Source organism: Flavobacterium aquidurense (genome assembly GCF_001404985.1).
Taxonomy (GTDB): Bacteria; Bacteroidota; Bacteroidia; order Flavobacteriales; family Flavobacteriaceae; genus Flavobacterium; species Flavobacterium aquidurense_B.
The window spans coordinates 634,386-749,728 of sequence record NZ_JRLF01000012.1 but is presented as its reverse complement, the minus strand read 5'-3'; the positions used below and the strand labels follow the sequence as shown (position 1 = coordinate 749,728).

The 115,343-nt window shown below is 34.0% G+C and carries 82 protein-coding genes and 1 other RNA gene (2 of these 83 cut by a window edge); 29 read left to right on the top strand and 54 right to left on the bottom strand.

Translation table 11 applies throughout. The features are described 5' to 3' along the window. A protein-coding gene (gene ppk1 / locus RC62_RS15015; protein ID WP_055096570.1) for a polyphosphate kinase 1 crosses the window boundary here: on the bottom strand, positions 1-1,177 show its 5' portion. Its footprint begins 905 nt before the window's first position; the window shows 1,177 of its 2,082 coding nt (coding positions 1-1,177); it begins with the start codon at positions 1,175-1,177; the stop codon falls past the left edge of the window. A gap of 7 nt (positions 1,178-1,184) precedes the next feature. Beyond that, positions 1,185-1,670 (bottom strand): SixA phosphatase family protein, encoded by a 486-nt coding sequence (locus RC62_RS15010; protein ID WP_055096750.1) that lies wholly within the window; start codon positions 1,668-1,670, stop codon positions 1,185-1,187. A gap of 611 nt (positions 1,671-2,281) precedes the next feature. Here RC62_RS15010 and RC62_RS15005 point away from each other — a divergent pair. Genes RC62_RS15005 through RC62_RS14990 form a run of 4 tightly spaced genes read left to right on the top strand, consistent with a single transcriptional unit; the run spans position 2,282 to position 11,182 of the window. After that, positions 2,282-2,719: a hypothetical protein gene (locus RC62_RS15005; protein WP_167343863.1), complete on the top strand. Its 438-nt coding sequence runs from the start codon at positions 2,282-2,284 to the stop codon at positions 2,717-2,719. Between the two features lie 37 nt (positions 2,720-2,756). Then, positions 2,757-8,279 (top strand): gliding motility-associated C-terminal domain-containing protein, encoded by a 5,523-nt coding sequence (locus RC62_RS15000; RefSeq protein WP_055096566.1) that lies wholly within the window; start codon positions 2,757-2,759, stop codon positions 8,277-8,279. A 34-nt stretch (positions 8,280-8,313) separates the two neighbouring features. After that, the gene (locus RC62_RS14995) at positions 8,314-9,231 is read left to right on the top strand and encodes a type IX secretion system membrane protein PorP/SprF (RefSeq protein WP_055096748.1); all 918 of its coding nucleotides are present in this window, start codon (positions 8,314-8,316) and stop codon (positions 9,229-9,231) included. A gap of 13 nt (positions 9,232-9,244) precedes the next feature. After that, entirely contained in the window at positions 9,245-11,182 is a 1,938-nt protein-coding gene (locus tag RC62_RS14990) for an OmpA family protein (protein ID WP_055096564.1), read from the top strand. A 129-nt stretch (positions 11,183-11,311) separates the two neighbouring features. On the opposite strand, the gene RC62_RS14985 is transcribed toward RC62_RS14990, so the two are convergent. The 7 genes from RC62_RS14985 to pyrR all read right to left on the bottom strand — a co-directional run bounded on the left by RC62_RS14985 (position 11,312) and on the right by pyrR (position 16,536). Further along, positions 11,312-11,815 (bottom strand): CAP domain-containing protein, encoded by a 504-nt coding sequence (locus tag RC62_RS14985; protein WP_055096562.1) that lies wholly within the window; start codon positions 11,813-11,815, stop codon positions 11,312-11,314. A 168-nt stretch (positions 11,816-11,983) separates the two neighbouring features. Next, positions 11,984-12,628: a pyridoxamine 5'-phosphate oxidase gene (pdxH, locus tag RC62_RS14980; protein ID WP_055096560.1), complete on the bottom strand. Its 645-nt coding sequence runs from the start codon at positions 12,626-12,628 to the stop codon at positions 11,984-11,986. 96 nt (positions 12,629-12,724) lie between these two features. Beyond that, positions 12,725-13,630: a ribonuclease Z gene (locus RC62_RS14975; protein ID WP_055096559.1), complete on the bottom strand. Its 906-nt coding sequence runs from the start codon at positions 13,628-13,630 to the stop codon at positions 12,725-12,727. Positions 13,631-13,759: 129 nt separating this feature from the next. Further along, positions 13,760-14,092, bottom strand: a complete 333-nt coding sequence (locus RC62_RS14970; protein ID WP_055096557.1) for a hypothetical protein — start codon at positions 14,090-14,092, stop codon at positions 13,760-13,762. A 157-nt stretch (positions 14,093-14,249) separates the two neighbouring features. Further along, entirely contained in the window at positions 14,250-15,176 is a 927-nt protein-coding gene (locus tag RC62_RS14965; RefSeq protein ID WP_055096555.1) for an aspartate carbamoyltransferase catalytic subunit, read from the bottom strand. 85 nt (positions 15,177-15,261) lie between these two features. Continuing rightward, positions 15,262-15,903, bottom strand: coding sequence for a DUF6891 domain-containing protein (locus tag RC62_RS14960; protein WP_055096553.1), 642 nt, complete (start codon positions 15,901-15,903; stop codon positions 15,262-15,264). 93 nt (positions 15,904-15,996) lie between these two features. Then, complete coding sequence (pyrR, locus tag RC62_RS14955; RefSeq protein WP_055096551.1) at positions 15,997-16,536, bottom strand: bifunctional pyr operon transcriptional regulator/uracil phosphoribosyltransferase PyrR; 540 nt, start codon at positions 16,534-16,536, stop codon at positions 15,997-15,999. 165 nt (positions 16,537-16,701) lie between these two features. On the opposite strand from pyrR, the gene RC62_RS14950 reads away from it, so the two are divergent. The 5 genes from RC62_RS14950 (at position 16,702) to RC62_RS23010 (ending at position 20,540) form a co-directional block, all read left to right on the top strand. Further along, on the top strand, positions 16,702-17,460 hold the full coding sequence (locus RC62_RS14950) for a toxin-antitoxin system YwqK family antitoxin (protein WP_055096549.1): 759 nt from the start codon (positions 16,702-16,704) through the stop codon (positions 17,458-17,460). 176 nt (positions 17,461-17,636) lie between these two features. Further along, on the top strand, positions 17,637-18,053 hold the full coding sequence (locus RC62_RS14945) for a hypothetical protein (RefSeq protein WP_055096547.1): 417 nt from the start codon (positions 17,637-17,639) through the stop codon (positions 18,051-18,053). 164 nt (positions 18,054-18,217) lie between these two features. Beyond that, a complete protein-coding gene (locus tag RC62_RS14940) occupies positions 18,218-19,399 on the top strand; it encodes a YCF48-related protein (protein WP_055096546.1) in 1,182 nt (393 codons plus the stop codon). Positions 19,400-19,443: 44 nt separating this feature from the next. After that, entirely contained in the window at positions 19,444-19,842 is a 399-nt protein-coding gene (locus tag RC62_RS14935; protein WP_157472530.1) for a VOC family protein, read from the top strand. A 524-nt stretch (positions 19,843-20,366) separates the two neighbouring features. Beyond that, on the top strand, positions 20,367-20,540 hold the full coding sequence (locus RC62_RS23010) for a hypothetical protein (RefSeq protein ID WP_165606662.1): 174 nt from the start codon (positions 20,367-20,369) through the stop codon (positions 20,538-20,540). 61 nt (positions 20,541-20,601) lie between these two features. Here RC62_RS23010 and RC62_RS14930 read toward each other — a convergent pair whose 3' ends face one another. The 9 genes from RC62_RS14930 to RC62_RS14890 all read right to left on the bottom strand — a co-directional run bounded on the left by RC62_RS14930 (position 20,602) and on the right by RC62_RS14890 (position 43,379). Continuing rightward, a complete protein-coding gene (locus RC62_RS14930) occupies positions 20,602-22,221 on the bottom strand; it encodes an ABC-F family ATP-binding cassette domain-containing protein (RefSeq protein ID WP_055096542.1) in 1,620 nt (539 codons plus the stop codon). Between the two features lie 278 nt (positions 22,222-22,499). Next, positions 22,500-23,273, bottom strand: coding sequence for a TlpA family protein disulfide reductase (locus tag RC62_RS14925; RefSeq protein WP_055096540.1), 774 nt, complete (start codon positions 23,271-23,273; stop codon positions 22,500-22,502). Between the two features lie 631 nt (positions 23,274-23,904). Continuing rightward, on the bottom strand, positions 23,905-28,650 hold the full coding sequence (gene chiA, locus RC62_RS14920; protein ID WP_055096538.1) for a T9SS-translocated chitinase ChiA: 4,746 nt from the start codon (positions 28,648-28,650) through the stop codon (positions 23,905-23,907). Positions 28,651-29,133: 483 nt separating this feature from the next. Next, the gene (locus RC62_RS14915; RefSeq protein WP_055096536.1) at positions 29,134-31,200 is read right to left on the bottom strand and encodes a beta-N-acetylhexosaminidase; all 2,067 of its coding nucleotides are present in this window, start codon (positions 31,198-31,200) and stop codon (positions 29,134-29,136) included. Positions 31,201-31,356: 156 nt separating this feature from the next. Then, positions 31,357-33,294, bottom strand: coding sequence for a glucosamine-6-phosphate deaminase (nagB, locus tag RC62_RS14910; protein WP_055096746.1), 1,938 nt, complete (start codon positions 33,292-33,294; stop codon positions 31,357-31,359). Positions 33,295-33,409: 115 nt separating this feature from the next. Then, the gene (locus RC62_RS14905) at positions 33,410-34,993 is read right to left on the bottom strand and encodes a RagB/SusD family nutrient uptake outer membrane protein (RefSeq protein WP_055096534.1); all 1,584 of its coding nucleotides are present in this window, start codon (positions 34,991-34,993) and stop codon (positions 33,410-33,412) included. Positions 34,994-35,004: 11 nt separating this feature from the next. Next, on the bottom strand, positions 35,005-38,037 hold the full coding sequence (locus RC62_RS14900) for a SusC/RagA family TonB-linked outer membrane protein (protein WP_055096532.1): 3,033 nt from the start codon (positions 38,035-38,037) through the stop codon (positions 35,005-35,007). A 567-nt stretch (positions 38,038-38,604) separates the two neighbouring features. After that, a complete protein-coding gene (locus RC62_RS14895; RefSeq protein WP_055096530.1) occupies positions 38,605-40,128 on the bottom strand; it encodes a SusD/RagB family nutrient-binding outer membrane lipoprotein in 1,524 nt (507 codons plus the stop codon). Between the two features lie 11 nt (positions 40,129-40,139). Next, the gene (locus tag RC62_RS14890; RefSeq protein WP_055096528.1) at positions 40,140-43,379 is read right to left on the bottom strand and encodes a SusC/RagA family TonB-linked outer membrane protein; all 3,240 of its coding nucleotides are present in this window, start codon (positions 43,377-43,379) and stop codon (positions 40,140-40,142) included. 217 nt (positions 43,380-43,596) lie between these two features. Here RC62_RS14890 and RC62_RS14885 point away from each other — a divergent pair, with 217 nt between their 5' ends. From RC62_RS14885 to RC62_RS14875, 3 genes are all read left to right on the top strand, one after another. Then, complete coding sequence (locus tag RC62_RS14885) at positions 43,597-44,649, top strand: sensor histidine kinase (RefSeq protein ID WP_055096526.1); 1,053 nt, start codon at positions 43,597-43,599, stop codon at positions 44,647-44,649. After that, a complete protein-coding gene (locus tag RC62_RS14880; RefSeq protein ID WP_055096524.1) occupies positions 44,639-45,340 on the top strand; it encodes a LytR/AlgR family response regulator transcription factor in 702 nt (233 codons plus the stop codon). The genes RC62_RS14885 and RC62_RS14880 overlap by 11 nt, the downstream gene beginning before the upstream one ends. Positions 45,341-45,516: 176 nt before the next feature. After that, positions 45,517-46,986, top strand: a complete 1,470-nt coding sequence (locus tag RC62_RS14875) for an MFS transporter (protein WP_055096523.1) — start codon at positions 45,517-45,519, stop codon at positions 46,984-46,986. A 119-nt stretch (positions 46,987-47,105) separates the two neighbouring features. On the opposite strand, the gene RC62_RS14870 is transcribed toward RC62_RS14875, so the two are convergent. Then, on the bottom strand, positions 47,106-47,600 hold the full coding sequence (locus RC62_RS14870; RefSeq protein ID WP_055096521.1) for a hypothetical protein: 495 nt from the start codon (positions 47,598-47,600) through the stop codon (positions 47,106-47,108). A gap of 88 nt (positions 47,601-47,688) precedes the next feature. Further along, positions 47,689-48,345 (bottom strand): fructose-6-phosphate aldolase, encoded by a 657-nt coding sequence (gene fsa / locus RC62_RS14865; RefSeq protein WP_055096519.1) that lies wholly within the window; start codon positions 48,343-48,345, stop codon positions 47,689-47,691. A 267-nt stretch (positions 48,346-48,612) separates the two neighbouring features. On the opposite strand from fsa, the gene RC62_RS14860 reads away from it, so the two are divergent. Beyond that, complete coding sequence (locus RC62_RS14860; protein WP_055096517.1) at positions 48,613-49,920, top strand: ATP-binding protein; 1,308 nt, start codon at positions 48,613-48,615, stop codon at positions 49,918-49,920. A 26-nt stretch (positions 49,921-49,946) separates the two neighbouring features. On the opposite strand, the gene RC62_RS14855 is transcribed toward RC62_RS14860, so the two are convergent. Both RC62_RS14855 and ffs read right to left on the bottom strand, forming a co-directional pair. Then, complete coding sequence (locus RC62_RS14855; protein WP_055096515.1) at positions 49,947-50,750, bottom strand: SDR family oxidoreductase; 804 nt, start codon at positions 50,748-50,750, stop codon at positions 49,947-49,949. Positions 50,751-50,917: 167 nt separating this feature from the next. Beyond that, positions 50,918-51,015: signal recognition particle sRNA small type (ffs, locus tag RC62_RS22780), an RNA gene on the bottom strand. 88 nt (positions 51,016-51,103) lie between these two features. Here ffs and RC62_RS14845 point away from each other — a divergent pair. After that, positions 51,104-52,156 (top strand): glutaminyl-peptide cyclotransferase, encoded by a 1,053-nt coding sequence (locus tag RC62_RS14845; RefSeq protein WP_055096510.1) that lies wholly within the window; start codon positions 51,104-51,106, stop codon positions 52,154-52,156. Positions 52,157-52,248: 92 nt separating this feature from the next. Beyond that, positions 52,249-53,487 carry an imidazolonepropionase gene (gene hutI, locus RC62_RS14840; protein WP_055096508.1) on the top strand — a complete coding sequence of 413 codons (1,239 nt, stop codon included), beginning with the start codon at positions 52,249-52,251 and terminating at the stop codon, positions 53,485-53,487. Between the two features lie 179 nt (positions 53,488-53,666). On the opposite strand, the gene RC62_RS14835 is transcribed toward hutI, so the two are convergent. Then, a complete protein-coding gene (locus RC62_RS14835; protein WP_055096505.1) occupies positions 53,667-54,545 on the bottom strand; it encodes a hypothetical protein in 879 nt (292 codons plus the stop codon). A 98-nt stretch (positions 54,546-54,643) separates the two neighbouring features. Here RC62_RS14835 and RC62_RS14830 point away from each other — a divergent pair, with 98 nt between their 5' ends. Beyond that, on the top strand, positions 54,644-55,681 hold the full coding sequence (locus tag RC62_RS14830; protein WP_055096504.1) for a formimidoylglutamase: 1,038 nt from the start codon (positions 54,644-54,646) through the stop codon (positions 55,679-55,681). Positions 55,682-55,813: 132 nt separating this feature from the next. Beyond that, positions 55,814-57,064 carry a DEAD/DEAH box helicase gene (locus RC62_RS14825; protein ID WP_055096501.1) on the top strand — a complete coding sequence of 417 codons (1,251 nt, stop codon included), beginning with the start codon at positions 55,814-55,816 and terminating at the stop codon, positions 57,062-57,064. On the opposite strand, the gene RC62_RS14820 is transcribed toward RC62_RS14825, so the two are convergent. From RC62_RS14820 to aroC, 3 genes are all read right to left on the bottom strand, one after another. Next, positions 57,061-59,247, bottom strand: coding sequence for a response regulator (locus RC62_RS14820; RefSeq protein WP_055096499.1), 2,187 nt, complete (start codon positions 59,245-59,247; stop codon positions 57,061-57,063). The two genes, RC62_RS14825 and RC62_RS14820, sit on opposite strands and share 4 nt — an antisense overlap. Positions 59,248-59,382: 135 nt before the next feature. Next, positions 59,383-60,663: a dicarboxylate/amino acid:cation symporter gene (locus RC62_RS14815; RefSeq protein ID WP_055096497.1), complete on the bottom strand. Its 1,281-nt coding sequence runs from the start codon at positions 60,661-60,663 to the stop codon at positions 59,383-59,385. A gap of 52 nt (positions 60,664-60,715) precedes the next feature. Then, a complete protein-coding gene (gene aroC, locus RC62_RS14810; RefSeq protein ID WP_055096496.1) occupies positions 60,716-61,774 on the bottom strand; it encodes a chorismate synthase in 1,059 nt (352 codons plus the stop codon). Between the two features lie 188 nt (positions 61,775-61,962). On the opposite strand from aroC, the gene RC62_RS14805 reads away from it, so the two are divergent. Continuing rightward, positions 61,963-62,787 (top strand): UDP-2,3-diacylglucosamine diphosphatase, encoded by an 825-nt coding sequence (locus RC62_RS14805; RefSeq protein ID WP_055096494.1) that lies wholly within the window; start codon positions 61,963-61,965, stop codon positions 62,785-62,787. A gap of 153 nt (positions 62,788-62,940) precedes the next feature. After that, positions 62,941-63,438: a hypothetical protein gene (locus RC62_RS14800; protein WP_055096492.1), complete on the top strand. Its 498-nt coding sequence runs from the start codon at positions 62,941-62,943 to the stop codon at positions 63,436-63,438. Positions 63,439-63,623: 185 nt separating this feature from the next. Here RC62_RS14800 and RC62_RS14795 read toward each other — a convergent pair whose 3' ends face one another. From RC62_RS14795 to RC62_RS14765, 7 genes are all read right to left on the bottom strand, one after another. Then, positions 63,624-64,052: a protease complex subunit PrcB family protein gene (locus tag RC62_RS14795; protein ID WP_055096490.1), complete on the bottom strand. Its 429-nt coding sequence runs from the start codon at positions 64,050-64,052 to the stop codon at positions 63,624-63,626. Positions 64,053-64,078: 26 nt separating this feature from the next. Next, complete coding sequence (bshA, locus tag RC62_RS14790; RefSeq protein WP_055096489.1) at positions 64,079-65,215, bottom strand: N-acetyl-alpha-D-glucosaminyl L-malate synthase BshA; 1,137 nt, start codon at positions 65,213-65,215, stop codon at positions 64,079-64,081. A 505-nt stretch (positions 65,216-65,720) separates the two neighbouring features. Then, positions 65,721-66,203, bottom strand: coding sequence for a hypothetical protein (locus RC62_RS14785; RefSeq protein ID WP_055096487.1), 483 nt, complete (start codon positions 66,201-66,203; stop codon positions 65,721-65,723). 95 nt (positions 66,204-66,298) lie between these two features. Then, complete coding sequence (locus tag RC62_RS14780; RefSeq protein ID WP_055096484.1) at positions 66,299-67,090, bottom strand: (Fe-S)-binding protein; 792 nt, start codon at positions 67,088-67,090, stop codon at positions 66,299-66,301. 131 nt (positions 67,091-67,221) lie between these two features. Further along, positions 67,222-68,556, bottom strand: coding sequence for a (Fe-S)-binding protein (locus tag RC62_RS14775; protein WP_055096482.1), 1,335 nt, complete (start codon positions 68,554-68,556; stop codon positions 67,222-67,224). Between the two features lie 5 nt (positions 68,557-68,561). Further along, on the bottom strand, positions 68,562-69,527 hold the full coding sequence (locus RC62_RS14770; protein WP_055096480.1) for an MlaD family protein: 966 nt from the start codon (positions 69,525-69,527) through the stop codon (positions 68,562-68,564). A 50-nt stretch (positions 69,528-69,577) separates the two neighbouring features. Next, positions 69,578-70,702 (bottom strand): N-acetylmuramoyl-L-alanine amidase, encoded by a 1,125-nt coding sequence (locus RC62_RS14765; RefSeq protein WP_055096743.1) that lies wholly within the window; start codon positions 70,700-70,702, stop codon positions 69,578-69,580. Between the two features lie 49 nt (positions 70,703-70,751). Between RC62_RS14765 and RC62_RS14760 the strand changes: the two genes are divergently transcribed. Both RC62_RS14760 and RC62_RS14755 read left to right on the top strand, forming a co-directional pair. Beyond that, a complete protein-coding gene (locus RC62_RS14760; protein WP_082421302.1) occupies positions 70,752-73,481 on the top strand; it encodes a putative LPS assembly protein LptD in 2,730 nt (909 codons plus the stop codon). Positions 73,482-73,606: 125 nt separating this feature from the next. Next, a complete protein-coding gene (locus RC62_RS14755; RefSeq protein ID WP_055096477.1) occupies positions 73,607-73,987 on the top strand; it encodes a RidA family protein in 381 nt (126 codons plus the stop codon). Here the strand turns inward: RC62_RS14755 and RC62_RS14750 are convergent. The 6 genes from RC62_RS14750 to RC62_RS14725 all read right to left on the bottom strand — a co-directional run bounded on the left by RC62_RS14750 (position 73,968) and on the right by RC62_RS14725 (position 82,787). Further along, a complete protein-coding gene (locus tag RC62_RS14750; RefSeq protein WP_055096476.1) occupies positions 73,968-74,351 on the bottom strand; it encodes a methylglyoxal synthase in 384 nt (127 codons plus the stop codon). The two genes, RC62_RS14755 and RC62_RS14750, sit on opposite strands and share 20 nt — an antisense overlap. 187 nt (positions 74,352-74,538) lie before the next feature. Continuing rightward, entirely contained in the window at positions 74,539-74,913 is a 375-nt protein-coding gene (locus RC62_RS14745; RefSeq protein ID WP_055096474.1) for a methylglyoxal synthase, read from the bottom strand. Positions 74,914-74,924: 11 nt separating this feature from the next. Then, a complete protein-coding gene (locus tag RC62_RS14740; protein WP_055096472.1) occupies positions 74,925-75,776 on the bottom strand; it encodes an N-acetylglucosamine kinase in 852 nt (283 codons plus the stop codon). 129 nt (positions 75,777-75,905) lie between these two features. Then, complete coding sequence (gap, locus tag RC62_RS14735; RefSeq protein ID WP_055096468.1) at positions 75,906-76,910, bottom strand: type I glyceraldehyde-3-phosphate dehydrogenase; 1,005 nt, start codon at positions 76,908-76,910, stop codon at positions 75,906-75,908. A gap of 88 nt (positions 76,911-76,998) precedes the next feature. Continuing rightward, entirely contained in the window at positions 76,999-77,985 is a 987-nt protein-coding gene (gene pfkA, locus RC62_RS14730) for a 6-phosphofructokinase (RefSeq protein WP_055096466.1), read from the bottom strand. 302 nt (positions 77,986-78,287) lie between these two features. Then, positions 78,288-82,787 carry a translocation/assembly module TamB domain-containing protein gene (locus tag RC62_RS14725; RefSeq protein ID WP_245176833.1) on the bottom strand — a complete coding sequence of 1,500 codons (4,500 nt, stop codon included), beginning with the start codon at positions 82,785-82,787 and terminating at the stop codon, positions 78,288-78,290. 207 nt (positions 82,788-82,994) lie between these two features. On the opposite strand from RC62_RS14725, the gene tsaD reads away from it, so the two are divergent. From tsaD to RC62_RS14685, 8 genes are all read left to right on the top strand, one after another. Continuing rightward, a complete protein-coding gene (gene tsaD / locus RC62_RS14720) occupies positions 82,995-84,017 on the top strand; it encodes a tRNA (adenosine(37)-N6)-threonylcarbamoyltransferase complex transferase subunit TsaD (protein WP_055096461.1) in 1,023 nt (340 codons plus the stop codon). 2 nt (positions 84,018-84,019) lie between these two features. Then, the gene (locus RC62_RS14715) at positions 84,020-84,733 is read left to right on the top strand and encodes a 16S rRNA (uracil(1498)-N(3))-methyltransferase (protein WP_055096458.1); all 714 of its coding nucleotides are present in this window, start codon (positions 84,020-84,022) and stop codon (positions 84,731-84,733) included. 6 nt (positions 84,734-84,739) lie between these two features. Then, a complete protein-coding gene (locus RC62_RS14710) occupies positions 84,740-85,378 on the top strand; it encodes a DUF4159 domain-containing protein (protein ID WP_055096455.1) in 639 nt (212 codons plus the stop codon). 10 nt (positions 85,379-85,388) lie between these two features. Next, the gene (locus RC62_RS14705; protein WP_055096453.1) at positions 85,389-85,883 is read left to right on the top strand and encodes a TrmH family RNA methyltransferase; all 495 of its coding nucleotides are present in this window, start codon (positions 85,389-85,391) and stop codon (positions 85,881-85,883) included. Between the two features lie 159 nt (positions 85,884-86,042). Beyond that, the gene (locus RC62_RS14700) at positions 86,043-86,993 is read left to right on the top strand and encodes a zinc metalloprotease (RefSeq protein WP_055096451.1); all 951 of its coding nucleotides are present in this window, start codon (positions 86,043-86,045) and stop codon (positions 86,991-86,993) included. Positions 86,994-87,104: 111 nt separating this feature from the next. Beyond that, a complete protein-coding gene (locus RC62_RS14695) occupies positions 87,105-88,196 on the top strand; it encodes an AI-2E family transporter (protein ID WP_055096449.1) in 1,092 nt (363 codons plus the stop codon). Between the two features lie 2 nt (positions 88,197-88,198). Beyond that, a complete protein-coding gene (locus RC62_RS14690; RefSeq protein ID WP_055096447.1) occupies positions 88,199-89,380 on the top strand; it encodes a THUMP-like domain-containing protein in 1,182 nt (393 codons plus the stop codon). Between the two features lie 2 nt (positions 89,381-89,382). Beyond that, positions 89,383-89,949: a hypothetical protein gene (locus tag RC62_RS14685; protein WP_055096740.1), complete on the top strand. Its 567-nt coding sequence runs from the start codon at positions 89,383-89,385 to the stop codon at positions 89,947-89,949. On the opposite strand, the gene RC62_RS14680 is transcribed toward RC62_RS14685, so the two are convergent. The 15 genes from RC62_RS14680 to RC62_RS14610 form a co-directional block, all read right to left on the bottom strand. Next, the gene (locus tag RC62_RS14680; RefSeq protein ID WP_055096445.1) at positions 89,950-90,603 is read right to left on the bottom strand and encodes a M15 family metallopeptidase; all 654 of its coding nucleotides are present in this window, start codon (positions 90,601-90,603) and stop codon (positions 89,950-89,952) included. Positions 90,604-90,684: 81 nt separating this feature from the next. Beyond that, a complete protein-coding gene (locus tag RC62_RS14675) occupies positions 90,685-91,788 on the bottom strand; it encodes a fatty acid desaturase family protein (protein ID WP_055096443.1) in 1,104 nt (367 codons plus the stop codon). Positions 91,789-91,883: 95 nt separating this feature from the next. Next, the gene (locus RC62_RS14670; protein WP_055096440.1) at positions 91,884-92,864 is read right to left on the bottom strand and encodes a M20/M25/M40 family metallo-hydrolase; all 981 of its coding nucleotides are present in this window, start codon (positions 92,862-92,864) and stop codon (positions 91,884-91,886) included. Between the two features lie 29 nt (positions 92,865-92,893). Beyond that, positions 92,894-93,226 carry an L-rhamnose mutarotase gene (locus tag RC62_RS14665; RefSeq protein WP_055096733.1) on the bottom strand — a complete coding sequence of 111 codons (333 nt, stop codon included), beginning with the start codon at positions 93,224-93,226 and terminating at the stop codon, positions 92,894-92,896. A gap of 86 nt (positions 93,227-93,312) precedes the next feature. After that, the gene (locus RC62_RS14660; protein ID WP_245176832.1) at positions 93,313-94,320 is read right to left on the bottom strand and encodes a sialidase family protein; all 1,008 of its coding nucleotides are present in this window, start codon (positions 94,318-94,320) and stop codon (positions 93,313-93,315) included. A 73-nt stretch (positions 94,321-94,393) separates the two neighbouring features. Beyond that, a complete protein-coding gene (locus tag RC62_RS14655) occupies positions 94,394-95,722 on the bottom strand; it encodes a sugar MFS transporter (protein WP_055096436.1) in 1,329 nt (442 codons plus the stop codon). A 255-nt stretch (positions 95,723-95,977) separates the two neighbouring features. Next, positions 95,978-97,576 carry a SusD/RagB family nutrient-binding outer membrane lipoprotein gene (locus RC62_RS14650; RefSeq protein WP_055096434.1) on the bottom strand — a complete coding sequence of 533 codons (1,599 nt, stop codon included), beginning with the start codon at positions 97,574-97,576 and terminating at the stop codon, positions 95,978-95,980. A 17-nt stretch (positions 97,577-97,593) separates the two neighbouring features. Continuing rightward, positions 97,594-100,689, bottom strand: a complete 3,096-nt coding sequence (locus RC62_RS14645; RefSeq protein WP_055096432.1) for a SusC/RagA family TonB-linked outer membrane protein — start codon at positions 100,687-100,689, stop codon at positions 97,594-97,596. Positions 100,690-100,952: 263 nt separating this feature from the next. After that, a complete protein-coding gene (locus RC62_RS14640; RefSeq protein WP_055096430.1) occupies positions 100,953-103,613 on the bottom strand; it encodes a glycoside hydrolase family 3 N-terminal domain-containing protein in 2,661 nt (886 codons plus the stop codon). A 13-nt stretch (positions 103,614-103,626) separates the two neighbouring features. Next, positions 103,627-105,870 carry a GH92 family glycosyl hydrolase gene (locus RC62_RS14635; RefSeq protein ID WP_055096428.1) on the bottom strand — a complete coding sequence of 748 codons (2,244 nt, stop codon included), beginning with the start codon at positions 105,868-105,870 and terminating at the stop codon, positions 103,627-103,629. 8 nt (positions 105,871-105,878) lie between these two features. Further along, positions 105,879-107,363 (bottom strand): alpha-L-fucosidase, encoded by a 1,485-nt coding sequence (locus RC62_RS14630; RefSeq protein ID WP_055096426.1) that lies wholly within the window; start codon positions 107,361-107,363, stop codon positions 105,879-105,881. A 199-nt stretch (positions 107,364-107,562) separates the two neighbouring features. Then, on the bottom strand, positions 107,563-109,884 hold the full coding sequence (locus RC62_RS14625; RefSeq protein ID WP_055096424.1) for a glycoside hydrolase family 20 protein: 2,322 nt from the start codon (positions 109,882-109,884) through the stop codon (positions 107,563-107,565). 4 nt (positions 109,885-109,888) lie between these two features. After that, entirely contained in the window at positions 109,889-113,029 is a 3,141-nt protein-coding gene (locus RC62_RS14620; protein WP_055096422.1) for a glycoside hydrolase family 2 TIM barrel-domain containing protein, read from the bottom strand. Positions 113,030-113,266: 237 nt separating this feature from the next. Continuing rightward, positions 113,267-114,295, bottom strand: a complete 1,029-nt coding sequence (locus RC62_RS14615; protein ID WP_055096420.1) for an isoaspartyl peptidase/L-asparaginase family protein — start codon at positions 114,293-114,295, stop codon at positions 113,267-113,269. A gap of 138 nt (positions 114,296-114,433) precedes the next feature. Further along, on the bottom strand, positions 114,434-115,343 hold the 3' portion of the coding sequence (locus RC62_RS14610; protein ID WP_055096418.1) for a putative glycoside hydrolase. Its footprint extends 170 nt past the window's final position; 910 of the gene's 1,080 nt are visible here — the last part of the coding sequence; its start codon lies beyond the right edge, outside the window; its stop codon occupies positions 114,434-114,436.

Sequence of the window (115,343 nt, the reverse complement as noted above, 5' to 3'; positions counted from 1 at the left end):
CTTTTTTACCATTTTTTGCGGCATTAATCAAAGAACTAATGACTTGTGAATTTTTTGCCAATCGATACAACGTGATTTTTATAGTAGTCACTTTGGGATCCAGAGCGGCTTCACGCAAAAATTTAGTTAAATATGAAAAAGATTGATATGGCGCGTGCAGCAAGTAATCTTTTTTATTGATTTTTTCGAGAATACTTCCTCCCAGGCTTAAACCGGGAATTGGTAATGGCTCATTTGGTTTATAAAGTAAGTCGTATCGTCCTAAGTTTGGAAAACCCATATAATCGCGACGATTATGGTATCGTCCTCCGGGAATAATACTGTCTGTTTCTACAATTTTCATTTTATCTAAGAAGAAATGTAATGTATCTTCTTCGATCAGGCTATCATATATAAAACGTACCGGTTCACCTATTCGTCTGTCTTTTACTGATGTTGCAATTTTTTCGAGCATACTTTTACTCAAATCGCTGTCAATATCCAACTGTGCGTCACGGGTTATTTTGATCATGTGTGCCGAAACACTCTTGTAATCAAAAATATTAAATATGTTTTTAAGGTTGTAACGAATTACATCATCAATTAGAATAACGTAATGTTTTTCATCGTGTGATGGCAGAACTACGAATCTGTTAATGGTTTTTGGAATTTCGATTACAGCATAACGAACCTCATCGTTTGTATTCATTTCTAAACGAACGGCGAGATATCCCAAAGTATCTTTTAGAATTGGGAATTCGGCCAAATCATTCAAAATAATAGTGACTAATTCCGGACTTAATCTTTGGGTAAAAAAGTCCTTTAGAAATATTTCCTGATCGGGTGTAATTTGATCTTCGTTTATGATAAAGATATTTTCGGCTTCAAGTTCCGCTTCGATATTTCCTAAAATACGTAAACTTTCAGATTGCTGCTGAATTACAATTTCAGTAATATCCTTAATTAACTGATGAGCAGAAACTCCGCCTAAATATTTTTCTCCAGAAATTCCTGAAAGGCTTAATCGTCTAATAGCGGCATACCGAACTCTAAAAAATTCATCTAAATTGTTCGAAAAAATTCCAACAAAACGCAGCCTGTCTAAAAGCGGAACGGTGTTATCTGCTGCTTCCTGAAGCACTCTTGCATTAAACGCTAACCAACTTTTTTCTCTATCGATATATTTCTGTTCGTACACTTTATTATTATTTTAAATCTTTGGGGAAAATTGTTTTATGAGTTTTACCTTTATTAATAGTGTTCCAACTTTCTGCATCAAACTGTAATGACACAAAGCCGGAAGTAGGAACGTTCTCGATAAAAACATCCCCAAATTTATTAACAAAATTTGTAATAGCCTCGTTATGTCCAAAAAGAATAACGCTTTCGAAACTATTATCACATGATTTAATAACCTTTTCGAGCTGTTTATCATCAAAGGTATAAAGATCGTCTTTATAAACGATACTTTCAATAGGGTATGAAATATTTTGAGCAAAAATAAGTGCCGTTTCTGAGGCTCTTGCCGCCGTGCTGCTCCAGATAATATAGGTTTTAGGAAGATATTTTGAAATATGAGAAGATACGTCATGGGCATCTAAAATCCCTCTCTTCATTAAAGGTCGGTCAAAATCTTTTAAAGGTGCTTCCCAACTCGATTTAGCATGTCGTATTAAAATTAAATTTTTCATAAGCAGCAAGTTTATAAACCTCATTTAAGGTTACTAATTTTTATTGAAGTTCTAATTTACAAAAGAAAAATCAATCCCTCTCTCTTTTTTATTTCTGTTAACATTAAATAGAAATTTTAACAAGAATAAAAAATTCTCGAAACTGAATTTTCTTTAAAATAAACACATGTTCTTATGATAAAAAGATGCTCTTTATCTGTTAAAACAAACAGTTGGTCGATTTATACATATTTACAATAAATTAACTAAATAACTGATTATTAACCACTTAAAATATTTAAAAAATTACTTTTTTCAGCAAAAAATCAATAAATACTTACTTTTTTGATTGTTATAAATCACATGAAAAACCATTTTTTAGAGGTTAATTTAACAAAAATTATACACTTCAACGAGTTTTTAGGTTAGTTGCAGACAAAAAAAATCAAAAGTAAACACTCTCTATAACTTTGATTCTGTTAAAATTAAATCAATAACAAAAACAAAAAACCTAAGTTATGAGAACTAAAACTACACTTGAAAAAGCAGTGAAATTTGTTAACAATTGTAAGTTTATTTTTTCTTTCAAAAAAAACATTTTTCGCAGAAACTTGTTTTGCTTATCCCTTTTTTTGGTAACTACAATTTCATTTGCTCAATCTGTTTCGTGCAACGCCACATTGGTAGTTGAAAATAACGGAAACATTAGAAGTACTCCTCTTGAAGGAACTTATTATGCGATGATACTCACGAACAACAGCTCCTCTACTGATACTTTTATTTTAAGTAACAAAAACATCAATTCTTCCTGCACCAACACAGATGGAAGTTCAACGACAGGAAATGTAACAATTAGTACTGATTTTATAGATTCTGAAAGAAACTCTCTTAATGAAATCACTTTGAACCCAGGACAATCCAAAAGTTTTTATATACACGTGACGGTTCCTGCCGGGACTTCTATACAAAAATGGTCTTGTGACCAGATTACTGCTACTTCAAAAAACTGTATCAATTATACTGTCGATACTGTTTTACACACTTACATCATTAATCCGGTTAATGATTAAAATAAATATATCAAGTATTCCCTTAAAATAATTTAAAATGGAAAAACTATTACTCTCTTTAAGCAGTTATTTACTAGATATAAAAAAAATATACTTTGCTGTATTATTTCTTCTTTGGTCTTCAATTGGGTTGGCACAATCAATAACTACTAATAAAACGGTAACCGCAAATGCAACAAATTGCGGTATTGTAAACGTAAAAGTAGATATTACAGGGGCAAATCCTATTACGAGAAATTCAGATGTAGTTTTGGCTATTGATATTTCCGGCAGTATGGGTTATACTATCCCGGGAGATTTTAAAACATCTATGGATTATGCAAAAGATGCTGCACTGGCATTTCTTACGCAAGCCAAAGTGAATCCTCAAAACCGAATCGCAATTGTGGCGTACAGTACAACTGCATCTTTAAAAATAGGGCTGACTTATTTGAATGCTGCCGGCGTTGCTGCCATAACAACTCAAATTAATAACTTACAAGCTACTAACTCAACCAATCTTTATGGTGGAATTGTTAGATCAGAAACAGAATTAGAAACAAATGGCCGATTTGACTGCAGAAGTGCAAGAGCTATAATTTTATTAACTGATGGTGTAGCTAATGTAACAGGAACTAACGGAAATACAACTTGTAATATTAGTAAAACATCGCAATGTGTTACTACTGCTATAAACGCTGCCACAAATGCAAAAACAACAACAAAATCAAGCATTGTTTATAATAATCAACTTTTTTCTGTTGGTCTTTTTGGCGGGCTGAGCGGCAATATAAATACAAATAATAGTGAACAAAATATTGCCAAATATACTTTAGACAATATACAGGGAAGTCCGGCGTATATTACACAAAGTGGAGCAAACTTAACCTCGATATACAATCAAATCGCGACTCAGATTTCATGGGTTGCACAAAATTTAATCACAAAGGAAACTGTAATTCCGGGGTTTACTATAGGTTCGATTACAACAAGTAAAGGAACGGCTTCATTATCCGGACAGGTAATTACGTGGAATACTGATTTTTTGAATTCGGAAACCATTACTTTAAATTACCAATTAACGCCAACCGGAACTGCCTGCGGAAATCAAATTGTGAGTACATCTACTTTGAATTATCAAAATTCATCTTGTGCCAATGATTCTAAAGCCATCAATACATCAAGTTACTTTGTTCCGTGTGTACCATTAATTACAGGAATTTTAACTGCATGCGGTTCGACCACATTAACGGCTACTACAAATGCTTCTTCACCAACTTATGTATGGTATAAAGATAATGCTGTTTTAGCAGGACAAACTTCGGCCACACTTGTTGTAACAGCTAGTGGCGCTTATAAAGTCAAAGTAAAAAATGGCACAACGAATTGTGAATTAACCTCAGCAGAATCAACTGTTTCCATAAGTCCTGCCGCAGCACTTACAGCACCTGCAAACGCAAGTATTTCTGGTTGTGGAACCGGTGCAATAACTGGACTTGCCTACAGTACCTCAAGCAGTACTATTACTTTGGCACAATTAGTCGCTGCCGGAGGATCATTACCAAACAGTACTTTACTAGGAACCTATACAATATCGTATTCAGACGTTGCTACAGGTACTTGCCCAACAATTGTTACCAGAACTTTTAAAGTTGTAACAGGTTGTGGAAGTATTACGGCTTCGCAAAATATCTCTATTACAGATACTTCTGCTCCAACCTGGACAACTTCGGCGACAGCATTAAACACAACTTTGCAATGCAGCGATACAGCAGGATTGACAACTGCTCAAAACCAAGCTCCTGTGGCAACAGATAATTGCGGAGGAACAGTAACGTATACTAAAACGAGCGGAACTTTTGCGGCAAGTTCATGTGCCAATTCAGGAACATATACGAATACGTGGATTGCGAAAGATGTGTGTTTGAATACTTCAACCATTTTCACACAAGTAATTACGATTCAGGATACTTCTGCTCCAACCTGGACAACTTCGGCTACGGCTTTAAACATAACTTTACAATGCAGTGATGCAGCAGGATTGACAACTGCTCAAAACCAAGCTCCGATTGCAACAGATAATTGCAGCGGAACAGTAACGTACACAAAAACAAGCGGAGCTTTCGTTGTGGGTTCTTGTGCAAATTCAGGAACATATACCAATACGTGGATTGCCAAAGATGTGTGTTTGAATACTTCTACCATTTTCACACAAGTAATTACGATTCAGGATACTTCTGCTCCAACCTGGACAACTTCGGCAACAGCATTAAACACAACTTTGCAATGCAGCGATACAGCAGGATTGGCAGCTGCTCAAAACCAAGCTCCGATTGCAACTGATAATTGCAACGGAACAGTAACGTATACTAAAACGAGCGGAACTTTCGCTGTGGGTTCATGTGCAAATTCAGGAACATACACGAATACGTGGATTGCCAAAGATGTGTGTTTGAATACTTCAACCATTTTCACACAAGTAATTACGATTCAGGATACTTCTGCTCCAACCTGGACAACTGCTATTTCTTCTCTAAATAAAACTATCGAATGCAGTGATGCAGATGCTTTAACTTCCGCGCAAGCGTTATTCCCTACAGCTTCAGATTTATGCGATGCTGATGTTTCGAATATTGTAAAAGTTAGCGGTGCTTTTGTAGCTTCTGCTAATTGTTCGAATGCGGGAACTTACACCAATACATGGACCGTTAAAGATGATTGCGGAAATACTTCTGACACTTTCACGCAGGTAATTACGATTCAGGATACTTCAAAACCAATATTTATTGGAGATCTTCCGATAGATAGTACTGTTTCTTGTGATGCTGTTCCTGAACCTGCAAATATCGAAGCTTCGGATAATTGCAGTGGTGATTTACCTATTGTTTTCAGTGAAACCAAAAGTGATATCCAGAATGGCTGTAATACTAATTACACTTTAACACGTAAATGGAACACTAGCGATTGTAGTGCAAATACGGCAACTTATACTCAAATTATTACGGTTAGAGATACAACTCCGCCTACCGGAACTGCACCAACAGATGTTACTAATTTGCAGACTATTGCTGATATTCCTGTTGGAAGTTTAACGGATATAAAAGATGCTGCTGACAATTGCAGTACTGCTATCGATATTACCATAAGTGATACTGATAATGGTGGAAGCGGTTGCGAGGGAAATGCTTATATCCTGACCAGAACGTATATTTTAACGGACTGCGCCGGTAATAAAACGGAATTAAAACAAACTTTTACTGTCGAAAACCAAGTTTCAGTAACCGGAGTTGCCTCAAATGTAACTTGCCTGAACGGAAAAGACGGTTCAATCATGATTACCAATAGTCCGGGATCTACTGTTGTTATTAAAAATGAAAATAATGAAGTTGTGGGAAACAATAATTTACCAGCCGGAACATACACCCTTATAGCAACATCATCTGTAAATACCGGAAACCAAACTTGTTCTGCTATTGCGACAGTTGTAATCACGCAACCTGCTTACACGATTAAAATATCCGGACAAATTATAAACAAAGACACTAATACACCACTTGCTGGTGTGCCTGTAACTTTGATTCCTCAAGGTACTACAACTGGCTCAACTTTATTAAGAATCACCGGTGCTGATGGTCTTTATAGTTTTTCGGGAATGTCTTCCGGAAGTTATTTAGTTCAGGTTCAAGACGCAAATTTAAATAGTGCTTATCAATTATATCCTATAGATTCAAGTTTGTTTTTTACGACACTTGAAGATTGTAAATTTCAACAGCATAATTTTGAATATGGAAAATCAACTCTTCCGGTTCTTGGAGATTATGTTTGGTATGATACAAACGCTAACGGAATTCAGGATGAATGGTACGATGTCAATAATGACGGGGTTGTGACTAAAAATACTCCGGACGAAAATGGTGCTGTCGACTACAACCAATGGGAATGGATTGATCTTAACGGTGACGGAAGTTATGCAGGATCATTGAATGTTGGGGAATTAAATGCGGGTGGTTTTGGAAATGCACAAAGTCCTAACGTAATCATTGATGGTCCAAACGGATATCACGCTGAAGTAATTGTGGGTATTGAAGGATTCTGGAGAAACAGACCTGAAACAGCAAATCCGTATGGAGAATACAAAATAAAATTAGTAAAAGATGCTAATCTGGATGCTGTTGCTGCAAATTTAGGTGCTACGGGTTTAGTAAAAGTTATTCCGTCGATTACAGACAAAAAAATAACAAATAAAACGGCTAAATCTCAATTGCATACCGTTTGTGCTACAACTGGAGGTGCTGGTGGATATATTGTAAAAATTAGTCCTGAAGATTTAGTTCATTTGAATGCTGATTTTGGAGTAAATTGTAAAGTCTACTCTGATATTGTAGCTAATGATGATACAGCGGGGCCAATTGTTGGGGTAAATGTTACTACGCCAAATGTGCTTAACGTATTGCATAATGATACACTTGAAGGAATTACTGTAACTGCTTCTGATGTTATTATTACCACAGTAACACCAAATGCCTTTTTGCAACTAAATCCTGATGGTTCTGTCGCTGTTTTACCAAATGCACCTGCCGGTACTTTGACATTGGTATACCAAATTTGCGAAGCCGATCAGACAGATAATTGTGATACTGCGATTGTAACCATTACTATATCAGCACCTCCTGCTCCGCCAGCTCCGGTTGTAGCAACAGATGATGTTTATGCAAATATTGGCTGTAACACATTTGGATTAGCAGGAAATGTTTTGAGCAACGATTTTAAAGGTTTAACCAAAGCCTCATTAGATCTTGTAAACTTTACATTATTAACTCAAAATAATACTGCTGTAAAAACAGATCCAAACATCACTTTTGATATTTTAGGAAATGTAACGGTATCCGGCTTAACGCCAGCTGGAACTTATACATACAGCTATCAAATTTGCGACAAAATAAATCCTGATAATTGTGATACAGCTACGGTTACTGTAATAGTGGTTCCAAACGGAACGACAAACATATCGGGCTCTGCCTGTAATAATGATTCAACGCTGATAAACTTACTTTCTTTATTACCTGAAAACACACCCGCAACAGGATCCTGGATTGATGCCGGAAACAGCAATTCGATACAAGGAAATACACTAAATGCATTTGGTTTAGCACTTGGCAATTACACTTTCGAATATAAAATAACGGATCAAAATTGTCCCCGAAGTATAATTCTAAACATGCAAATAAACGATGATTGTAAAGTGCTGGCTTGCGGTAATGTCATAGTTCATAATGCTTTCTCTCCTAATGGTGACGGAATAAATGATTATTTCAGAATTGACAGCATTGATGATATCACTTGTTATCCTGAAAATAATGTAGAAATCTATAATCGCTGGGGAATATTAGTTTTTGAAACTGATAATTATAACAATACAACCAATGCATTTGACGGAACATCAAGAGGAAGAACAACTGTGAAACAATCTGATGGGTTACCAACCGGAACCTATTTCTACATCGTGAATTACAAATCTTTAGACGGAAATAATCTCCTTCAAAACAACAAAAAAGATGGGTATTTATATTTATCCAAATAAAATCGATAGTAATAATAATTTAATAATATCTACTATGAGAACAAAATTATTTTTCATCGTTATACTGTTTACGGGTATTGCAGGTTATGCACAACAAGATGCACAATTTACACAATACATGTACAACACCATCAATATTAATCCGGCTTATGCGGGATCACGAGGAGCTTTAAGCATTTTTGGGTTGTATCGTACACAATGGGTTGGTCTTGACGGAGCTCCGGAAACGAGCAACTTTTCAGTCAATACACCTATCAATAATAGCAATGTTGGAATTGGTGTTTCACTAATAAATGATAAAATTGGTCCAACAAATGAAAACAATCTTTCTGTTGATCTTTCGTATACAATTCAGACTTCACCAGATTTCAAATTATCTTTTGGAATAAAAGGAACAGCCAACTTGTTCAATCTTGATATCAATAAATTAAATCCCGAGAATCAGGGCGATCCGCAGTTTCAGGATCTTGATAATAAATTCTCGCCAAATGTAGGCGCCGGTGTATATTGGCATTCTAACAAAGCGTATGTTGGATTATCAGTTCCTAATTTCATAGAAACCAATAGATATGATGATAATGATATTGCTATTTTCAAGGATAAAATCAATTATTATTTAATTGCCGGATATGTATTTGATCTTGACAAATTAGAATACATAAAATTCAAGCCCGCAATATTAACCAAAATGGTAGAAGGCGCACCACTTCAGGTAGATGTTTCGGCAAACTTCATGTTCATAGAAAAATTTGTTGTGGGCGTAGCTTACAGATGGAGCGCTTCTATAAGTGCTATGGTAGGTTTCCAGATTACAGACGGACTTTATTTGGGCTATGGTTACGATCGTGAAACCACCAATCTGAACAATTATAATTCAGGATCACATGAGATATTCCTGCGTTACGAATTCATAAAAAACAACGGTAAACTGACTACACCACGTTTCTTTTAAAATAAAAATCATTATGAAAAATTATATACTTCTTTGCTTAATACTAATCTGTTTTTCATTTGACAGTTATTCGCAACAATCGAAAGTAACTGCCGGAGATAAAAAATATGACAGTTATGCTTATATAGATGCTATTAAAACCTACGAGCGTGTGGCCAACAAAGGATATAAATCTGAGGATATGTTCAAAAAACTGGGCAATTCCTATTATTTTAATTCTGATTTTGATGGAGCCGCTAAATGGTATAGCGAACTTTTTGCATTGAATTCTTCTGTTGAACCTGAATATTATTATCGATATGCTCAGTCTTTAAAATCAACGGGACAAACTGATAAAGCGAATCAGGTTCTGGCGGAATTTAATACTAAATTTAAAAACGATAACAGAGGAAAACTCTATAAAGAAGATGTTAATTATCTCGATGAGATAAAAGCAAATTCGGGACGTTATAAAATTGAAGATGCAGGTATAAACTCAAAATATTCTGATTACGGATCATTTGTTTACGATAACAAAATCTATTTTGCTTCGGCCAGAGATACCGGAAACTTTTCGCAACGCAAGCACAAATGGACAAATGAATATTTTACCAATTTATATTTTGCAGATATTGATACCGTAAACAATACTAGTATTACTAAAGTAAATAAATTTAAGACTTCTCTTAATACCAAATTTCATGAATCTTCTCCGGTTTTTACTAAAGATGGAAAAACAGTTTATTTTACGAGAAACAATTATGTAAACGGAAAAAAGGGAAAAGATGACAACAAAATAACGTTAGTAAAAATATATAAAGCTACGTTTGAAAATGACAAATGGACAAACATAACGGAACTCCCTTTTGACAGTGACAATTACAGTACAGCACATCCTGCTTTAAGTCCAGATGAGAAAACCTTGTATTTTGCATCAGATATGCCAGGAACAATAGGGCAATCTGATATTTATAAAGTGAGTATCAACAACAATACAACTTACGGACCGCCAACCAATCTGGGCAAGGCCATTAATACCGAAGGCAAAGAAACATTTCCGTATGTTACGGGCGAAAACGAAATTTATTTTGCTTCAGATGGTCATCCGGGATTGGGCGGACTCGATGTATTTGTGGGCAAAATTGAAGATAATGGAACCATCAGCAGTATTCAGAATGTGGGAAATGATGTAAACTCTCCAAAAGATGATTTTGCGTACATCATAGATCCAGTTTCCCGAAGAGGATTTTTTAGCTCTAATAAAGATGGCGGGCAAGGTTCTGATGATATCTATAAATTTCTGGAAACCAGAAAACTGCAATGCATACAAGAGCTAAACGGAATCATTACGGATGCAGAAACAGCTGTTGTTTTACCAGGAACAAAAGTTACTTTATATGAGGGAACAACTATAAAAAGTACTATTATTTCTGATGCAGACGGATTTTATAGTTTTGCTGTCGAATGCGGAAAAACGTATAATGTAAGAGCCGAAAAACAAGATTATACAACTAAAGAAGTAACCATAAATATTGGTAAACTAACCGGAAAAACTAGCTTGCCAATTGCATTGGATAAATCGACTTGTAAAGTCACGATTGGCGATGATCTTGGAAAATGTTTTGGTATAAAAATGATTTATTTTGATCTCGATAAATCCAATATCAGAACAGAAGCTGCAATAGATTTAGAGAAAATTCTGGATGTATTAAACAATAATCCAACGATGAAACTTGATATTCGTTCTCATACTGACAGCCGCGCTACACACCAATACAATGAAGCTTTGTCTAACCGAAGAGCAAAATCTACTATACAATGGCTTGTTAAAAATGGTATTGCTGCAAAAAGGTTAACGGGAAAAGGTTATGGAGAAACCCAACTGGTAAATGGTTGTTCTGACGGAGTAAATTGTACAGAAGAAGAACACCAAATGAACAGAAGAAGTGAATTTATTATTACAGGATTATAGATAATTAAAAGTATCCTATTTTCAAAAAAGCTGTCTGAGATTCAGACAGCTTTTTAATATATAAAAAAAAAGCCGTTGTAAATCAAGGATCTACAACGACTACTAAAAACCAACCAGTCCAATAATATTTTAAATCTTAACGAAAATGTTCGTGTAATATTTTTTTCCCGTCTTAGAATCAGTTGTTACTGATAAGCCAAAATGAGTATAATCTCCTTCGATATTTTCTTTATGTCCGGGACTCTCCAGCCATGCCTTTACGGCGGCTTCAGATGTTTTATAATTATAAGCTACATTTTCGCCTACTTTTTTAGCTCCTAAAACACTCATAATATTATTAGATCTTGAGGTAAAATCATTATGATCTACAACATTATTTGCGATCATATATGTATTATGCTCTTGACATTTAAACGATATGTGATTTATTTTTTCCAGTACATTTAAACCAATACTTACCCGATAGTCATTAATAAGTTTCATGGTTTCGATCTCTGAGTCATTATAGGTATAATTCGTGATCAGAGTTTGAGTAGTCGTATTTTCTTCGGTTGCCTCAGCGCTATCTGCAGAGCATGAGTTCATTGTAATAAATATTACAACGAACATCATGGCATACATCATCTTTTTCATAATCAATGCAGGTTAATATTAAAGTAAATGTTGGGGCAAATTCCTTAATAACTTTTTATAAATTAAATCGTTTATTTCTTCTTCAAACATATTTAATTTATCGGTAAACTACAAAAATAATCGATGAAATACACAGTTAACACAATATGTCATGTAAATTTCTTACAACTAAGAAGAAAGTCTCTCAATTTTCCATGAAAAATCAGGCTGGCTTTGATAACGTATCCTGTCATGTAACCTGTTAGGTCTTCCCTGCCAGAATTCTACCTCTAATGGAGTTACTAAAAATCCACCCCAATTATCAGGTCTGGTGATTGGTTTTCCTTCAAATTCTGCTTCCAGTTTTTTTAAGTTTTCTTCTAAAAACGTTCTGGACGGAATCACTTCACTCTGATTCGAAACGATTGCGCCTAATTTACTTCCTTCAGGACGGGAATCAAAATAACCATCTGATATGTTTTCAGATGTTTTTTGTGCAATTCCTTTAATGATTACCTGACGCTCCATTTCCTGCCAAAAAAATGACAGACAAACGTGAGGGTTTGCAGCAATTGCTTTTCCTTTTTCAGAATTATAATTGGTGTAGAAAATGAACCCTTCTTCAGAAAATTTCTTTAATAAAACTACTCTTGATTTCGGAAAACCATCCAGTCCAATTGTAGAAACAGTCATGGCGTTTACTTCTCCGCTTGCGCCAAAATCCTCTACTTCATGAAACCATCTGTTAAAAAGATTAATAGGATCTTCAGGGATATTGGTTTCTAATAATTCGCTCTTCTCGTAAGATTTTCTATAATTGCTTAAATCATTCATGACTGCTGATTTTAGATTGTTGATTTTAGATTTTAGATTGAATTATGACGATAAGCAGTTTTACTCATAACTTATAATTCATAACTCATAACTTTTTTAAAACTCAAAACTTACCCCGTCATCGCCTAAAAGTACGTTCGGAAAAATTTCTCGTGCTTCCTCCTTAAAACGCTCAATGCCATCATATCGTGTAGAATAATGTCCTAAAACGAGTTGCTTTGCATTAGCTTTAAGCGCGATTCTCGCGGCTTCTTTTGCGGTAGAATGCAATGTTTTCTGAGCCAAAGCAGCTTCTGATTCTAAAAATGTAGTTTCATGATACAGAACATCTACATCCTTTATAATCGGAATAATATCCTCATTATAAACAGTATCTGAACAAAAAGCATAACTCAATGCGGGAATCGGGTCAAAAGATAATTTCTTATTTTCTACTACAGTTCCGTCATCAAGTGTAACATCTCCCCCGCCTTTTATTTTTTGATAATAGGCGGTGTGTATATTGTATTGCTGAACAGCTTCGACATTTAGTTTTCTGTCTCCTGGTTTTTCCTGAAATAAAAACCCGTTCGTGTAAACACGGTGTTTTAGCGGAATCGTTTTTACAATCACTCTGTTATCTTCAAAAATGACTTCGCTTTCTTTAGATTCTAATTCATGAAAGAAAAGCTCGTAAGTAGTCCAGGAATTGGATAATTTTAGCTGCAAAGTAATAATTTCCTTTACTCCCTTTGGACCGTAAATATGCAAATCAGTTGTTCGGCCTAAAAGTGCAAAAGTCGAAATGGTTCCTATTAATCCAAAAAAGTGATCACCGTGTAAATGCGAAATAAAAATGTGATTAATTTTAGAGAATTTAATCTTGTTTTTACGCAATTGTACCTGGGTTCCTTCTCCACAATCAATTAAAAACAATCTGTTCTTAATTTCTAAAACCTGCGAAGTTGGGTTTGTAATCGTTCTGGGAGTTGCGGCATAACAGCCAAGTATAGTAAGCTTCATTGTTGATTTTAGATTTTAGATTGTTGATTTTAGATTAATACAAGTTACTTTAGATTCAGTTTTAAAAAAATCTAATATCTAAAATCAGAAATCTAAAATTAAAACTCATTCAGTATTCAAAATCTAAAATTAAAAACCCAGATCTCTTTCGATCTCTTCCATTTCGATAATATCGTGTGCTTCTAAAAGAGAAGGAACAACAACTAATTTATCAGATATAGCATTAAAGTCAAGATCATCGACTACAATTACAAAAGACTTTTTGGCTTTTTTTTGTTGCTTTGCAAGCGGTAAAAAAAGCTTTAAATCATTTTCAGACAATCCGGCATCTGCTGATAAATCGATTATAATATTTTGTTTTTCAAAGGTTTTAAATTGCTGCGTCACTTTCTCCAGAAAAGATTTAAAATCTTTCTGAGTATCTTTAATCGTAACGGTATGTCCTTTTTGATCTACTTTCATCTTATAATATTGAAAAGCGAAGGTACAATTTTTTTAGTTTTTAGTCAAAGTCTCAGTTCATAGTATTCAGTCTCGGTCTCTGTTTTCAGTTTTTAGTCTCAATTTTTGTCAGACTGTTATTCAGACTGAAAACTGCCACTGCGACTGAAAACTAAAACTATTGAATCTTAGAAGCCAGTAAATAAATCACCGCCATTCTAATTGCAACACCATTCTCAACCTGATTTAAAATCACCGAATGATCAGAGTCGGCAACTTCAGAGGTAATCTCTACCCCTCTGTTTATTGGTCCCGGGTGCATGATTATAATTTCTTTCCCCAAAGAATCCAATAATGGTTTGTCTACTCCGTATTGTTGTGCATATTCACGTGTTGATGGAAAAAAGTTCACATCCATACGTTCGTTTTGTACCCGAAGCATATTAGCTACGTCACACCATTCTAAGGCTTTTCTTAAATTCGGTTCAACCGTAACACCCAGTGATTCGATATATCTTGGAATCAAGGTTTTTGGTCCGCAAACTTTAACTTCTGCACCTTGCATCTGCAAAGCATATATATTGGATAAGGCAACTCTAGAATGCAGAATATCACCTACAATAACTACTTTTTTTCCGGCTACATCGCCCAATTTTTCTCTAATCGAATAACTATCTAATAGTGCCTGAGTAGGATGTTCGTGTGCTCCGTCTCCGGCGTTTACAATACTTGCTTTGACATTTTTGGATAAAAAATAAGCCGCTCCGGGGTTGGAGTGGCGCATTACAACCATATCAACTTTCATGGAAAGGATATTATTTACAGTATCAATTAAAGTTTCTCCTTTTTTAACGGAAGACTGGGCTGCCGAGAAACTAATAACATCTGCTGATAATCGTTTTTGTGCTAACTCAAACGAAAGTTTTGTTCTGGTACTGTTCTCGAAGAAAATGTTAGCAATGGTAATATCTCGTAATGAAGGAACTTTTTTAATGGGTCTGTTAATGACTTCTTTAAAATGATCGGCAGTTTCAAAAATCAGGTTAATATCATTCTCGTTGATGTATTTTATTCCTAATAAATGATTTACGCTTAATTCTTTCATTTTTATTTCTTTAATATTTAATTTGTCAAATTCCTGAATTCCTGAAACATTCAGCCTTTCAATATTTCTTTTAAGAGCAGCTACTCTATTGAACCATCCTGTCTACAACTTCACTGTAATCCTGAAGATCTCTTGCATCTTCATCAAAAATCTTTTGCCATCTAAAACCCGGAATTTCAATTTTAGTTCTTGCAGAGCCGTCCCATTTTATTTTAAAATCGTTATTTATTAAAACTTCAGCAACTCGTTTTCCAACTTCTATTGTAATTGTATCATCTGAATTATCTACTTTTTGAAAAGCGATATACAAACCCGGATTTTCAATATCGATTGCTCTGGCTAAATCCTGTTCGTGATAAAAGCAATATCCATCAGACTCTACTTCGTTTTCCTGCAATTCTCTTTCAACCTCAACTACTTCATATTCACCGTCGGTTGTGGTGTAACCTGCATTGTGAAGTGCAATGATATTTTCATCACCCAATTCATCAAACGCTTTTATTAGTCTTTCAGTATCTGTTGGACTTACCCATAGTTTACTTTCTGAAAGTAACTTTTGGTATTCTTCTCTTATTTTATCAAAAGCCCACTCTTCTGAGATTTCGTCTTCAAATTCGTTATCTTCAATTTCTTCTAAGATATTTTCCTGAATCTCATCAAGAGAAAGAAATCCCATTCTGACCTGATTAAAAATCGATTCATAAATAAAAACTTCATTCTCTGTCATATTTTTTTGTTTAATCGGTTAATTGTTTAACCTTTTATTTTTCTATTTATTAAAAATGTTTAATCGTTTTGTTTTTGCGATTAAACATTTAAACTAATTCGTTATCAGGTAAACGGCGTCTTCTCCCTCATTCTCTTTCCAGCTCACTTTTACTTTTTCGCCATTTATAGCATCTACCTGACGACCACGATAATCGGGCTGAATAGGTAAATTACGGCTAAAACGTCTGTCGATTAACACTAACAATTCAATTTCTGAAGGTCTCCCAAAAGATTGAATTGCAGTTAAAGCAGAACGAATGCTTCGTCCGGTAAACAATACGTCATCTATAAAAATAACTTTCTTGTTTTCGACGATAAAATTTATTTGTGTTTTATTGGCTTCCAGCGGTTTATCAGTACGACGAAAATCATCTCTAAAAAAAGTGATGTCAAGGTAACCCAAAGAAATTTCAGGTACTTTGTATTCGTTTTCTAATATTTGTTTTAAACGTTCAGCTAAAAAAACGCCTCTTGGCTGAATCCCGACTAAAATAGTATCCGAGAAATCAAGGTGTTTTTCGATCAACTGACAAGCCAAACGATGGAGTATGATAGTAACTTCTTTTGAATTAAGTAATACTTTTTGGCTCATAATTAAGTGTAATGTTTGGTTGGGCAAATATACGAAATCAGAATTTATTTGTTGGGGTGTTGGGAAGGGAAATATTTTTTTTTGAGATGATCGATTTTATTTACAATATATATTATCTTTTATTTTAAAAATATTACTTTTCACAAATAACCAAAATCATCAAATTTGAAAAAATTATTTCTCTTTTTTTTAATTTTAAATTTCTCATGTAATAATGAAAAGTTTAAAAAAGAATATTATCCTAATGGAAATCTAAAATCAAAAATAAAGTTAGATGATAACGGCATCCCAAATGGAAATTTTGAAGAATATTATGAAAATGGCATTTTAAAAGCAAAAGGAAATGATAGTAAAACTCCTGATTCTGCTTTTATATACTTTGAAAATGGAAAGATAAAAGAAAAAGGCATGTTTTACGATGGACTAAGACAAAACTGGTGGGTTATTTTTGATCAAAACGGTAAAATAATAACGAGAATAGAATATTTTAAGATTAAAAATAAAACGTTTAAAAATCAATACATTTCATATTCACAAGCTGGAGACATCAACTATTCGAAAAGTTCCTTTTTTAAATTCAACATACCAGATACCCTAAAAATTGGCAAAAACTTGATTGATTCAAATGAATTTTATACTGATAAGAGAGGATATAAAGATTTTCATTTTTTGTCAATTATTATTGATAACAGATACTCTGAAAATGAAACAAAAAAAGATACATTTCAATTTAGAATATCTGCAAACCAAAAATCAAATCCATGGTTTGGCATATATGCTTATAAAAAAGGAAGAATGAAAATTACTGGTGAAATAGAAGAAAAGTTTATCGATTATAAATTAATTTCAAATGATTCTGCAGATGCTCAGGTAATAAAAATAAGCAGGTATTTCTCAAAAGAGATATTTGTAAAGCATAATTAAGAATTATCTATAAATCTGAAATTCTTTACGGAGTCACGGAGCATATGCAAATCTTGAATATTATACTGTTTTATATCCCGCGCACGCATGTTCAACGATAGCGCGGAAATTTTTCCCATCTCAACAAAGCGAATATCTCAACAAAAACTAAATCTTGATTCAACCATTAAAAAAAAATGATTTACATCGATAAAAGCACATTCCCACATTGTTATATTGAAGAAAAGAAATTTAACTGGGGAGAACCTTACGATGTTATAACGCCAATTTTCAATTTATACATCGATCCTGAATTATCAGATATTGAATATACCATTGAAGTTTTAGGCAAAAATAATTTCAAAATTAATTTAGAGAAACTCTATAATATTCTGCTTAACAAAGAAGAATATGATCGCATAGAAAATTTTAATACCCTAATTTTTAATCGTGAAATCATATTAAATAATATCCAAAAACATTTGAACTCAAATGAAAATAAGACTTCTCCGTGGAAACAATATTATGACGGATATTTAACCGAAAATGATTATTTGGAATCAATTGAAAAAGATCTAAACAGAATATTATTATTTGAACGAAAAGAATATTGATAAGATTGAAAAAACAAATATTTTTAAGAAGAATAATACAAAAATTAAGTAATTTGGCTTCATCAAAATCAACACAAAGTTCAAGAACGTTACATAATAATTATTCCTATTTTCAACCTTTAATAATGTGAGGCGTCAACACGATAAACACAGACACAGTAAATATGAAAAAAAAATTACTCTTAGTATTATCTTTAATTGTTTTACAAAACAGCCATGCGCAATGGACTAAAATTACATCGCCATACGCCGGGAATTTATGGACTATTAAGTTCTTTGATGCACAAAATGGATATATTGGTGGAAACACTGCTATTTTAAAAACTACTGATGGCGGCGCAACGTGGACATCAAAATCGATTAGCAATTTTTTAATAAATAGTTTTTCTTTCCCAAGTGCAACTGTTGGCTATTATGGCTGCAATAATAACATTGTGGCAAAAACTACAGATGCTGGTGTAATCTGGACAAATCAGAATCCAAATGCAAGTCCTTATGCAATATTATCAGTAAGTTTCCCTACTGTAACTACCGGATATGCAGTTGGTGATGCAGGAACAATCAGAAAAACTACTGATGGCGGAACAACATGGGCAACTCAGGCATCGGGATTAACGACCGGAATAGAAGAGGTTCATTTTTTTGATGTAAATACCGGTATTTGTATTGGAGATGGTGGTAAAATTAAGAGAACAACAAATGGCGGTGCAACATGGGTTACAACAGCCAGCGGAACTACGCAAAATCTATATGATATCTTTTTTCTAGATACAAATACAGGTTTTATAGCCGGAGGAACGGGTACAGTTCTTAAAACAATAAATGGAGGACAAACGTGGTCTGTTTTAACTACAGGAATTACAAGCTGGTTGTATTCTATTTGTTTCAAAGACGCATTAACAGGCTATGCGGCGGGAGCTCAGGGAAAAATAATAAAAACTATTGATGGTGGTTTAACATGGACATCAGAAGTTTCAGGAGTAAGCAGTGCTAAAGGCATAAACGATATTATCTACATTAATAACAGATTTATTGCCGTGACAGATCAAGGAGAAATAATTACTGATGTAGCCACTTTAGGAACTGCTGAAAATATCAGAGAAGATGCTGCGGTTATTGTGTATCCAAATCCTACATCTGATTCTTTTTCAGTAGATTATCATAATGATGAAAATTTGACTTTAAAGGTAAATATTATTGATGCAAATGGCGTTAAAGTAAAATCTAAGATTTTAGATGGTAACCAAAGAACGGTAAATGTAAAAGATTTAAGTAATGGTGTTTATATTGTTGAAATTAAAGCGGGTCAATTTTCGGCTACTAAAAAATTAATCATTAAAAAATAAAAGGAGTAAAGTGCAGTAAAGTAATCAATTTAAAATATAAAATTATGAAAGTAAAAGTCATAGGAATCCCGGTTCTGGATCAGGAAAAGGCATTACAATTTTATACCTCAAAATTGGGTTTTATAATAAAACATGATGTGCCATTAGGCGAAAACAACAGATGGTTAACTGTAGTTTCTAAAGATGAACCTGAGGGAGTTGAAATTTTACTGGAACCGGCACCCAATCATTTTGAACCGGCTAAAACCTATCAAAGCGCCCTTTTTGAAGCCGGAATTCCATATACGCAATTAAATGTAGATAATCTACAGGAAGAATATGATAGATTGATCAATATCGGCGTTGATTTCAGCATGAAACCAACTGAAATGGGAAATGTAAAAATTGCCATTTTGGATGATACTTGCGGGAATAAAATTCAGTTGATTGAAATGTTAGGATAATATTCCTTTACTAAAATACCAGCCCCAGAGGGACGTTATATTTATAGCAATTTATATAGGGTTTCATAAAAACCCCATCAGGGTAGTATATATCGCTCCGCTGGAGCTTTTTATCAAATAACCTATTGTTTAGCTATAAATATAACGCTCCGCTGGAGCTTTTTTTTACAACAGATAGTAATTTTCATTATCAAAAACATTTGCAAAAAAATAAGATCGATCTGATTTATGCAATTTTAAAATTCCGTAGGAATGATTTATATTGTAGCAACGGATTTTAATCCGTTGTAGAACGATGATTATTATTTTTGACTGGATTAATCCCGAAGCTTCGGGATAGCCTTACAATATGGATCGAGCCGATGGCTCTTTCTTGAATATTCGTGATATTCTATTAGGGTTAATCCAAATCATAGAACTTTTGAAGTTAATTGTGTAAGACATTTTTTTGATGTTTGAAGTAATTTTATTGTACGATAATTAGAATACAAAATTCTTTTTAAAATAATTAAAACAGCAAAATCATGCAAAAGAACATTACACGTTTGTTAATGGTATTCGTAATACTATTTTCATTTACAAGTTGCGAAGTTATTGGAGACATTTTTAAAGCCGGAATGGGATTCGGGATATTTATCGTAATCTTTATTGTTGCGATTATCATCTTTATATTCGCTAAGCTTTTTGGTAAAAAATAAAACATAAAAAAATCCCGTTCATTTAAGTGAACGGGATTTCTTTTTTATTTAAAGCTATATTTTATTTAGCGTACATTTTTACTCTTAGTTCCTGAACTTTCTCGTCGTCTAAGTATTCATCGAATGTCATATAACGATCGATTGCTCCGTTTGGTGTAAGCTCTACTACTCTATTACCAACAGTTTGTGCAAACTCGTGGTCATGTGTAGTAAAAATTACAGATCCTTTAAAGTTTTTCAAAGAGTTGTTAAAAGCTGTAATCGACTCCAAATCTAAGTGATTCGTTGGCTCATCAAGCATTAAGATATTTGCTCTTTCCATCATCATTCTTGAAAGCATACAACGTACTTTTTCTCCTCCTGATAATACACGGCTTGTTTTTAAAGCTTCTTCTCCTGAGAAAATCATTTTTCCTAAGAATCCTCTAATAAATACTTCGTCGCGCTCTTCTTCGGTTTTTGCGTACTGACGTAACCAGTCTACTAATGTTAAATCGTTCTCGAAGAAAGAATGGTTTTCAGCCGGTAAATAAGCCTGATTGGTTGTAATTCCCCAATCAAAAGTTCCTGCGTCTGCTTTTTGCTGATTGTTCAGGATTTCGTAGAAAGCGGTTGTAGCACGTGAATCTTTAGAGAAAAGAACGATTTTATCGCCTTTTGCCATATTCAAATCTACTCCTTTAAACAAAAGATCTCCATCTACAGAAGCTTCTAAATTTTCAACATTCAAAATCTGATCTCCCGCTTCACGATCCTGATCGAAGATAATCGCCGGATAACGACGGCTTGAAGGTTTAATATCAGAAATATTCAATTTAGAAATCATTTTTTTACGAGATGTTGCTTGTTTTGATTTGGCAACGTTCGCGCTAAAACGACGAATAAATTCTTCTAATTCCTGTTTCTTTTCCTCCGCTTTTTTGTTTTGCTGTGCACGTTGTTTCGCCGCTAATTGGCTAGACTCGTACCAGAAAGTATAGTTTCCTGAATAGTGGTTTATTTTTCCAAAATCAATATCAGAAATATGTGTACAAACCGAATCTAAAAAGTGACGGTCGTGAGATACTACAATTACAGTATTTTCATAATTTGCTAAGAAATTTTCTAACCAGGAAATGGTTTCAAAATCCAAATCGTTGGTAGGCTCATCCATAATAAGCAAATCAGGGTTTCCAAAAAGTGCTTGTGCCAAAAGGACACGAACTTTAATTTTTCCCTCAAGATCTCCCATTAATGTATAATGGTGTTCTTCGTTGATTCCTAAGTTAGACAACATTGATGCAGCATCAGAATCTGCATTCCATCCGTTCATTTCTTCGAACTGAACCTGAAGCTCCCCTATTCTGTCTGCGTTTTTGTCGTTGTAGTCTAAATAAAGTTCATCCATTTCTTTTTTAACAGCATAAAGAACTTTATTTCCCATCAAAACGGTTTCCAACACAGTATGTTCATCAAACATGTTGTGATTTTGGTTTAAAACCGACATACGTTTTCCTGGTTCTAAATGAATATGACCAGAAGTTGGATCGATATCGCCTGAAATGATTTTTAGAAAAGTAGATTTTCCAGCACCATTGGCTCCAATAACTCCATAAATATTTCCGTGTGTGAATGTGGTATTTACTTCGTCAAACAAAATTCGTTTGCCAAATTGAACTGATAAATTATTGACTGTTAACATGAATGTCTTTTTAATTAATTTGGTGCAAAAGTACGGAAAAAGGTTCAGAGTTGCAAAGGTGCAATGGAGCAAAGTTTTTCACCTGAAAGAGTTTTTCGCGCAAAGACGCAAAGGCGCAAAGAAAAGCAACTTTGTGTGAAAATTTTCTACCATATAAGTTATATAAGTGCATTTAAACGAAACTTATTAACCTAAAAAAGATGAAAAACTTTGCGACTTTGCGTGCAAATTTCACTAAACTTATAATATCTTATATTACTTATATGGTTTAAATCAAACTACAATTTACTTTCTTTCGCAAGCGCTACTTCTAAACTTTCGAAATTAGGCAACACTTTTGCAATCATTCCTTCTTTGTTTAAAATAAAATGTGTTGGGAATGAATTGAGCTGTAAAGCTTCGTTCATGTAAACTTTCATATCCGGAATTACATCATAAGACAACGGTTTTCTGGCTAAGAATGTTTTCAATTGTTCCGGAGAATCTTCGGCTAAGCTTATAAAAAGAATATCTTTTCTATTTTTATATTCTTCAACTAATTTATTGACCTGAGGAAATTCTCTTATGCATGGCGTACAGTGAATGTACCAACATTTTATAACTATGATTTTCCCTTTCATGGATTCATTTGAAATTAGATTTCCGTTTAAATCTTTAAAAGAAAATTTAGGAAATGGTTTTCCTTCCATTTCGAAATTTTTATAGGCGTCAAAACCAATTTGGTTGATGGTTGCTTTTATACTTGTGTCAGATTTGGGCTGAATCTGGAATAACTTATAATAGTAAACCGAATCTTCTGATTTCAACCTTATCGGAATAAAGTTTCCGTTTGCCAATTGATCTAAAAATGCTTCTTTTGAGATTTCTTTTGAATTTAAATCAATTGCTGTAAAATCTCGGGAAAGCATAATCTTCTTGCTTTGATAAACGGACCAATCACCAAAAGTTTTTTGAATTTGAATGGGATCAACTTCTGGATTTCCGAATTTATTTTGGGCGAAGGAAGAAGTGAAAAATAAAAATGTGATTATAATGGTGATCGATTTCTTCATGAAGTTTTTATGCAATTATTCTAAAGTCAAAAGTACTTAAAATAGTTTTTAATTTAGGTTTAATTGTGGAGAAATGGCACGCGGATGATACGGATTCGCTATCGCGAAAACGCGGATTTATGCGGATTTTTTATTACGAGGATTATTTTTACTTCATTTTTTGTCATTTCGAAGAATTAGAAATCACATTGGAAATTCTGTAAAGTATATCGCCAATCTTTGTCGAGTTCCGTGTGTGATTTCTCATTCTTCGAAATGACAATATTGTGGTTACTTTGCTTTTTCGAAAACTAATAATGTGAATTTAAACTGTAACTTTCTATGAAACCGAATGTACTAGCCCTGATAGAAGTGGAAATCTTTTTGTGCCGGGGTTCGGCGCAAAAGATTGGAACGTATAGCAGGAAATAGCTCCTAAAAAAAATCATTATCGTTTTAGTTAATTATAAAACAAAAAAACCTGGCAACATGATTGCCAGGTTCATAATGCGCTCCTTCGGGTGAAAACCAAATAACAAATCACCTAAATTCGACACATTTATTCGAAATAAAAATTAGATTAAAAAATAAATAACCAAACTCAATTTTAACCGTTCCAATATTTTATTTCTAGATTTTCATTCATTGAACCTTAGTTTAAAAAGTTCATTACTTTGAATGATTTTTTATTTCCTGCTTTGTCTGTTACCACAACTATAAACAATTGTTTAGTTGAGAAACTTTGGTTTTGAAGCAGTATTTCTTTATTATTCTGAACATTTTGGTAGTTTACCAATGATTGTCCAATTGTATTAAATACGTCTACATGTGCAACATCTTCGGCTTCGTTTGTTACCGATAATGCATTATTTTTAAAGTAAACGATTGTATTGCTTTTTACCTCGATTTTGTCAAGCGCTAAAGTTTTTGCGAATGATTGCGATGCAAAATATGCGGCATATGCTTTAGATAATTCAGATGAATTACCACAAGAAGATGCATCCCAGTTTACAGACCAAGTCATTAAACCTCTTAGAGAAGGATATGGCCCGCCTGGTTGCATAGTGTATGTTCTTCCTGAAAAAGTAGTTCCTGTTCTTAAATAATTCATGGCACTAATTCCTTCTGCCGGTGTTAAATAACCGCTGCCTGCTGCACTTGGACAAGCTGGTAATGCAATAAGAACTTTTGAAGCCGGTAAACCATCAAAACGCATTCCTGTTGTTGCAATGTTATATCCTTTTATCACCATATCAGTTAGGGCTGTTACCATGTTTGCTTTTTTAGCTGAACCATAATATTGACCATCTAATCCGTTTTCTCCTCCTGTATTATACAATTGTACCGCTAACAAATCTAATTCGTTACGCAAGTTTTGAATGATTGGCAGGAATGAACCAAAAGTATCTGTATAGGTAGAATATCCTCCTTGTACATATTGTGTTTCCGGAGCTGCAGTTAATAAGAATCCAGGGCCATAATACGCTTTTAATTCTTTGAAAGCATCTACTACGTTTTTTAATCTTGGATAAGCAGAAATACCCGCATACGAAATATCTCTTAAACCTCCTGCGCTAAAATTCATCGATCCGCCTTCAAAATCAATATCAACTCCGTCAAATTGATACTCATCAATAATTGCTTTCAGACCATTAACAAAAATATTTTTTTGAGTTACATTGTCCAAAACAACATGACCATTTTGACCTCCAATAGAAACAATAACCGGAACGCCGCTATCTCTTAATGATTTTATGTCATTTTTTAGCAATTGCTTATTGAAAACACCATTAGTCAAATATCTATTGTCATTTGTAGTTAATACTGGCGTGTAACCATCGCGATTAACTGTTTCTACGAAAGAATAATCGACTACGTTAAACTTACTTCCTACCATTTGAGAAAAATATAAAAATGGTGCACCAGCATTTTCCCAAGAATGTGCGTATCCTAAAATAATTTTAGATGGAAGCGGAATGAATCTGTTTGTGCTCACTGGAGCAATTTTAATTGTATTGTTAAATGTAGTTACACCAGATTGATTATCGGTTGCTTTGATTACAACTGGATAATCCTGATAAGCAGATGGTGTAAAATTATACGTATATGTATTATTTGTACCTGCTGTCATGTTAAACGTACCGCCATTTATTGTAATAGTAACACCTGAAACTGATCCGTTACTATCAACAGCTGTAACCGAAATTGGCACAACCTGGAAAGTACTTTGGTTTACAGTTGTATTCGATGGTGAATTCCAAGTAATTACAGGTAATGAATTAGGGCAGTTTGCACCTGAACAATTTAATGTAAAACTATATGTTTTTGAATCTGTTGTTCCGTTTGATGCAGTAGCCGTAACGGTTAATGTATGAGAAAGCGAAAACTGATTTGCTACAGGTGTCCAAACCGCTGTATAAGTTCCCGAAGAATTGGTAGCGCTCAGGCTTTGTCCATCTAAACTAAATACAACAGATGAGATTGTAGTCGCATCAACAGCACTTAATCCAACGCTTGCAACAAAATTAATTGCTGATCCTAAATTTATAGCAATTGCCGAAGCTGTAGGCGCTGTAATGCTAACCACTGGTTTAGTCGCAACCACTGCTTGTCTGTTAAAATTATAAACAGTTGCTGTTGTTGGAACTGCAAAGTTGGTTAAGTTATTTGGATAATAAGTCACATCACCATTTTCCCATGCATTTAATTTCAGACTTAAAATTTGTGTATAACCTGCTACAACTGAATTATCAAAAGTATAATTTCCTGATGCATCTGTTGTTACTAAAACACTTTTCCAGTTATGGGTATTATCAGTCCAAGGTAAAACGATTTCTACTTTTGCACCAGCAACCGGAGTTGTTCCGTTTTTAACTGTTCCGCTGATTAGGTTTGCGGCAGCCAATGCTGATTTTGCTGTAGAGCTTGTATTGAAGTTATAAACCGTTGGGTTTGCAGGAACTGCAAAGTTGGCCAGATTATTTGGGAAATAGCTTACTTCACCATTTTCCCAAGAATTTAATTTAAGACTTGTAACGGTTGTATATCCTGCAACAACTGCATTATCAAAGCTATATTTTCCTTGTGCATCTGATACGGCGATAACGCTTTTCCAGTTGTGTGTGTTATCTGTCCATGGTAAAACCAATTCTACTTTTGCACCAGAAACAGGATTTGCTCCATTTTTAACTGTTCCGCTAATTTTGTTTGTTCCAATTACAACAACATCCTGTGAGAAGTTTAATGTTTTATTGGCCGCTAAATTAGTATAAACTGTTGAAGCCGGTGTATAGGTTTGTCCTGTTAGAGCTGCAGTCAAGGTATAATTTCCGCCGGAAGGCAAACTAAGTGAGTAAACACCGCTTGCGTTTGTAACAGCTGCATAACTTCCTCCTGTAAAAGAAGCAGTAACAGTTACACCAGAAACCGGAGTTGTATTGTTTAAAACAGTACCACTTACTGTATAATTAACAACTGCCGCACCTTGAGTAAAATTCAACGTTTGATTGGCACTTATTGCATTATAAACCGTAGAAGCCGGAGTATATGAAAATCCTGATTTTGCAGCTGTAACCGTAAAATTAAGACCTGCTCCTAAACCTGCTACGCTATAAACTCCGCTTGCATTAGAAACCGCAGTTAAAACTGTTGATCCTGAAGTAGCTGTAACAGTTACACCAGAAACCGGAGTTGATCCGTTAAGAACCGTTCCGCTTACGGTATAAGTTTGCTGTGATCCGTTGATAACAACAGCAGTTTGATTAACAGTAACGTTTGTAAGTGTTACAGGAGTAAAAGTATAAGTCGCTTTTAAAGCTGTAAGCGTATAATTTTGTCCTGAAGTCAGGTTGCTAAATGTGAAATTACCTCCAGTAGAAACTAACGTTTGTAATACTAAATTGCTGGCATTGCGCAGTTCAACTGTAACATCAGTCACTAAAGCTGAACCATTTTTTACTGAACCTGCAATGCTTACCGTTCCCGGAACAACGCTGCCAAATGAAGTATCAACCTGATTGATTAATGCATTTGGAACTGATCCTCTGGTATCCTGAGACAATTCCCAGATCATACCTCCGGCAAGATTTTTAGATTTAATATACTGTACTTTTAAATCCATAGATTGTTTATCTTCATAAGAGATAAACTGTTTTAAAGTAGCATTGTATAAATAAGGTACTTTTGTTGTGTTATCAAAATAGCGTACCCATCCTGCAGCTGCTGCACTTGATGTAACCTGCATGGTGTTTGGATCCAGATAAGCATGTGAATTTGTAACGGGGTTCCCCACTAAATCACATATTTCGATACTTCCTGATTTTTCACAAGCTGCCGGACCATCCCATGTTCCTGTTGGATTTTGAGGATTTGTACATCCGGAAACTATATATCTTGGTGCAGAAACGAATAATCCCGGTAAATTGGGATTGGTTCCGTTATTGGCAACATTATCAAATTTTTTCCCGTAAAAAGGCAATCCCATGATTAATTTGTTCGCAGGAAAACCAACAACGTTCAAATATTGATTCGTTAATTCGTCTAATGATTCTGATTGTGTTGCCCCGTATAGCGGATCATTTGTATTTCCGCTGGAATATAAAGGAGCATTGTAGCACGTTTTATCGTACCAGTTTCCACCAAAATCATATCCAAAATAAGTAATGTAATCACAATAAGTCGAAATATCTTCTGTCATTCCGTATTGTGTTCTGTTGTTTGGCCCTAAATATTGTTTAGATACATTTCGAACATTGTTTCCGGCTGCAATCGTAACTAATTTATTTGGCATTGCCTGACGCATTGCTTTTAATAAATAAACTAAGTTTTTGTTATCGTCCGGACTGTACTTTTGTGGAGGAATCGGAGCTCCGTTGATTACTTCAGTACCGTCTGTTCCGCCTAAAAGAGGATATTCCCAGTCAATGTCAAATCCATCAATAAAGGGATATTTGGTAATAAAGTTTGCCATATCTGCAGCCAGAGCGGCTCTTGCTACAGGACTTGCAGCAATTGGAGAAAGATCCTGACCTTTGGTCCATCCTCCAACAGAGATTAAGATTTTTAAGTGCGGATACTTTTCCTTAAGTTTCATTAAGTCATAAAAGTTCCCTTTTACAGGAGCATCCCACGGAATTCCACCTTCCATATGCTCAAAATCAGCATAGGAATCTAAACATAACAACTTTGTATTCTCCGGATGTGCCGGATCATAAGTTGTACCATAAAACGAATAATTTAAATGCGTCAATTTACTCCCGTCTATCTTAGGGACATTAAAATCCCGGGCATAAATAGACCATTGCGCATAATACCCTACTACCTTTTTACCGTGAGCTGGTTGAGCTAACGCAAGTAAGGGAAACAGTAACAAAAAAAGCAATCTGTAATAATGTTTCATAATTAAATTAATATTGGTTAATAGAAAATAAATATTCCAATTACGATACCTTACACGCTCAAAAAAGCATGTAAATACAACAACTGGGATTCAATAAATTGCAAATAAAAAACATTGCAACCCACTGGAAATGAATTCATATTACTTCTAAAAATAAATACTACTATTACCGATTATCCATAATCATTAGCGAATAGTACTGATTGATATTTATTTAATTTTTTTTAAAAATTAGATTAAACAAAAAAGATAAATTTGGGGTTTATCAATTTTAATACTTTACTTATTTGTCATGTTTTTTATTCTCTTTATTTGGTTTTAAGATGTTAATAATTCTTTTGATGGTTATTTTATATATTTTGATTAACAGGTTTAAATGTATTTTGTGCTTACCATATCTACCTCTACCAGAGATTTCTGGCAGAGATAAATAAATTACTAATACTCATAGGTAACATACTAAATACTAACTCAAACCAAACTTTAAATTAATTTTTTAAGACTTGCATAAACAGATAGTTCAACATCTGCATGGTCTTTTGTATTGCACTGCTCTATTAAATTTTTCAGATCATCTGTTTTCAATGTTGATTTGTTATCAAGAACAAGTAACAGTGCCTGCGATGCGTCATTTAATTTTTTAGATAATGGCAAGATTGATTGTACTAAAGGCGCATTTACACTTAACTCTGCCAGGCCTTTATTTACAGCAATCCATTTATTGAAAAAGGCAACTAGCTTTGCTTTATTTTCAGGTGTTTTATTGGCTAAATATTGTGTTACTGCATCATCAAAAGCTAAAGAATCTTTAGCATCCGGTGTACAGGCATCAGCAAAAAGGGTTAGTGGAGAATACATTTGATATTCGGTTCCGCCTTTATTACGCGTATATCCTTTTAATGGCTCACAAACATTTGAAAATTCGTTTAATGATTTAATATTTTGATTGTTCGAAATATTTCTCAATATCACCGCTTTATTACGAATGTGTGTCAAGCCTAATTCTTCTAATCTAAATGAAACCACTTCAAGACGTTTGCGCATACTGGCTACATCTGTAATATCTTCTGCTGACCAAAGCCTTTCAGCAATTGCTGCTGTTCTTGGCCAAAGTCTTGAATCTATTGTTGTAGATGTAGTAAGTTCTGTCCACATTGTAGCTTCTCCGCCCAGAATTCTTGCTTTTTCATCTGCAGTTAAATTTGCTCCTTTTGGCATTGGATCATTTAAGTAATGACTTGCAATTGGATACATCAAATCAATATAATATCCGTTTGACAAAACAGTTTTATATCCTTTTTTTACTGCATCTACTAATGATTGCCCTGCAACAACTCCTTCATTAGGACCTCTCCAGGAATGAATTATAGCATCTTTTGACATGTTTTTTGTCAAAATTTCTTCCCATCCCATTAATTGTTTACCATGTTTTTTAAGCATTGGTACTAATTGCATCGTAAAATAAGTCTGCAATTCATGGTTAGTTGCTAATTTATTTTTCTTTTTAAATTCCTGAATTTTTGGGTTTGCATCCCAGTCTTTACCTTCATTTTCATCGCCCCCGATATGAAAGTAAGCGCCTGGGAATAATGGACAAACCTCATCAAAAATTTCACTTAATAATTGATAAGTTTTAGGATTTGAAGGATCTAATGTTGGCGAAAAAATGCCTGCATTTCTTTCAATTCCATAGGTGGCAATTGCCGTACCCTGAATATTTTTTTCAGAAGTCCCTCCTGTCAATGTAATCACCTTGCTTCCTATTTCCGGGTAAGCAGTAAGTATGGCAGATCCATGACCCGGAACATCTATTTCCGGAACTATCAAAATACCGCGCTCATCAGCATATTTTACGATATTTCTAATTTCTTCTTGTGTATAGTACATTCCATCTGAAGCTAATTCTATCAGTTTTGGATGTTTTTTCATTTCGATTCTCCATCCCTGATCGTCTACTAAATGCCAGTGAAAAACATTCATTTTCATGGCAGCCAAGGCATCAATGTTTCTTTTAATAACATCTACTGGTTGAAAATGTCTTGAAGCATCGATCATTAAACCTCTCCAGGTAAATCTTGGAAAATCAGAAACTTTTGAGTTTGGAAAATAAAAAGAACTGTTATTGTTTTGTAACATTTGCAATAACGTTTCAAGGCCGTGAAGTGCGCCTAAATCGCTTGTTGCATTAATGGTGATTTGGTTTTGTTTGATATCTAAATGGTAACTTTCATCTTCATATAAGCCAATTTTTCCGCTTTTATCACAGTTAATCTGAAGTGTAGCATCAGGAACTTCATTTAGTTTTGTAATAAAACCCTGTTCGAAAAAAATACCGGTTCTACCATCTAAGCGACGCAAAAAACGAGTTACCCCACCAAAAATTCTTGGATTAGGGTTTCCGGTAATGTTTACTTTAAATTTTTTGTTTAAAGCAAAATTTCCGTCGTTTAAAACAACACTTTGAGGCCAGGGCATAAGATTAAGCTGCTCTTTTTGAATTTGAGCACTAGAAGTTACACCTGCTAATAGTAGGACTAATAAATATTTCATTTTTACTGTTTTTGAAAAGATGTTACCCTGAGATAACAGTATTAAATAATAAGAAACAAAACTCAGAATGACCTCTATTGAACCCTCACTATCCTGATGATATCAATCTGAATTTTGTAATGTGATTCGCTCTCACCCGAATCTTAATTTTTTATTCTAGTAATCAAAACGTTTAAAGGCTTCGATTGCTTCGTATTCTGCCAATCCTAAATCATCGTATAAAATGGCAGTGTTTTTGTTACGGTCTTCGGCTCTCACCCAGAATTCCCTGGAGTCATTTCCCTGAAACATTACCCTGTCTTTTTGGGACTGGTGGTATAAAATTGCGTGACGTTTCAAGAGTACTTCTGATGGGGAAAGCGGAACGGCCATGTCAATTTCGTGAATGTCCCATTCATGCCACGCACCTCTATAAAGCCATAACCAGCAATCATCCATGTATTTCTCTGGTTTTAATTGTTTCATGGCAGCAAAAATTGCATTCAGGCAAACTTCATGTGTTCCGTGCGGATCTGCCAGATCTCCTGCTGCAAATACCTGATGTGGTTTTATTTTGGCGATAATATCCTTTACAATGGCAATATCTTCTGGCCCTAAAGGATTCTTTTTTACCTGTCCGGTTTCGTAAAACGGAAGATCCAAAAAGTGGGTATTCTCATCTTTCAGTCCAATATATCTTGTAGCTGCATAAGATTCCCTTCTTCTTATCAGTCCTTTTAGTTTTCTCACTTCAAGAGAATCAATCTGGTTTTCTGATTTGTTATTCAAAAATTCAATTACCGATGCAAAGTTGATTTGTGTTGCAGCGTCGCCAACAAAGTCTTTGGCAACCTCAGCAAATTTTAATGCCTCGTCGTCTGTAACGGCTATATTTCCGGAGGTTTGATATACAACATGTACATCATGGCCCTGTTTTATCAATTTTGAAAAAGTTCCTCCCATAGAAATCACATCATCATCAGGATGCGGACTAAATAGGATCACTCGTTTTTTTGCAGGATTGGCTCTTTCGGGACGATGCGAATCATCTGTATTGGGTTTTCCGCCCGGCCATCCTGTGATGGTATGCTGCAGTACATTGAACATATTGATGTTCAGATCATAAGCAGAACCTTCCTGCGCCAAAAGATCAGACATTCCGTTGTTGTTGTAATCACGGTCTGTTAATTTTAAGATCGACTGTTTTGTTTTTTGGCACAACCAAACAATCGCTTTGCTTTTTAATTCCTGTGTCCAGATGCATTCTCCTACCAACCACGGTGTTTTAAAACGTGTTAATTCTGATGCTGCAGACTGGTCCAATACAAAGGTTGCATTGGCATGATTTTGTAAAAATGTAGCCGGAACTTCTGAACTGATATCGCCCTGAATGGTTCTCTTGATGATATCGGCTTTGTTTTGTCCCCAGGCCATAAGTACGATTCTCTTTGATCTCATAATGGTAGAAACTCCCATCGTGATGGCTCTTTTGGGAACGTTATCGATTCCGTTAAAGTCTGATGAGGCGTCTACTCTTGTAATGTGGTCCAGTGTAATGATTCGGGTTCCTGAATTGATGTGCGATCCCGGTTCGTTGAAACCTACGTGACCCGTACGGCCAATTCCCAGTAACTGAAAATCTAGTCCACCGGCGTTTTTAATATTCATTTCATAGTCGATGCAATATTGGTTGAGTTCCTCAATGGCAACGGTTCCGTCGGGAACATTCACGTTCTCGGGCTTGATGTCGATATGGTTAAAAAGGTGCTGGTGCATGAAATAATGATAGCTCTGATTGTTCTCCCTGCTCATTGGATAATATTCATCCAGATTAAAAGTGACCACATTGCTAAAACTAAGGCCTTCTTCTTTGTGCATTCTCACTAATTCCTCATAAACTTTTATAGGAGAAGAACCTGTGGCTAAACCCAATACGCAAGATTTTCCTTTCTCTTGTTTAGATCTAATTAATTGCGCGATTTCCTGCGCTACAATTACTGAAGCTTCTGCTGAATTTTTGAAGATTTCATTGTGGATTTTCTCAAATCTGGTCTCTTCAAATTTTCCCGCGCTTTTATAGCTGATATCAGGTTTTATTTCTAAAGCACTTTTCATTTCTTTTTTCTTTTTTGTATTTACAATTTTGGTTTTTGAAATGGTATAAGCAATTTGCACTGCTTATACCATTTACTAACCAAACTTAAATTCTTATATTCTTTGATATTTATTTTTAGAAATTTGGAGCATTCACATCCCACCAAAGTCTGGTTCCTCCTGTATCAGGACCTCCTAATTTAGCTACTCCAGTTGCTACACCTTCTTTGTTGTTTGCAATCTCAGACTGTACAAAGTTGATTCTTCTTGGACCAAGTGGTGTAGAAATTTTTCCTCCACTGTTATTTACAAGTACTGGAAATAATTTTGGGTAACCTGTTCTTCTGTAATCAGACCATGCTTCTTGTCCTTCAGGAAAACCTGCAATCCATTTTTGAGTAATAATTTTTTGCAATTTTACTTCATTAGTTGCAGCTGCATCCCAGGCAATTGTAACATTATTAACCGGTGCAGCATTATTTACAGGAAAATTAGGATCTGTGTATGCTACTGGCAATTTAACATTATCTGCTGAATAGGCAGCAGCTCCGGAAACGCCTCTTTGATCAAATGAAGCCTGAATACCTAATTTATATAGTGATTCAGCATCGCTTCCCATATTCCAACCTCTTAAAGCTCCTTCAGCTCTTAAAAAATAAGCTTCGGCAGTTGTAAATAAATAAATTTCTTTTGATTTTACGACAGCTCCAATTCCTGAAAAATCCTGGTGATCTCCTTTTCCTCCAATCGTAATACCGGTACGAACTCCTTTGTATTGTCCCGGAAATTGAGTCGATGTATCAAAATAAGCTGCTATTCTAGGATCTTCATATCCTTTTAAGATAGACTCCATATCTGCAGACATGCGAATATCCAACCATGAACCACTAATTGTAGCAATAGGATTTGTAAAGTCCGGAGATACAATTTTAAACGCATCTCCATTTGTAGTCATTACTCCAAATTTTTGTGCAATTGCTTTTTCAGCCTGAGCTTTGGCGATATCTGGTTTTATTTTTACAATACGCATTGCTAATCTTAAACGCAATGTATTAGCAAATTTTACCCATTGTTTATAATCTCCTTTGTAACCTGATAAATCTGTAGCGGCAAAAGCTGTAGCTTCACCTGCATCAACTCTTTTTGTTAATTCAGTAACTGCAATATCAAGTTCAGAAAACATTTGGTTATAAACTTCTTCTTGAGAATCGTAAGGTATTGGTGCTTCTTTACCGTATTGAGAATAAATAATTGGCCCAAAAATATCTGTAAGTCTGTGCATTCCTTCTACTTTCAAAATAAGAGAAAGTGCATAAAACTGATCGTATTTTCCTTTTGCTTTATTTGCAATATCATATGCATTAAACATTACGTTAGGATATGCATTACTCCATATAGCAACGTTCCATGGGTCAATTAAATCGTAAGTCGTATTATTACTTCCTCCTCTAAATCCAGTTGGGGTAGCCATATAACCTGACCAAATATCTGCATTTAAGTTTTGTTGCAGCTGGTATTGATCTTCTCTTTGATTACCTAATACCTGAATATTATTAAACATTGGAGCAAATCCTCCTTTGATGTGATTAAAGTCTTGTGCTAACTGCTCCTGACTAAAACCATTAGGATTAGTATTAATATCCTCAAAATTATCTGTACAACCTACTGCAGCAAGTAATGAAATACAGACAGCTGTTGTTTTTATATTTTTTAATTTCATTTTTTTTGAATTTAGAAAGTTACATTTAAATTAAGACCGACACTTCTAGTAGATGGTAAACCATAGATATCAACACCTTGCAATCCTTCTCCTGTACTTAATGCAATATTTGGATCAAAAGGAGCGTCTTTATAAATAAAGAATAAGTTTCTGGCAATTAAAGAGATACTAGCTGTTTGAAAAACAGGAAGTTTTTTAGGATTAAAAGTATATCCTATAGAAATCTCTCTTACACTTACGTTTGTACCACTGTAAACATATTCTCCGGTAATTCCGTCTCTTCCTCCAACTGTTTTGTAATATTGTTTGGCATCCATTGTAGTAACTGGTGTTCCATCAGGCATAACAGCGTTGATTGCAACTCCACCAGCATTTCTGGCATCGCCTGTAGCTTTTGATACTCCAAAATAATCGTTTTGAGCCTGAGTCATACTCATAACTTCACCACCAAAACGTCCGTCAACTAATACATTTGCGAAGAATGCTCCTAATTTAAAAGAGTTAGAAAAACCTAACATAAAATCAGGATTTGCATTTCCTACTTCAACAAAACCTGAACCATTATTTTGAATGTTTCCGTCTGAATTTAATAAAATTCTACCTTGAGCATCTCTTAAAATAGTTTTACCCATAATAGCTCCAAATGGTCTTCCTTCTATTAATGAATATTGGTAATTATTAACTCCAGGATCTGTAAGGTTAACCACTTTTCCTAATGAATCAGGAAGTTCTTTTACCTTATTTCTATTTTGAGAAAAGTTTACAGATGAATCCCATGTAAATTTATCGCCTCTAACAATTCCAGCATTTAATACGATCTCAAAACCTTTATTTTCGATACTTCCTGCATTAAATCCGTAATATTTAACTCCTTCTGGATTTCCTTCAGGAGCAATAACTTGTAAATATTGATTTTTAGTTTCAGAACTGTAGTATGAAATTTCAAAACCTAATCTGTTGTTAAACATTCTCCACTCAGTACCAAATTCGTACTCTGATTTTAATTCTGGTTTTAAAGTAGTTCCGCTTTGTACACCAACCTGAGGTTGTGCAGGAAGTCCTGGAAGGAAATAATTTACCGGAGTAGTAACAAAAGCATTAATATCGTTACCAACCTCTGCATAAGTTCCACGAACTTTAGCAAAACTGATGAATTCCGGCATTGTAAACATTTCACTAAGAATTCCTGTTACCCCTACTGAAGGATAAAAGTAAGATGGACTATCTGTATTAACTAATGTAGAAGACCAGTCATTTCTAGCTGCTAAATCTAAATATAACATTTCTTTGTATCCAAAAGTTGTAGTTGCAAATACAGATTGTACTTCTCTTTTAGAACCAATTGTTTGATAATTTCCTGTGTTATTTACAAAGTTATGAAGTGTAAACCAGTTAGTAAGTGTTAATCCACCTCCGATTCCAGAATCTAAAATTGTTTTTTGATTTGTTAACGTATTAGTTATACTTGTACCAATGTTAGCATTGAAAGTGAAATCATCAGAGAACCTTGTATTGATTGTAGCAATTAAATCTCCGTAACGTTGTGTGCTATATGAATTTTCGTTGATGTAACGACCATTTGCATGAGAAAGTGTTCCTTGAGTTGTAGCAAATATTTTTTTATCAAATTCGCTGTCAATTCTATTATAGCTATATCTTGAAGCAATTGTTAACCAATTGTTAGCTTTGTAAGAAGCTGTAATTGCACCATTAAAGAAGTTATTTTTATCTTCAGATTTATTTCTGTTAATAGCCCAATATGGGTTTTGCATAATATCTCTGTTTGTCATCCAGTTTTGAGCCATTAAATTTCTGTTTGGATCAAAAACTTCAAAATTGTCTTTGTAAGCATTAAAGTCGTTTCCTCTTGGCATTAAATAAACTCCTGTCAACGGGTTAAAATAAAGTCCGTTAACTGGTTTGTTTATTATTGATTGAGTTGTATAATTTGCGTTTACTCCAAGTGTTAATTTATCATCTAAGAACTTAGCACTTTGACGAATACCAAAGTTATTTTTCTTGATACTGTTTCCTGGCATAATTCCTGTTCCTGATGTATTAGCATAAGATAATGCTGTAGAAGAATTTGCTGATGCAGTAGAATATCCTAAAGATGTAATTTGTGTCGTTCCTGTATTAAAGAAATCTTTTACGTGATCTTTTGATTTTTGTTTATTTCCCCAAGTTTCATCTTCTCCAGCATTAGCAATGTAATCAGATTGAAATTCTGGTAAATAAGCTGCTGTATCAAAAGTAGTTACAGATGATGCTGAAATATTTCCTTTTCCTTCTTTGGCTTTTTTAGACGAAAGTAAAATTACTCCGTTTGCTCCCTGAGAACCATACAATACAGAAGCTGCTGCTCCTTTAAGAACCGTCATTCCTTCATAATCATCAGGATTAATCAAAGACACGACATCTCCACCATCACGATTACCTCCTGATAAACTACCAAATGTATCATTTGGCTGTCCTGATCCGGAGTTTAGCATAGGTATACCATCAATAACATACAAAGGTTGGTTATTTGTTACAGAAGAATTTCCACGAATAACAACTTTAGTAGATCCACCAGTACCTCCAGAACTTTTTGTTACGGCAACACCGGCAATTTTACCGGCAATTGTATTGATAACGTTTGCATCTTTTACACGAGTTAACTCTTCTCCTTTAAGTTCCTGAGCTGCGTATGTCAAAGATTTTCTGGTTTTCTTGATACCTAATGAAGTTACAACAACTTCATTTAATGCATTAGATGCACCTTGTTGCATTTTTACGTTAATCGTTGCAGCATCTCCTACAACTATAGATTGTGTTTCAAGACCTACATACGTAAAAACTAAAGTTTGTCCTTTTTGTGCTTCAATTGTGTACAAACCATCAAAATCGGTAGTAGTACCTTTTTGACCTCCTTGCACTGCAACAGATGCCCCTGGTAACGGCATCCCATCAGAATCTGTAATCACACCTTTGACATTTTTTACTTGTGCAAGGGAAACTTGCGCCGTAAAAACAATCATAAAGATTAAGAAAATTTTTTTCATGTTTATTTATTTTGTTAGTTATGGTGTAAATTTATTCTTAAGGGATTGTTAAAAAAAATAATTTATACAAACGACTATAAATTTTAAACCAACGACATAAAACAATCAACAATGCGTTTCACGAAAACGTTTTCCCATTAATGTATTTATTGATTTCCTTCTATTTATTAGATTTATATGCATAGATTTTACTTATTTAATAAAAAATCCTCATTTGCACCAAACGTTTAATTATCTGATATTTACATAGAAATTATACTAAAGAACCATTGATATTCCTTAATTAAAAACAAATAACAACTCACATCTTTTTGTTTTAACAAAACCTTGTGATTTATAAAAATCCCTTTTTAACAGTTTGTTTTTTGAATTACTCTTTTTAAAATTTTAAGTTTAATTTTAAGTTGAAAGTATTCAATCTGAGAAAAGTTGAAGTTATTTTAAAAAAAGCATACCTGATAAGGCTTTATTTTCTATCAAAATTTTAATTTAAAACTTAATTGTTTTAATCTTAATCAGAATGAAAATAGCACCTTATCAGGCATGCTTGCAAATAGAATTTATTTTTTAGTTGGCATCCCACCAAACTTTATTCAGCCAGTCATTTTTTCCGCCCATTCTTGATAAGGCTTCTAAATAGTTCTTCTCATTTTTCTGCATCTCATCATTTGGATAATACAAACGTGTTGGCGTTATACCTCCAGTTTCAGAATCCGGATTTGTTATTGGAACTAATTTTGGAAATCCTGTTCTTCTCCAGTTCGAATATGCTTCTATACTATTAAAGATGTAGGTTATCCAAAGTTGTGTTGCAATTTGCTCTTTTTCTTGTCCTGCAATCAAAGGTTTAGCATTCAAATAGGTATTTATATTTGCCTGACTTGCAGCTTCTGCACCATAAATTTCTAATTGCTTTATACCAGCTTCTACTCCTTTTTTATAATAATCTGCCGCAGAACCTGAAACCCAGCCTCTAAATGCAGCTTCTGCAAGTAACAATTGTGTTTCTGAATAACTTACATGTAAAAAAGGTGTTGTTTTTTTCTTAAAATAAGATTGTATTCCCGAAGTTGAGCTTGCTCCCATTGGAACTTCCCATTGAAAAAGTCCCGGCTTAACGCCTTCATAAAGTATTTCTCCCGGTTGTATTGCCCCGCCGTAAGTAATACTGCTTGTTGTTTTAGGAGTTGCATACATCGTTAATCTTGGATCTCCGTTATCTCTTAAATAATTAATTACCAAAGTACTAAAGTGATCTCCATTTTCGTTCCCATTAAGAGCATATGCCAGACCATTTCCTCTAAAATCTATAGAAGCAGGATCATCATTAAAAGTAGCATCTAAGTGTTTCATGATACAGTTATCAGCATTACTTTCAAAAACCCCGGCTTGTAAAGCAGCTTTTACCTGCTTTTCAGCTTCAGCAGGTTTTACTTCAGAAATTCTCATTCCTAAACGTAACCTTAAGGTGTTCGCTAATTTTTTCCATTTAGCAATATCACCATTATAGAACAAATCACCTTTTACGGTTCCGCCACCTGGATTTAATTGATTCTGGGCTTCTTCTAAGTCTTTAAAAAATGAAGCATAAATATCTTCCTGCTTATCATATTTAGGCGTTACTATAGCTTTCGAGAAACCTAATCCCGCCTCAGAATACGGAATATCACCATAAATATCAGTCATACGCTGTGCTACCATCACTTTCATGATTTTACCTACAGCATTCATATTTACTGCTTTTGGATCTCCAGTTGTTTTTTCAAGGATATCTACAACATTTTTCAATTCATTTTGATAACCGTTTCTCCACAAAGCGGTTGCATATCCATCATCTTTTTTGAATTTGCTGCCAAACTCTGTTACGTTCCAGGCTCCTGCATAATGTTGTACAAAACCTCCTGAATAAATTAAATTGGTTCTCCATTGATAGAATCCGTCACCGGACATACACAATTGAGTAAACGTAAGTTGTCCTGCCGGATTTGCGGTCAATGCCACCGGATCTTTTTCCAGTGCATCAAAATTTTCGGTACAGCCTACTGCAGTAAACAAAGTCAGTATGGCTATTATTATTTGTTTAAATTTCATAATTTCTTTTTTTAGAATGCAACTTTAATATTAAAACCATACGATTTTCTAAATGGCAATGAACCATATTCAAATCCTTGCCCGTTTCCGGATGTATACATAGACTCGGGATCAATATTTGGAAGATCTTTATTAAAAGTCAATAAATTTCTGGCGAATGCTGAAACATAGATTGAGTTTATTTTCGCTCCGCCAAAAACGCTTTTCGGTATGGTATAACCCAAACTAATCTCTCTTAATTTCACATATGAAGCATCATAAACAAATGGTGCCGGACTGTTATTGAATACCGTATTCCAATAATCCTGAGGATTAACAGGAGTTGTATTTTTTACATAAACCGGATTATCAGCTGTTCCTGTATTTACGACACCTTCTGCAACATAACCCGCTGTAGGTACCCATGTAGACTGGCTAAAATTAGGATCAGTCGCAATTGCAGTCGCTCTTGCATGATTATAAGCATCTCTGCCTTCTGTGGTTACATCCAAAAGTCCTTTTGTTGCAGCTAGAGAATTTGTCATGGAATACACATCCATACCAAATTTCATATCAATTAAGAATTGAAGCGTAATCCCTTTATAGGTAAATCTATTTGTTAAACCAGCCGCCCAATCCGGAAGTCCTTTTCCTAATGCTACTTTTTCATCTGTAAAAAGAGGTAAACCATTTGCACCAACAACTTTTTCGCCGGCTTCATTTCTTAAGAAATCTCTACCCATAATTGTTCCGTATTGACCACCAACCTGAGCTACAATAGCAGCTCCGGCCCAACGAGCTTCAGAAATAGTATAGGTATCAATATCCGGATGTAAAGAAAGAATTGAGTTTTTATTTTTTGAGTAGTTCAAGTCAATTCCCCATTCAAAATCCTTGGTTTTTATTGGAGATCCTGATAAAAATATCTCTATACCTTCATTACGCAATTTACCGGCATTTACAGAAATAAATTCATATCCTGATGTTGCAGATGAAGGTAAATCGAGTGTTTGATCAGATGTATCTTCTCGATAAACCGTAATATCAGCTTTTAATCTATTTTTAAAGAAAGCTGTTTCAAGTCCAAATTCGATTCCTGTTTTTGACTGATATGTCAAATCAGGATTTGGTGCTGCAGAATTTTTGATGTTTACAACACTTTGCCCATTATAAGAAGCAAACGTAGTATAGTTTAATGCATTTTTATAAGCTCCCGGAGCATTAGAAACTTCAGCCCATGATCCTCTCAGTTTACCATAAGAAAAAGAATCACTCTGAATACCAAAAGCATCTGAGAATATAAACCCTAACGAAGCTGCAGGATAAAAAGCATCTTTATTTATAACGCTAAACCAGTCATTTCTTCCTGTAAATTCAGCATATAAATATCCTTTATAATCAAATTTTGCCGCTCCATATACAGAATTTGTTCTGGTTTTAGTTTCAACAGGCGCATTTTCTGTCTGATTTACAAAGTTGCTGATATATTCTGTTCCTGGCTCAATAATTTTAGTTCCAAATCTTGAGTTTTGTTCTCTTCTGAAATCTCTTCTGCTGGCTCCTAAAATTCCTGAAAAAGTAAAATCTGTTGCTAATTTAATATCACTGAAAGTGGCGATTAAATCCGTATTCATTTCAGATACATTAATATTATTCAACCCCAAATATCCTTCATCACGTCCTGGCCACGTACTTCCTGCTGCCATAAAATCTTTTGCACTAAAAGCATAAGTATCAATACCGGTTCTTAAAGTTAATGCTACCCATTTTTTTAACTGATAAGTTCCTGTAACATTACCAATAAAACGGTTTTTCTTAGAGGAATTATGGTTTTCTTCAGTTGTAAAATAAGGGTTCAGTAAATACACATTACTGTTCCATGGATAAATTTCGCCTGTTTCTTCATTTTTATAATTCTTTAACCAGGCCTGATCAATATTTGGAGCCAATCCGCTTAAAGAATATCCAATATTATTAGGAGAATCTCCTAAACCCGGTCTGTTTTCAGTAACTTCAGAAATATAATTTACATTAGAATCCAAAGTAAATTTATCTGATTTTAAAGTAGCATTTAAACTGGCGTCATTTCTTTCTAAACCTGATCCCGGAATAACATCGTCATTATTTAGATTATTATAGCCAAAACGTACAAAAGCATTTTCGCTCCCTCCGGAAACTGCGACACCATTTGTTGTAGTAAATCCCGTTCTGAAAAAATCCTGGATGTTATTTTCAACTCTGGCATAAGGTTTCATCGATCCATCAAATATTTTAACTTGCTGTCCTAACGTTTCAGAAAATTTAGGTCCCCAGGCATTTGTTGTATATCCATAAATCTCAGTAGGAGCTTTTGAAGGATCCGGTAAAGCACCATTTGATCCTGTACCATATTCATTTTGAAAATCTGAATATTTAGCATTTACACGATCAAAACTCACTCCGCTTGTAAGTTCAACCTGAAGTTTTCCTTTAGTTCCTTTTTTAGTTGTAATCAAAATTACACCATTTAAGGCTCTTGAACCATATAAAGCAGCAGCTGCCGCTCCTTTAAGTACAGTAAGACTTTCAATATTATTTGGGTTGATTCCGGAAATTCCATCTCCATTATCACGTCCGTCAAACCATTTGCTTGTTGCAGCACTATCATTAGACAAGCCGCCATTATCAATAGGAATTCCATCTACAATATAAAGCGGCTGGTTACTCTCGCCTATACTTGATATCCCTCTAATAATAACTCTCGTACTACCAGCAACTCCTGTTGCCGGTATCGAAACATCGACTCCTGCTACTCTGCCCGAAAGTGCTGTAGTTACATTCGTGGTAATTACTTTATTCAATTGGTCTCCTTTTACATCCTGAACGGCATACCCCAATTCTTTCTTCTGTCTCTTAATACCTAAAGCAGTAACTACAACTTCGTTCAAATTTTGTGCATCTTCCGTCAGCACAACATTTATTGTCGCAGAACCTGCAACAGTTACGACTTTAGTTTTAATTCCTATGTACGAAAAAACAAGCACATCACCTGTAGATGCTTGTATCGTATACATTCCGTCATAATCAGATTGGGTTGCCGTTTTTGTGCCTTGAATAACAATACTTACTCCAGGCAGTGGCAATCCGTTTTGATCGCTTACTAAACCCTTGATTGTTTTTACTTGTGCAATCGAAAACTGCGCAGTAAAAACAAACATAAAGATTAACATAATTTGTTTCATTTTATCATGGTTTTGTTGGTTAAGCGATAAATCTATTGTTAAAATTAACATAAATAAAACATTTTAAACAAACAACACAAAACCTTAAACGAACGACGCAAAACATTCAATAATACGTTTTACGAAAACGATATCCTCTAAAAATAATTTAATTTTAATCTTTTTTCTCAAAATTTTCTTCAAAAGAATTGTGTTTTAGCCAGTAATTGTTTAAAGTTGCACAATAATTACTGGCAAGAAGCCAATAACAATAAATCCTTAATTAAAGTTGACTGAAATTCAAAAATTAAAATTTGATATTAAACTTAAAAATCATGTTTGGTTTTGGGGCAGCTACTTCACTCTTAACTTTTTACGCTGGGGAGCTTACTTTAATGATTATCCATATTCGTTTAAATCAAACTTAATTGAGTTCTCTTTGCACATTCCTCTTGTCTATTTTAATCTTTTTGTTTTAGTACCCCGTTTTGTACTTAAACAAAAATATATTCAATATACATTTTCATTAATAGTAAGTCTTTTTGGAATTTACTTATTAAAAACAGCCCTTACCTATTATATTATATCAGAAAACATCTGGCCTGAAGCAAACAGAGAATACCACCCTTTTGAAATTAATCATATTGTGGCAGTTTGCATTGGAGAATTGTATGTTCTCGCCATGGCTTCATCTGTTTATCTGACATTGACGTGGTTAAGAGAACGTGAAAGAAACCGGTCATTAAGGGAAAATCAGTTTAAAATAAAATTGAAATATCTGGAGAATCAAATTCAGCCTCATTTCTTTTTTAATACTTTAAACAATCTGTATGCATTATCATTAGAATCCTCTGATAAGGTTCCGGATGTAATTATAAAACTATCAAATTTGATGGAATATGTTTTATATGATGTAAAAGGAACCAAATTTGTTCCATTAATAAAAGAGATCGATTACATTCAAAATTATATCGAAATTGAGAAGTTACGCTTTGAAAACGTTGAAGTTACGATCAACTTAGAATCAAATATTGAAGATATCGTTGTACCGCCCTTAATATTCATATCATTAGTCGAAAATGCCTTTAAACATGGAGGTGTTAACAATAATAACTTAAAAATTAAGATCAATTGTAAAGTTACAGACAATAAAATGTTAGATTTTGAAATCTTAAATAATTTTGTAAATTCACAAAATCTTAATACTAAAGGCGGAATTGGTTTAGTTAATACCAAGAAAAGATTAAAATTAATTTACAAAAGTGATTTCAGTTTAAAACATAAAACGAAATTAAATTACTATATAATCCGTTTGCAAATACCTATTAATAATGAAGATTAAATGCGTGTTGATTGATGATGAGCCATTAGCAATCAAAGTCCTGCAAAATTATTTTACAAATTTTACAGACTTTGAAGTCATTGGTACATTCAATAATTCTCTGGAAGCGCTTGATTTTATAAACAGTACTCCTGTTGACGCCGTATTTTTAGACATCAACATGCCTATGATGACCGGTTTTGAACTCATTAGTTTAATCGAAAACAAAACCAAAGTTATCATTACTACTGCTTTTAGGGAATTTGCTGCCGAAAGTTATGATCTTGATGTTTTAGATTATTTAGTAAAACCAATTCCTTTACCACGATTTATAAAATGCATTAATAAAATCACAACCGAATACAATTTAAAAAACAATATCAAGGTCGAAACCACAAAAGGAGATTCTCATATTTTTATCAAAGTCGATAAAAAAATGATGAAAATTAATATCGAAGAAATTTTATTTGTTGAAGGAATGAAGGAATATATCAAAGTTGTTACTCCTGATAAAACCTACATTACCCATAAATCATTGACTTCATTATCTGAAGAATTGCCTTCAGATCGCTTTTTAAGAATTCATAAATCATACGTGATTGCACTAAATAAGGTAAAATCGATCGAAGGAAACCGCATTCAGATCCAATCTTATACCATTCCTATTGGCAGAAATTACAGTAAAGAGGTGAAAAACAAAATACTTGAATAAATTCTTATTCACAATTTCATTTTATAACTCAGTAAAAATTAACACATTGTTGAAAAAATGATGCCGTTGGTTTAAATTTAACATTATTTGTGCCTTTTTATTTTTTTTTGATATACTTAACAAATATATTTACGGTCTTCAAAAAACAATAAAATAAAAAATTAACCTCTTAAATTATGAGTTCAGAAAATGTTCAAACCAAATGGGGACAGTTTATCTCTTTGATAATTGTTTTCTTCTTTTGGGGTTTTGTTGGTTCAGCCAATGATATCCTGATTCCAGTATTCAAAAAAGTATTCACATTATCACAAGTACAATCCCAATTAGTAGCCTGGGCATTTTATGCTGCGTACTTTGTAGGATCTATGATATTCTTTTTAGTTTCCTTAAAATTAGATGTTTTACAAAAATTCGGATACAAAAAAACACTTTCTGCCGGTTTACTTCTTTCTGCAGTTGGTTCATTTTTATTTATTCCCGCTGCAACAATGGAAAGTTTTCCTTTTTTCTTAACTGCTTTATTTACAGTAGGACTAGGATTTTCAATTCAACAAATCGTTGCCAATCCGTTAGCTATTAAAATGGGAAGCCCTGCAACAGGAGCGCACCGTTTAACATTAGCCGGAGGTATAAACTCATTTGGAACAACAATTGGAGCTATCCTTTTAGGAATTGCTTTGTTTGGAATGGGAGATAACAAAAACACATCACTTTCATTAGAAGATATAAAACTGCCTTTTATTATTCTTGGACTTGCATTTATTGCTGTAGCCATTTTCATGAACTTCTCTAAAATCGAAGATCCTGCAAAAGAAGAGGAAGAAGTAGTTAAGGTAGCACATGAAAAATTCAACATACTAGATTATCCACAATTATATCTGGGAATGTTAGGAATCTTTATCTATGTTGGAACTGAGGTTACAATTATCAGTAATTTACCGGCTTTGCTTCATACAGCAGAATTTGGAAACGTTTTAGAAGACGCCATTGCACCATTCATTGCCTTATATTGGGGAAGTTTAATGATTGGTCGCTGGAATGGTGGAGTTAACGTTTTCAATACTTCAAATCTGGTTAATACAGCATTGAAATTTATCGTTCCTGCAGTAGCATTTGGAGTAATTATTGGAGCTAACATTTTTGCTGCTCATGATGTTTCTGCATTCTATATCTACCCAATCTGGATCTTATTATTTATAGCTGTAAGTTTTGTAGGTGGTAAAAACGCCGGAAAAACGCTAATGCTTTTTGGAATATCAGGTTTATTAATGATGGTTGCAGGATTAGTTTGTCCAAGTCCTGACATTGCTAAATTCTTCTTTATCTCAGGAGGTTTATTCTTATCTATCATGTGGCCGTCTATATTTGATTTAGCGATTGCTGGTTTAGGTAAAAACACAGGAAAAGCATCTTCATTCTTAATCATGATGATTCTTGGTGGTGGAGTAATTCCATTGATTCAGGGAAGTATTTGTGATATCGATTTAACAAGCCCAGGAGGAATATTTGGAATCACGTGGACACACTTCTCTTACATTGTTCCATTACTTGGTTTTGCTTATTTAGGATTCTATGGTTTCTATTGCCCTAAAATATTAAAAAGACAAGGTATAAATCACGTTGAAGGCGGCGGAGGAGGTCACTAAGCCATAACATAAAAACAATAAAAAAATCCCAAATTCTAATCGATAAATTAGAATTTGGGATTTTTTTTATTGCCATAAATTTTCAAACCTGAAAACTTCTAAATGCAACTTTGCACCTTCTATTTAGCATTTATAATATTACTGAGATTCTTTTTAAAAACCTCTTTATTTTTCGCGGATAAGGTATAAACAACATCTTTATCAGCATGAACAATAACTTTAACTATATTCGCTTCTAAAAGCGCTTTTGGATCTTTTATTTTCAATGTACAAGCGCCATCAAAAAAGCCATCATCTTCAATAATCTTTTTAGCTTCGATAATCGTTCCGTCACTTAATACGGCTGAGATAGTCATTGTTTTATTCAGCGTTTTCGAATAAAAACCATCCATGACCAACATTAACCGATATGAATTTTTCATTTCCGTGCCTTTAAACTCATGACGTGTAATATTGTAGCGCAAACCTTTAGCAAGAGATTGAAACTGCACAGAACAATCCAGTTCATAAGTAGCAACATCTCCCGCTTCATTTACACTTGTCAATACTTTAGCCTGAGCATTTAACGTAATGTTTACTGCCAAAAACGCGAAAATCAAAATAACTTTTTTCATATGTCATTATTTTTGAGACATATAAAGATAAAAAAAATCGCCATCTTTCTTACAAAAATGGCGATTTTAATTATTTATCTAAAGTAAACTACTTGTTACCTTTTTCGAAATCAGCTACAAACTGAGCCAATCCAATATCTGTTAACGGGTGTTTCAACAATCCGTAAATTGCAGAAAGAGGCCCAGTCATAACATCAGCACCAATTTTAGCACAATTTACAATATGCATTGTGTGACGTACTGAAGCAGCCAAAATTTGAGTCTCATAACCATAGTTATCATAAATAGATCTAATTTCTTCGATCAAATTTAAACCATCTGTAGAAACATCATCCAAACGACCAATAAAAGGAGAAACGTAAGTAGCTCCTGCTTTTGCAGCCAATAAAGCCTGACCTGCAGAAAACACAAGCGTTACATTAGTTTTGATTCCTTTATCAGAGAAATATTTTGCAGCCATTACACCTTCTTTTGTCATAGGTAATTTAACTACGATTTGCTCATGCAATTCAGCCAATTCTTCACCTTCTTTGATCATTCCATCAAAATCCAGCGCATTTACTTCAGCACTAACATCTCCTTCAACAAGATTACAAATGTCAACATAATGCTTTAAGATATTGTTTTTTCCGGTAATACCTTCTTTCGCCATCAATGACGGATTAGTTGTTACACCATCTAAAACACCTAAAGCTTGTGCTTCTTTAATCTGAGCTAAATTAGCTGTGTCAATAAAAAATTTCATAATTATATCTATTTAATTGTGTTCTTACTTTGGGCGTGTCCCAAGGGCCGGGCTTTCGGCTTTATCTTTTGTTCCGTTCCACTTCACAAAAGGATACCACCTCTATCCCTCACGCAAATTCGGTGCAAAATTACAATTTATAATTTCCATAAAATAAAAAACTAAAAAAATAATTCTAAATATCACAAATTCATCCTTATAAAAACATTTATATAAAAGCTAATTTTATTTTTGTATTTTTAAAAAATTAAAATTTCCCCAAAAAAAGTGCTAGAAGATCATTTCAAACAAGATATAATTAACATTGAGAACATTACAATTGTTCCTACTTTACTTAACGTTATTTGTCAGACTACCGGAATGGGTTTTGCGGCTATAGCAAGAGTTACAGACGATAGATGGATTACTTGCAGCGTTCAGGACAATGTTCATTTTGGCTTAAAGCCGGGAGACGAATTACAATTAAAAACCACAATCTGCGACGATATTAGAAAAAACTTAAGAGCAGTAATTATTGATAACGTAAGCGAAGATCCGGAATACCACAACCATCATACACCTGCAATGTATAAACTGCAGAGTTATATTTCTGTCCCAATTATACGTAAGGACGGTAGCTTCTTTGGAACATTATGCGCTATTGACCCAAAACCAAATAGCCTGAAGGAATTTAAAGTCCGCGAAATGTTCAATTTATTTGCAGACCTTATCGCATTTCACCTAACTGCAATTGAACAGGAAACAGAGAACGAAATAGCTTTAAAAGAAAAAAACAACCTCTTAAAGAAAACAGAAGTTGAAAAAAAGGAAATTCAAAAATTAAATTCGGATATAGAGAAAAAACTTCTTCAGAAAAATATTTCACTTGAAAAAATGAACAGCGAATTAGAAGCCTTCAACTATATTTCAAGTCACGATCTTCAGGAACCTTTGCGTAAAATTCAGCTTTTTACAGATACAATCGAACGTGAAGAAGCGGATAATTTATCTGAAAAAGGAAAAACTGCATTTCATAAAATCAAAATGTCAGCATATCGAATGCAAAACCTGATTAGTGATCTTTTAATTTATTCCAAGACAAAATTTGACGACAGAAAATTTGAATTAAAAGACTTAAATCAAATAGCCAAAGATGTCATTGAAGACCTTACAGATGAATTTGATAATAAAAATGTAGTTTTTGATATACAACCATTAGGAAAACTGTCTGTAATTGAATTTCAATTTAGACAATTACTATATAATCTAATCAGCAATTCATTGAAATTTGCAAGTCCTGACCGAGATTTAATCATAACAGTAGCAGCAAAAATAACAAATGGAGAGCTCGAAAAGCTTTCTCCGCTTACCAAATATTACAAAATAACGATTTCTGATAATGGTATTGGATTTGATCAGCAGTACAACGAAAAGATATTTGGTCTCTTTCAGGCCCTACATACAAAACCACTTAAAAGTACCGGAATTGGACTTACAATAGTAAAACGAATTGTAGAAAACCACAACGGTTTTATTAAGGCAGAAGGAATTTTAAATCAAGGAGCAAAATTTGAAATTTTTATTCCTGTAGAATAATTTCAAATTTTGCTCCAGTCAAATTATTATAATTTATAATGATTCATTAGCATCTTCTCATAAACTTTATCTGGAAGAGCGCGCTTTAATACAATTGAAAATTTTTGCATAAAAGCCCCTACTTTATAATGCACATTTGGCTTTTTTTGCTGCATAATTTTATAAACCGCTTCAGCCATTTCATTTGGATTACTTCCTGCATCAACATGTTCATTCATTGTCGAAAGCGTTTCTCCATATACTTTTTCATAAGCAGAACCAGGTATAACCGGCGCATGATAACGCCCTGACGCAATATTTGTTGCAAAATCTCCCGGCGCTACATTTGTAATTTCAATTCCAAATGATTTTACCTCCATACGCAACGCTTCCGTAATTAATTCTAAAGCTCCTTTTGAAGCCGAATAAACACTACGATATGGCAAACCCATATAACCGGCAATCGAGGTAATATTAATAATCAAGCCTGATTTTTGTTCTCTCATTTGCGGCAGAACCGCTTTCATAACTTCAATTGGCCCAAAAAAATTGGTTTCAAAATTATTCTTGATTTCTTCTGTTGGAATTTCTTCAAGAGGTCCTGTAATTCCAACACCTGCATTATTAATTACAACATCTAATCGGCCAGAATTAGCAATAATTTTATTCACAGCAGCCTTTATAGAGTCTGCATTTCGAACATCTAAAGCCACTAACGGAAAAATTGAATTAAGAACTTTTTCAGGATTTCTGCTCGTTCCATATACTAAGAAACCTTTTTTATGTAAAAATTCTCCAATTGATTTTCCAATCCCTGAAGATCCTCCGGTAATTAAAACGACTTTATTCATTGTGACAGTTATGAGTTTTGAGTTATGAGTTGGTTATTGAGGAAAATTTTCAACCTCCTACCAATCACTTTTAACTTTACGAAGTTCCAAAAATAAAAAAATCCTCCATAAGGAAGACTACTTTTAAATTAATTCTAAAAAAAAATCCCGAAACATCGGGAATAAAAAAATGGCAAGCGACCTACATCGCACCGCTCAACCACGTACCCTTGCTATGTTCCCATCCTGGGGGAGTCTGCAGGAGCTGGTCGTGTAGGACTTGCCGGTGCAAATATACAATCTTTTTATATTTTTGCAAGACCTTTGTTGCTATAAAAATATCGTCGTATATTGGCTTATTCAAATTTTTAACTATGAAAAAATATAACTTCCTAACTGTCATTTTATTAGGAATCACATTAATTGGATGTGGAGATACAAAAAAAGGTGAAAATTCTTTGTTTACTATCGATGATTCTGCTTTTCCGGCACATTTTACACAAGAAAAAGCAGTTTCTATTGGAATTTTAAACCCTAATTCGAAAGAAATCGACAGCATTGTTTACTTCGTTAACGATAAAAAAGTGGGAAGCATAAAAGGTGCTGAAAAATTTAATTTTGCATTAAAAGATCAAAGACTAGGATATCAATATATAAAAGCTACAGTTTATTTTGGATCTGATTCATCTGATGCTACCAAACGAATCGAATTAGTTTCGAATATAGAACCAAAATTATTAAAGTATAAAGTTGTCAATACATATGCTCACGATAAAAAATCTTTTACAGAAGGTTTTGAATTTTACAATGATACTTTATACGAAAGTACCGGACAAGAAGGCGCTTCATTTATAAAAAAATATGATTATAAAACAGGAAAAATTTTCAAACAAATTGATCTTGACAAACAATATTTTGGAGAAGGAATCACCTTTATAAATGGCAAATTGTTTCAACTGACTTATAAAAACAAAAAAGGCTTTATCTATAATGCAAAAACATTAAAACTGGAAAAAACCTTTGATTTTGAAAAAGATATTGAAGGCTGGGGAATGACAAATGATGGAAAACATATTTATCAAACTGACGGAACTGAAAAAATTTGGAAAGTAGATCCGCAAACTCAAAAAATGGTTGATTATATTAATGTTTATTCAGGGGCTTCAAAAATTAAATCTATCAATGAACTGGAATGGATTAACGGAAAAATCTATACCAATGTTTGGTTTAAAGATGCTATTGCTGTCGTAAATCCAGCAAATGGAGCAGTTGAAGGAATTTTAAATCTGTCAGAGCTACGTAAATCCATGAATGATATTACAACTGATGATGTTTTAAATGGAATCGCATACAATTCTAAAACCAAAACCATTTTTGTAACTGGTAAAAACTGGAGCAAAATGTTCGAAATTACGGTTTCAGAATAAAAATACAAAAAAAACAAAAACACGAATTTCACAGATTTCACGGATTAGTTCGTGATAATTTGTGAAATTTGTGTTTTATAACAATATCAACAATGACAACATTAATTACAAACATAAAAGAACTGCTTCAGGTTCGCGAAACTTCTGTTTCTAAAGTTTCAGGTCCTGAAATGGCAATTCTTCCTACTATAAAAAATGCTTTTTTAATTCTAAAAGACAATTTGATTCATGATTTTGGTTCGATGGAAAATCTTCCAGAAATTAAAGCTGACAAGGTTATTGATGCAACCGGTAAAATTGTTTTACCATCCTGGTGTGACAGTCATACACACATTGTATATGCCGGCAATCGCGAACAGGAATTTGTAGACAGGATCAACGGATTTACTTATGAGGAAATTGCCAATCGTGGTGGCGGAATATTAAATTCGGCTAAAAAACTCAATGAAACTACAGAAGATGAAATTTATGAACAATCAAAAGTTCGTCTAGAAGAAGTCATGCATTTAGGAACCGGAGCTGTAGAAATTAAATCCGGTTACGGATTAACAATCGAAGGCGAAATGAAAATGCTTCGTGTTATAAAAAAACTGGATCAAAATTACCCAATTACCATAAAAGCTACTTTTCTGGGCGCACATGCTTTTCCGTTGCACTATAAAGACAATAAAAGTGGTTATATAGATGAAATTATAAATCAAATGATTCCTGAAATTGCTCAAAACAATTTAGCAGACTATGTTGACGTATTTTGTGAAACAGGATATTTTTCTGTAGAAGAAACCGAAAAAATTATGCAGGCTGGAATAGAATCCGGTTTAAGTCCAAAAATTCACGTTAATCAGTTTAATTCTATTGGAGGAATACAAGCCGGAATTAAATATAAAGCCCTTTCTGTTGATCATCTTGAAATTATGAAAGCGGAAGATATCGAAGCTTTAAAAAACACAGAAACAATGCCTGTAGCATTACCTTCATGTTCTTATTTTTTAAGTATTCCATATACTCCTGCCCGTGAAATGATAAAAGCGGGACTTCCGTTAGCATTAGCAACAGATTTTAATCCAGGCTCTACTCCATCCGGAAACATGAACTTTGTCGTTGCAACAGCTTGTATCAAAATGAAAATGACTCCTGAAGAAGCCATAAACGCAGCAACTATAAACGGCGCCTATGCAATGGGAATCTCAGAAACCCACGGAAGCATCACAAAAGGTAAAAAAGCCAACCTGATCCTCACAAAACCAATTTCATCTTATTACCAGATTCCATACGCTTTTGGAAGCAATTTGATTGAAAGCGTCTTTATTGAAGGTGAAATTTTAAAATAAAATTAATTATTGCATACTTACAGCACTGTAATTCATCCACTATACTGTTCTCTACCAATATTGAATACCTAAAGGCAGAGCTCAACCCATGATTCGCATTATGCCATAAAAAAAGGTCTGTGAAAAACTTCACAGACCTTTAATATTTTAGTGGTATTATTGCCTAAAACGACTTGGTGTTATCTTAAGTTAAAACTAGTTTTAGAAACTAATTCATCATTATCAAAAACATTGATAAAATAAGCACCTTTAGCAAAATCTTTACCCGGTAAATCTTCACTAACATTTACTGTTTTATTTTCATATTTAACAGTTGTTTTAAAACTGTAAGTTAAAGTGTTATCACCAAAACTTTCTGTTTTCTTCTCTCCTAAAACATTGTTTTTAGAATCGATAACCTGTACATAATAGGTTTTATCCCCTGATTTAGCAATTTGGTTTTCAGCAATTGTAAAACTAACTTTCAAAACATCAGCACGGCTTGCTTTATCAGTTTCAATTTGTTTTCCTGAGCTTTTTAATTTATAAGCAGCTGTTTTAGTATTCAGAACTGATAATTTAGCTCCTTTTTCAACAGTTTTAGCCAATTCTTCGTTTTGACCAACTAATACTTCATTATACTTTTTAGATTCACCTAAAACTACAATTGTACTATCTCTTTGAACTGTTAAAGTACCGTTTTGCTTTTTCAATTCATCGTTTTCAGCAACCAAAGTCTTCATTTTTCCTTGCATTGCCTGAACTTGTGATCTGTATTTAGATACATCACCTTTCGATTTATTCAAATCATCCATTAAAGCTACTACTTTATCTCTTTCCTGAATTAATTCATCAGACATAGAAGTATTTTCAGCAATTGCAGCATCATAAGTCGCTTTTAACTCTTGCAAATCTTTCATAACAGAATCTTTCTCTGTCATTGTGGTTGTAAGTTCAGTCTTAACTGTATCAGTATCAGACGATAATTTAAAAATATACACTAAGCTACCAATAAGTAGGACTGCTAAAACTGCGATTACCGCTTTTAGACTTGAGTTGTTGTTCTTTGGGTTTTCCATATTTAAAAAAATTTTCTTTAAAACAAATTTAAGAATTAATATAAGGTAATAACGTAAGTTAATACAATTATATTATTTTTGGAAAATAAAATTTTTTCATGGAGAAATTAATCCCTTTTACTATTAATGATTTAGCAAAAGTCACAAATCATCGAAGCGGTGAAATAAAGTTTGGCGAAAAGATGATTATCATTCCGAAAGGAGCTGATAAAATTAACTTTTTGAAAGAAAGTGAAGCTAAATATGTACTCCTGGGAATTCCGGAAGATATTGGTGTGCGCGCAAATTACGGAAGACCCGGCGCAGCATCAGCATGGGAAAGTGCCATAAAAAGTATTGCCAACATTCAGCACAATCGTTTTTCTAAAGGAAGTCAGATTATTGTTTTAGGACAAATTAATGTTGCGGAAGAAATGCGTGATGTCGAAAATCTTGATTTTAATGATATTGATGATCGGTCAAAATTAAGTCAGCTTGTCGAAAAAATTGACAAAGAAGTTTCACATATTATATTTAATATCATAAAAGCAGGGAAAACACCAATTATTATTGGCGGAGGTCATAACAATGCTTACGGAAATATAAAAGGTTCGGCTTTAGCCAAAGGAAAACCTATAAACGCTATTAATTTTGATGCCCATTCTGATTTCAGGATTCTTGAAGGCCGCCATAGCGGGAACGGTTTTTCATATGCTTACGAAGAAGGTTTCTTAAAAAAATACTTCATTTTTGGCCTGCATGAAAACTACACATCAAAAAGTGTTCTGGATATCATAAAAAAATTAGAAGACAGAGTTCGATACAATACTTATGACAGTGTCAACATCCGAAAGGAAAAAGATTTTAACAGGGAGATGGCTTTAGCACTTGAATTTATAAAAACAGATTCTTTTGGTATTGAAATCGATCTGGATGCAATTCCTAATATTGCGAGCAGCGCCATGACTATCAGCGGATTTTCAGTCGAAGAATTACGTCAGTTTGTTTCCTTCTTCGGGCAACACAGAAATGCTGCATATTTACACATTTGCGAAGGAGCGCCCGATTTAGCAGATTCTCCAAATAACAATTTAATTGGTAAATTAATTGGCTATTTAGTGACTGATTTTATCAAGGCTAATAATGAAAAAGAATAATTATTAAAAGTTGAATGGCTGAAAATTAGCTCATTTGGCAAATAAAACAAGAATCAAATAAACGATTGGTCGAATAAACCTATCTTTGCACAGAATTTTAGTAATTAAAACTAAATTCTTAATACCTAAGATATGTTATTCGAAGATTTATCCCTTTCAAAAAGTATACAAAAAGCCGTATTTGAAGAAGGCTACCTAAACCCCACTCCTATTCAGGAACAATCTATTCCGATTGTTTTAGCAGGAAGGGATTTAATTGGTTGTGCCCAGACAGGTACAGGAAAAACTGCTGCATTTGCAATCCCAATCATACATCAATTACACCGAATTGTAGGTTCATCAAAAAAAGCCAAAGTAATTCGTGCCCTAATAGTTACTCCAACACGTGAACTAGCAGTTCAGATTGGACAAAGTTTTGATACTTATGCAAAGTACACGAACTTAACCCAATTGACAATTTTTGGTGGAGTTTCACAAAATCCACAAGTAGATACGCTGAAAAACGGAGTTGATATCTTGGTAGCAACACCAGGAAGATTGCTTGATTTACAAAAACAAGGTTTTCTTGATCTCGATCATTTGCACACTTTGGTTTTAGACGAAGCAGATCAAATGCTGGATATGGGTTTTATAAACGATGTAAAAAAGATCGTAAAACTAACGCCTAAAAACAGACAAACTTTACTGTTCTCTGCAACAATGCCAATTGCAATTCGCGAATTAGCCGAAATGTTTTTGCAGGATCCTGCAAAGGTTGAAGTTTCTCCGGTTTCCTCAACTGCAGAAAACGTAGAACAACGCGTTTATTTTGTTGAGAAAACAGAAAAAAGAAATTTATTATATCATCTTATAAAAAATGAGGATTTATCAAACGTATTGGTTTTCTCAAGAACCAAACACGGAGCTGATAATGTTGTAAAAGCATTGCGTAAAAAAGATATTCCTGCTGAAGCAATTCACGGTGATAAATCACAAAATGCAAGACAACGCGTTTTAGATGCATTTAAAAATAAAGAAGTTGGTGTTCTTGTCGCAACAGATATTGCAGCAAGAGGAATTGATATTGATCAATTGCCATTTGTAATCAATTTTGATTTACCAAATATACCGGAAACCTACGTGCACAGAATTGGGCGAACAGGTCGTGCCGGAAATGGCGGAATCGCAATTTCATTTTGCAGTAAAGACGAACATCCGTACTGGAAAGACATTCAGAAATTGATAAAAGTAGATGTAAAAACCATTACAGACCATCCTTATCAATGGCACGCAGGAAGTCCTGAAGCAACGGAAGAGAAACCTAAAAACTCAAACCGAAGCGGAGGAGCTCACAAATCAAGAAAATCAAATGCTTCTAAGCAAAATAAAAAACGTTGGTATTAACCAACGTTTTTTGCTTCTTGTATTAAGTAACTTATAATTTTAAACAGCTTAACAGGTTCAAAAGGTTTAATGATGATATCATTTATTCCGGAAGAAATTGCCTCATCTGTAATTTCATCTTTATCAAAAGCAGTCAAAGCAACAATTGGTGTTTTTATATCTTTTAGACGAATTCGTTTAGTCGTTTCAAATCCATTCATCAAAGGCATATTGATATCCATTAAAATAAGATCAAAATTTTCTTTCTCAAGAATTTCCAAAGCAGCAAAACCGTCATCAACTACTTTACAGATATAATTGTTTTTTTCGATGATTTTTTTTGTTACCAGCTGGTTGATCAAATTATCCTCTACAATCAGTATTTTATAAACCTCACTTGATGTTAAGTCAACCTCTATCTCAGCTATGATATTTTTGGTTTTTTCAGGATCATGCTCAAAAGGGATAATAAACGAAAAAGAAGTTCCTTCGCCAATATCACTTTTTAAGCTAATTGTACTTCCAAAAAGGCCTAACAATCTTTTTACAATACTCAAACCTAATCCTGTTCCCTGATAATCTTCATCTTTTCTGCCTACCTGAACAAACTTTTCAAAAATTTTACCCTGATCTACAATCGCAATTCCAACGCCATTATCCTTGATAAGAAAATCCAGGAAATATATTTTTTCCTCTATCCTATTTAATTTTACTATAATTTCAACTTCACCATCTTTAGTGAATTTCAAGGCATTACTCACTAAATTCATTAAAATCTGTGCTAACCTTAATTTATCTCCAATCAGATATTCCGGGATATCCGAATCGATTGACACTGTAATTTTATTGTTGTTTTTTTGAGACAAAAAAGAAAGTGAATTCTTGATCATTGTAATTTCATCAGAAATATTAAAAGTCAAATTTTCAAGTACCACTTTATTTTCTTCAATTTTATTAATTTGAAGAATATCATTTACCAGTGACAACAAATATCTGGCTGAAAATTTCAGGGAGCTCAAATGCTGGCTTCTTGATAATTCTTTATGTTCTTCGAGCAGCATATTTGTAATACCAACCACACCATATAGCGGAGTACGCAATTCGTGGCTTATAGTCGAAATAAATTGAGTTTTGAGCAAAGAGGCTTCCTCTGCAATTTCTTTTGCTTTTAAAAGCTCTAAATTATGTTTTTTCTTAAATCTGATGTTTTTAACCAAAGTAATAATCAGAAAAAGAAGAATTAAAGAAATCAGTACAAACAAAATGACAATAATTCTGGATTTTTTCAGACTTTGATATTGTGAGTCTTTCTCATTCTCGATTTTATCTATTTGTCTTTTATATTCATCTAATTCCAGATTAAATCCGGCAATAGAAGCTTTCTTAAGTTTTTCTTCATTGTATAATTCCGCTGTAATTTTATTATAGGCAGACAGGTTTTCATAAGCTTCCTTGTAATTTTTAATTTTCGTCAAAAATTTTGAGTATTCTAAATGAGCAAAAGAAAGATCTGATTTTTCATCGCTATTTTTTCCTGATTTTATGGCTTTCAAAAAAAACACATTCGCTGATTCATTATCATTCAGATAACTGGAATACATTCCGTTAAGCATATTAACAATAATTTCTGTCGATTCATCACCATATTTTTCGACATTATTTCCAACAAATTTGAGATAAGGATATCCTTCTTTAAATTTACCAATATCAAAATAAGCCCAGGCTATATTTACGTTTGTAAAATAGACCTGGCTCATGTCATTAATTTTTAAACTATAAGCTATAGACTTTTTATAGTAATTGATTCCTTTATTAAATTGCTTTTTTTCGAAACAATAAATATTCCCCAGATTATTATGAAGGCTGTATTTAATAGAATCGTTTTGTGTTTTATTAGCGTAGTAGACTCCTTTGTTATAAAAGAAAATAGCCTTATCAAACTCTGATAATTCGCTATAATTACCAGCAATGATCTTGTATGATTTTGCTATTAAATAATCATTTTTTGAAGCTGTAGCGTAATTGAGAGCAATTCTTGAAGTAATTAATGATTTTTCGAAATTAGAGTCCTTATAATCATTCCAGGCTTGCTTGACAAGTTTTGCGATCTTATCATCAGGCATTGAATCCGATTGCGCAATTGCCGAATTGGCAAAACAATTCAGAAATAAAAAAATTAATAAAAAGATCCTTATTCGGGGCATAAATAGGCTAATTTTATCAAATATACACTTAAAAATAAAAAAAAGCTGTATTTCATATAAAAATACAGCTTTTCTTTATTTATTTAAATTTTGGTAAATATTCTAATTTTTTTCAAATGAAAAAACAAGAAAAAATTAGTCTATAGAAGTCTCTCCTAAGTCTTTATCATCCTCCCATTTTCCTACCACAGATGTTGCCAATGCATTTCCTAAAACGTTTGTAGCGCTTCTGAACATATCACAAAAGTGATCAATAGGCAGGATTAATGCAATTCCTTCTACAGGAATTTTAAACATTCCGCAAGTAGCTGCAACAATAACCAAACTCGCTCTTGGCACACCCGCAATACCTTTACTGGTTAACATTAAAACCAAAAGCATCGCCATTTGTGTTCCTAAATCCAAGTGAACGCCATAAAACTGAGCAATAAAAATACTGGCAAAAGTCATATACATCATACTCCCGTCAAGGTTAAACGAATAACCTAATGGCAGCATAAATGCTACAATTTTATCCTTAACACCAAAATCTTCTAATTCTTCTGTTAATTTAGGAAATACCGCTTCACTGCTTGTTGTACCAAAAGCAATAGCCAAAGGACCAATAATACGTCTTAATAACTCTGTCATTCTACCTTTAAGAAAGATATAACCTACCGCAATCAAAACCACCCATAATGTACTGATTCCGACTAAAAACGATCCGAAAAATTTAAAATAGGTAATTATTAATTCTTCTGCATCTCGAATAGCAAAAACCCCTGCAATGGCTCCAAACACTCCAATTGGAGCAAAATTCATTACATAATTCACCATTTTTAAAACAATGTGAGACGCTTTATCAAAAGCATTTATAATTGGTTTTACCGTACTTCCTAACGAAGCTGCGGCTAAACCAAAAAAGATAGAAAAAATTACAATTTGTAAAATTTCATTGGTTGCCATTGCCTCAAATATACTTTTAGGCACAATATGTTCTACGAAATTTTCAACAGATAATATTTTTGTTTTAGCCGTAACTTCAGATGCAGCAGCCATATCGACGTGATCTAATTTTAAACCTACTCCGGGTTGTAAAATATTCACATAAAACAATCCTATTAATAATGATATAAACGAAGCTGTAAAAAACCATCCAAGAGCTTTTCCTCCAACTCTTCCAACTGTTTTTATATCTCCTAATTTTGCAATTCCAACTACTAAAGTGGTAAATACCAAAGGAGCAATAATCATTTGCACCAATCTGATAAAGATAGTGGCAAGCATTTTTATTTTATTACTGAATGATAATGCCGCCTCTTGTGAAATTGAATTATGAATAATAATTCCAAGAGTTGCCCCAAGTACCATTGCAATTATAATTTGCCCTGTTAACCCTTTAAGAAATGATTTTTTTTTAGTTTCTGTAACTTGCATTAATTTATTTTTTTAGATTAAAATAGTTAAGCCCTCACTGCCTTAACTTTTATTAATATGTTTTGTTGATCAAATAAAAATCAGCCAAAACAATTGCTGCCATAGCCTCAACAATAGGCACAGCTCGTGGAACCACACATGGATCATGACGTCCTTTTCCGGTCATTGGTGTAATATTTCCTTTATTATCTAATGAATCCTGAGTTTGCATAATAGTGGCAACAGGCTTAAAGGCTACTCTGAAATAAATATCCATACCATTGCTTATTCCGCCCTGAATTCCTCCTGAAAGATTTGTTTTTGTAGTTCCGTCCGGATTGTATAAATCATTGTGTTCGCTTCCTTTCATTTCAGAACCTGAAAATCCGCTTCCGTATTCAAAACCTTTTACCGCATTTATAGAAAGCATTGCCTTACCTAATTCAGCATGTAATTTATCAAATACAGGCTCGCCTAAACCAACCGGAACATTTTGAATCACACATGAAACAATACCTCCAACGGTATCTCCCTGTTTGCGGATATCACGAATGTATTCTTCCATGATAGCGGCTGATTTTTCATCCGGACAACGAACAGGATTACTTTCTATTTTAGAAAAATCCAAATCCTGGTATGGTGTATCTAAATGAATTGGTCCAACAGACGAAACGTAAGCATTAATTTTAATTTCCGGTAACATTTGCTTTGCAATTGCGCCGGCAACTACTCTGCTTGCGGTTTCTCTTGCAGAGCTTCTACCTCCACCGCGATAATCACGAAAACCATATTTCTGGTCGTAGACATAATCAGCGTGGCTTGGTCTGTAATTGTCTTTTATATGAGAGTAATCATCCGATTTTTGATTGGTGTTTGGGATAATAAAACCTATTGGTGTTCCGGTAGTTTTACCTTCAAAAATACCAGATAAAAACTGCACTGCATCCGGTTCTTTACGTTGTGTTACAATTGCTGACTGTCCGGGTTTTCTGCGGGACATTTCAAGTTCAATTGCTTCTAAATCAAGTTCAATTCCTGATGGACAACCATCTATAATTCCGCCTAAAGCTTCACCATGAGATTCTCCAAATGTTGTTACTTTATATAGGGTGCCGTAGCTATTTCCTGCCATTGTAATTTGTTTTGAGCAAATGTAAGTTTTATGAATTAAATTAAAAAATTTAAAATTAGTATTATTAAGTAAAGGTTAAGTAGTTTAAAAATCACAATTTATTAAAATTGTAGCTAAATTGATAACCTTTTGATAAAATAAATCCAAGCAGAGATTCTTTTATTTGTTAAACTTCAAAAAAAGAAAAATTGAAAAAACGAAATGTCGAATTGGTCATTCTTTCAGATGTCCATTTGGGAACTTACGGAAGTCACGCAAAAGAGCTAAATAACTATTTATCAAGCATTAAACCTAAGACACTCGTTTTAAACGGAGATATTATTGATGCCTGGCAATTTCGCAAATCATACTTTCCAAAAGCCCATTTAAGAGTCATTCAACGCATTATCGGGATGGCTTCAAAAGGCACAAAAGTGTATTATATTACTGGAAACCATGATGAGATTCTTAGAAAGTTCAGCGATATGAACATGGGAAATTTTTCTTTAGTAGATAAATTAGTTTTAGAACTGGACGATAAAAAAGCCTGGATTTTTCACGGAGACGTTTTTGATGCTTCCGTACAACATTCAAAATGGATCGCAAAATTGGGTGGTTTAGGATATGATTATCTAATTCTGACAAATCGTTTCGCAAATTGGTGCTTGGCAAAATTGGGCCGTGAACCGTATTCTTTTTCTAAAAAAATAAAAGCAAGCGTAAAAAAAGCGGTTAAATTTATCTCTGACTTTGAAACTACAGCAACAGATTTAGCAATCGAAAAAAATTACGATTATGTAATTTGTGGACATATTCATGAACCAAAAATTATCACTAAAGAAAACAAACACGGTTCTACCTTATATTTAAACTCCGGCGATTGGGTCGAAAATCTTACGGCATTAGAATACCATAAAAAACGATGGAAATTATATTCATACGCTGAAAGTAATTTTACCGAAGAAGAAAATCTTTTTGAAATGGAAGATATCTTAAGTTCTCAATTAATTTCGTCTATTATTCTTAAAAAATAAACCCCAACCAAGCCTTAGCATTCAAAGAAAAATCTTTTTTAAATTGGTATTTAACGAGGTTCAAAATGTGAATTATATAACAATTTTCAATAATAATATACGTTTGAAAATTACACGTAACAGTACATTTGAAAAAAATTAATAACCATTTTTATGAAGAAGATTATTTTATCTGCCCTTATGCTATTAGGATTAGCGTTTACGGCTCAATCACAAGAAATTTCTAAAAACGCTTTAGGATTGCGTTTAGGAGACAATAACGGATTTGGAGGAGAAGTATCATATCAATTAGGATTAAACCAAAAAAACAGATTAGAATTTGATTTAGGCTGGAGAAACAGCAGCGATGTAGACGCCATAAAAGGTGTTGCTCTTTACCAATGGGTTTGGAACATCGACGGAGGTTTTAACTGGTATGCTGGTGTTGGTGGTGGTATTGCTGCCTGGGACCATGATTACTATTCAAACAATTTCAAATATAACGACAGCGGAACGTATGTATTTGCTGCCGGAGACATCGGTATAGAATATAGATTTAGCGAAGCGCCAATTACATTATCATTAGATGCAAGACCGGAAATTGGTTCTGGATACTATGACGATGACAATTTTGGATTTGACGTTGGTTTAGGCGTTAAGTTTAGATTCTAAATAAAAATAAAAAATAATTGTAAAAGAAATCCTGTCGTTTAATGCGACAGGATTTTTTTTTGTTTTTGCTACTATCGTCACCCTCAGCGATCCCGAGGCTTCGGGAGAAGGGTTTAAGAGGTAAAACGGGCTTCAACTTCGCTCAGCCTGACATCTCACTTCTAACATCTAACATCTTTATATAACTACTTAATAATAATTTCTTTTTTAGAATGTATTTTTACAACTGTATAAGGATACGTAATCACCTGCATCACCATTGCATCAGGAGCAGGATTTATTTCTTTAACCGTGATGATAATATTCTTGTCTGTTTCTTCTACTTTTTCAACGCCAATAGAATAACCTCCAGTATTTTTCTCACCCATGTTTAAAATAACATAATTCGAATTACTAATATCATCATGCTTCATTTTAGAGGATAAAAGCGGATCGTTTTCTAACATTTTGATTTCATTAGGTTCCGTCAAAATCTCAAAAAATTTAATATTTCCGCCTCCGTCAGATTGCTCGGTCAGAACTTCATACAAAATTTTAGAACCTGAATCTGATGTTTTTTTTGCTCCACAGGAAATCAAAACAAAAACTATTAAAACCGAAATTACTTTTTTCATTTACGTATACTTTAAAATTATTGTTTCTAATTTTTATAATCGTCAATTGCTCTTTGGTACAAAGCTTCGTACTTAGGCAAGATATTTTTGATATCGAATTTTTTAGCAACTTCTAAGGCATTTGCTTTAAACTCACTTAACGTTTTATCATCTTTCAGAATTTTAATTGCATTAGAAGCCATTTCTTCAACATTTCCAACATTACTCAAATATCCGGAAATGCCCTCAAAATTAACCTCCGGTAAACCACCTGAATTACTCGAAATCACAGGAACACCGCATGCCATTGCTTCTAAAGCAGCCAAACCAAAACTTTCTGTTTCTGACGGCAGTAAAAACAAATCCGTAAGACATAAAATTTTATCAATTTCATTGCTGTTTCCAAAGAAAATCACTTTGTCATAGATACCCAATTCCATACACAAAGCTTCAGCCTTTTCTTTTTCAGGACCATCCCCTACCATCATTAATTTTGCAGGCATTTCTTTCTGGATATTATAGAAAATCTTAATAATATCCGGAATACGTTTTACCTTTCTAAAATTACTGATATGTGTTATGATACGCTCATTTTCCTTCGCCATCACATAACGATGACAAGGTTGTTGCGGATCTTTTCTCATTTTATCCAATTCGATAAAATTTGGAATTACCTTGATTTTATTCTTAATCTTGAATAATTTCAAAGTATCATCTTTCAAACTCTGCGAAACAGAAGTTACATAATCAGATTTATTGATACTAAAAGTTACTGCCGGTTTATAAAACGGGTGATTTCCAACCAGCGTAATATCAGTTCCGTGAAGCGTTGTAATCATTGGAAGATTAATTCCTTCATTCTTTAGCATTTGCTTTGCCATATAACCCGCATAAGCGTGAGGAATAGCATAATGCACATGAAGAACTTCTATTTTATACAATTTAACCATATCGACCAATTTGCTTGACAAAGCCAACTCATAAGGCTGATAATGAAAAAGAGGATATTCAGGAACGTTTACTTCGTGATAATGAACATTAGGATTTAAAAGCGCCAATCTAACTGGCTGACTATAAGTAATAAAGTGGATTTCGTGTCCGCGTCTGGCTAATTCGAGGCCTAGTTCTGTAGCAACTACACCACTACCACCAAATGTTGGATAACAAACTATTGCTATTTTCATGTATTAAATTTAATACTACGAAAGTACTCAAAAATAGCGTTATTCGAAGATTTCGATTGTTAGATTTTTGTGAATATTAGATTTATCAGATTATTAGATTGTTAGATTTTTTAATCCTCTAAATTTTATCAGAAGCAGAAAAATTAATTTTCAAAAGACCAGTTGTCCCGCTGTCCGCTATATCTTTTCTGCCGAACCCCGGCAAAAAAGGATATCGCTCCCATCGGGGCTAGATTAGAGGTTTTAGTTTTTATAAGAGCATTTGCTGATCAACTTTGTCAAAGTTTAAAACTTCGACAAAGTTCTTTTACACAATCTTTGTCATTCCGAGGAACGAGGAATCTTCACAAGAAACTCCGCAAAGAAAAGTCAATCTTTGTCGATCTTGCAACGGAGATTCCTCGTTCCTCGGAATGACAAAGATTGTGATAAAAAATCACCAGTTACAACAAAAAAAGGCACGAAATCTAAATTTCATGCCTTTCAAATATTATATAAATTGTTCTTAGAAAAATCTGCTATGCCAGCTATCGGCAGCAGGAACTTCCCAGGATTCATTGTATTCTTCGATATTATTCACCAAATTATTAAAGACAATCGTATTTTCTGAAACCGATTTATCTTTAACCATTTTCTTGAAATCGATTAATGGTTTATGTGCAATATGTTCACCAAGTTTAAAAGTAACGTTCATTTTATCTAACAAATCAACGTTATATTTTTTCTCTAAACCCTGAATAAACTCCACTGAACTATCAATAGAACAACCAGTTGCAGCTTGTACATCCTGATTTACAGCCAAAATAATGAATCGGTTGTATTTTAGTTGATATGAAGCTTCTAAACTTGTTCCGTGTGCTGCCCAACCTTCAACGAAAGCTTTCAGATCAGTTTCTATTTCAGAAAATTCTTCCTCAGAAAATTTTCTGTTTGATTGATAAATCCAAATTCTGGATTCACCAGGTAAATCTTCAAAAGGTATATACATTTTTAATTTTAGATTTTAGATTGTTGATTTTAGATTTGAAAAAGCATCAAGTTCAAAACTTAGAACCTTAGCAACTTAGCCACTCAGAAACTTATTTACAAATCCTGCGCATTAGCAATTAATTCAGCAATATCCATTACTTTAACTTGCCCTTCTTTCTCCTGGTGTTTAATACCATCAGTTAACATCGTATTACAAAACGGACATCCCGCTGCAATAATATCCGGTTTTACTTCCAGAGCATCTTCTGTTCGCAATACGTTTACTTCTTTGTTTCCTGGTTCAGCATCTTTAAACATTTGTGCCCCACCTGCACCACAACATAATCCGTTTGCTTTAGAACGCTTCATTTCAACTAATTCTACATCAAGTTTTTCGATTAAATCTCTTGGTGCTTCATAAATTTTATTGGCTCTTCCTAAATAGCAAGGATCATGAAAAGTGATCTTCTTTCCTTTAAACTGACCACCTTCAACAGTAAGTCTTCCGTCATCCATTAAAGACTTTAAAAACTCTGTATGATGAATTACATCATATTGACCTCCTAATTCAGGATATTCGTTTTTTAAAGTATTAAAACAATGCGGACAAGCCGTAACGATTTTTTTAGCTTCATAAGCATTCAAAACCTCGATATTCATCATGGCCTGCATCTGAAACAAAAATTCATTTCCGGCACGTTTTGCAGGATCTCCGGTACAACTCTCTTCTGTACCAAGAACCGCAAAAGAAACATTAGTACGATTTAAGATTCGCACAAATGCTTTTGTAATTTTTTTTGCTCTATCATCAAAACTTCCCGCACAACCTACCCAAAACAAAACTTCTGGTTGTTTTCCTTCGGCCAGCATTTCTGCCATTGTTGGTACTACTAAACTTTCTGACATCTTATTCTGTTGTTAAATCGGTTAATCGTTAATTTGCTTAATCGCATTATGTTAGCAATGAACAAAAACTAAAACCGAAATTATTTTTATTTAATCGATTAAACGGTTAAAAATTAATCAATTAAACCTTTTTAATTTTCGTTTTTCCAATTTAATCGGTCCTGCTGATTGTATTGCCATGGCGCACCATTATTTTCAATATTTGTCATCATAGCATTCAATGACATTGGCGCAGCACTTTGCTCCATCACTAAATAACGGCGCATATCCATAATAATAGACAACGGACTAATATTTACCGGACATTCTTCTACACAAGCGTTACATGATGTACATGCCCATAATTCTTCCGTAGTAATATAATCGTTTAATAATGTTTTATTATCAGGAATAAAAACTCCTTTATTGGCATCAATATTTTTTCCTACTTCCTGCAGACGATCCCTTGTGTCCATCATAATTTTACGAGGAGACAATTTTTTACCTGTCTGGTTCGCCGGACAAGATGATGTACAACGACCACATTCTGTACAAGTATATGCGTTTAATAACTGAACCCAATTTAAATCCTGAACATCACTAGCTCCAAATTTACTTGGCGCAGCATTTTCATCAACCGGAGCAGCCGCAAACGGATCTGCATTTGGATCCATCATCAACTTTACCTCTTTTGTAACTGATTCAAGATTATCAAACTGTCCTTCCGGATTTAAGTTTGCAAAATAAGTATTTGGGAAAGCCAATAAAATATGTAAGTGTTTTGAGAAGTATAAATAGTTCATAAAAACCAGAATACCTGCAATATGAAGCCACCAGAATACCTCTGATAATAACATTACCAACTCGTTAGACATCCCATTAAAGATTGGTGCAATAAACTGACTTACAGGAAAACTTCCTGCTTTATGAAAATGCGAAAATCCTCCCGGAACATTTTGCAAATGCAAATCAGACGCATTCATCAATAAAAACAATGTCATTAATACCATCTCAAAATACAAGATGTAATTGGCATCGCTTTTAGGGAATCCTTTTAAATCAGGATTAATAAAACGTTTTAAGCGAATGATATTTCTTCTGATCCAGAATACTGATACAGCAACGAGAACCAAAAGCGCTAATATTTCAAAAGAACCTATCAGTACATCATAAGCAGTTCCTAAAAAAGCAAAAACTCTGTGTGTACCAAACAAACCATCAATGATGATTTCAAGTAATTCTATATTTATGATTATAAAACCAAGGTAAACAACGATATGCAACACTCCAGCTACAGGACGTTTTACCATCTTAGATTGCCCAAGAGCAATCATTGCCATGTTTTTCCAACGTGCTTTAGAATTATCTTTTCGATTTACATCTACTCCCAAATTAATGTTTCGGATGATTTTTTTTACGCTCGATGCAAAAAAACCGAAACCAACTATAAGAAGGATAGCGAATAAAATATTATCTAAATAACTCATTCTAATTAATTTTTAGTAGTTGAATTTGCATCTTCTGTCGGTGCCACATATGGTTTGTTTTTCTTTCCAAAAAGAGAAACATTTACATAACGTGTTGGGTATAAACGAACATCCTGCAATAATAACTCTAACTCTTTTGAAGTTTTAGACAAATTATTATATAAAGCATCATCATTTAATAATTTTCCTGCAGTACCTTTTCCTGAATTTAAGTTACTCATTATACCGTCTACTTTAGCTAAAGTCTGGTTTAAATTTCTAACTGTTTTTCCTAAATCAGCCTTATTTAAGGAATCAGATATCTTATTGAAGTTACTTGACATTTTATTAAAGTTTGTCACCACTCCGTTAATCTGACCTTTGTTTGTATCTAAAATAGAATTCAAACTTCCTGAAGCTCTATGAAATTGCTCCATAGTCTGGCTCAATTCTGCCAATGATTTTTTTAGATTTTCCTGTCCTTGTTTATCTAAAACATTATTTAATCCGGATACCAGCGTATTAATGTTTAGCAGCATTAAATCTAATTTTTGCTGAATAGGTTCAATTTTACCTCCCAAAGATTCAGTTAATCCCAATTCTACTGCAGATTCTAAAGTCTGTCCTTCAACAGCCGGATCTTTATCAGCCAGATTTGGTAATATCTTGATCTGTTTTCCTCCAATCAGACTTGGCGAATACAAAGCAGCTTTACTTGTTTTTGAAATAGGAAAATCTGTTTTTAATTGAAGCTCAACTAATAGTTTACCTGTTAATTCGTTAATTGTAATTTTACTTACTTTACCAATTGAAAGTCCATTTATGGTAACGGGTGCTGATGCTGACAAATCCTCAACATTATCATATTCTACATATAATGTCTTGTAATTTGTAAAAAGGTCTTTGCCTTTTAAAAAACTGTAGCCCCAAATAAATAATAAGATTGACGCGATGACTAAAATAGCCGTTTTAATTTCTCTTGTTAGTTTCAAAATTCTTAGTGTTTGTACAAAATTAATATAAATATTCGAACTTGTGGCTATTATTTAATGGCGTCCTGAATACTGATCTTTTCTCCGTCTTTATTTGCAATTAAAAAAGCGGCTCCATATCCTTTATCCTTAGCTTCTTCCAAATATTTTTTAGCAGTTTCATAATTTGAAGTTTCCTGATAGAAATATTTGTAAATGTTATTTTCGTATAACATTGTTACATTTTTCAAGCCTTTAAAGTTTTTAGGTTCCAGCGGCGTTTTTTTAATGCTGGCAATAAGCTGTACCTTAAAGAAGATTCCTTTTGGAGCATTCTTGGCTGCTGCAGTTTCTACAACCTTTGTTTTAGTTGGGGTTGAAGTATCTTTTGCCGGTCTTGCCTCTGTCATTTCAGTATTACCTGAACCAAAATACTCTCTTTTATAACTTAAAATAGCTTCTGCAATTGCTTTTGCAATATCATCTTGCCCTTCTTCTGAGTTTAAAACATTTCCTTCAACAGTATTAGAAACAAATCCCGTTTCAACTAATACTCTTGGCATATAAGCTTTATGAAGTACCATAAATGGTGCTTGTTTTACTCCGCCTTGTCTTAATTTCTTACCTAGTTTTTCAAAATTATCTTCAATTTTACTCGCTAATGAGATACTGTTATCAAGGTATTCTTCCTGCATTAGGGTCATTCCTATCATTGATTCCGGCGAGTTAGGATCATAACCTTCATATTTTCGTTTATAATCTTTCTCTAAGGTAATTACCGAGTTCTCTTTTTTCGCCGCTTCAAGATTCGATGCTACTTTACTCAAACCCATTACATAGGTCTCTGTTCCGTCTGCAGCAGTATTTTTATTTGCATTACAGTGAATAGAAACAAAAATATTTGAATTTGCCCTGTTCGCAATATTGGCTCTTTCGACCAAATCGATAAAAACATCTGTTTTGCGCGTATAAATAACATTAACGTTTGGACTCGCTTCTAAAATTTTTCCAACTTTTAAAACAATAGCCAAAGCAATATTTTTTTCAATCCGCCCGCTATAAACAGCTCCAAAGTCATGATCACCATGTCCCGCATCAAGTGTTACCTTAAAAACATTTGATTGACTATAGGCAGAAAAAGACAATATCGTGAGAAAAAAAGTAAATATTACTTTAATTGTGTTAAATCTATTCATAAATGTAAAAGTTAATTTTAATAAAACGTAACAGCTATAATTTTTACAATTGATTATTTTTGACAAAAAATTATATGTAAGTTTGACATGTCAAAAAACAAGCCATAATTTTACAAAAATAGCATTTAAACCTTTGCATACAAACTTATTTAATATCGTTTTATTATCATTTTTCCTAACATTAGGATGTGGTAATTTATATTCGCAAGAGATAAAAAACAAAAAAAAGCCATTATCAACTGTAAAACAATCAGATAAGCCTGAAATTAAAGTAGCAGACACTATAAAACTTGATACTGTCAGAGCAAAAAAGACTTTTCTGGATGCTCCAACAAAATACAAAGCCAAAGATTACGCAAAGTACGATAAGAAAACAAATACGCTTACTTTATATAATGAAGCGGAATTATATTATAAAGATGTTGAGCTAAAATCAGGTATTATTGTACTTAATACTGAGAAAGATGAAGTTTATGCGGGAAGAATTAAAGATTCTGCCGGTGTTTTAGTTCAATATCCTAACTTTAAACAAGGAGCCAGCGAAGTTCAGCCTGATTCTATCCGTTTTAATTTTAAAACTAAAAAAGCTTTAATTTATAATTCAAGAACTGAACAGGGAGAATTTAAAATCAAAGCTGCAGTTACTAAAAAAGAGAACGATTCTGTTTATTTCTTAAAAGGAGCCCGCTTTACGACTTCGAAAGACATTGATAATCCTGAATATTATTTCCAGACGAATAAAGTAAAATTTATTCCGGGTAAAAAGGTAATTACCGGTTTAACCAATATGGTAATTGCTGATGTACCTACTCCACTGGCTTTACCTTTTGCTTATTTTCCTATGAGTCAGGAAAAAAGCGTTTCAGGTATTATTATACCAAGTTATAACGATTCTAATACCAGAGGTTTCTCCTTGCAGAACATGGGGTATTATTTTGCTTTAAGCGAAAATTATGATCTGACCGTTTTAGGGGATTATTATACAAATGGTAGTTACGCCATGCGTTTTGAATCAGCTTATGCAGAACGGTATAAATACAGAGGAAATATTAATGTTCGTTTTGAAAACCTGATCAATAGTGAGCGTGGTTATCCTGATTACAGCAAACAAAGCATTTACAATATTCAGTGGTCTCATGCAAAAGACACTAAATCGAATCCAAATTCAAGTTTTTCTGCATCTGTAAATATGGGTAGCAGTAAATACTTTAAAAGATCTATCAATCAGGCAAACGTAGGTTCAAATTTAAATAACACATTAAATTCATCGATCTCATACAACAAAACCTTTAATACAATACCACAGGCGCGTTTTTCATTGACCGCTACACATTCACAAAATACACAAACAGAGCAAATTCAGATGACTTTACCGGCTTTACAAGCCAGTGTTGATCGTGTATATCCTTTTGTTGGAAAAGATGGCGTTAAAAAAGGACTTATCAAAAACATCAATTTACAGTATAACTTAAGTGGTAAAAACAATTTTAACACTACAGATTCCTTATTTTTTAAACCTCAGATGTTTAGAGATGCACAAATAGGTATGCAGCACAGTATTCCTATCAGTACCAATTTTAAAGTTTTTAAATATTTTAGTGCTGGAGCATCTACAAATTATCAGGAAACCTGGGTTACAAAAACTATAGACAAAAATTACGATTATGACCAAAGTAAAGTGATTGACAAAACAGTAAATGGTTTTGACGCTTACAGAACTTATAATTTCAGTACAAATTTAGGAACTACGATTTACGGTACATTTAATTTTGGCAGTGACAAAAAAATCCAATCGATTCGTCACGTCATGAGACCAACCGTAACTTACTCTTACACACCAAGCTTCGATCAATATTACAACAATTATACTGTTGACGCTTCAGGAAGAATTTCTACTTATTCGAGATTTGACGGCGGTATTTTTGGAGCACCGGGAAAAAGCAATTCAAACATTGTATCCTTTGCTTTAAGCAACACATTTGAGGCTAAAGTAAGAGACAGCGACAGTACAAAAACAGAACCTAAAAAAATAATGCTGCTGAACAACTTAAACTTCAGTACGAGTTATAATTTTAATGCTGACGGAAAAGAAACCTTAGCCTGGCAACCTGTACTTGTAAGCGGCGGAACACAGCTTTTTGACAATAAAATGAATGTCAATTTTGGTGCTACATTAGATCCATATGCAATCGATAATGGCGGAGCAAGAATAAACACCTACAATATTGATAATGGCGGAAGTTTGTTCAGAATGACAAGTGCTAACGTTACATTAAATTATTCGTTCTCAAACAAAGGATCCGGAAAAGAAGAAAATAAGCAAAGTGAACGGAATGGTGGTCGTAAAGATGATTTATTCGGAACAAATACAGATTTAAATGACAGCAGAAATAGTCAATTTGCGAATGAAAAAGATGATGATAAAGATGTTATAACTGAATTTTTTAATTCTAAAATTCCGTGGGATATGACAATGGCTTATTCATTAACCTATTCAAATGTCAATCGCGAGAATAAAATTACAGGAAATTCCATCATGATTTCCGCCAATATGGATATTACTCCTAAATGGAAAGGTGGAGTTTCGACGGGTTACGATTTTGTTCAAAAAGGGGTTACTTTTACCCAATTTCGTTTCGAAAGGGATTTATTAAGCTGGAGAATGGCTTTTAACTGGACTCCACTGGGCGTAAACTCAAACTGGAATTTCTTTATTGGAATTAAATCCGGAATGCTTAGTGACATCAAATGGAACAAACGAAGCACTTCTAATCGATAGTACAATTATCAATTAAACATATTATTTTAAGTATTATGAAATTAGATTTAAACGTTTAATCTTAATTTCATAATATTTAATAAAATTATAATTCTTCAATTTAGTATTCTTAAATAACTATTACTATGAAAAAGATCATTTTTACAGAGAAAGCACCAGCTCCAATCGGACCTTATAATCAGGCTGTATTATCAGGAAATACACTTTATGCTTCTGGTCAGATTGCAATAAACCCGGCTTCAGGAGAACTTATCACAGAAAACATCAATGATGAGACAACTCAGGTGATGAAAAATATTGCTGCAATATTAGAGGCTGCAGATATGACTTTCGAAAACGTAGTTAAAGCTACTATCTTTATTATGGATATGAATAATTTTGCCGCGATAAATACTATCTACGGTTCTTATTTTGATGAAAAAACGGCTCCGGCACGCGAAACGGTACAAGTAGCATGTTTACCCAAAAATGTAAATGTAGAGATTTCTATAATCGCTGTACAATAGCATTTAATAATAATTGTGCCGTTGCTTCATTAGTAGCCAACGGCACATTATGAACATCACAAATCCTGAGCAGCATATTAACATCTACTTCATGAGCGTGACTTGCCAAAGGATCTTTAAAGAAAAACACAACATTAATACTGCCCTCCGCCACTTTTGAGGCAATCTGTGCATCGCCGCCCATACTGCAAGGCAGCATTTTTTTTACTTTAAATCCTGATTTTTCTGCGTTTCTGCCTAATAATCCTGTCGCAATTAGTTTTACTTTTTCATGTTGCAGCGTAATTCCATTTTTTATTAAAAACTGAATCATATCTGCTTTCTTATTATCGTGCGCAATAATTGCGATTACATGTTTTTTCATGATTTAACAATAAATTTATTATCAAACTTACGTTAAAAAAAGAAACATATCTTTATTAAAATAATGATTGTCAAATATTTAACTAAAACACAAGTCAAATACACAAAATTATAACATTTCAGAAGACAAAAAAAACCGTTTCATTTACTGAAACGGTTTTTGAATATTAGGTATATAGGTAAATTTTCTATAATTGCAGCGCAATGGCATTAAGTAATAACTGAGCAGAAGCTTCGTTTGTCGCCAGGGGCACATTATGTACATCACAAACACGAATAAGCATGTTAATATCGACTTCATGAGCATGACTTGCAAGCGGATCTTTAAAAAAGAAAACCATTTGTGTTTTACCTTCAGCTACCCGGGCAGCAATTTGTGCATCACCTCCCATTGGTCCTGAAAGCTTTCTTTTTACCTTAAATCCTGCGTTTATAGCTTTACTTCCGGTAGTTCCTGTTGCAATTAATTTAATGTTTTCCTGAAGAAGAAGGGTTTTGTTTTTATTTAAAAACTGAACCATATCTGCTTTCTTTCCATCGTGAGCTATAATAGCAATTTCCATATGTTACTTTATTATTGATTAGCAACGTGATAAGCTATCAATCCATCAATAGGTCTTCTTAAAACATTCCCCAATTGAAGTTCATACTTATCAAATGTTTCTTGTAATTCGTCTTTCAGGTAAAAAGCGATTGAACCTACAAAATGAACTGGAATTTCTTTACAGTTATCATACTGTTTGATGTAGTTTTTTACAAAAGATTTCATTCCTTTAAAAATGATTTTTCTGCAAAACTCAGTATCCTTATGTTTGATTAAAAACTTTGCAAAAGTTGCTAAATAAGCATTTGGATTTGGCTCTTTGTATAATTTATTTTTGATAAAATCAGGATCTAAATCATATTCTTTTTCAAATTCTACCGCCAGTTCTTTTGGCATTTTATTGAAATAATATTTTCTGATCAACTCTTTTCCAAAAACATTTCCGCTACAATCATCCATTGCAATATAGCCTAATGACTGAACTTTTTGATGCAATAATTTTCCATCAAAATAACTACAGTTAGAACCTGTTCCTAAAATACTTACGATTGCTTCTTCTCCTTTTGGAGTTGTTGCATAAACCGCTGCATAGGTATCTTCATGAACTTCTACTATAGCGTTGCTAAAATATTCCTGAAATATTTGAGAAAGGGATGTTTGCATTCTCTCTGTACCACAACCTGCTCCGTAAAAGAACAAATGAGTGGCATTTTTTTTATTTTGAAGAATATCAAAACGGTCATTTAATCTTGAAATAATTTCAGGACCGTCAAGAATTTCAGGATTTAATCCTAAAGTTTGTGTGGTGAATAATACTTTTCCATTATCATCAATTGCAATCCAATCGGCTTTAGTAGATCCACTATCAACTATTAATTTCATTTTATTTAGTTTTTGGATTAGTTTACTTTAACTAAATAAAAAGTGTGTTTTTTACATTAATTAAAGGCATAACAAAATAAGAAAATCCCGTTACTTTGAAATAACGGGATTTTGCAAAAATATATAATATTATTTTAAACCTGCAATGTGTACAGATAAATCAATCAATTTACTAGAGTATCCGTACTCATTATCATACCAAGATACAAATTTGAAGAAAGTTGAATTTAAACCAATTCCTGCAGTTGCATCAACGATTGAAGTTCTTTTATCAGAAATAAAATCCTGAGAAACAACAGCATCTTCAGTATATCCTAAGATACCTTTTAAGTCAGTTTCAGAAGCTTTTTTCAATACAGCAAGGATTTCTTCGTAAGTAGTTTCTTTAGCAACTTTTACAGTTAAATCTACTACAGAAACGTCAGCAGTAGGAACACGGAAAGACATTCCAGTTAATTTTCCATTCAAAGAAGGGATTACTTTTCCAACAGCTTTTGCAGCTCCAGTTGAAGAAGGAATAATGTTAATGCTTGCAGCACGTCCACCTCTCCAGTCTTTTCTTGAAGGACCATCAGCAGTCATTTGAGTTGAAGTTGTTGCGTGAACAGTTGTCATTAAAGCTTCAACAATTTCGAAGTTATCGTGAATAACTTTAGCTAAAGGCGCTAAACAGTTTGTAGTACATGAAGCATTAGAAACAACTAAATCAGAAGCTTTTGCAGTTTCATGGTTTACTCCCATTACAAACATTGGAGCATCTGCAGACGGTGCAGAAATAATTACTTTTTTAGCACCACCTTTAATGTGCTCATTTGCAGTTTCGATAGTTGTAAAAATACCAGTACATTCAGCAACTACATCAACATCAACTTCATTCCATTTTAAGTCAGCCGGATTTCTTTCTGCAGTGATACGGATATTTCTTCCGTTTACAAAAAGTTTTCCTTCTTTAACTTCTACAGTTCCGTCGAAACGACCGTGAACTGAATCATATTTTAATAAATAAGCTAAGTGATCAACATCTAACAAATCGTTGATTGCTACCACTTCTACATTATCTCTATTGAAAGATTCTCTAAAAACGATTCTTCCGATACGTCCAAATCCGTTTATTCCTAATTTTACTTTTGACATTTTACTTAATTTTTGCTTTTGTTTTTATTACACTAATTTAAAGTCTAATTTCCTCACAATAAACTTCTTTCCTATTTTAAACTTTTATTTATGTTGACATGATATCAGATACTCTCAACAGCTCTCTATCAATTTCAGATTTACCTTTAATTGCCTGTTCAAGAGGCGTTAAAGCAACTTTATCTGCTTGCAGACCTACCATGTAATTTGATTTACCTTCGATCAGTGATTCTACTGCTTTTACACCTAAACGGCTTGCTAAAACACGATCAAAACAAGATGGTGAACCACCACGCTGCATGTGTCCTAATACAGAAACCCTTACATCATATTCAGGTAAATTAGCTTCAACGTAATCTTTTAATTCGAATACGTTTTTACCAATTTTATCCCCTTCGGCAATAACAACTATACTGGATGATTTTCCTGAAGCTTTACTTTTTTGAAGAGAGTCCAGTAATCTGTCCAGACCTAAATCTTCTTCAGGAATAAGAATTTCTTCTGCACCTGCACCAATTCCGGCATTAAGAGCAATATGTCCGGCATCTCTACCCATAACCTCTACAAAAAACAGACGATTATGTGAACTTGCAGTATCTCTAATTTTATCAATACAATCTACTACTGTATTCAAGGCAGTGTCATACCCTAAAGTATGGCTGGTTCCAAAAATATCGTTATCGATTGTACCCGGAATTCCCATTACAGGAAAACCGTATTCTGAATTGAAAATCAATCCTCCGGTAAAACTTCCGTCACCACCTATTACAACCAGAGCATCAACGCCTGCTTTTAATAGATTTTCGTGGGCTTTTTTTCTACCTTCCGGTGTTCTAAACTCAACTGAACGAGCAGATTTTAAGATCGTTCCGCCTTTGTTTACAATATTATTTACGCTTCGGGGTCCCATTTCTTTGAAGTCTCCTTCGATCATTCCCTGATACCCTCTATAAATTCCTATGCATTCTATATTATGATAAGCACATGTTCGAACAACTGATCGTATCGCGGCATTCATTCCTGGTGAGTCTCCTCCCGATGTTAGAACACCAACTTTTTTTATTGTTTTTGGCATTATTTAAGTATTAAAGTGTAAAATTAGCAAACATTCACCACTTTCTGGGTTATGTTTATAATAAATTAATAAAATATGTTAAATTCAAACGTTTTCGTTAATAAGTTTTTCGATAGTAAAAAATTCATTTAAAATAATAAAAGCCACTTATTTTAATTAAATCTTTAAAATTAACAATACATAAATGAAGTGTTATAAAAATCTATAACTAAGTATCGTAAAATTTATGTGCCGCTAAATTTAGCATAAAAAAACCATTCGCGGTAACGAATGGTTTTATATATGGTTATTTTAACAATCTTTTAGAAATCATTGTCAGGAATTAATCCTTCATTATTATTTTGAGGCGGTGGTTTTTTCTCTTCTTCTTTCTTATCTGTTTTTTTATCTGTTTTCTTTTTGTTCTTTTCAGCATCTTTTTTATTAGTGAAATTAACAAAGTCAGGATTTAGATAAGAATCCTGTAAATCATCTGAAGAGCTTTTTATGGCTTTTTCTAATTTATGGTTTTTAAAGAGCTTATTTACCAATTCGCTAAAAGTATCAAAATCTACCTCATACGAGATACCAACTCCTTGCGTATATCCAATTCCTTGCCCAATATAATTGATATCATTTTCTTTATTAAACAAACGCAGGTTCATAGATCCATCTTCATTTACCCTGTATAATATTTCGATATCTCCCACGATAGCTGACTCATTTACACCTCCAACCGGAACTCCTAATTTTCCGTTGATCGTGATTCTTTCATTTACCTGAGAGGTTATATTTGCCACAAACTGTCCATCAGCTTCCTGACCTAATCTTTTATCAGCAGAAATATAATTTAAATCAATATTGACTTTATCATTATCAGATTTTATAATTCCACCCAATAAACTGGAAGCGGTTTCTGATAATGTTCCGGACAAATCGCCCTGACTAAATCCATCTGTACTCATAAACGAACCTGTCGACAGTAAATACAGCGCCTGAGTCTGACGAATATCTTTATCATCCAGCTTATATTGTATCTCTGACTTAAGAACATTGCTCACAGATGGAAACTGAATATCAAAATTAGGCTCCGGGCTCGTTAAATCTCCTCTCAATCCAATGACAACTTCTACCGGTACTTTTTTATTAAATGACGAAGTATTATCTAAAAGTACAGCAGGATTTGCAGAGGTTTTATATACTGCCTCAAGATTCAACTGAGCTTTCATAGGGTTTCCTTCCCAAATAATAGATCCTCCTTTTTTGACTGAGAATTTTTTATCGATTAATCCACCGTATTTAAAATTATAAGTTCCTTCATATGCCTGGAAATCTCCCCACATATTAAATTTACCCAGTGTATTTATCTTAAATAATAATGATCCGTATCCTTTTCCTTTCATTCCGTGTCCTGAATTTCTGTCCAAAATAACTTCGACCTCGGCATCCGGGGTAATATCAAAATCAAATTCCAGCTCAAGACCATTATAATTTCTTGTTTTCTCGACGATACCATTCGCCAGATTGTATTTTTCTTTTGGTGTAACAAAATGAATCCAGCTGCTCTCTCCTACGCTTTGCGCATTATTGATCGGAATCTTAACTTCAGTTCCTTTCTCAGATTTAGCATCTACCTTTATAAATAAGTTTTCTGTTGGACCTTTTATACTTGCTGTCCCATTAATAAATGCGGTACCAAAATAGGCGGCATCTTCACTATCTTTCGTATCCAATGCCAACAATCGTTTAGATGTTATAGTAAGATCTAACTTCCAGTCTGAAAAATTATGATGTTCAATACTACCATTTAGCAATCCTTTTGTTTGGTATTTTGTATCAGTAAGCTGATTGTTTCTAAATAAAAACTTTTCATCGGTTAAATCAATAACAGTTCGGTCACTGAGTTCATAATCCGTATTAAGGTATGGAACTGTCATTCCGGCTTTTTCTACATACAATCGGCCGTTTATTTCCGGTTTTTTAAGATTTCCTATAACCGCGGCATTTCCGGAAACAGATCCTCTCACATTCGACAGCACATCACCGCCAACCGTTCCTAAAGTGGCAAGATTAAATCCTTCGAGTTTTAGATTTAAATCCAGAAAAGTCTCCTTATTTTCGATTGCAAAAGTTCCGTTTGCCCTAAATGATTCTGTAAAACCATTTTGAATAGAGGAATTTATCGTGAACTTTTTAAAACTTTCATCTCCTGAAATATCAAAGTTCAAAGTCCCCAGATCTATTTTATTCAAATTAAGATGATCGATGGTAATAGCCGCTGTTGGCTGATAAACATTCTTATTCTGTTTATAATTTATGTTTCCGTTTAAATTACCATTAAAAACAAATTTAGAATTTAGCGGGGTAATTTTATTGATATCAACATCCTCAAAATTCAGTACGATATCTTTATAATCATTTCCTTTTATCACTCCGTTTAAATCAATTTTCTGATTTTCGTGTGATAAAATAATATTATCAATTGTAAAGTTTTTAAAATACTGATCAAAAACAATCTGATTATCTTGTTCAGAATTTTCATTTAAATACCATAAATAGTCTTTAAATTTCATTTCCGATTTCTTGATTCCAACAATATTATTTTTGTTTTTATCAATGGTATGATACAAATCCAGATTAAAATAATCCTCCCCTTTTTCTCCACCTTTAAACTCAGATCGAACAAACAAAGTATCTTTTGATGTTACATTGATCAAATTAAAATCACGTACCTTATAATAAGGTGTTTTAATACTGTCTAATTCGACATACGCATTATAAAGTGGGTTTTTATTATCGATACTGATTCGGATATTATCGAAAGTGTTTTTTGCAGCCGTAATTTTCTGTGATTTAAACCTGAATTTAAATTCCTGCAAATCAGAATCAATTTTTCCGCGCATTACCGTACTTGAATCAATATTAATTTCCGGATAAAGCATTTCGACTACTTTGTCGTAAACATGAAAATTAAAACGCAGAAACTGCCCTTTTTTAACTTTATAAGGTTTATAATTGGTGTAAAGGCTTCCAACGGAATTCATTACAAGCTTTTCTAATTGTGCAAACTGAAATTTACCAACTATCTGACCATTTACAACATCTTTAGAATTAATGGTAATCGTACGTAGTTTATCGGCATCAAAATTAGAATTAACTGTTATTTCATCAAAAGCATAGGTTGCCTTTGGATTTTGATATACAGCATCTTTGATCGAAACGGTACCTTGCAGGTTCTCGATCGAGTTTCCGGTAACTTCGACAACTGCATCTCCTCTAAAACTGGAAACAGAATCGTTTATGAATCTCAGTTTTCTTAAATCCGCATTTTCTACATTAATATGAAAATCATATTTACTTTCGCGTTTACTCAAATCGACCAAACCATCAAAAGTCAGGCTTAAATTGGGATCATTTACAGAAAGCTGCCCTTTATAATACGGCAATTTAAAATTACCATTCACCACAATATTATTGTAGGTATATTTATTGTAATCTAATTTTGAAATATCTCCTTTTATAATGGTGTTCAGATATTTTTCAGTAAATCCAACACCGTCAACATCTAAATTCAGGGTTGTCCTGCCAATATCTTTTCGATTCAGCAAAGCACCAACATTAAAATTGTCTAAAATAATATTTCCAGAATAGGATGCTTTATCGATAAAATCCATATTATTCATATGCAGATCGGCTTGCCCGTTTCCTAGATCAGTAATCATTTTAAAATTAGTTTCTAAAGCTATTGTCGAAACTTTAGCCTTACCAACAATATTAAATTTACCAATTCTCTTAAGTTCCTTTGGAAGTTTTTTTCCTAAGATCCCGGGTAATATCACCACTAAATTATCATAACTGGATATCAGTTTATCAAACTTTCCATCCATAGCAAACTTTTGGGTTTTGCTTCCTAACAGATTTTTAAAATTAATGGTTCCGTTAATCTTAGAACCATTTGTATCACTTAATTTAAGATGTCTTAAATTAAGATTGTTTAAAGTTCCTTTTATCTTGGTTTTGATTTTAAAATGCTGGTTTTTACCCAATCCGTCATAAAAATAACGAATATCATTTGAGGCAATAGACGCAGAATCAAGTGCAACATCAAATTTTACTTTATCAGTAAAATGCAAAAAATCCTCTACTTTATAATTTAAAACCGCTTTACCGTAAATCCAGGATCTCTTCGTTTTTATTGCCAGATTTTCAACTTTAATCTGTTTTTTAGTATATGTTAATTTACCGGCAAAATTGGAAACATACAAACCGCGGTGATCTAAAAAAGAAAACCTGTGAATGTTTGTATTTACATCTGGCCCGTACAATTTAAAATCACTGATATAGGCATTTAATTTTTTAAAATCCAGGAATACCGGTGTTGTTTTATTTTCATCTACAACAGAAAAATTCCCATTTGATATGTAAGCATTTCTGGCTGTAAGCAAAAAATGTCCTTTTGATTGGGATTTTTTACCGGTCTCAAATAATTTAATAAACTTATTGATATTATTTTCGTTCTCGTTTTTATAGGTTTTCAGGTTAAAAATCAAACCTGTTAGACGAAGATCTCCAAAAATCAAATCCCCATCTATTAACCTCTTAAAGCTCAAAATATCTGTTGTAATAATATCAGAATAGATTAAAGTTTTTTTGTGATGGTCGAGAATTACTACATTTTTTAGTTTAACACCTCCAAAAATATTTAATGCTACTTTATCAACTTTAATATCAGCTTTAAAATCCGTTCTGAGAGATTCTGTTACGTAGTGTGCAATTTTTGTCTGAACAAAGGGCAAAGACAAGGTTATAGCGAGTGCCAACAAAAGTAAAATTAACCCAATTAGGGTTCTGGATATTATTTTCTTTACTGTTTTGATAGCTGCTTTTATTTTTAGTTTTCTTTTAATTTATTTTGAACAGACAAAGAACGACTGTTTTTGATAAAAATTCTTTAATTTTGGCTTCTCCTTATAATAAAAGAAAATCAAATATTTGATTTGTCAAATATAATTCAAAATTCGTGCCTTTATATGCAAAATTCAGAGGTTTTTATTCTTGCCATCGAAAGTTCATGCGATGATACTGCCGCCGCGGTTTTACATAACGACAAAGTACTCTCAAATGTTGTGGCCAATCAGTTAATTCACAACCAATATGGTGGTGTAGTTCCTGAATTAGCCTCGAGAGCACATCAACAAAATATTGTTCCGGTAATAGATGCTGCACTTCGCAAAGCAAATGTACAAAAAGATCAACTAACTGCTATAGCTTTTACGCAAGGTCCGGGATTAATGGGCTCTTTGCTGGTAGGAAGTTCTTTTAGCAAATCGCTCTCACTCGCTTTAAAGATTCCGTTAATTGCTGTTAATCATATGCATGCACATATTTTAGCGCATTTTATAGACGAAGAAGGTTTTGATAAACCTGAATTTCCTTTTTTGGCCCTGACAATTAGCGGCGGTCATACTCAGATTGTGAAAGTAAACGGCTTTTTTGATATGGAAATTATCGGTGAAACTACTGATGATGCTGTTGGAGAAGCGTTTGACAAGAGTGCTAAAATTCTTGGCCTTCCTTATCCCGGCGGACCTTTGATTGATAAATATGCCAAAGAAGGAAATCCAAAAGCATTTGCGTTTACAAAACCAAAAGTTCCCGGATTAGACTTTAGTTTTTCCGGATTAAAAACAGCCATCTTATATTTTATTCAGAAGAAAAAACTGGAGAACCCCAATTTCATCGAAGAAAACCTGAATGATATCTGTGCTTCTATTCAATATACTATTATAGAAATTTTGATGGACAAATTGAAATTAGCGGTAAAAGAAACCGGAATCAAACAAATTGCGATTGGCGGAGGCGTTTCTGCAAATTCAGGAATCAGGACAAGATTAAAAGAAAGCGAAGGAAAATACGGTTGGAAAACTTTTATTCCCAAATTCGAATACACTACAGATAATGCCGCAATGATAGGAATTGTAGGGTATCAAAAATATTTATCAAGTCGTTTCGAAACTTCAGCAGTAGTTTCGAAAGCGCGAATTCAATTTTAATTATGCAATTATTTTACAATCCCGATATTGACGAATCAACTGAAAGTTTTGCTTTTGACAAAGAAGAAAGCCGACATATTATAAAGGTTCTCAGAAAAAAAGATTCGGACATTTTACATGTTACAAATGGTTTTGGTTTATTGTTTGAAACTGAAATCACATTGGCTTCAGACAACAAATGTACTGTTCAGGTACTTTCGATAAAAAAATCTCCAGAGCCAAAATTTCATTTGCATTTAGCGGTTGCACCAACCAAAATGAACGATCGTTTTGAATGGTTTTTAGAAAAAGCAACCGAAATAGGAATTCAGGAAATCACGCCCATTATTTGCGATCGCTCTGAACGAAAAGTAATTAATTTAGAGCGTTTTGAAAAGATTATTCTTTCAGCAATGAAACAATCGAACGAAACATATCTGCCAAAATTAAACGAAGCAATCTCGTTTAAGGAATTCATAAAACAAAAAAATAAAGGTTTGCAATTGATTGCACATTGCGAAGAAACAGATAAAAAATCATTAAAAGATATTCTAAAACCCAATGAAAGTGTTACGATGCTTATTGGTCCGGAAGGTGATTTTTCTGAAAAGGAAATCGCATTGGCTATAGAAAATAATTATCAGCCGGTTATGCTAGGAAATACAAGATTAAGAACTGAAACTGCTGCAATTGTAGCATGTCATAGTATTGTTTTTTTTAATGAAATACCAAATTAAAATTGCATGAAAAAAATATTCTTTCTGTTTTTATTGGTTTCTATTTCTTCATTTTCGCAAGAAATTGCTTTGCTAAAATATAGCGGAGGTGGTGATTGGTATGCAAATCCAACATCTTTGCCTAACTTAATAAAGTTTTGCAATGCCAACATTAATACGCGAATAAAAGCAAAACCTTCGACTGTTGAACCCGGTAATCCTGATTTACTTTCTTATCCTTTTGTGCATATGACCGGACACGGAAATGTGGTTTTTAGCGATTCGGATATTAGCAATCTTAGAAATTACCTAAACGGAGGCGGTTTTCTTCATATTGATGATAATTACGGAATGGATCAATACATTCGAAAAGAAATAAAAAAAATATTCCCTACTACTAATTTAGTCGAAATTCCGGCGAGTCATCCCATATTTCAAAAACCATTTCCGTTTCCTGCAGGATTACCTAAAATTCATGAACATGACGGAACGCGTCCTCAGGCTTTTGGGATTTTTATAGAAAACAAATTAGTATTATTATATACTTATGAGTGTGATTTGGGCGATGGCTGGGAAGATGCAGAGGTTCATAATGATCCTGCAGGAGTTAGGGACAAAGCCTTAAAAATGGGCGCCAATATTATCAATTATATTTTTACGAATTAAAATTTTAAAAGTGCAGCTTACTCACGGAGAAAATCAATTTGAGAGAAAAACATTTCCAATCACATTAGTTTGCGATCACATTTATTTTCAGCAGAATATAGGTTCGCTTTTTAGAATCAGTGAAGCTTTTGGAGTAGAAAATATCATCTTTTTAGGAAAAGATATTCCGCTTACTCCCAGAAAAATCAATAAAACATCACGAAGCACGCATCTTCATGTGCCTCATACTATAATCGAACAAACAACTGATCTTGTCGATTACTTACTTCAAAATAACTTTGAAATTATTGCTTTGGAAATCGCCAGCAATAGTAAACCGTTAAAAGAAGTTGTAATTCCTGAAAATCAAAAAATTGCACTTTTAATCGGAAGTGAAATTGATGGAATTTCAGATGAATTATTAAAAATTTCGAACCAAATTGTTCACATAAATATGTTCGGAAAGAACTCAAGCATGAATGTTGTACAAGCTGCAAGTATAGCTTTGTACGAATTTACTTCTTAATAAAAAAGTGTTAATTTTTGTAAGAACTAGACTATACAAGGGATTGTAAAATTCTCACAAAATTATTATTGTAAAAATTTTGTTACAATAATTTAAATGTTATAAAATTGCGGTATAAATAACCAAATTTAATTTTTTATAACAAAAACCCAAATTATTATGAAAAAAGTTCTTATTACCGCATTCACAGCATTAGTGCTGTTTTCTTGTCAAAACGACCAAACAGAATCTACAGATTCAAATGTAAGTGCTATTGCCCATCGCGGATGCGCAACTCAAGAAGTTTTAGAAGCTCAATTAAAAGCTGATCCTACTTTAGCTATCAGAATGAATGAAATCGAAGCTTTTACAGACAAAGCCTTACTTACAGGCAAACTTGTAAATGGTAAAGTTCAAATTCCGGTTGTTGTTAATGTATTGTACAGAACAACTGCAGAAAACATCTCTGATGCACAAATCCAAACACAAATCGATGTTTTAAACAAAGATTTTAATGCCTTAAACTCTGATTACAACAGCGTTCCTGCTCTATTTGCAGGTGTAAAAGCTAATGTTGGAATTTCATTTGTTTTAGATCAGGTTATTAGAAAATCGACTACAAAAACATCATGGGGAACAAATGATGCAGTAAAAAAAGTGGCACAAGGTGGTTTAGCACCAACTTCACCAACAACAAAACTTAACTTATGGTCTTGCACAATTGGTGGCGGAATATTAGGTTATGCTCAATTTCCTGGTGGAGCATCTGCTACAGACGGAGTTGTAGTTGATTCTAAATATTTTGGTTTATCAGGTTCATCAGCTGCTCCTTACAACTTAGGGAGAACTGCTACTCATGAAGTAGGTCACTGGATGAATTTACGTCACATTTGGGGAGATGCTACTTGCGGAAGTGATTTAGTATCTGACACACCAACTCATAACACAGCAAATTATGGTGTACCTGCTTATCCTCACTATAGTACTTGTTCAGGAACTCCTGTAGAAATGACTATGAACTACATGGATTATGTGGATGATAACGCAATGTACATGTTCTCTAACGGGCAAAAAAGTAGAATGGCCGCTATTTTTGTAACCGGTGGAGCAAGAGCTGCATTTGGAATCTAAAAAAACAGGTTAAAATAAATGGGAAAAGCGAGGTGATTATCATCTCGCTTTTTTTTGTTTACCGCCCATATATAAAAGCTTTTTGCTATATTTATAATCTAAAATCGAATCATGATAACATCAAAAATTATTTCTAACGGAATTTTAAGGGCTTTAACAACAATCTTGGTTATTGCTGCCATTTTATACTTTCTATACGAAATACAAACAGTAATTGTTTACTTATGCATCTCATTATTACTGTGTTTAATTGCAAATCCGTTAGTACAATTTTTAAAAAATAAATTAAAATTCAGTAATTCCCTCGCAGCCACCACAACTCTGATTGTTTTTATATTGGCAATAGTAGGTTTTATATTATTATTTGTACCATTAATTATTTCTCAGGCTAATAATTTATCTCTTCTGGATACTAATAACCTGCAGCAGCAATTTATTGAAACAGAGAAAAGTATAGAAGCTTATTTTAATATTCAGCATGTAGATTTAAATAAAGTATTAAAAGATTCTAAAATAACTTCTATAATCGATTTCAGCTATTTTACCGGTTTTATAAATTCAATTTTAGGTTTTATGGCTAATATGGGTATGGGATTAGTATCTGTGTTTTTTATCACCTTTTTCTTTATTAAAGATCAGGATGCTTTTAAAGTAAGTGCCAGAAAAATTCTTCCGGATACTAATGAAGATAAAATCATAAACTCAATTACTAAAATCAACCATTTTTTGACCCGTTATTTTATTGGTTTACTGCTTCAATTAACGGTTGTGTTTATTTTATACCTGATTGTTTTAATGATTTTTGGCAATAAAAATGCTTTTGTAATTGCTTTTTTATGTGCTATTTTAAATATCATTCCTTACATAGGACCAATTATTGGAACTGTACTGGCAGGAATTTTAACCATGATCAGTATGATTGGAAGTGATTTCCAGACAGAAATTTTACCAAGAACCATATATGTAATCATAGGATTTTTAGTAGTTCAGGCTATTGATAATAATATTAGCCAGCCTATAATTTCATCAAAAAGTGTAAATTCGCACCCGCTGGAAATATTCCTGATTACTTTGATAAGCGGAATTACTTTTGGAATTGTCGGGATGATTATAGCTATTCCTGTATTTACAATGGTGAAAGTAATTTTGAAAGAATTTTTTCCTGAAAACAAAATTGTCTCCGTATTAACCGAAAGAATCTAACATTGAATACTTCTATTTTGCACCAAAATATTCAGGAGTTTATAACTCAAAATAGTGGTGCATCAATTACAAAATTAGCGCTTCAGAAAAATCCGTTTCCTGAAATCGACTGGATTTTAATCCTAAATCAGATTGAGGCGAAGTCTAAGGCAAAAGATAAATTACCAACCTGGTTTTTGACTGAAAATATTATTTATCCCGGTAAAATCTCTGTTGAGCAAACCTCATCTGAAAAAACTGCGGCTTATAAGGCTTCTTTGATTTCAGGTGACAGTTTAATAGATCTTACGGGAGGTTTTGGAGTAGATGATTATTATTTTTCCCAAAAATTTAAAAAGATTGCGCATTGCGAAATAAGCGAAGATTTATCTGCGATAGTAAAACATAATTTCGAACAGTTAAAAGTACAAAATTGCACTTTTTATGCGCAGGATTCTACCACAGTTTTAAAGGAACTGAATCAAAAATGGGATTGGATTTATATTGATCCTTCCCGTAGAAATGATGCAAAAGGTAAAGTTTTTATGCTGAAAGACTGTTTGCCAAATGTGCCTGATTTACTGGATTTTTATTTTGAAAAAGCAGATTCAATTTTAATAAAAACAGCACCTTTACTTGATCTTTCTGCAGGTCTATCTGAATTAAAATTCGTAAAAAACATACATATTATTGCGCTTGAAAATGAAGTAAAAGAGTTGCTTTTTGAAATTCACAATCATTATTCAGGTGAAATAACTATAAAAACAGCCAATTTACTAAAAGACAAAATAGAAACCTTTGAGTTTATTTTAGGTGATGATACTGTTTTTCCAATATATCATTTGCCTCAAAGATATGTTTACGAACCAAATTCAGCCATCATGAAATCCGGTGGTTTTGATGAAGTTAGTACTGTTTTCAATATTAATAAAATGCATAAACATTCTCATTTATATACTTCAGATGATTTAATTGATTTCCCGGGACGAGCTTTCGAAATCGAAAAAGTGATCCCGTATAGTAAAAATGAAATGAAAGCGGAACTCGTCAATCAACAGGCAAATGTTACCACGCGAAATTTTCCGGACACGGTAGAAAACATTCGAAAAAAGTGGAAAATAAAAAATGGAGGAAATTTGTATTGTTTTTTTACAACTGATAAAAATGATAGCAAAATAGTTTTAATTTGCAGAAAAATTATTTAAAAATGAAACCACTAATTACACTAACTTTTTTTTTATTAACCTTTACCGCATTCGCTCAAAAACCATGTGAATACAGTGCAAATGTAAACGACTCAATTGGTACTTATAAAATAACCAACGAATACCTGATGAGCGAAAAATATTTTGGAGGAACTTTTGACTATATTTTCTTCGCCCTGGCAAAAACGGATGGTATGCCAACATTAAATTTACAGCTTATCCAGAAAAGCAAAGATTTTATAAAAGCGAATTGTTTCGACAAAAACTCAAAAGTCTTTTTACAATTAGAAAACGGAAAAATAATAACACTTATCCATATCGACAGAGAAAGCTGTGGTACGCTTATTCATGACGATAAAGGTTTTGATAATCGTATCAATACCGGAATTTTTATGTTCATGAAAGAAAATTTCGAAGAACTAAAAAAATCCCCTATTGCCATTATGCGTATTAAATACCTGACGACTACAGAAGATTATATTGTAAAAAGAGAATTAACCTCAGAGTTAAACGGTAAAGTTTATAACCCGAATACGTACTTTATGGAAAACATAAGATGCGTTGAATAATTACTCGCAATTCCATTTTTGATTCGAGACTTTATCTTTCAGGCCTGTTTTTAGATTATAATGCCACCACTCTGAATCAAAAGAATTAAAGCCATTTTTTATCATTACTTTCTTTAGGTATTTTCTATTTAATTTTACTTCATTAGAAAGCATGGTATAATTATGACTGGCACGAATACCAAAAAAATCAAAAGGAGTTCCCATATCTACTTCTTTACCCTTTATATCAACCAACGAAATATCAACGGCTCCTCCTCTATTATGGATGGAGCCTTTTTTTGGATCTGCCACATATTCAGGGTTCGAAACAATCTCCCACATTTTTTTTTGGATTGATAATGGTCGGTAACAATCGTAAAGTTTTATCTTAAAACCTTTTTGCATAAAATCTTTATTTGCCGCTATTAAGGCCTGAACGGTTTTATAACGCAAAAGACATTCTGCACAATCATATACTTTTGCTTTTAGAAAATTATCCTCGGTTGCGTACTTCATATCGTATATAAAATCATTGCTGTAATCTCTTAAGTTTACAAAAGTCGTATCTGCTATTTCTTGTTTTGCAGGACTTGAATACATTTCATTTTGGGCTTTTGAAGAAACCATCCAGAAAAGTGGGACTATAAAAAATAAAGTTTTTGTAAATTTTATCATGAGGCAGATTTTCTTTCAAGTAAATATAGAAATAAAATAAGGATGCTAAAAAATAATAAAGAAATACATTTCTTATCTATTCTAAATTTCTCCCATCATCATAATATTTTCCTTCACACCTTTATTTTTCAACATTCTAAAATGCGAACGAACTGCATGATAAAATGGATAGGAAGTATACGGAAGGTCATATTCCTGAGCATAACGCCGTATTATGGGCGTAATATAAGGATAATAGGTATGCCCGACTGCGGGAAAGAGATGATGTGCGACATGATGCGTAAAACCTCCGTACAAGAAATTGGCTAATTTACTGTTTGTACTAAAATCTTTAGTCACAATCATTTGATGCATCGCCCAGGTTGCTGAAAGATTTCCGTCAGGATCTGTAACAGGAAAATGCGCATCTTCATCTACGTGTGTAGATACCAGTGCTACAACTCCTAACACACTTCCGGATAAATGCATAGCAAACCAAGCGCCCAAAACAAAATACCACGGCTGATTAAGTACGATCATTGGGATAAAAAGCAAGTAAAAGAGATTGATGATTTTTGCCGCAAACAGCATAAAAATTTCTTTTTTGGGAATTTTGTCTACTACTTTTTTTACGTAGTTGTCTTTCTTGCCAAAAAAGTCTTTGAAGTCTCTGATGTAAATCCAGTTCAGACTGTAAAATGGATAAATCAGCCACATATAAATGTGTTGGTATTTGTGATAATTAAACAAAGGGCTATTAGGGAAAATCCTGATGATATTGCTTTGCTTAATGTCAATATCCCAATCCGGAACATTGGGATAAGCATGATGAAGATTGATATGCCGTCGCGTCCAGAGCCAATGATTACCTCCAAAAAGTTCTAAAACATACATAAACCATTCGTTATGTTTTGCTTTTTTAAAGAGTGCTCCATGTGCCGCATCATGAAATGCGTTTATAAAAAGCATGATCATGGTGACACCACACAAAATATAAAAAAGGAATAATAATGGAGTGTGGTTTCCAAATAGCAAAATACAAGAATAAAATAGAAAGAAGAGAATTAAAAGTCCCAAAGACTTTATAATGTTGAATAGGTACAGGGATGAGTTTTGTAAAATAGTATTGTTCACTTCTGTGCGCATCTTTTTAAAAAAATCATCGGTACCGGCTTTAAGATAAACTGGTCGTTTTAATTTTTCCATAACATTGTTGCTAGAAATTCTTACAACAAATTTAATAAAATTTCTTAAAACACAGAAAAACAAAATATTACAAAATTAATACTGCTCAAAATCCATTAATCCTGCTTAATAAAATACAGTGATTGTTCATAATTGGCAATACGAATCAAGGCATTATAAATATATTTTGACACTAGAGCACCGCCATCGGTATTAATTAAATCAATATCATCTTCGGGCGTATGATATTGCGGATGTCCTCCGGTATGAAATCCGATGCAGGAAATCGAAGCTTTGTAAAAAGAAACATGGTCAGATCCTCCTACTTCACCTGCATGAATAACAGGATTAAGTCCGGTATTTTCGCCTAACTTCTTCATGAGTTCGACTCCATCCGGAAAAGTTCCGGCACCGCCCATATAAATTTGTTTTTCGTTATTTAGCCTTCCTACCATATCCATATTCAGCATTACTTTTACAGCTTGTTTTGAAACGGGTAAATGATTGACAAAATATTTAGAACCTATTAAACCTTCTTCTTCACCGCTAAACGAAATAAAAATGATGCTTCTTTTGGGTTTTATACTGGATTTTGATAATTCCTGTGCCATACAAAGTAAAGCCGAAACCCCTGAAGCATTATCATCTGCGCCGTTATGGATCGCTACAACTTCCTTTTTTTTACTGCTCGATCCGGGTCCGCCCCAACCCCAGTGATCATAATGCGCACCAATTACTATAAATTCATTTTTAAGATTTGGGTCTGATCCTTCGATATACCCAACAACATTTTGGGTGGCGACACTATCAGATTTCATTTTGTTTATTCCTTCTTTTACAAATACTTTAAAAGTTTGATAATAATTGTTATCAAATTCTTTCAGACCATATTTTTTAAAATGTGTCCTAATGTATGCTGCTGCTTTATTATTGCCTTTTGTACCCGGAAAACGTCCTTCTAATTTATCTGATGAAAAATATTTATCGTGTTTATAAAAGGTTTTGGCATTGATACCATCTTGTGCATTTGTAGTGATACAAGAGAATAATAAGCTTATAGAAAAGATTTTAAATGCTGAATATTGAAAAGATTTCATTTTTTATGATTCAATAAATTGATTGTATTTTATTTAAGTTCGAAAATTTTATCCATCAAGGTCCATTTTTCTCCCGGTTTTGCCCCCGGTAAGGCTTGTTGAAATTTCCACATCAAAGTTTCCCATTCCTGGACTTTGGGATTTGCCGCATCTAATTTTGACTTTTTTTCAAACGTAAAATCTGCATCTGCTTCTATAATCATAAACAAGCGATCTGCAACATTGTAGATTTCGAGAGTAATAATTCCTGCCTCTTTAATGCTTTCTTTAATTTCCGGCCAAACATCCTGATGAAACTTTATATATTCATGAATTAAATCAGGATCATTTTTTAAATCTAAAGTAAGACAATGTTTTTGCATAATTTCTTGTGTTTTTTTTAAGCTTCCAATCTTCAAATTAAAAGTTTTTTCACACAATTTAGGAATTATTTTAAAACTTATTTACCTCATTCCTTCAATTCAAAAGTTACATGCTTAATATACTTTCTGTTATAGGTATATAAAATATGAATTTTATGATCTGAGGTCTGAATAATTGCCGGATAACTAAATTCTCCTTCGGTTTGGTTTTCAAGATCAAATAGTTTTTTCCAATTTTCACCATTTTTAGAGTATTCAACATCTAATACATTACGGCCATTAAACCAGTCTTTACCTTGTCGCAAAGGATTATTGACCAACAAAAATGATTTTTTAGTCAAGGTTACGGCGTCAATTCCAGAGTTAGAATTTACAACATTGATACTGTCTGTGCGCTGCCATGAGTTTCCGTTATCTTTAGACCAACTCGAAATTATTTTATTGTGTTTGCTTCTCGATAACATCTGAATCTCATTAGCAGAATGAATAAGAAATGTGGGCTGGATGATCTCAAATTCTTTTTTGTCTTCGACCTCTATCTTTTCCCATTTATCAGTGGCTTCTGTATATTTTTCTACATGAACTCTCCACTTGTTATCGCTGACACTTTCTGTACTGCTGCCACATAAAATAATACCCGGAGTAGTTTCTATTGGTTTGTTTCTAATAGGTCCAAGTATGTCTTTTGGGAGATATTTAGGAGCGCTCCATGTATTTCCGTTATCTTTTGAGACGATCATAGCACCAAACCATTCTCTTGGATTTTTTCCAACTTTATAGAATAAATACAACTTCTGGCTTTTACTTTTAAACAAAACCGGATTCCAACACGGCAAAGTATCTTTTTGAGTTATTAAGGGTTCTACAAGATTTTTAGGCACAGACCATTTATTTTCTTTATAAACAGAAAAATAAATCCCTACATCTTTAGCTCCTTCATATTTACCTCCAAACCACGCTGCCATTAATTTATTGGGTTCAAGTTCTACTATTGTCGATGCATGACTATTAGCAGTAACCGGCTGATCTGTAATAAAATTTTGAGTAATATTAATGGCTTCCTGCTTTTTTATCGAAGAACAGGAAATGCTCATTAAAACTAAAAAAAGCAACAAATAATTAAACTTTGAAATCATGATGAATTATAAAAATTATTAAACAGAAAAATTATTTTTTCTTTAAACCTGCTTTATGTCCAATAACAGCATAGAATAAAATAAAAACATAACAAGGCAACAAGATCCAATATCCTTCTGTAGTAGCTTTTGCTGTTGCAGTAACATCATTCATACCCTGAGCCAGCATATCTGCTTTGTTTATATCTACAAATTTTCCATATAATGGCGGAATGATGGCGCCTCCTGAAATAGCCATAATCAACAATGCCGAAGCTGTTTTTGTAAACTTACCTAATCCTTTTAAGGTTAAAGGCCAAATCGCGGGCCAAACCAAAGCATTTGCAATTCCTAAAGCAGCTACAAATAAAATAGAAGTAAATCCTGTAGAAGCTACAATACAAAACGAAAGTAAAATTCCTAAAACTGCACTTGCGCGTAATGCCAAAGCCTGACTAATATATCTTGGAATTAAAAATGCTCCTAAACCATAGGTTACAACCATGGCCAATAATGTAAATGTGGTGAAAAATTTAGCGTCTCCCGCCGGAAAACCTAAAGCAATACCGTAAGCGATAATAGTATCTCCTGCAATAACCTCAACGCCTACATACATAAAAAGCGTTAAGACTCCCAACCACAAATGCGGAAACTGAAAAATACTCGTTTTTGTTGTTTCACCTTCTTTTGCTTCTGCAATAGGTTCTGCTTCGACATCTGGCAAAGGTGCTTTTCTAATTAATATTCCTAGAATGAATAAAACTACGGCCATTGTTATATAAGGCGTTACAACGCTATCTGCCATTGTATCTAATAATTTTGCTTTTTCGACGGCATTGACGACACTCAGTTTTTCTTTGATTTCATCTATTCCGGATAATAAGATAGAACCAAAAATAAGCGATCCGAGAGCACCGGCTATTTTGTTGCAGATCCCCATAATGGCAATTCGCTTTGCGGCGCTGTCTATTGGTCCTAAAATAGTGATATAAGGATTTGATGCTGTTTGCAATAAGGTCATTCCCGCACCCTGAATAAATATACCGGTCAAAAACATCCAATAGGTTCTTGCTTCGGCAGCAGGTATAAATAATAAAGCCCCGAAACCCATTATAAATAAACCTAAGGACATTCCTTTTTTATACCCAATTTTTGCCAGAATATACGACGCCGGCAATGCCATTACCACAAAAGAAATATAGGATGCCGATGCTACTAAAAGGGACTGGGCAGATGTTAGCTCATTGATTGTTTTCATAAACGGAATCAAAGCTCCGTTGATCCAGGTTACAAATCCAAAAACAAAAAACAGACTGGCTATAATTAAAATTGGAATTAATGTGTTTTTCTTATCAGAAGAGGAAATTGTAGTGTTAACCATAATTTTATATTTGATGATCCGGCAATTATGATGCTGTTTAATAAAATCAGTCTTGCCATCTCTAATTAAAATGCTGTTTTAATTTGTTCTCTTATTATTTATTCTATTCTCTATTTTCTTTATTCTTTTCTCTATTCTCTATTCTCTTCTCTCTCTATTCTAATTCTCTAAATCTTAATTATCTTATAAAACAAAAGGAGAGTTACCTCTCCTTTTGTCAATTTTAAGTAACGAACCTCTTTATCTTTACTTATTTTATTTTGTGTCCCACCAAAGTTTTGTTCCTCCGGTATCAGGTCCTTTTAATTTAGCGATTCCGTCAGTAACAGCATCTTTATTCGAAGAATATTCATTTGTTGTGTAAATGATTCTTTTCATCAGGCTTTTACCTACACCTGCATCATTATTATCTGTATTAAGCGGCGCATAAATTACTTTAGCATCACTTCTGCGTAAGTCAGCCCAGGATTCCCAAGATTCAGGAAAAATAGCCAAATACTTTTGAACTGCGATTTGTGTACGTTGGCTTGTTGCAGAAGCAGACCATGCAACAGGCAATTTAACCGGTATATCTAGTAAGTCTAAAGTTGGATAAACTGTTAAGACATTTGGTAAAGTTGGCAATGTACTTCCTGCAATGTAAGCATTGATAGCAGCAGCATCTGTGATTCCCCATTGTCTTAATGACAATCTGATACCTTCTTCATACAAACTTTGAGCACTTCCGCCCATGTTCCATCCGTTCAAGGCACCTTCTGCTCTGCTGAAATAGTTTTCAGAAGCCATGAATACTTCGATGTTTTTAGTTTCACTAAGATTTCCTGCGGCACCATTACCCATAATATCGTTGTTGAAAGCAGAGAACTTAGTAGTTCCAAACTGATCTTCCAAACCTCCAACTGGCTGACCTCTATAAACCAAAGTAGTCGCCTTAGGGTCAAGCGGAGCAAACCATTTTGCTAATCTTGGATCGTTGTATCCTACAAGAATACTTTCCATAGAAGCTGTCATAGTATATCCCCAGCTATTTACAATCATGTTTAAGTTGTTTGGTGTAATATTACTTGCTTTAAAGAAAGCTCCCTGCTCATTTGTTTGCATAACACCCGCAGCTACTGCAGCTTCGGCTTGTGTTTTTGCTTTTGCAGGTTCAATATCAGAAATTCTTAATGCTAAACGTAATCTTAAACTATTTCCAAATACTCTCCAGTTTGCAACATTACCGGCATACAAACGGTCATTAGGCTGAAATGATGCAACTGTTGGTACCGTAGAACTGCTTAATGTAGCATTTGCCTCATCTAATAATTTGAAAAAGTCTGTGTAAATAAATTCAACACTGTCATATGCTACTTTTTCTTTCTTATTACCTGCTTCTGTGTACGGAATTGGCCCGTAAGCATCAACCATTTGGTTGTACATAAAAACTTTCCAGATTTTAAGTATTGCCAAAGCTTCTGCATTTCCTTCAGATGCTTTGATAGCATTGTTCAAAGCAGGAACAGCAACGGTGTAAAATCTTGTCCATCCACGTCCTTCGTAACCATTTACGAATGCATTTCTTTCTGTACCATATCCACAATTTAGATAGTGAATAAAAGTAGAAGACAAAATACCTGTCGCGATACCCCATGTTCCCTGATCATCTACACCTGGTGAAGAATACGATCCGTTATGGATTCCGGCATAAATCGCAGATGCAAACGAAGGTCCCGCAAGAGTTGGATCTAACTGATCTTCTGTAAGCGAATTAGGATCAGTGTTTATGTGATCAAAGTCGTTTGTACAACTTGAAAAAACAGAAACCAGTGCTAAGGCAACTCCTAATGTTTTTATTTTAAAACTATATTTCATGATGTCTCTTTTTTTAATTAAAATCCGAATTTAACATTAACTCCATAATCTCTCGTTGAAGGAATGTTGAAAGATTCTATACCTTGCAAGTTTCCTGTACCTGCTCCTGCTTCAGGATCAAAATATTTAGCTTTATTCACGAAAAAGAATAAATTTCTTCCCACAAGTGAAAAGTCAATACTTGTAAAACCTGAATTATTCAATACACGTTTTGGCAACGAATATCCAAAAACAAGCTCTCTTAATCTAATGTTTGTAGCATCGTAAATAAAAGGTTCTGCGATAGGTGTTCTTTGTCCAATTGCTGTCCAGTATTGTTCTGCATTAATACTTACGGTATTTTGAGTATACGTTCCGCCGGCACCTGCAACAACACCATCAACAACGATTCCGCCTTCTCTTCCTGCTAAAGTAACATCACTAACTCCTAATCCTGCTTGTCTTGCCTGAGTGTATGAAATAACTTCACCACCAATTCTAAAATCAACAAGGAAGCTTAAAGAGAAATCTTTGTATTTAAAACTGTTTCTTAAACCTGCAGTCCAATCCGGGTTAAAGTTTCCTGCACGAACATCAAAACTATTTGTTGCAAGTGGAATACCTGCGCTGTTTACGATAATTTTTCCGTCAGGAGATCTTTGGAAACCTTTAATATATAAATCTCCATATTCACCAACCTGAATAACTTTACTTCTTACTAAACGACCTTCACCAAGAACTAATTCTTCTCTTCCTCCATAAATAGATTTTACTTCAGATTTGTATGTTGCGTAGTTTGCAGTAAGATCCCATGAGAAATTTTCTGTTTGAATTGGAGTTGCTGTAAAAACAACCTCAATACCTTTGTTCTGAATTTCTCCACCATTAACTACAGCTCTTGAAGTCGAAGAAGATTCCGGAGTATTGATGTAGAAAATCTGATCTTTTGTATTTGTCTGGAAATACGTTACGTCTAATCCTATACGATTTTTTAAGAATTTAAGTTCACCACCAAACTCAACAGAGCTTGACATCTCCGGTCTTAAATTTGGGTTTGCAGCAGTTGTCTGAGCATATAACATACCACCATTACCACCAATATAAGATAATCTTGAACTTGTTTGGTAAGGATCAGTATCGTTACCCACTTTTGCGTAAGAACCTCTTACTTTTGCATAACTGATAACTTCCGGTAAAGTAACCATATCAGAGATAACTCCTGATAAACCTACAGATGGATAAAAGAAAGATCTGTTTGCAGCCGGTAACGTAGAAGACCAGTCATTTCTTGCTGTTAAATCTAAGAATAAATAGTTTCTAAAACCAATTTGTGAGAAACCGTACACAGAGTTAATTTGTTTCTCTGAAGCTGTAGAAGTAGATTGAACTGTTGATACATTTGATAGGGCAAAAAAGTTTCTTTTACTTAAAACTCCTCCTGAATATAATGAAGAGCTATTTTGTTGCAATGTATTTGCTCCGGCATTAATCCCGATAGAGAAATCTCCAAATTTTTCGTTATAAGAAAGCAAAGCATCTGTATTGAATTCGCTTACTGTTTCATAAGATTCGCTGTAAGAACCAAGATTGTTGTTAAAAGCTATTGTAGCATATCTGTTTCTAACATTCTTGTTTGTCATTTGGTCTAAACCAGTTCTAACTTGTAAACTTATGGTATTTGTAAAATCATATTTAAGAGAAGCAAGTCCTATAAATCTGTTTCTTTTATCTTTACGTGCATCATCACGCAATGCAGACCAGAACGGGTTTCCACCAGGAGCTCCGGCTTCATCTAAGAAATAGTTCATTTGTCTTTGTCCTGCAGCATCAAAATATTCAAAATCCTTGTAATCATTATATTTAATACTACGTGGCAATAAATAAGCTGATGTACCAATAGATTCTTCTCCCGTTCTTAATAAATTATCGATATTCTGAACGATATAGTTTGTTTTTACATCTAATGATAATTTATCAGATATTTTACTTGTCAATCTTAAGTTAAGATTATGTCTGTCTAACTCGTTTCCTCCCACAATACCTTCAGCACGTGTATTGGTATAAGAGAAATACCCTTGTGCTTTTTCATTTCCTGTAGTTACAGTCAATGTGTTTGCTAAGTTATAACCAGTTTTGTAGAAATCTATAACGTTGTTTGGCTGAGCGCTGTAACTAGTTGTTGCAGGACCTGCATAATTAGGATTACGAACCAACTGCCACGCAGAAACCTGACTTCCGTCTAATTTACCCCCCCAGCTCGCGCTTGAAGTTGGGTTATAAGCTCCCAGAGTTCCTTGTCCGTATTCGTTTTGTAAGTTCATCAGATTATATGCTGATGAAGCCATAAAGTTAGACGATAGGGAAACCGAAGTTTTTCCTGCTTTACCTGATTTTGTTGTAATTACGATAACACCATTACTTGCTCTTGTACCGTAAAGTGCTGCAGCAGATGGTCCTTTAAGAACAGTCATCGAAGCAATATCTTCCGGGTTAATATTCGAAATACCGTCAGGTTGTGTAGTTCCACCTGTATCGATATCCGGATTTGTATTTGTTGTTCCGTTACTAATTGGCACACCATCTACCACATACATTGGCTGGTTGTTTCCTGTAAGTGATCTGTTTCCTCTTAGTGTAATTCTGGAAGAAGAACCAACCCCGTTTGAAGTGGTAGAGAAGTTAAGACCCGCAACTTTACCTGAAAGTGAGTTGGCTACGTTTAAGGATCTTGCTTCTGAGAGTTCGTCTACAGAAATGTTCTGAGCAGAATAGGTAATTGCTTTTTTCTCTCTTTTGATACCCAGAGCGGTTACGACTACTTCGCCTAATTGTTGTGTAGCGGCACCTAAAGCGGCATTAATTGTTGTTTGTGTCCCTACGGCTATCTCTTTTGGAGCTGAGCCTACATAGGTAAAAACCAAAACTGCTGATTGATTTGGAACATTTATACTGTACTTACCATCAAAATCTGATGATGCACTTGTCTTTGTTCCTTTAACCACAACATTTGCCCCCGGGATCGGAATTCCCGTTGAAGCATCTGTTATCGTTCCTTTTACTGTAGTTTGTGCTTGTGTGCTTTGGAATGCAAACAAACAAAACAGAAACAGTAATTTTAGTACGTCCTTAATCATATTAGTTGTTTTTTTAGAGTTAATAACATGTTAAACTTAAGAATACATTTTGTTAACAAAATATTATTTCGACAAATGACAATTTTGAAAAGGTGTTGGGTAAACTTTAACATTTAAAAACAACAAAAGGGTTAGATTTGTAATCTAAACCCTCTTTATTTGAGTAGTACTCTCTTAATTAAATCTAACTTATTTATCGTTTTTTCAAAGGTATTCTTTACTTAATACTTAAAACGATAAACATTTTATTTGTTTTTATCAAATTACTGCAAAACTTTAAAATTCGTTTTTTGAAGGTCAACCGAGTTTCCGCCAACCATAACTTCAAAATCGCCGGGTTCTACAACTCTTTTCATCTCCCTATTCCAAAGAGACAATTCATCCGGAGTAATTGTAAATTCTACTTTTTTAGTTTCTCCTTTTTTAATAAATAATCTCTTGAAACCCTTCAATGTTTTTTCCGGAGTTGTTACGCTACTATATATATCATTAATGTATAATTGCACAACCTCATCTCCGTCATATTTTCCTGTGTTCTTAACATCGATACTTACTTTTAATTCTCCGTCGGTTTTGATCTCTTTAGAACTAATTGCAAGGTTCGAATATTCGAAAGTGGTATAACTTAACCCATAACCAAATGTATAAAGCGGATTTTCACTTTCAGAAACATATCTATGAATCGCAGATGGTTTTTGATTGTAATATATAGGTAACTGCCCAACAGATTTAGGAACGGTAATAGGCATTTTTCCACCCGGATTATAATTTCCAAACAACACATCGGCTACAGCCTTTCCTCCTGCTTCACCCGGAAACCATGCTTCTACAAGAGCTGGAATGTTTTCGCTGATCCAGTTTGTCGAAAGCGGACGTCCGTTTAATAGCACACAAACGACCGGAGTTCCTGTTTTCTGGATTGCTTCGATCAAATCTTGCTGCATTCCGTGTAAATCTAAACTGGCTACATCTCTGTTTTCTTCTACCAATTCGTTCGATTCTCCTAAAACTACAATCGCAACATCTGCTTTTTTAGCAATATCGATTGCCGGCTGAAAGTTTACTTTTTCCAGATTCCAGCGTAAGTGCGCTCTGGCTCCCCAACCGCCTTCCCACATTTCTATGCGGACTTTGTATTTTTTTCCTGCTTCAATATTTTTTGGAGTAGTAACCATACTTGTAGCACCTTTTGTCCAGTTGTCGATCACTAATTGATCGTCAACCCACATTCTGATTCCGTCATCAGAACTTAAACCCAACCAGCCATCAAAAGATTTATCTGATTTTATATAACCTGTCCAGCGAATCGAAAAATCATCATCTGTAACACCATCGCCCGGAGACCAAGGCCAGTCAAATTCCAGCTGATTGTCAATACGTGTTAATGCTGGTGTTCCTTCAACATTTCTGTTATTAAAATATTCTCCTTTTAATCCGTTTTGAGCTTCATCCGGGGTAAACAAATATTTCGACGGAATAATTTGTCCTTTTACAATCAGAGGAACACCTTCTTCATAAAGAACATTTGTTTTTGCACCAACAACTTGTTTAACACCTTCCAGAACTGTAGTTCCTACTTTATTTTTTACAGCATATCCTCCTAATCTTGATGCATCAGCATTTGGTCCAATAACGGCTACTGTTTTTATATCCTTATTTAAAGGAAGAATATTGTTTTCATTTTTTAATAAAACAATAGATTTATGACCTGCTTCTAAAGCAATATCCTGATTTTCTTTAGTATGAAAACGTTCTTTGATTAAATTTTTATCTGTGTATGGATTTTCGAATAATCCCAATAAAAATTTAAGTCTTAAAACTCCACCTGCAGCACGATCAATTTGCTCCATTGTCAGTTTCTTTTCGTTTACTAATTCAATGATACTTTGTTGCCAAAACTCATTTGTAAAATCATAAAATTGCATATCGACTCCGGCAGCAATGGCTTGCCTGATACTTTCTTTAGGAGAATCTGTTACATAATGCGTTGTTTGCAGGTATTTGATAGCACCCAAATCTGATACTACAATTCCTTTAAACCCCCATTCTTTTCTTAAAACATCTGTCAATAACCAATGATTTGCTGCACAAGGAATTCCGTCTAATTCAGAGTACGCACACATAGTTCCCAGAGCGCCGCCTTTTCTAAATGCTTTTTCAAATGACGGAAGATGATCTTCGCGAGCTGAACGTTCTCCCACTAAAATTGGAGATGAATTTCCTCCCGCTTGCGGAATACCGTGAACAGCAAAGTGTTTTGGCTCTGCAATTATAGTACGATCTGATCTTAAATCATCTCCCTGCATTCCCTTAATCATTGCCAGACCAATCTCACTGTTTAAATATGCATCTTCACCAAAAGTTTCGGCAACCCTTCCCCAACGTGGTTCGCGGCCAAGATCTAAATTAGGTCCTAAACCAAAATGAACCCCGTGTGCTCTGGCCTCTGTAGCAATTACTTTACCCACTTTGTCCATTACACTAGTATCCCATGTTGCTCCCAAACCAATATTCATTGGGAAAGCCGTGCTTCCGTCATCTAAATAACCGTGAAGCATCTCGCACATGATAAGAGCAGGAATTCCCCATTTGTTCTTTTTGATTACCTCACTCTGAAGATCGTTGATCATTTTTGCAGAGCGGGGATAAATGTCATGAATTGCTCCAATACCCAGATTACCTATTTTAAGATCTGATTTTGATTTAGAAAAATCTTCTTTTTCCTTAAAAAATTCTCCTTTGTACATATCCATCTGGCGTACCTTTTCCTCCAGGCTCATTCGGCTTAACAAATCTGTCAGCCTTTCTTCAACAGGTAATTTAGGATCCTGATACGGGTATTTTTTTTGTGCTTGAGCATGGTTAAAAAAACCTACAGCCATTACAAAGATAATGGCTGTTTTTTTCATTCTTAATTGTAACATAGTTGTGTTGTTTTTAATTTTGAATCACTTTCAGCTTTGTTCCATTTACAAAATCTTCGTGCGAAATAAAAAAGCTATTGTGTGGTTTTCCGTTTATCTCAATCGAATTGATTTTTCCGTCATTATTGACTTGTCTTTCGATTACAATGCTTTCTTTTTTATAATATCGTGGATCTAGTTTGATCGTCACTCTATGAAACATTGGTGTTGTAATGGTATAAATTGGATCTCCGGGAGATATAGGATAAATTCCCATCATAGAATAAACCAACCAAGCTGACATTGTTCCGGTATCATCATTTCCGGGTAATCCTTTTGGTTTGTTCTGGAAATATTCTTTTACCAGTTTTTTGACCATTTCCTGACTTTTCCATTCTTCTCCTTTTATGTAATTAAACAAATACGGATAAGCAATGTCCGGTTCGTTTGCCATATCAAATTGTTTGATATCAAAAACTTTTTGCAATTGATCAGAGAAAGGTTTGTCACCGCCCATTAATTTAATCAATCCCTTAATATCATGTGGCACCATAAAAGCATATTGCCATGCATTTCCTTCTATAAAACCAACATTCTCCTCAAAATTAGCTCCGGATACAGGATCAAAAGGTTCATACCATTTTCCGTTAGCAGTTCTTGGCCGAAGTAATTTTAAATCCTTGTCATATAATTTTTGATACGATAGTGAACGTTTTGTAAAGCGTATGTAATCGTCTTTTTTGCCTAAAGCTTTCGCCAAAAGTGAAATCGCATAATCTGAACTGTTATACTCTTGCGTTGTAGAAACCGGACCACGATAATTAGTTGATAAATAACCTTTTTCGATATATTCTTTAAGTCCGGGACGCAACGGATTATTTTCTATTTGATCTGCTCCTTTTAGCATTGCATAATATGCTTTGTAAATATCGAAATCCTGAATTCCCTTCAAACACGCATCTACTATAACAATACTGGCCGGATCTCCTACCATTGTAAAGGTTTCGGTTGAATTTAATTCCCATTTTGGCAGCCAGCCATTTTCATCATACATTTCCAACATGCTTTTTATCATATCAGATTGTTGCTTAGGATAAATCAACGACGTTAACGGATGCATGTTTCGATATGTATCCCATAGTGAAAATACAGTATAACGAGTGCCTCCGGTTTTACCAATCTTGGTTCTTTTGATTACAGGATATTCTCCATTAACATCATTTAAGGTATTGGGATGAATTAATGTGTGATATAAAGCCGTATAAAAAATCGTTTTATCATCTGTTGAACCACCTTCGACTAAAATCTTTGAAAGTTCTTCATTCCATTCGTTGTAAGTTTCTTTATAAACGGCATCAAAAGATTTGCTTCCGGTTTCTTTTTCCAGATTTTCACGGGCGTTTTCAATACTTACGTAGGAGATACCAATTTTAACCTCAACGGTTTCCTGCTTGTTAAATTTATAAGAAAAATAACTTCCAATACTGTCACCAACAACCGTTTTAATGGTGTTTTCCATTATTCTGGCTTTACCATTATATCCCATCCATTGTGCTTCAGCACCATTATATTTGGCAGGTTTTTTCCAAACACCAAATTTATCAGCGGGTTTAGAAAATTTTGCCACAAAATAAACCGGATAAGCATCTTCCGGACTGTTGTAACAAAACGAACCAACGCTTCGCATTCCTTCAATTTCTGTAGGAGAAACGACTTTTATCATCGCGCCTTCTTCATTGGTTAATCCTAAGCCAAGGTTCAGTAAAATATTCGATTGTCCTTTTGGGAAAGTGAATCTGCTTACACCTACTCGTTTCGAAGCCGTAAATTCTCCTTTAACTTTATATTTGTCGATATTAACACTATAAAAAGCTACTTTTGCAATTTCATCAGAATATGTAGAACCGTATTTTAAATGATCGATTTCAACATTTCCTGTTGTTGGCATTAATAAAATAACGCCTAGTTCCGGACATCCGACACCGCTTAAATTGACCTGACTAAAACCGGTTAAAAAGGTATTTTCTTTCACATATGGATTCGACAGCCACTGACTGTCTTTTTCTAACGGGCGGTTTTGTGGCCCGGCAACATTAAACGGACTAATACTAGCCATACCTCTTGGTGCAATTGGTCCCGGAAAAGCAGCGCCGTAATTGGAAGTACCAATAAACGGATTCACGAAATCTGCCGGTTCTTGTGCAAAAATAGTTATGCTAAAAAACAGCATGCTAAAAAAACATGCTGTTTGTATGGTTATCCTTTTATTTAAAAGCATAATAATTTTTATCTGTTAATCGTTTCAATTTTTAAAGTCCACGCTTCTTTGCATGGCAAATTTTTTCTAAGGCTTTCCGGAATTACTACTTTAACTCCTTGTGCTTCTTTTGTCCACTTAAGAGCAGTTTTAGAACCTAACATGGTGATTTTTGTTCCTTTTTTAGGATTAATAGATTTTACAACCACTTCTGCAGGAATCTTATCTTCTCCTTCTTTTGCTAAATAAAACAAAAATACGTTACCTGCGTTATTTTGCGTCATACAAATGTTATCTTCTTTAAAAGGCTCGATTGGTTTTGTATCATAAATTGCTGTACTGTTTACTTTCATCCAATCTGCGTAAGCTGCCAATAAATCATAAGCTCCCTGCTGCCATTCTCCTTCCGGACTAGGCGCAACGTTTAATAATAAGTTTCCGCCTTTTGCCACAATATCAACCAACATATGAATTCCTTGTCTTCCTGTCATATATGTCGCATCCGGAGAATAGGACCATCCGCCGCCAGACGTTATACAAGATTCCCAAGGATAAGGAAGCGTTTTTGCAGGAACACGGCCTTCAGGTGTCAGGTAATTTTGATTTTTACCATGAACGGCTCTGTCGACAACGATTAATCCCGGTTGTTTTTGACGTGCTTTTACAACCAATTCGTCCATTTTAGGATCCTGATCTACAACTCTGTGTTTGATAAATCCATTTTTAGATTCGTTTTCAGCAAATTTTTCATCGTAGTTTTCTTTTAAGTTTTGCTGATCTCTTTTTCTAACCCATCCTCCATCAAGCCATAAAATATCTACTTTACCATAATTCGTAAGGATTTCTAAAATTTGATTGTGTGTAAAATCAACATATTTCTGCCATTTTTCAGGATACAAGGACGGATCATAGTTTACGTTTCTGTCGAAAGGAGGAAAATAAGGATCCCAGTAATTTTCGTTATGCCAGTCTGGTTTAGAGAAATAAGCTCCGGTTGAGATATTTTCGGCTCTAAAAGCATTAAAAACTTCTTTCAAAATATCCGCTTTTGGATTTGTACTGTACGGACAATCTTTATCTGTTACTTTATAATCAGAGTATTTTGTGTCATACATATTAAATCCGTCATGGTGTTTCGTAGTGAAAACCATGTATTTCATTCCTGCCGCTTTTGCTGCTTTTGCCCATTTTACAGGGTCAAATTTAGTTGGATTAAATGTTTTTTTCAATCCTTCATAATCTTTTACATATTGATTATAATTGGCCGGATTACTTCCTTTTTTACGTTCGCACCATCCATAATCTTCCGGACAAATAGACCATGATTCTACTATTCCCCATTGGCTGTAAGTTCCCCAGTGCATTAACAATCCAAACTTTTTACCTTGCCATTGTTCTAAATTTTTCAGCACCGCCGGATCCGTTTCCGGTACATAACGTTCATCTTCATAAATGGCCTGCGAAAACATTTGGACTGAAAATAATATCGCGATTATGAATATTCCTCTTTTCATCTTTATTCTATTTTATGGTTTTGTTTTTGTTTTGTTTTTTGGTATAAATGTTTTGTCTTTCGACCAAAGGGAGAAATCACATTAGAAATTCAGCAAAGTAAAGGACAATCTTTGTCGAGCTTCTTGCGGAGATCCCTCGTTCCCCGGGATGACAATCTTGTGGTTACTTTATCATTAAATAAATACTCCAAATTAGTTTTTAATTCACTAAAATCTCATCGACAAACAACCACGAAGATTCTCCTTTTGGGCTTTTCTTCAGGTTTACGGCGATTACTTTTACGAATCTTGTATTTATTTTTGCAAAATTGATTTTGAAATCTTTCAGCTCCGAAGTTACATTTGCGGCATACGGACGTGAAATTTTCCCTACTTCCTGATATTTGATTCCATCATTAGAAATTAAAACCTTGATTTTTACCGGAAAATTAACTCCCGAACCCTGACTTTCTAAAGTTCCAACAATTACCTGCTCAATACTTTCCTGCGTTCCCAGATCAACCACAACTTCCATATCATTTACCAGCCATGCCTGCCATTGTCCGTCATGGAAATTTTTTGATCCTCTGATGGTATTGGCCAAAGTAAAAGGTCCGTCGCCTTTATAATTATCATTAAATGGCGTTAGATAATTTACTTTATGTCCTACAGCTTTATGAAATATGATGGTGTCTGTAAATGTTTTACCAACCGGTTTTTCATTTTGAAACAACGACGCTTTTAAAACTGTTGTTCCGTTAAACTGGATTGGATTTGTATATTTTAAAGCATTTTGATCTATATTTTTATCGCCTAAAACATAACGGATATCCGGATTTGGAAATTCGTTTTTCAACGTAACATTAATTTGTTTTTTAGCCAAATCTGCGCTTGAAGATGCTGTAACGAGGTAAGCACTTTTGGCATAATTGATTCCCAGATAATCATAACGTTTTAACATTGGTGCTAATCTTGTCGTAAAATCATTCCAGTTTCTGCTATCCTTACTACTCCACAATACTTCAGATAAAGCGGCTAATCTCGGGAAAATCATATATTCTGAGTCCTTTGGTCCCGCAAGATGTTCTGCCCATAAATTGGCCTGACCACCCAAAACATGACTCGCTTCCTGAGGTGTCATTGTGGGTACAACAGGATCAAATTCGTAGACTTTGCTTAACGGAGTATACGCATCAAAAGCTAAAGGTTCTTCATTTTGTGGCCCTTGGTAAAAATTAAAATAACAATGCGATTCCGGTGTCATAATAACATCATGTCCCTGTTCTGTTGCTTCAACTCCGCCTTTTGTTCCTCTCCAGCTCATTACTGTAGCTTCAGGAGCTAAACCGCCCTCCAGAATTTCATCCCAGCCAATTACTTTTTTACCTTTAGAATTAATGTATTTCTCCATTCTTTTTACAAAGTAACTCTGCAATTCATGTACATTTTTCAAACCGTTATCCTTCATTCTTTTTTGACAATGAGGACATTTTTCCCAATTGGTTTTCGTGGCTTCGTCTCCTCCAATATGAATGTATTTTGAAGGGAAAATAGTGATAACCTCGTCGATCACATTTTGCAAAAACTCAAATGTGGTTTCTTTTCCTGCACAATAAATATCTGTAATAGGCCATAATCCGCCTGATGGAACACCAATGCGCTGGTCAAAACAAGCCAGTTCCGGATATGATGCAATGGCAGAACTTACGTGTGCCGGCATTTCGATTTCAGGAATTACTTCAATATTTTTTGTGGCGGCATATTTTACGATTTCTTTTAATTCTTCCTGCGTAAAAAATCCTCCATATGTTCCTTTTTCATCCGGATTTGTGGTCAGTCTCGCGTTCCACGAAACATTTTCCTGATCGACTCTCCACGCTCCGACTTCGGTTAGTTTTGGATATTTTTTAATTTCAATTCTCCAACCCTGATCGTCAACCAAGTGCAAATGCAAAACGTTCATTTTATGCATTGCCAAACGATCTATGGTTTCCATTATATAATTTTTGTCGAAAAAGTGACGCGATAAATCGAGCATTAAACCCCTCCATTTAAAACGCGGTTCATCTGTAATTGTAACATTCGGGATCTGCCATTTTTCTGATGTAATAGCATATTTGCTTTCAATAGCCACCGGAAGCAATTGCCTGATTGTTTCTAGTCCATAGATAAAACCGGCATTTCCGTTTGCTGTAACAGTAATACTATTATTAATTACTTCTAATTTATAAGCTTCTTTATGAAAAGCCGGATCAACCTTAAACTGAATAAAATTACGCTGAGGGGCTTTTGTTCCTAAAACCGGACTAAATCCTGCCGCAATTTGAAACTTACTGATTAAGGCAGTCGAAATATCTTTTTGAAAATCTGTATTGGCAACAAAAACGGTATTTTTAGAAAACTCAAAAGTTCCGGATTGTATCAGCAATTGATTTGGTTTCGGGATAATTTGAATGTCTTTATCCGTATATATTTTTTGACTATAACCCAAACTTAAAACAGCAAAGAAGATTAAGACAAATAGTGGTTTTAATGTTCTCATAATATTATTTTAAAGAGGGTGTTATTTTAAATTGATACTGATAATTTTTGTCTCTCAGTAAGTATTTTTCCATTGGCCAGGCTTGCCAGCTGTCGATTCCTCCGACTCCCATTTGTTTATAATCGATTTTTAAACTTGTCAGATCTCTTTCTTTTAATTCAGCAGCATGTCTTTGGTCTTTTTGCAATCCGTCGTCCAGATCTTCATTTAAATAATGTAAAGCTGTCACGGCGAGCAATTCATCAGATGTAACTGTTAATTTCAATTTATCACCTGATAATTCTAAAAAGCGGACATCTGTTTTATTTCCGGTTTCCTGCGGACGGATATACGGATAATATTGCTCAGAAACGGTTTGCGTATAAAGTCCCACTTTTGAACTGTAATTTCTGTCGATATAATTTTCGTGTGGTCCTCTTCCGTAATACGCCATATTGCTAAAATCTTTAGGAACTATTACTTCCATACCAAATCTGGGCAAAATAGGCTGTTCTTTGGTTTTATCAATATTTAAATTCTCTTTTACAATTAATTCTCCGTTGCTGTTAAACTCATAATTAAGTTCTAAGGTCGAAGAAACCTGAGGCAGACTATACGTTGCTTTTACTATAATTTTATTGTCTTTTGTGGCAGAAAATGTCCAGTTTACAAGCGTTGGATTATCTGTGGCGTCTTTCCAGGCTTTTAAGTTGATCTGAAAATTAGCTCCAAAATCATTATCGTTTGGCGCTCTCCAAAGATTTGGACGCAATTGATAGCCATCTTTTATGATCGAAAGATTATCAAATGAATACCCATTTATAAAGCCTGTTTTTTTATCGAAAGCAATTTGAGCTTTATCACTTTTAAAAACCGTACTACCGGCTTGTTTCTCTACAGTAATTTTTGATGCGCCTTCGATTTTTATATCATTTTTCCAGGTTCCTTTATACGCTAATTGTTCTGTCGCAATTTCGAATCCTTTTGGTAAAAGCGGTTCATCTTGTTTTAATTGATAACTGATGTTTACAAAAGCTTCCTGAAATTTTTTATCGCCTAATTTAATAGGCAAAGTATACGTTTTTGACTGTGTAGGATCGATTGCCAGATAATCAATAACTCCTGTGTCCTGTGCAACTCCGTCCAGAATTAATTTCCAATGCAAAGTCACATTGCTCAAATCTTTAAACGAGAATTCATTATACACTTTAATAGTTGCTGTTTCTTTATTTTCCCAGGAAGTCAGAATATTTTGCATTACATTTTTTACTTCAAAAGCATGCGGATTAGGTTTTCTGTCTACTGTAAAAACACCGTTATTTACGAAGTTGTTATCGCTTTTTACATCTTTTGGACCAAAGTCTCCTCCATAAGCCAGAATTTTAGTTCCGTCAGGTTGTGTTTTATATACTGATTGATCGATCATATCCCAAATAAATCCGCCCTGAAAGTTAGGATATTTACGAATCACATCCCAATAATCTTTAAAATTTCCCATAGAATTTCCCATTGCGTGAGCATATTCGCACTGAATGTAAGGTCGTGACGGATTTGGGTTTGCCAGAATATATTCCTCCATTTTATTAGGAGAACTGTACATTGGGTCGATAATATCAGAATCCCATTCGAATTTTAAATCCTTTCCGTCCCAAGCTCCGGCTGTTGCTCTTTCGTACTGGATTGGTCTTGATTTATCACGGTTTTTAATCCACAAATAACCTCTGTAAAAGTTATAACCGTTTCCGGCTTCATTACCCATGCTCCAGATAATAATCGAACTATGATTTTTATCTCTTTCGATCATACGCTGCATACGCTGAATGTGTGCCAACTCCCAATCTGGTTTGTTTCCCAGTGTTTTGGTAATATCATACCCCATTCCGTGTGATTCTATGTTAGCTTCATCAACCACATAAATACCATATTTATCACATAATTCGTAAAAATATTCATCATTAGGATAATGTGACATTCTCACCGCATTGATATTAAATTCTTTCATGATTTTAATATCCTGTTCCATTCTTTCTCTTGAAATTGTTTGTCCCGTTACCGGATCTACTTCATGACGGTTTACTCCTTTTATATAAATTGCTTTTCCGTTTACTAAAAGCTGTCCGCCTTTTATTTCTACTTTTCTAAAGCCAACATTTTGATTGATTACCTCAACAATATTGCCTTTTTTATCTTTTAAAAGAAAGCTCACCTGATATAAATTCGGAATTTCAGCGCTCCATTTCTTCGGATTATTTACAGCAAAGTCAAAAGTTTGTTTTTCGCTTAAAGCAGAAATAACTTTTGAAGCAATGATTTTGTCCCCTTCTTTTAGCTGAACGTCTAAAGTATAGGGTTCCTTTTTATTTAAATCAGAGAATTCAGTCGAGATTTTTAACGTACCATTTACGTAAGAAGCATCTAAATCCGGAATGATTTCATAATCTTTTAAATGTGTTTTATTTCTGGCTACCAAATAAGAATCTCTTGTGATACCGCTCATTCTCCACATATCCTGACATTCTAAATACGAACCGTCATTCCATTTCATCACCTGCAAAACGATGGTATTTTTACCTGTTTTTACATATTTGTTTAAGTTAAATTCAGAAGGCAGTTTTCCGTCTTCGCCATATCCTACATAAACATCGTTTACCCAAACCGTAAGATTTGACTTTGCAGTACCAACATGAAGAAAAATATCTTTCCCTTCCCAGGATTTATCAATTGTAATTTGTTTTCTGTAAACACCCGTAGGATTATATTTAGTAGGCACGAACGGGGGATTAGGCGCCATTAAATAATCGAAATCATACGTAGTGTTTACATAAACAGGATATCCGTAACCATTGACATCCCAGCTTGCGGGGATTTTAAAATTATCCCAGGACTTATCATTAAAATTGCTTTTCTCAAAATCCTTTGGAAGCACGCCCGGATTATCTGCATATTTAAATTTCCATGCTCCGTTAATGTCCAGATAATTTTTAGACTGTCTCCATTCATTTTTGTTTGCTAGTGCTTCATTTTCAAAAACATAATAAGCAGCATGCATGGGTTCTCTATTATCTTCATTGATTTTTTCGTTCTGCCAGAACGGAACTTTTTCCTGTGCATTTATAGTTACTACAGAAGCAATAAATAATGATAATATGGATATTATTTTTTTCATTTTTTGTCTTTTTATTCTCTGTGTGTTTGCGAGTTGGAAATCTTAAAGTTTGTCATTTCGACCGAAGAGAGAAATCACACTATTGTGTTCAATCTTCATTCTTTTCAACAGATTAAAATCCGTTGCTACAAAATAATTCGTTCCTCCGGAACTCTACAATAGAGTCTTAAGCTCGAAACATATTCTAGGGATGGATTTTAATCCATCCATTGCAATTACAAAGCTTTTGAACGTTAATTATTTATCCCACGACATTTTAAATTTTGCATCTTCCATTCGGTGTCCTTTTTCGTCATCAGATACGGCGTAGTTAAAACCGGATCTAAGACTGTAACCTGCATGTTCGCCGTTTTTATTGAGCGCAATAAAACCAACTTGCAGATATTCCATGTCTTTGTGATTTTTATGTTTGTTGTAAATACGTTCCGTGATTTCTTTACAGGCATCAAAAGGCGATTTTCCCTGACGCATTAATTCGACTACCATTGCGCTTCCTGCAGTTCTGATAACGGCTTCACCCAAACCTGTTGCAGCAGCGGCACCTACTTCGTTGTCCAGAAAAAGACCCGCGCCGATGATTGGGGAGTCACCGACGCGACCGTGCATTTTCCAGGCGGCTCCACTTGTAGTACAGCCTCCAGAAAGATTGCCGTCTTGATCTAACATTAGCATGCTTATGGTATCGTGATTTTCTATATTAATAACCGGTTTATATTTTGAATCTTCCAGCCATTTTTTCCAGTCTTTTTCAGATTCCGGAGTCAGTAAATTTTCTTCTTTAAATCCTTCAGACAAGGCAAATTGCAAAGCACCTTGTCCAGCTAACATTACGTGTGGCGTATTTTGAAGTACTCTTTTTGCGACTGAAATGGGATGCATAATACCTTGCAGGAAACAAACTGATCCACAATTGCTGTTATGATTCATTATACAGGCATCAAGAGTCACTTTTCCTTCACGATCCGGATATCCGCCATAACCCACACTGCGAACATTAGGATCTGCTTCGGGAATTTTCATCCCGGCTTCGATAGCATCCAAAGCTGGTTTACCGGCTTTCAATTGCTTCCAGCTTTCCTGATTTGCAGGCAAACCATGATTCCATGTTGAAATAATAACAGGCTTTTTTGTTTTTTTTGAATCAAATTCTAATGTGCCTTCTTTTTCATCTTCCTGATTTTTAGCAAATCCGCTTAAACCCATAACAGCACTTACTGCTAATGTGCCTAAAGTTGCTTTTTTGATAAAATTTCTTCTGTTTGACATGGTGTTTACTTTTAAATGGAATCTGATGTTTTTTATTCTTTTTTACACATTTAAAACTATGTTTCTATGTGTTAAAACTTAATTATCTCAGTTTTGTCCTCCTTCGTTGCTCAGGATGACAAACTCTTGGGTATACTTTTATTTTAAACTTGCTTTTGTTTCTCTGATTGTTTTCAAATTACTTTCTGTCAAAGCATTTCCGTCGAAGAACGAAACACCTACTGCTCCATTTTCTTTGGCCAGTAAAATAGCTTCTTTCAGTTCTTTATCGTTTTTTAATCCCGGAATATAAATTCCTGTATTTATTTTCGTTTTTTTATCTTCAAGATCAGCAACACCTTGTTTTGTAGCATAACCAACCCAGTCAATTTCTTCGTTATAAAAACTGTGGTAAATCATTGGATAAACTTCGTCTATATTCCATTTATCCCAGCGTTGGCGAACCATATGGTCTGCCATTTCAGGATAAGGAAAAACGGCTGCCGTTAATTGTTTGTTATGTTTGTGTGCAATTTTGTAAGCATCATCAACAACAGCTTTTATAGCATTCAACCTAAAGTTTTTCCACTCCATATCGATTGAAGTATTGTGACTTGTTTTTGGGTTTTTATGGTGGATTTTCTCAAATGCTTTCACACATTCATCACAATAGCAAAAATCGAATTGAGGTAATTCTGTGTCCTGAACCAAATTGTATTTTGGCAATAAGCTTATTGGTAAAAAGATGTCCGGAAAACGAATATAATCTAAGTGTACACTTTCGACTCCTTCTACTTTTGCCAGTTCTTCAACCAAATTTAAAACGTGTTCTCTGGATTCTTTTCTGGTTGGACATAACCATTGATAATAATCTACATAAGGGCGATTATCAAAACAGGATTTTCCTTCTTTGCTTACCTGATACCATTCCGGGTGTTTTAATGCAACAGCATCATCCGGTCTGTTCATGGCCATGATCCAGGCATGAACTTTTAATCCTTCTTTTGTCGCAAGCGGTACTAATTTTTTTAAAAGTTCCGGATCTGTTTTAGTATTTATTAATACCTCA

Coding starts and splice junctions, on each gene's coding strand:
- RC62_RS15010 (WP_055096750.1), bottom strand. CDS start 1,670: ATGAAAAATTTAATTTTAATACGACATGCTAAATCGAGTTGGGAAGCA.
- RC62_RS15000 (WP_055096566.1), top strand. CDS start 2,757: ATGGAAAAACTATTACTCTCTTTAAGCAGTTATTTACTAGATATAAAA.
- RC62_RS14995 (WP_055096748.1), top strand. CDS start 8,314: ATGAGAACAAAATTATTTTTCATCGTTATACTGTTTACGGGTATTGCA.
- RC62_RS14990 (WP_055096564.1), top strand. CDS start 9,245: ATGAAAAATTATATACTTCTTTGCTTAATACTAATCTGTTTTTCATTT.
- RC62_RS14985 (WP_055096562.1), bottom strand. CDS start 11,815: ATGAAAAAGATGATGTATGCCATGATGTTCGTTGTAATATTTATTACA.
- pdxH (WP_055096560.1), bottom strand. CDS start 12,628: ATGAATGATTTAAGCAATTATAGAAAATCTTACGAGAAGAGCGAATTA.
- RC62_RS14975 (WP_055096559.1), bottom strand. CDS start 13,630: ATGAAGCTTACTATACTTGGCTGTTATGCCGCAACTCCCAGAACGATT.
- RC62_RS14970 (WP_055096557.1), bottom strand. CDS start 14,092: ATGAAAGTAGATCAAAAAGGACATACCGTTACGATTAAAGATACTCAG.
- RC62_RS14965 (WP_055096555.1), bottom strand. CDS start 15,176: ATGAAAGAATTAAGCGTAAATCATTTATTAGGAATAAAATACATCAAC.
- RC62_RS14960 (WP_055096553.1), bottom strand. CDS start 15,903: ATGACAGAGAATGAAGTTTTTATTTATGAATCGATTTTTAATCAGGTC.
- pyrR (WP_055096551.1), bottom strand. CDS start 16,536: ATGAGCCAAAAAGTATTACTTAATTCAAAAGAAGTTACTATCATACTC.
- RC62_RS14945 (WP_055096547.1), top strand. CDS start 17,637: ATGATTTACATCGATAAAAGCACATTCCCACATTGTTATATTGAAGAA.
- RC62_RS14940 (WP_055096546.1), top strand. CDS start 18,218: ATGAAAAAAAAATTACTCTTAGTATTATCTTTAATTGTTTTACAAAAC.
- RC62_RS14935 (WP_157472530.1), top strand. CDS start 19,444: ATGAAAGTAAAAGTCATAGGAATCCCGGTTCTGGATCAGGAAAAGGCA.
- RC62_RS23010 (WP_165606662.1), top strand. CDS start 20,367: ATGCAAAAGAACATTACACGTTTGTTAATGGTATTCGTAATACTATTT.
- RC62_RS14930 (WP_055096542.1), bottom strand. CDS start 22,221: ATGTTAACAGTCAATAATTTATCAGTTCAATTTGGCAAACGAATTTTG.
- RC62_RS14925 (WP_055096540.1), bottom strand. CDS start 23,273: ATGAAGAAATCGATCACCATTATAATCACATTTTTATTTTTCACTTCT.
- chiA (WP_055096538.1), bottom strand. CDS start 28,650: ATGAAACATTATTACAGATTGCTTTTTTTGTTACTGTTTCCCTTACTT.
- RC62_RS14915 (WP_055096536.1), bottom strand. CDS start 31,200: ATGAAATATTTATTAGTCCTACTATTAGCAGGTGTAACTTCTAGTGCT.
- nagB (WP_055096746.1), bottom strand. CDS start 33,294: ATGAAAAGTGCTTTAGAAATAAAACCTGATATCAGCTATAAAAGCGCG.
- RC62_RS14905 (WP_055096534.1), bottom strand. CDS start 34,993: ATGAAATTAAAAAATATAAAAACAACAGCTGTCTGTATTTCATTACTT.
- RC62_RS14900 (WP_055096532.1), bottom strand. CDS start 38,037: ATGAAAAAAATTTTCTTAATCTTTATGATTGTTTTTACGGCGCAAGTT.
- RC62_RS14895 (WP_055096530.1), bottom strand. CDS start 40,128: ATGAAATTTAAACAAATAATAATAGCCATACTGACTTTGTTTACTGCA.
- RC62_RS14890 (WP_055096528.1), bottom strand. CDS start 43,379: ATGTTAATTTTAACAATAGATTTATCGCTTAACCAACAAAACCATGAT.
- RC62_RS14880 (WP_055096524.1), top strand. CDS start 44,639: ATGAAGATTAAATGCGTGTTGATTGATGATGAGCCATTAGCAATCAAA.
- RC62_RS14875 (WP_055096523.1), top strand. CDS start 45,517: ATGAGTTCAGAAAATGTTCAAACCAAATGGGGACAGTTTATCTCTTTG.
- RC62_RS14870 (WP_055096521.1), bottom strand. CDS start 47,600: ATGAAAAAAGTTATTTTGATTTTCGCGTTTTTGGCAGTAAACATTACG.
- fsa (WP_055096519.1), bottom strand. CDS start 48,345: ATGAAATTTTTTATTGACACAGCTAATTTAGCTCAGATTAAAGAAGCA.
- RC62_RS14855 (WP_055096515.1), bottom strand. CDS start 50,750: ATGAATAAAGTCGTTTTAATTACCGGAGGATCTTCAGGGATTGGAAAA.
- RC62_RS14845 (WP_055096510.1), top strand. CDS start 51,104: ATGAAAAAATATAACTTCCTAACTGTCATTTTATTAGGAATCACATTA.
- hutI (WP_055096508.1), top strand. CDS start 52,249: ATGACAACATTAATTACAAACATAAAAGAACTGCTTCAGGTTCGCGAA.
- RC62_RS14835 (WP_055096505.1), bottom strand. CDS start 54,545: ATGGAAAACCCAAAGAACAACAACTCAAGTCTAAAAGCGGTAATCGCA.
- RC62_RS14830 (WP_055096504.1), top strand. CDS start 54,644: ATGGAGAAATTAATCCCTTTTACTATTAATGATTTAGCAAAAGTCACA.
- RC62_RS14825 (WP_055096501.1), top strand. CDS start 55,814: ATGTTATTCGAAGATTTATCCCTTTCAAAAAGTATACAAAAAGCCGTA.
- RC62_RS14820 (WP_055096499.1), bottom strand. CDS start 59,247: ATGCCCCGAATAAGGATCTTTTTATTAATTTTTTTATTTCTGAATTGT.
- RC62_RS14815 (WP_055096497.1), bottom strand. CDS start 60,663: ATGCAAGTTACAGAAACTAAAAAAAAATCATTTCTTAAAGGGTTAACA.
- aroC (WP_055096496.1), bottom strand. CDS start 61,774: ATGGCAGGAAATAGCTACGGCACCCTATATAAAGTAACAACATTTGGA.
- RC62_RS14800 (WP_055096492.1), top strand. CDS start 62,941: ATGAAGAAGATTATTTTATCTGCCCTTATGCTATTAGGATTAGCGTTT.
- RC62_RS14795 (WP_055096490.1), bottom strand. CDS start 64,052: ATGAAAAAAGTAATTTCGGTTTTAATAGTTTTTGTTTTGATTTCCTGT.
- bshA (WP_055096489.1), bottom strand. CDS start 65,215: ATGAAAATAGCAATAGTTTGTTATCCAACATTTGGTGGTAGTGGTGTA.
- RC62_RS14785 (WP_055096487.1), bottom strand. CDS start 66,203: ATGTATATACCTTTTGAAGATTTACCTGGTGAATCCAGAATTTGGATT.
- RC62_RS14780 (WP_055096484.1), bottom strand. CDS start 67,090: ATGTCAGAAAGTTTAGTAGTACCAACAATGGCAGAAATGCTGGCCGAA.
- RC62_RS14775 (WP_055096482.1), bottom strand. CDS start 68,556: ATGAGTTATTTAGATAATATTTTATTCGCTATCCTTCTTATAGTTGGT.
- RC62_RS14765 (WP_055096743.1), bottom strand. CDS start 70,702: ATGAATAGATTTAACACAATTAAAGTAATATTTACTTTTTTTCTCACG.
- RC62_RS14755 (WP_055096477.1), top strand. CDS start 73,607: ATGAAAAAGATCATTTTTACAGAGAAAGCACCAGCTCCAATCGGACCT.
- RC62_RS14750 (WP_055096476.1), bottom strand. CDS start 74,351: ATGAAAAAACATGTAATCGCAATTATTGCGCACGATAATAAGAAAGCA.
- RC62_RS14745 (WP_055096474.1), bottom strand. CDS start 74,913: ATGGAAATTGCTATTATAGCTCACGATGGAAAGAAAGCAGATATGGTT.
- RC62_RS14740 (WP_055096472.1), bottom strand. CDS start 75,776: ATGAAATTAATAGTTGATAGTGGATCTACTAAAGCCGATTGGATTGCA.
- gap (WP_055096468.1), bottom strand. CDS start 76,910: ATGTCAAAAGTAAAATTAGGAATAAACGGATTTGGACGTATCGGAAGA.
- pfkA (WP_055096466.1), bottom strand. CDS start 77,985: ATGCCAAAAACAATAAAAAAAGTTGGTGTTCTAACATCGGGAGGAGAC.
- tsaD (WP_055096461.1), top strand. CDS start 82,995: ATGCAAAATTCAGAGGTTTTTATTCTTGCCATCGAAAGTTCATGCGAT.
- RC62_RS14715 (WP_055096458.1), top strand. CDS start 84,020: ATGCAATTATTTTACAATCCCGATATTGACGAATCAACTGAAAGTTTT.
- RC62_RS14710 (WP_055096455.1), top strand. CDS start 84,740: ATGAAAAAAATATTCTTTCTGTTTTTATTGGTTTCTATTTCTTCATTT.
- RC62_RS14700 (WP_055096451.1), top strand. CDS start 86,043: ATGAAAAAAGTTCTTATTACCGCATTCACAGCATTAGTGCTGTTTTCT.
- RC62_RS14695 (WP_055096449.1), top strand. CDS start 87,105: ATGATAACATCAAAAATTATTTCTAACGGAATTTTAAGGGCTTTAACA.
- RC62_RS14685 (WP_055096740.1), top strand. CDS start 89,383: ATGAAACCACTAATTACACTAACTTTTTTTTTATTAACCTTTACCGCA.
- RC62_RS14680 (WP_055096445.1), bottom strand. CDS start 90,603: ATGATAAAATTTACAAAAACTTTATTTTTTATAGTCCCACTTTTCTGG.
- RC62_RS14675 (WP_055096443.1), bottom strand. CDS start 91,788: ATGGAAAAATTAAAACGACCAGTTTATCTTAAAGCCGGTACCGATGAT.
- RC62_RS14670 (WP_055096440.1), bottom strand. CDS start 92,864: ATGAAATCTTTTCAATATTCAGCATTTAAAATCTTTTCTATAAGCTTA.
- RC62_RS14665 (WP_055096733.1), bottom strand. CDS start 93,226: ATGCAAAAACATTGTCTTACTTTAGATTTAAAAAATGATCCTGATTTA.
- RC62_RS14660 (WP_245176832.1), bottom strand. CDS start 94,320: ATGAGCATTTCCTGTTCTTCGATAAAAAAGCAGGAAGCCATTAATATT.
- RC62_RS14655 (WP_055096436.1), bottom strand. CDS start 95,722: ATGGTTAACACTACAATTTCCTCTTCTGATAAGAAAAACACATTAATT.
- RC62_RS14650 (WP_055096434.1), bottom strand. CDS start 97,576: ATGAAATATAGTTTTAAAATAAAAACATTAGGAGTTGCCTTAGCACTG.
- RC62_RS14645 (WP_055096432.1), bottom strand. CDS start 100,689: ATGATTAAGGACGTACTAAAATTACTGTTTCTGTTTTGTTTGTTTGCA.
- RC62_RS14640 (WP_055096430.1), bottom strand. CDS start 103,613: ATGTTACAATTAAGAATGAAAAAAACAGCCATTATCTTTGTAATGGCT.
- RC62_RS14635 (WP_055096428.1), bottom strand. CDS start 105,870: ATGCTTTTAAATAAAAGGATAACCATACAAACAGCATGTTTTTTTAGC.
- RC62_RS14630 (WP_055096426.1), bottom strand. CDS start 107,363: ATGAAAAGAGGAATATTCATAATCGCGATATTATTTTCAGTCCAAATG.
- RC62_RS14625 (WP_055096424.1), bottom strand. CDS start 109,884: ATGAGAACATTAAAACCACTATTTGTCTTAATCTTCTTTGCTGTTTTA.
- RC62_RS14620 (WP_055096422.1), bottom strand. CDS start 113,029: ATGAAAAAAATAATATCCATATTATCATTATTTATTGCTTCTGTAGTA.
- RC62_RS14615 (WP_055096420.1), bottom strand. CDS start 114,295: ATGTCAAACAGAAGAAATTTTATCAAAAAAGCAACTTTAGGCACATTA.